Origin of the sequence: Bartonella sp. MF74HXZ (assembly GCF_042194445.1) — a bacterium.
In the GTDB taxonomy this organism is placed as follows: Bacteria; Pseudomonadota; Alphaproteobacteria; order Rhizobiales; family Rhizobiaceae; genus Bartonella; species Bartonella grahamii.
In genome coordinates, this window is sequence record NZ_JBHIMW010000001.1 from 219,613 (window position 1) to 334,955 (window position 115,343).

84 protein-coding genes, 1 tRNA gene and 3 pseudogenes (1 of these 88 running past the window's edge) are annotated in these 115,343 nt (G+C 37.0%); 33 read left to right on the forward strand and 55 right to left on the reverse strand.

Going from position 1 to position 115,343, the window contains the following annotated elements; genetic code table 11:
* Positions 1–471: 471 nt before the first annotated feature.
* A complete protein-coding gene (locus ACFIJ8_RS00900; protein WP_375628187.1) occupies positions 472–1,281 on the reverse strand; it encodes a hypothetical protein in 810 nt (269 codons plus the stop codon).
* Between the two features lie 247 nt (positions 1,282–1,528).
* Here ACFIJ8_RS00900 and ACFIJ8_RS00905 point away from each other — a divergent pair, with 247 nt between their 5' ends.
* Genes ACFIJ8_RS00905 through ACFIJ8_RS00915 form a run of 3 tightly spaced genes read left to right on the forward strand, consistent with a single transcriptional unit; the run spans position 1,529 to position 4,978 of the window.
* The gene (locus ACFIJ8_RS00905; protein ID WP_375628189.1) at positions 1,529–3,196 is read left to right on the forward strand and encodes a peptidase domain-containing ABC transporter; all 1,668 of its coding nucleotides are present in this window, start codon (positions 1,529–1,531) and stop codon (positions 3,194–3,196) included.
* Positions 3,186–4,514 carry an HlyD family type I secretion periplasmic adaptor subunit gene (locus tag ACFIJ8_RS00910; protein WP_375628191.1) on the forward strand — a complete coding sequence of 443 codons (1,329 nt, stop codon included), beginning with the start codon at positions 3,186–3,188 and terminating at the stop codon, positions 4,512–4,514. Before ACFIJ8_RS00905 ends, ACFIJ8_RS00910 begins: the two co-directional genes overlap by 11 nt.
* On the forward strand, positions 4,514–4,978 hold the full coding sequence (locus ACFIJ8_RS00915) for a toxin-activating lysine-acyltransferase (RefSeq protein WP_273788406.1): 465 nt from the start codon (positions 4,514–4,516) through the stop codon (positions 4,976–4,978). The genes ACFIJ8_RS00910 and ACFIJ8_RS00915 overlap by 1 nt, the downstream gene beginning before the upstream one ends.
* A 231-nt stretch (positions 4,979–5,209) precedes the next feature.
* Here the strand turns inward: ACFIJ8_RS00915 and ACFIJ8_RS00920 are convergent.
* A tRNA-Gln gene (locus ACFIJ8_RS00920) sits at positions 5,210–5,284 on the reverse strand.
* Between the two features lie 872 nt (positions 5,285–6,156).
* On the opposite strand from ACFIJ8_RS00920, the gene ACFIJ8_RS00925 reads away from it, so the two are divergent.
* Entirely contained in the window at positions 6,157–6,759 is a 603-nt protein-coding gene (locus tag ACFIJ8_RS00925; RefSeq protein WP_375638669.1) for a superoxide dismutase, read from the forward strand.
* An 83-nt stretch (positions 6,760–6,842) separates the two neighbouring features.
* On the opposite strand, the gene ACFIJ8_RS00930 is transcribed toward ACFIJ8_RS00925, so the two are convergent.
* Entirely contained in the window at positions 6,843–8,936 is a 2,094-nt protein-coding gene (locus tag ACFIJ8_RS00930) for a S9 family peptidase (protein ID WP_375638671.1), read from the reverse strand.
* Between the two features lie 863 nt (positions 8,937–9,799).
* On the opposite strand from ACFIJ8_RS00930, the gene ACFIJ8_RS00935 reads away from it, so the two are divergent.
* Complete coding sequence (locus tag ACFIJ8_RS00935; protein WP_012754848.1) at positions 9,800–10,237, forward strand: MucR family transcriptional regulator; 438 nt, start codon at positions 9,800–9,802, stop codon at positions 10,235–10,237.
* A gap of 98 nt (positions 10,238–10,335) precedes the next feature.
* Here ACFIJ8_RS00935 and ACFIJ8_RS00940 read toward each other — a convergent pair whose 3' ends face one another.
* Both ACFIJ8_RS00940 and ACFIJ8_RS00945 read right to left on the reverse strand, forming a co-directional pair.
* Complete coding sequence (locus tag ACFIJ8_RS00940; RefSeq protein WP_012754847.1) at positions 10,336–10,746, reverse strand: SufE family protein; 411 nt, start codon at positions 10,744–10,746, stop codon at positions 10,336–10,338.
* 108 nt (positions 10,747–10,854) lie between these two features.
* Positions 10,855–11,230 (reverse strand): annotated as a pseudogene (locus ACFIJ8_RS00945) (DUF5330 domain-containing protein).
* 1,134 nt (positions 11,231–12,364) lie between these two features.
* Between ACFIJ8_RS00945 and ACFIJ8_RS00950 the strand changes: the two are divergent.
* Positions 12,365–13,198: a peptidoglycan-binding domain-containing protein gene (locus tag ACFIJ8_RS00950; RefSeq protein ID WP_375628325.1), complete on the forward strand. Its 834-nt coding sequence runs from the start codon at positions 12,365–12,367 to the stop codon at positions 13,196–13,198.
* 1,756 nt (positions 13,199–14,954) lie between these two features.
* On the opposite strand, the gene ppdK is transcribed toward ACFIJ8_RS00950, so the two are convergent.
* The 3 genes from ppdK to ACFIJ8_RS00965 all read right to left on the reverse strand — a co-directional run bounded on the left by ppdK (position 14,955) and on the right by ACFIJ8_RS00965 (position 19,039).
* A complete protein-coding gene (gene ppdK / locus ACFIJ8_RS00955; protein ID WP_375638672.1) occupies positions 14,955–17,621 on the reverse strand; it encodes a pyruvate, phosphate dikinase in 2,667 nt (888 codons plus the stop codon).
* A gap of 177 nt (positions 17,622–17,798) precedes the next feature.
* Positions 17,799–18,455, reverse strand: a complete 657-nt coding sequence (locus ACFIJ8_RS00960; RefSeq protein WP_375638674.1) for a DsbA family protein — start codon at positions 18,453–18,455, stop codon at positions 17,799–17,801.
* Between the two features lie 89 nt (positions 18,456–18,544).
* Positions 18,545–19,039, reverse strand: coding sequence for a DUF721 domain-containing protein (locus ACFIJ8_RS00965; RefSeq protein WP_375638676.1), 495 nt, complete (start codon positions 19,037–19,039; stop codon positions 18,545–18,547).
* Between the two features lie 142 nt (positions 19,040–19,181).
* Here ACFIJ8_RS00965 and mutY point away from each other — a divergent pair, with 142 nt between their 5' ends.
* Positions 19,182–20,240 carry an A/G-specific adenine glycosylase gene (mutY, locus tag ACFIJ8_RS00970; RefSeq protein WP_273787922.1) on the forward strand — a complete coding sequence of 353 codons (1,059 nt, stop codon included), beginning with the start codon at positions 19,182–19,184 and terminating at the stop codon, positions 20,238–20,240.
* A gap of 764 nt (positions 20,241–21,004) precedes the next feature.
* Here mutY and ACFIJ8_RS00975 read toward each other — a convergent pair.
* The gene (locus ACFIJ8_RS00975; protein ID WP_375628326.1) at positions 21,005–22,093 is read right to left on the reverse strand and encodes a site-specific DNA-methyltransferase; all 1,089 of its coding nucleotides are present in this window, start codon (positions 22,091–22,093) and stop codon (positions 21,005–21,007) included.
* A 372-nt stretch (positions 22,094–22,465) separates the two neighbouring features.
* On the opposite strand from ACFIJ8_RS00975, the gene ACFIJ8_RS00980 reads away from it, so the two are divergent.
* The 7 genes from ACFIJ8_RS00980 (at position 22,466) to ACFIJ8_RS01010 (ending at position 33,125) form a co-directional block, all read left to right on the forward strand.
* On the forward strand, positions 22,466–23,161 hold the full coding sequence (locus tag ACFIJ8_RS00980; RefSeq protein ID WP_375638678.1) for an HAD family hydrolase: 696 nt from the start codon (positions 22,466–22,468) through the stop codon (positions 23,159–23,161).
* Positions 23,162–24,967: 1,806 nt separating this feature from the next.
* On the forward strand, positions 24,968–25,324 hold the full coding sequence (locus ACFIJ8_RS00985; protein WP_273787919.1) for a hypothetical protein: 357 nt from the start codon (positions 24,968–24,970) through the stop codon (positions 25,322–25,324).
* Positions 25,325–25,506: 182 nt separating this feature from the next.
* Positions 25,507–25,869 carry a hypothetical protein gene (locus ACFIJ8_RS00990; protein WP_273787918.1) on the forward strand — a complete coding sequence of 121 codons (363 nt, stop codon included), beginning with the start codon at positions 25,507–25,509 and terminating at the stop codon, positions 25,867–25,869.
* A gap of 215 nt (positions 25,870–26,084) precedes the next feature.
* Positions 26,085–26,447, forward strand: a complete 363-nt coding sequence (locus tag ACFIJ8_RS00995) for a hypothetical protein (protein ID WP_375638681.1) — start codon at positions 26,085–26,087, stop codon at positions 26,445–26,447.
* Between the two features lie 624 nt (positions 26,448–27,071).
* Positions 27,072–28,469 (forward strand): threonine synthase, encoded by a 1,398-nt coding sequence (gene thrC, locus ACFIJ8_RS01000; protein ID WP_273787916.1) that lies wholly within the window; start codon positions 27,072–27,074, stop codon positions 28,467–28,469.
* 83 nt (positions 28,470–28,552) lie between these two features.
* Positions 28,553–29,827 (forward strand): pitrilysin family protein, encoded by a 1,275-nt coding sequence (locus ACFIJ8_RS01005; protein ID WP_012754834.1) that lies wholly within the window; start codon positions 28,553–28,555, stop codon positions 29,825–29,827.
* 412 nt (positions 29,828–30,239) lie between these two features.
* A complete protein-coding gene (locus ACFIJ8_RS01010; protein WP_375628203.1) occupies positions 30,240–33,125 on the forward strand; it encodes an EAL domain-containing protein in 2,886 nt (961 codons plus the stop codon).
* A gap of 42 nt (positions 33,126–33,167) precedes the next feature.
* Here the strand turns inward: ACFIJ8_RS01010 and ACFIJ8_RS01015 are convergent, their stop codons facing one another.
* Positions 33,168–33,752 carry a YqgE/AlgH family protein gene (locus ACFIJ8_RS01015; RefSeq protein ID WP_012754832.1) on the reverse strand — a complete coding sequence of 195 codons (585 nt, stop codon included), beginning with the start codon at positions 33,750–33,752 and terminating at the stop codon, positions 33,168–33,170.
* Between the two features lie 71 nt (positions 33,753–33,823).
* Between ACFIJ8_RS01015 and ACFIJ8_RS01020 the strand changes: the two genes are divergently transcribed.
* Positions 33,824–34,705 carry a protein-disulfide reductase DsbD domain-containing protein gene (locus tag ACFIJ8_RS01020; protein WP_375638683.1) on the forward strand — a complete coding sequence of 294 codons (882 nt, stop codon included), beginning with the start codon at positions 33,824–33,826 and terminating at the stop codon, positions 34,703–34,705.
* A gap of 24 nt (positions 34,706–34,729) precedes the next feature.
* On the opposite strand, the gene rnhA is transcribed toward ACFIJ8_RS01020, so the two are convergent.
* The 4 genes from rnhA to cyoE all read right to left on the reverse strand — a co-directional run bounded on the left by rnhA (position 34,730) and on the right by cyoE (position 38,335).
* Entirely contained in the window at positions 34,730–35,197 is a 468-nt protein-coding gene (gene rnhA, locus ACFIJ8_RS01025; protein WP_375638684.1) for a ribonuclease HI, read from the reverse strand.
* 5 nt (positions 35,198–35,202) lie between these two features.
* A complete protein-coding gene (locus tag ACFIJ8_RS01030; RefSeq protein WP_375638686.1) occupies positions 35,203–36,162 on the reverse strand; it encodes a homoserine kinase in 960 nt (319 codons plus the stop codon).
* The gene (gene ispH, locus ACFIJ8_RS01035; protein WP_375638688.1) at positions 36,162–37,217 is read right to left on the reverse strand and encodes a 4-hydroxy-3-methylbut-2-enyl diphosphate reductase; all 1,056 of its coding nucleotides are present in this window, start codon (positions 37,215–37,217) and stop codon (positions 36,162–36,164) included. The genes ACFIJ8_RS01030 and ispH overlap by 1 nt, the downstream gene beginning before the upstream one ends.
* Before the next feature lie 182 nt (positions 37,218–37,399).
* Positions 37,400–38,335 carry a heme o synthase gene (gene cyoE / locus ACFIJ8_RS01040; protein ID WP_375638690.1) on the reverse strand — a complete coding sequence of 312 codons (936 nt, stop codon included), beginning with the start codon at positions 38,333–38,335 and terminating at the stop codon, positions 37,400–37,402.
* A 307-nt stretch (positions 38,336–38,642) separates the two neighbouring features.
* On the opposite strand from cyoE, the gene ACFIJ8_RS01045 reads away from it, so the two are divergent.
* Both ACFIJ8_RS01045 and tldD read left to right on the forward strand, forming a co-directional pair.
* Positions 38,643–39,224, forward strand: coding sequence for an invasion associated locus B family protein (locus ACFIJ8_RS01045; protein ID WP_273787911.1), 582 nt, complete (start codon positions 38,643–38,645; stop codon positions 39,222–39,224).
* A gap of 109 nt (positions 39,225–39,333) precedes the next feature.
* Positions 39,334–40,758, forward strand: a complete 1,425-nt coding sequence (gene tldD, locus ACFIJ8_RS01050; protein ID WP_012754825.1) for a metalloprotease TldD — start codon at positions 39,334–39,336, stop codon at positions 40,756–40,758.
* A 542-nt stretch (positions 40,759–41,300) separates the two neighbouring features.
* Here the strand turns inward: tldD and ACFIJ8_RS01055 are convergent.
* The 8 genes from ACFIJ8_RS01055 to ACFIJ8_RS01090 form a co-directional block, all read right to left on the reverse strand.
* The gene (locus ACFIJ8_RS01055; protein WP_273787909.1) at positions 41,301–42,554 is read right to left on the reverse strand and encodes a class I SAM-dependent RNA methyltransferase; all 1,254 of its coding nucleotides are present in this window, start codon (positions 42,552–42,554) and stop codon (positions 41,301–41,303) included.
* Positions 42,551–43,294, reverse strand: a complete 744-nt coding sequence (locus ACFIJ8_RS01060; RefSeq protein ID WP_012754823.1) for a TlyA family RNA methyltransferase — start codon at positions 43,292–43,294, stop codon at positions 42,551–42,553. Before ACFIJ8_RS01060 ends, ACFIJ8_RS01055 begins: the two co-directional genes overlap by 4 nt.
* Positions 43,295–43,310: 16 nt before the next feature.
* The gene (gene dxs / locus ACFIJ8_RS01065; RefSeq protein ID WP_375638694.1) at positions 43,311–45,218 is read right to left on the reverse strand and encodes a 1-deoxy-D-xylulose-5-phosphate synthase; all 1,908 of its coding nucleotides are present in this window, start codon (positions 45,216–45,218) and stop codon (positions 43,311–43,313) included.
* 237 nt (positions 45,219–45,455) lie between these two features.
* A complete protein-coding gene (locus tag ACFIJ8_RS01070; RefSeq protein ID WP_273787907.1) occupies positions 45,456–45,710 on the reverse strand; it encodes an exodeoxyribonuclease VII small subunit in 255 nt (84 codons plus the stop codon).
* A 7-nt stretch (positions 45,711–45,717) separates the two neighbouring features.
* Positions 45,718–46,821 (reverse strand): 3,4-dihydroxy-2-butanone-4-phosphate synthase, encoded by a 1,104-nt coding sequence (gene ribB, locus ACFIJ8_RS01075; protein WP_375638696.1) that lies wholly within the window; start codon positions 46,819–46,821, stop codon positions 45,718–45,720.
* 15 nt (positions 46,822–46,836) lie between these two features.
* On the reverse strand, positions 46,837–47,925 hold the full coding sequence (aroC, locus tag ACFIJ8_RS01080) for a chorismate synthase (protein ID WP_375638698.1): 1,089 nt from the start codon (positions 47,923–47,925) through the stop codon (positions 46,837–46,839).
* Between the two features lie 148 nt (positions 47,926–48,073).
* A complete protein-coding gene (gene fabI / locus ACFIJ8_RS01085; RefSeq protein ID WP_273787904.1) occupies positions 48,074–48,892 on the reverse strand; it encodes an enoyl-ACP reductase FabI in 819 nt (272 codons plus the stop codon).
* 128 nt (positions 48,893–49,020) lie between these two features.
* Complete coding sequence (locus ACFIJ8_RS01090; RefSeq protein WP_375638700.1) at positions 49,021–49,923, reverse strand: DnaJ C-terminal domain-containing protein; 903 nt, start codon at positions 49,921–49,923, stop codon at positions 49,021–49,023.
* 326 nt (positions 49,924–50,249) lie between these two features.
* On the opposite strand from ACFIJ8_RS01090, the gene pdxH reads away from it, so the two are divergent.
* Entirely contained in the window at positions 50,250–50,873 is a 624-nt protein-coding gene (gene pdxH / locus ACFIJ8_RS01095; RefSeq protein ID WP_273787902.1) for a pyridoxamine 5'-phosphate oxidase, read from the forward strand.
* 236 nt (positions 50,874–51,109) lie between these two features.
* On the opposite strand, the gene ubiA is transcribed toward pdxH, so the two are convergent.
* Positions 51,110–52,114 carry a 4-hydroxybenzoate octaprenyltransferase gene (gene ubiA, locus ACFIJ8_RS01100; RefSeq protein ID WP_012754815.1) on the reverse strand — a complete coding sequence of 335 codons (1,005 nt, stop codon included), beginning with the start codon at positions 52,112–52,114 and terminating at the stop codon, positions 51,110–51,112.
* A 90-nt stretch (positions 52,115–52,204) separates the two neighbouring features.
* Here ubiA and purD point away from each other — a divergent pair, with 90 nt between their 5' ends.
* Entirely contained in the window at positions 52,205–53,479 is a 1,275-nt protein-coding gene (gene purD, locus ACFIJ8_RS01105; protein WP_012754814.1) for a phosphoribosylamine--glycine ligase, read from the forward strand.
* Positions 53,480–54,638: 1,159 nt separating this feature from the next.
* Here purD and ACFIJ8_RS01110 read toward each other — a convergent pair.
* The 7 genes from ACFIJ8_RS01110 to ACFIJ8_RS01140 form a co-directional block, all read right to left on the reverse strand.
* A complete protein-coding gene (locus ACFIJ8_RS01110; protein ID WP_273787899.1) occupies positions 54,639–55,166 on the reverse strand; it encodes a DUF6101 family protein in 528 nt (175 codons plus the stop codon).
* A 144-nt stretch (positions 55,167–55,310) separates the two neighbouring features.
* The gene (locus ACFIJ8_RS01115) at positions 55,311–56,720 is read right to left on the reverse strand and encodes an FAD-binding oxidoreductase (RefSeq protein ID WP_375638703.1); all 1,410 of its coding nucleotides are present in this window, start codon (positions 56,718–56,720) and stop codon (positions 55,311–55,313) included.
* Entirely contained in the window at positions 56,705–57,685 is a 981-nt protein-coding gene (locus ACFIJ8_RS01120; protein WP_375628216.1) for an L-threonylcarbamoyladenylate synthase, read from the reverse strand. Before ACFIJ8_RS01120 ends, ACFIJ8_RS01115 begins: the two co-directional genes overlap by 16 nt.
* Positions 57,682–58,356, reverse strand: coding sequence for a ribonuclease HII (locus tag ACFIJ8_RS01125; protein ID WP_375628218.1), 675 nt, complete (start codon positions 58,354–58,356; stop codon positions 57,682–57,684). The genes ACFIJ8_RS01120 and ACFIJ8_RS01125 overlap by 4 nt, the downstream gene beginning before the upstream one ends.
* Before the next feature lie 182 nt (positions 58,357–58,538).
* Positions 58,539–59,447, reverse strand: coding sequence for a 4-(cytidine 5'-diphospho)-2-C-methyl-D-erythritol kinase (locus ACFIJ8_RS01130; RefSeq protein WP_375628220.1), 909 nt, complete (start codon positions 59,445–59,447; stop codon positions 58,539–58,541).
* Between the two features lie 242 nt (positions 59,448–59,689).
* Complete coding sequence (locus ACFIJ8_RS01135) at positions 59,690–60,538, reverse strand: S49 family peptidase (protein WP_273787895.1); 849 nt, start codon at positions 60,536–60,538, stop codon at positions 59,690–59,692.
* A 191-nt stretch (positions 60,539–60,729) separates the two neighbouring features.
* Positions 60,730–61,518 carry a tRNA1(Val) (adenine(37)-N6)-methyltransferase gene (locus tag ACFIJ8_RS01140; RefSeq protein ID WP_375638706.1) on the reverse strand — a complete coding sequence of 263 codons (789 nt, stop codon included), beginning with the start codon at positions 61,516–61,518 and terminating at the stop codon, positions 60,730–60,732.
* Between the two features lie 180 nt (positions 61,519–61,698).
* On the opposite strand from ACFIJ8_RS01140, the gene ACFIJ8_RS01145 reads away from it, so the two are divergent.
* From ACFIJ8_RS01145 to glyS, 4 genes are all read left to right on the forward strand, one after another.
* Complete coding sequence (locus ACFIJ8_RS01145; protein ID WP_273787893.1) at positions 61,699–62,775, forward strand: polyprenyl synthetase family protein; 1,077 nt, start codon at positions 61,699–61,701, stop codon at positions 62,773–62,775.
* A gap of 95 nt (positions 62,776–62,870) precedes the next feature.
* Positions 62,871–64,565, forward strand: a complete 1,695-nt coding sequence (locus ACFIJ8_RS01150) for a tetratricopeptide repeat protein (protein WP_012754805.1) — start codon at positions 62,871–62,873, stop codon at positions 64,563–64,565.
* 85 nt (positions 64,566–64,650) lie between these two features.
* A complete protein-coding gene (locus ACFIJ8_RS01155) occupies positions 64,651–65,592 on the forward strand; it encodes a glycine--tRNA ligase subunit alpha (RefSeq protein WP_375635787.1) in 942 nt (313 codons plus the stop codon).
* Positions 65,592–67,814: a glycine--tRNA ligase subunit beta gene (gene glyS, locus ACFIJ8_RS01160; RefSeq protein ID WP_375638708.1), complete on the forward strand. Its 2,223-nt coding sequence runs from the start codon at positions 65,592–65,594 to the stop codon at positions 67,812–67,814. The genes ACFIJ8_RS01155 and glyS overlap by 1 nt, the downstream gene beginning before the upstream one ends.
* A gap of 124 nt (positions 67,815–67,938) precedes the next feature.
* Here glyS and ACFIJ8_RS01165 read toward each other — a convergent pair whose 3' ends face one another.
* From ACFIJ8_RS01165 to ACFIJ8_RS01200, 8 genes are all read right to left on the reverse strand, one after another.
* Positions 67,939–68,433, reverse strand: coding sequence for a F0F1 ATP synthase subunit B (locus ACFIJ8_RS01165; RefSeq protein WP_375638709.1), 495 nt, complete (start codon positions 68,431–68,433; stop codon positions 67,939–67,941).
* An 11-nt stretch (positions 68,434–68,444) separates the two neighbouring features.
* Positions 68,445–69,011 carry a F0F1 ATP synthase subunit B gene (locus tag ACFIJ8_RS01170; protein WP_012754801.1) on the reverse strand — a complete coding sequence of 189 codons (567 nt, stop codon included), beginning with the start codon at positions 69,009–69,011 and terminating at the stop codon, positions 68,445–68,447.
* 131 nt (positions 69,012–69,142) lie between these two features.
* Entirely contained in the window at positions 69,143–69,373 is a 231-nt protein-coding gene (locus ACFIJ8_RS01175; RefSeq protein WP_005773968.1) for a F0F1 ATP synthase subunit C, read from the reverse strand.
* Between the two features lie 54 nt (positions 69,374–69,427).
* On the reverse strand, positions 69,428–70,186 hold the full coding sequence (locus tag ACFIJ8_RS01180) for a F0F1 ATP synthase subunit A (protein WP_375638781.1): 759 nt from the start codon (positions 70,184–70,186) through the stop codon (positions 69,428–69,430).
* A 7-nt stretch (positions 70,187–70,193) separates the two neighbouring features.
* Entirely contained in the window at positions 70,194–70,628 is a 435-nt protein-coding gene (locus ACFIJ8_RS01185) for an AtpZ/AtpI family protein (protein ID WP_375638711.1), read from the reverse strand.
* A 1,078-nt stretch (positions 70,629–71,706) separates the two neighbouring features.
* Positions 71,707–73,131, reverse strand: coding sequence for a ribosome biogenesis GTPase Der (gene der / locus ACFIJ8_RS01190; protein ID WP_375638713.1), 1,425 nt, complete (start codon positions 73,129–73,131; stop codon positions 71,707–71,709).
* A gap of 4 nt (positions 73,132–73,135) precedes the next feature.
* Positions 73,136–73,807, reverse strand: a complete 672-nt coding sequence (locus ACFIJ8_RS01195; RefSeq protein ID WP_012754797.1) for a tetratricopeptide repeat protein — start codon at positions 73,805–73,807, stop codon at positions 73,136–73,138.
* Between the two features lie 583 nt (positions 73,808–74,390).
* Complete coding sequence (locus ACFIJ8_RS01200; protein ID WP_375638715.1) at positions 74,391–76,163, reverse strand: SLC13 family permease; 1,773 nt, start codon at positions 76,161–76,163, stop codon at positions 74,391–74,393.
* A gap of 354 nt (positions 76,164–76,517) precedes the next feature.
* Here ACFIJ8_RS01200 and ACFIJ8_RS01205 point away from each other — a divergent pair, with 354 nt between their 5' ends.
* Positions 76,518–78,224 (forward strand): hypothetical protein, encoded by a 1,707-nt coding sequence (locus ACFIJ8_RS01205; protein ID WP_375638717.1) that lies wholly within the window; start codon positions 76,518–76,520, stop codon positions 78,222–78,224.
* A 147-nt stretch (positions 78,225–78,371) separates the two neighbouring features.
* A complete protein-coding gene (gene nhaA / locus ACFIJ8_RS01210) occupies positions 78,372–79,730 on the forward strand; it encodes a Na+/H+ antiporter NhaA (protein WP_375635794.1) in 1,359 nt (452 codons plus the stop codon).
* A 2,700-nt stretch (positions 79,731–82,430) separates the two neighbouring features.
* On the opposite strand, the gene ACFIJ8_RS01215 is transcribed toward nhaA, so the two are convergent.
* Complete coding sequence (locus ACFIJ8_RS01215) at positions 82,431–83,687, reverse strand: aspartate kinase (RefSeq protein ID WP_012754793.1); 1,257 nt, start codon at positions 83,685–83,687, stop codon at positions 82,431–82,433.
* Positions 83,688–83,876: 189 nt separating this feature from the next.
* Between ACFIJ8_RS01215 and ubiG the strand changes: the two genes are divergently transcribed.
* Complete coding sequence (ubiG, locus tag ACFIJ8_RS01220) at positions 83,877–84,620, forward strand: bifunctional 2-polyprenyl-6-hydroxyphenol methylase/3-demethylubiquinol 3-O-methyltransferase UbiG (RefSeq protein ID WP_375628238.1); 744 nt, start codon at positions 83,877–83,879, stop codon at positions 84,618–84,620.
* Between the two features lie 20 nt (positions 84,621–84,640).
* On the opposite strand, the gene grxC is transcribed toward ubiG, so the two are convergent.
* Together grxC and ACFIJ8_RS01230 are read right to left on the reverse strand one after the other, a co-directional pair.
* A complete protein-coding gene (grxC, locus tag ACFIJ8_RS01225; protein ID WP_273787883.1) occupies positions 84,641–84,895 on the reverse strand; it encodes a glutaredoxin 3 in 255 nt (84 codons plus the stop codon).
* Positions 84,896–84,942: 47 nt separating this feature from the next.
* A complete protein-coding gene (locus ACFIJ8_RS01230; RefSeq protein WP_375638719.1) occupies positions 84,943–85,728 on the reverse strand; it encodes a ComF family protein in 786 nt (261 codons plus the stop codon).
* A gap of 197 nt (positions 85,729–85,925) precedes the next feature.
* Here ACFIJ8_RS01230 and ACFIJ8_RS01235 point away from each other — a divergent pair, with 197 nt between their 5' ends.
* The gene (locus ACFIJ8_RS01235) at positions 85,926–86,804 is read left to right on the forward strand and encodes a methyltransferase domain-containing protein (RefSeq protein ID WP_273787882.1); all 879 of its coding nucleotides are present in this window, start codon (positions 85,926–85,928) and stop codon (positions 86,802–86,804) included.
* A gap of 7 nt (positions 86,805–86,811) precedes the next feature.
* Here ACFIJ8_RS01235 and ACFIJ8_RS01240 read toward each other — a convergent pair whose 3' ends face one another.
* A complete protein-coding gene (locus ACFIJ8_RS01240) occupies positions 86,812–88,167 on the reverse strand; it encodes an L-cystine transporter (RefSeq protein ID WP_273787881.1) in 1,356 nt (451 codons plus the stop codon).
* Between the two features lie 823 nt (positions 88,168–88,990).
* On the opposite strand from ACFIJ8_RS01240, the pseudogene ACFIJ8_RS01245 reads away from it, so the two are divergent.
* Positions 88,991–90,176: pseudogene (locus tag ACFIJ8_RS01245) on the forward strand (type ISP restriction/modification enzyme); the annotation flags it as partial.
* A gap of 2,235 nt (positions 90,177–92,411) precedes the next feature.
* Here ACFIJ8_RS01245 and ACFIJ8_RS01250 read toward each other — a convergent pair.
* Entirely contained in the window at positions 92,412–93,785 is a 1,374-nt protein-coding gene (locus ACFIJ8_RS01250; protein ID WP_273787880.1) for a glutamate--cysteine ligase, read from the reverse strand.
* Positions 93,786–93,853: 68 nt separating this feature from the next.
* Positions 93,854–94,597, reverse strand: coding sequence for a 16S rRNA (uracil(1498)-N(3))-methyltransferase (locus ACFIJ8_RS01255; RefSeq protein ID WP_375638721.1), 744 nt, complete (start codon positions 94,595–94,597; stop codon positions 93,854–93,856).
* A 235-nt stretch (positions 94,598–94,832) separates the two neighbouring features.
* On the opposite strand from ACFIJ8_RS01255, the gene ACFIJ8_RS01260 reads away from it, so the two are divergent.
* Entirely contained in the window at positions 94,833–94,976 is a 144-nt protein-coding gene (locus ACFIJ8_RS01260; protein ID WP_012754785.1) for a hypothetical protein, read from the forward strand.
* A gap of 326 nt (positions 94,977–95,302) precedes the next feature.
* Here the strand turns inward: ACFIJ8_RS01260 and ACFIJ8_RS01265 are convergent, their stop codons facing one another.
* Positions 95,303–97,183, reverse strand: a complete 1,881-nt coding sequence (locus ACFIJ8_RS01265) for an AsmA family protein (RefSeq protein WP_375638723.1) — start codon at positions 97,181–97,183, stop codon at positions 95,303–95,305.
* A gap of 314 nt (positions 97,184–97,497) precedes the next feature.
* On the opposite strand from ACFIJ8_RS01265, the gene folD reads away from it, so the two are divergent.
* On the forward strand, positions 97,498–98,397 hold the full coding sequence (gene folD, locus ACFIJ8_RS01270; RefSeq protein WP_273787877.1) for a bifunctional methylenetetrahydrofolate dehydrogenase/methenyltetrahydrofolate cyclohydrolase FolD: 900 nt from the start codon (positions 97,498–97,500) through the stop codon (positions 98,395–98,397).
* Between the two features lie 66 nt (positions 98,398–98,463).
* Here the strand turns inward: folD and edd are convergent, their stop codons facing one another.
* The 6 genes from edd to ACFIJ8_RS01300 form a co-directional block, all read right to left on the reverse strand.
* Positions 98,464–100,287: a phosphogluconate dehydratase gene (edd, locus tag ACFIJ8_RS01275; protein ID WP_375638725.1), complete on the reverse strand. Its 1,824-nt coding sequence runs from the start codon at positions 100,285–100,287 to the stop codon at positions 98,464–98,466.
* Positions 100,288–100,343: 56 nt separating this feature from the next.
* Positions 100,344–101,096, reverse strand: a complete 753-nt coding sequence (gene pgl, locus ACFIJ8_RS01280; RefSeq protein ID WP_375638727.1) for a 6-phosphogluconolactonase — start codon at positions 101,094–101,096, stop codon at positions 100,344–100,346.
* 10 nt (positions 101,097–101,106) lie between these two features.
* Positions 101,107–102,579 carry a glucose-6-phosphate dehydrogenase gene (zwf, locus tag ACFIJ8_RS01285; protein WP_375638729.1) on the reverse strand — a complete coding sequence of 491 codons (1,473 nt, stop codon included), beginning with the start codon at positions 102,577–102,579 and terminating at the stop codon, positions 101,107–101,109.
* A gap of 120 nt (positions 102,580–102,699) precedes the next feature.
* Positions 102,700–103,983, reverse strand: a complete 1,284-nt coding sequence (locus ACFIJ8_RS01290; protein ID WP_375638783.1) for an NAD(P)/FAD-dependent oxidoreductase — start codon at positions 103,981–103,983, stop codon at positions 102,700–102,702.
* 11 nt (positions 103,984–103,994) lie between these two features.
* Complete coding sequence (locus ACFIJ8_RS01295; RefSeq protein WP_012754778.1) at positions 103,995–105,422, reverse strand: glutamine synthetase family protein; 1,428 nt, start codon at positions 105,420–105,422, stop codon at positions 103,995–103,997.
* Positions 105,423–106,296: 874 nt separating this feature from the next.
* Positions 106,297–106,992 carry a hypothetical protein gene (locus ACFIJ8_RS01300; RefSeq protein WP_375638731.1) on the reverse strand — a complete coding sequence of 232 codons (696 nt, stop codon included), beginning with the start codon at positions 106,990–106,992 and terminating at the stop codon, positions 106,297–106,299.
* Between the two features lie 338 nt (positions 106,993–107,330).
* Here ACFIJ8_RS01300 and ACFIJ8_RS01305 point away from each other — a divergent pair, with 338 nt between their 5' ends.
* The 3 genes from ACFIJ8_RS01305 (at position 107,331) to ACFIJ8_RS01315 (ending at position 110,910) form a co-directional block, all read left to right on the forward strand.
* The gene (locus tag ACFIJ8_RS01305) at positions 107,331–108,752 is read left to right on the forward strand and encodes a coproporphyrinogen-III oxidase family protein (RefSeq protein WP_375638733.1); all 1,422 of its coding nucleotides are present in this window, start codon (positions 107,331–107,333) and stop codon (positions 108,750–108,752) included.
* A 10-nt stretch (positions 108,753–108,762) separates the two neighbouring features.
* Entirely contained in the window at positions 108,763–109,983 is a 1,221-nt protein-coding gene (locus tag ACFIJ8_RS01310) for an MFS transporter (protein ID WP_375638735.1), read from the forward strand.
* A gap of 747 nt (positions 109,984–110,730) precedes the next feature.
* Positions 110,731–110,910: a hypothetical protein gene (locus ACFIJ8_RS01315; protein ID WP_375628256.1), complete on the forward strand. Its 180-nt coding sequence runs from the start codon at positions 110,731–110,733 to the stop codon at positions 110,908–110,910.
* Between the two features lie 27 nt (positions 110,911–110,937).
* On the opposite strand, the pseudogene ACFIJ8_RS01320 reads toward ACFIJ8_RS01315, so the two are convergent.
* The 4 genes and pseudogenes from ACFIJ8_RS01320 to ACFIJ8_RS01335 form a co-directional block, all read right to left on the reverse strand.
* Positions 110,938–111,236 (reverse strand): annotated as a pseudogene (locus tag ACFIJ8_RS01320) (hypothetical protein).
* Positions 111,237–111,455: 219 nt separating this feature from the next.
* A complete protein-coding gene (locus ACFIJ8_RS01325) occupies positions 111,456–111,614 on the reverse strand; it encodes a hypothetical protein (RefSeq protein ID WP_375638737.1) in 159 nt (52 codons plus the stop codon).
* A 137-nt stretch (positions 111,615–111,751) separates the two neighbouring features.
* Positions 111,752–113,002, reverse strand: a complete 1,251-nt coding sequence (locus ACFIJ8_RS01330) for an MFS transporter (protein ID WP_375638738.1) — start codon at positions 113,000–113,002, stop codon at positions 111,752–111,754.
* 286 nt (positions 113,003–113,288) lie between these two features.
* On the reverse strand, positions 113,289–115,343 hold the 3' portion of the coding sequence (locus ACFIJ8_RS01335; protein WP_375638739.1) for a DEAD/DEAH box helicase family protein. Its footprint extends 1,143 nt past the window's final position; the window shows 2,055 of its 3,198 coding nt (coding positions 1,144–3,198); its start codon lies beyond the right edge, outside the window; its stop codon occupies positions 113,289–113,291.

Below are 115,343 nucleotides of genomic sequence, written 5' to 3' on the forward strand. Positions count from 1 at the left end.
TAGTAAAAGTATGCATAACAAAAAATCCAGACTGAAATTTCATCTACTTTATGAATGATTTAATAGAGAGAGCAATAAAGTATAATTCAAATAATAAACTTAACTCAAATAAGTATAATTTTATATATAAATAATTTTTTATAAAATTCCCATATATTTAACTAATAAATTTCCAGCATAATATAATATAAAAAACATAATTGTTGATAATATTGTCCTTTTTATACTCCAGTTCTCACCTTTAAATCTATTGTAAAAAAACATGCAAAATCCAAATCCAATTGCTGTTACTAAGGAGCGAGTAAAAGTATTCATAACAAAAAAATCCAAAATAAAATATCTATTATCACACACAAAAATATCCCTGAAATCAGTTTAGCCATAGCTTTAAAGTATGTTTACAATATCACTGATCTCAGAAATATCTTACTAGCTATTTTCTAAATAAATTAGAAACAGTGTCCCTCCACTTTACGGATGACATTGATTGTACTTATCTTTAAAACCGCTAATAGCTCCCATTACTCCGCCTGCTACTGCTGTTTCCGGACCACCTAATAAACCAATTAATGCTCCTACGCCTCCCTTTATGGCTGCTGATTCGACATAATCGCTTACTTCACAACTTGGATTCGGATGGCATTCATTGTACTTATCTATAAAACCGTCAGCAGCTCCTTCTAATCCGCCTATTGCTGCTCCTTCCGGACCAAATAATGCACCAGATGCTAGTCCTATGCCTCCGTGTATAGCAGCTGCTTCAGTATAATCGCTTACTTCACAACTTGGTGCCGTATAGCATGCATTGTATTTATCTACCACAGCGTCACCAGCTCCTGCTAGTCCACCTCCTATTGCTCCATTGACAAAGCCAGAACCGACACCTTTCGGTCCAGAAAAAAGACCTCCAACTGCACCAGCAATACCTCCTATTACTTCTCCTATGATGCCGCCTGCACCTGCTGCTTGGGAATGGGCTCCTGGGCTACAATCATCTTCTTCTGGAAAAAGCCAACTTTTTGGATGTGAGTTACTACTTGAATCACCAGCTCCTCCTATTCCGCCGCTTACTGCTCCACCGAGTAAGCCAGCACCTGCACCTCCTGGTCCAGCAATAGAACCTCCAGCTGCACCAGCACCACCTCCTAATATTGCTCCTACAGTGCCACCTGTACCTGCTGCTTGGGCATAAGCGTCTGTACTATAATCATCTTCTGGAAAAAGCCAACTTTTTGGATGTGAGTTACTACTTGAATCATTTGATGAGCTTGAACTACCCATTTAAATCCTCCTTTCTTTAAATTATTAAAAATAACTGTATCATAATGATGCGGTGGGCAATTCTTTACTGTTCATTTTATAATAAGTCAAACATAATTTGTAAAAATACTTTACAAATAATAAATACATTATGTTTATATTATATTTATACAAAGTGTATATTTTGTATAAATATAATACTATTTACAATACTGTTTAAATATGCGACATCCATCGCTCTTTCTCTTAAACAAAATCATAAATTCAAATGAGTCATTCACAAGAAAAACCAGTATCATTCTCTTGGTTTACAAGAACAACAAAGAAATATATTTATTATGTCATCGAACTCAGTTGCGTTGCTGTTGTTTTGCGTTTGCTGGGCTTGGTAAATCCTTTTATTTTTCAATCGATTATTGACCGTATTCTCCCTTTTCAGCGTATTGAAAGTCTCTATGCTATCGTTGTCTTGATGGTTGCTATCATGCTGTTTAGCACTGCTCTTAGCACTCTTTCAGGCTACTTAGGAGCTTATTTAGCCAATCGGCTTACGCTAGAATTTGGACGGCGCATTTACACCCATCTTTTAAGTCTCTCCTTGCCCACTTTACGCCGTTGGCAAGTAGGAGAATTGTTTTCACGTATTGGGGAAGTTGATACAATTCGCGGTTTTTTAACAGGAACCATCGCCACAACCGTACTGAATGTTCTGTTTGCCATTATTTATATTGCTGCACTCTTTTCCATTAGTCCGAAACTTACCTTCATTGTCCTTATCATTTTACCTTTACAAATGGGTTCTTTAGCGTTGGTCGGTCCCTTCTTGCGCCGCCAATTACGCCGTGCTTTTACTCTGCAAGCTGTCCATAAATCGCGCCTTATTGAAAGTTTTACCAATCTTGAAGCCATAAAAGCACACGTAAAAGAAGCTGCTCATACAATACGCATGCAAGAAACTTTAGCCCGTAGTTTAGATCAAAGCCTTACAACCAGTAAATTACATCTTCTCAATGGAGCCACGAGCCATATTTTTGGTGATCTTTTCACTATTTTTATTATCTTTTTTGGTGCTCAGGCAGTTCTTCAAAACCAGATTACACTAGGGCAACTTATTGCCTTTCATCTCCTCGCTGGAAATGTTTCTGGTCCTATCTTAAGCCTTGCATCCCTATGGGAAGAATGGCAGCATTTGAAAATCTCTCGTCTTCGTTTGGGCGATATTCTTAACTCCCCTCCAGAATGGGAAGAAGAAAAGCCGCCTCTTCAACTTAGCGCTCCTCCTCATCTTGAAGCCAACGATCTCTGTTTTTCTTATGGAGATAAGTCCATTATCAATCATCTTGATGTCTGTTTACAACCTGGGCAACCGATTATGTTACTTGGTCCTTCAGGGTGCGGAAAAACAACCTTGGCGAAGCTTCTTTGTGGACTCTACCCCCCAACAAGCGGGAAGATATTGATTAACGCCCAACCTTTACAGAATTTTGATGTCCGTAGCGTGCGTGAAACAATCGCGTATTTTCCTCAAAATCCTTGCCTTTTTTCCGGAACCATTCTTGAGAATATGCTTCTTGCCAAACCAGATGCCACTAAAGATGAAATCGATGCTGCACTATATGTTAGTGCTTGCCATGATTTGATTGCTCAGTTGCCTCTAGGACTTAATACCCAAGTAGGAGAGCAAGGTGGTTTTTTATCGGGTGGTCAGCGCCAACGCTTGGCTTTGGCTTGTTTCTTTCTGATAAACCCAAGCCTGCTTATTTTAGATGAACCTACTTCCGCATTGGATGACACTGTCAGTGCACAAATTGTTGAGCATTTATATAAACTTTCACAAGATCGTATTGTTCTTGTTATTACCCACAAAAGTGACCTCTTTCCTCAGCATGCAAACGTCTTAAACTTTACTGATTTGGAGGCAAAAAATGGCAGATAAAGCTCCCTATTTGCGCCCTTTGTCACCAACGCTTCATATGGTTGTTGCTGTTTTAATTGCTTTATTTCTCTTTATTGTGATCGGCAGCTTTATCGCAAAAACAGAGATTGTTGCACGGGGACAAGGAAGTGTTATTCCCACCGCTTACGTTCAGCTGGTCCAAGCGCAAAATACAGGACGCATTGAGAAAATCCTTGTAAAAGAAGGGCAATTTGTTCATCAAGGCGATCTCCTTATTCAATTAGATCCCCGTGAAGCCCTCAATGAGTGCGCACGTGTTCAAGCAGATATCGCGCAACAAACCCTTCAAGCACAAATCGCAACAGCTATTTTAACAGCTTTGCACGAAAGTGATCCTTTGGATAAAGATTTTGTGACCAAAGGGCTTGCCTATCTGCCAGCTCCTCCTTCTGGCAACACGACTGCAAGAATAGAAGGGGAAAAACTCATTAGCGCTGCCCTTCAATCTCTCCAAGATAAATTAAGAGCGCTAAAAGCACAAGCGGACCGCGTCGAGCGCAGCGGTGCAACACAACATGCGCAATTAGATAGGTTGGAAGATGATCGTCAATTAAGCCAAGGAAAATTAAAAGCTGCAAAAAGCCTGATGGAAACAAAAGTCATTAGCCAAGCCGTTTATTTAGAGCGTTTACATGACTTTAAAAATGTCGAGCATGAAATTTTAACCAATCAAAGACGTTTGGAAGAAAATGCCGCCGAAATCAATACCCTTCGCCAACAACGGAAAAGTCTCATTTCCGATGAAATCGCCCGCTATCGCCAACTTTCGCGTGAAACAGAACTGAATCTTCAAGGATTAAAAGCAAAGCTTGATAGCACTCAATACCGTCTTGATCACTTATCACTTTATGCACCTGTTGATGGGCGTATCGATGATTTAAGTATCCATACTTTGGGCGGCTTTGTAGAAGCTGGAAAAACGCTCATGCGCATTGTACCTGGTGCAGGCGGACTCATTGTCGAAGCGTTTTTTGATAATCGAGATATTGGTTTTTTAGAAAAGGGACAACGTGCTTACATCAAGTTTTCTGCCTTTCCGCCTGAACGTTTCGGTGTTATCCACGGTACAGTCGTTAATGTAGGCGCTACAGCGCGCTATGATAAAGAAATTAATAATGGTGTCTACGCTGTTTTAATCAAAATTGACCAAGATCATATCACTTTGAATAACAAACAACTTAAATTTATCCCTGGCATGACTGTGACAACTGATGTCATTACCTCAAAACGACGTCTCATTTCTTATTTCTTTGAACCTATTACCAAAGTTTTAGAACAATCTCTAAAGGAAAGATAATGTCTGTAAATGAAAATCCATCACCATCACTCATAGATCCTCTTACAGCGTTAGGAGCTATGGTTGTTTTAATGCTTACATCTCCCTTATACCGCCGCTGGCGAATCTGGGATATCGAACGCAACATAGGACCCGCCTTACAGACTGGGCAATACAAGCTCTATAAAAATGAACGTGGAGAATTTTGCGCTTTTATCACTTGGGCTTTTTTAGATGAAGAAAATCATCAATCTATGCTTGAAAAGGGAGAATTTTTACCCGATGCTAATTGGCAGAATGGAAAATACGTATGGTTTATTGATTGTGTAGCACCTTATGGCCATACTGCTCATATTGTACGCGATATGCAACGAAATATATTTCCTGATCAGCATTATTGCTACGCTGTTCGACGTAATGAAGATGGTGGAATACGAAAAATTGCGCGCTGGTGTTGCTACAGAGCAAAAAATCCAGCCAAATAGTTTTTCTAAAGCAAGTGCGCATAAATCATTTACCCCTCCCCTCTTATAAAGAAGAATCTTTTAAAAGAGTTCTCTGAGCGATAGCTATAGTAAAAGAAAGCCTTACCATATTTAGAGCTTCCCCGCTACAAATGGGTATTTTTCAGCTTACCAGACTTGCTATGAATAGCAACAAATGCTTAAGAGATTTAATCCACTCTCAAGCTAAACTTTGATTAATTTCACTAGAGTTGGCTGGGGTACCTGGATTCGAACCAGGGAATGCCGGTACCAAAAACCGGTGCCTTACCGCTTGGCTATACCCCAAAAAAACACGCTTTATAGGCGACTCTTGCACCTTATAGCGATTCCTGTGATTGGACGCAATATCTGAAAATCAAAGACCTTACTTTTTTATCATAAAGTGCCTGAGTCTTGTATGGTATTGCATCGATACAAATTCGTAGCAGAAACTGATATACAGTTGTGCTCTTAACACAAATAGAAAACATTTATCCACCAATTATTTTGCTCTTTGTATTGATTTTTTAGGAACAGAAAATGAAAATCTTGTAGTTTACTCATGTATCAATAAATTAGCATATGATTTACTTTTCTTGATATATTCCAATCTCATCTTGCTTCATTAAGATAAAAGCTGTCACCATATTGGAAACTGGTAAAGTGTGTGATAGTTGCTGTGCTCTTTCATTAAGCGTAAAGATGATAATGTCCACTGGTTTTTACATTATATTATTCATGAGTAGCGCCATAAAATGAAATCAAGCACATTGAAAAATATCTCCTAAAAATAACACTTAAATATTCTATTGCAAACACTATGACACACCTAATAGGTTAGAAGAGTCTTGCAAAAATTAAAAATATTTTATCTGGCATTTGAAAAAATAAAGATATAAGAACAAGGGATAATAGCTATTTCTATTTACTTTTTATTCAAAAGATAATGATATTTTTATCGGTTCATAGATGTAAAAAATCTTCAGAAACAATCTTTATATAGACTAATGCCTTTTTTGATTGATTGGCATACATTTCCTAAAAGCTCCTTTTATAAAAAGAGAGACATTAAAATTAATTTCATACAAATAGGTATTCAACATTTGCTTTTAAACTCTGTAAATGGCAAATTAGACTTATGAAATAAGCTTAACAATTAGAATCGAGGAGATTTTTAAATGGCTTTTGAATTGCCCCCGTTGCCTTATGATTACGATGCCCTTTCACCTTATATGTCACGCGAAACGCTTGAATATCATCATGATAAGCATCACCTCGCTTATCTTAATAACACCAATAATTTTGTGAAGGAGTTAGGCTTAGAAAATGAAAACCTTGAAGATATTGTTAAAAAAAGTTTTGGAAAAAATATTGGTTTGTTTAATAATGCAGCACAGTATTACAATCATAACCACTTTTGGCTTTGGATGAAAAAAGATGGTGGTGGTCAAAAACTTCCTGAAAAGTTAGCAAAAGCTATTGACGCTGATCTAGGTGGTTACGACAAATTCCGCGCTGATTTTATTGCTGCTGCTAGTGCCCAATTTGGTTCTGGATGGGCATGGGTTGCTGTTAAAGATGGCAAGCTTGAAATTATGAAAACGCCTAATGGCGAAAATCCCTTAATTCACAATGCTCGACCTATTTTGGGTGTCGATGTGTGGGAACATTCCTATTACATTGATTATCGCAATGCTCGACCGAAGTACCTCGAATCCTTTGTAGACCATTTAATTAATTGGGACTATGTTTTGAAACTCTATGAAGAATGTGAATTTTAAGCTATCTAGATAATTTTTTTAGTGTATGAAAGCCCCTATAATCCAATAAATTATCGGGGACTTTCAAACAAAGATATTATGGATTAGCAACAGCCTTTTCCTGCTATCTTGAGAATATATGCATAGATATAGGCAACTTCTTCTAGCTTTGAAAAACGTCCAGCTGCACCAGCGTGCCCCGAATCCATATTAATACGTAATAAAATTGCATTATCGTCTGTTTTTAAGTCTCGTAATTTTGCCACCCATTTTGCAGGCTCCCAGTAAGTTACACGAGGATCTGTTAATCCTGCCATCACAAGTATAGGGGGATAGTTTTGAGCTTTGACATTATCGTAGGGTGAATAGGAAGCAATAAGCTTATAATCTTCTTCTGATTCAAGAGGATTCCCCCATTCGGCCCATTCTGGAGGTGTGAGTGGCAATGAAGCATCTAACATTGTCGCTAAGACATCAACAAAAGGCACATTCGCTACGATTCCAGCAAAATCCTGTGGAGCTATATTGGCAATGGCTCCCATCAACATCCCCCCTGCTGAACCACCATAAGCAATAAGCCGGTCGTGAGAAGTGAATTTATTGTTTACAAGGTAACGTCCACAAGCAATAAAATCTGTAAATGTATTGTGCTTAAAGAGATGTTTTCCTTTCTCATACCATTCTACTCCCTTTTCTTTTCCTCCGCGAATATGAGCAATCGCGTAAATAAAACCCCTGTTTACTAGAGAAAGTACATTACTATTGAAACTGGCAGGAATAGAGATCCCATAAGCACCATAACCGTAAAGAAGACAAGGCGCACCACCATCAAGAGGAGTGTTTTTGTGATAAAAAAGTGAAATAGGAATCTTCTCACCATCGTCTGCTATTGCTGTAATACGTCGTGTTACATATGCATCTTTATTATGCCCAGAGGGAATTATTTGCGTTTTTAAAAGCATTCGTTTACGACTTTTCATCTCATAATCAAACACTTGATCAGGTGTTGTCATAGATGAATAGGAAAAACGAATAGTTGGACTGTTATATTCTGCAACCCCTTGTAGACCTAAAGAATAAGCCTCTTCAGTAAAAGCAATGGAATTAACTTTTTTAGTGGTACGTTCCATTACTTTTATACGTGGAAGCCCCTCAAAACGTTCGATCCAGACAAGAAAATCTTGATAAGCATCATGGGATAATATTAGGCACCCAAGCTGATGTGGGACAAACTCAGACCAATTTTCTGATTGTGGAGATGTATATGGCGCTACCATAATTTTGAAATCTTTTGCATTATCTAGATTGGTCAGAATATAAAAGACATCACCACCTTCTGTAAGTGAATATTCAATACCTTTTTGTCGTTTCCGTACACATTGGGGAATAGTAAAAGGCGCCTCAGCAGGAATCAACCAGATCTCTGATGTTTCATGATCATGAATATTAATATAAATAATATCATTAAGCTTAGAGCCGCTTACATCTAAGAAAAAACCTGGATTGTCTTCGCGAAAAATAAGCTTATCTTGTGATTGATCAGTGTTTAATCGGTGATAATAGAGCTCTGAAGGTCGGTGATTTTTATCCATTTTAGTATAGAAAAAACCTTCAGATCTAGCATCCCATACAATTTGACCAGATGTATCAGTAATTGTATCCATACAGTCAGACAATGTCTCAAAATTACGAATTTTAGCTGTATAGAATTCTGATCCTTTGTCATCATAGGTCCATACCACATGTGTATGGTCAGGAGATTCTTGAACTGAACCAAATTTGAAATATTCTTTGCCTTCTGCCAAGACATCACCGTTAAGGTAAACGTTTTTTTCTCCGCCATTCCTTGGTGTCCGAAAATAATGCGGTTGTTGACCTCCGGTAACATAAGAGAATCCGTAAGCAAAAGGACCATGTTTTATAGGAACAGAACTATCATTCTCTTGGATCCTGTTTTTCATTTCGGTAAAAAGCAAATCTCGTAATGGTTTTGTATCAGCCATTTGAGCTGATTGATAAGCATTTTCTTTTTCAAGATAATGTCGAATATTTGGATCAAGACAGTTAGGATTTTTAAAAACATCTTGCCAGTTAGACGCACGTAGCCAATGATAGGGATCATCACGAAAAATACCATGATATATTTCCTTATGAGTGATTCTAAATGCTTTGGGAGGAATTGCAAAAGTGCGGGTCATACACAATCCTATATTAAAATATGTTAACAGCTTCGTTTATTCGTTTATATGTTAGAATCATAATTATTGATGCAAGTGTAAAAATCTATAAGTTCTATTCACTTGTAAAAATAGCGCCATGATAATTTTTAAAACTAATACCTTTCTGTCCATTACATATCACAGCTATTGTTTTCTAGGGATATAATACCACTTTTATAATGAAAGTGATTGGTAAGACAATTAAACTATGAGAAAAAGAATTGATTTTTTTTGAAACAGTATAATCTTATAATTTTATAGAAAGTAATAACTATATTTAAAGTATTTTTATTAATGTATAAAACATAAAAATATTCTATGTCGTTTTAATGAATAGTTTTATATTATAAGTAACGCTGTCGTGTCTTATTTATAATATAGTATGTTCTTTATTATTAAATTTAATAAATATAAATAATAAAAATAAATTTAAAATTTAGTAAAAATAAAATTACTAAATTATAAGTATTCAAAATGAAAAATACTAATTTATATATTATATTTTTATAATTAGTAATTTTATTTTTACGTTCTCAAAAAAAATAAATAAATTTTATCCTATATTTTTTTATATTTGTGATGTATTGTATGTTATGTATGATATGTTATAGGATAAAAATATATTTTAGCATGTAATAATTTCGTTTTTCTTATTTTATATTATGACAAAAAAGAGGTATTTATTTGATTTTTTTGTGTTTTGGCAATTTTATAGAATAATTGAATTGACAAAAAAGATTTTTGTACAATATGAAGCTCATGTGCATGAGATCTTTATATTATGAGTATATGCACTATATCTCGATTTTGAATTACTCAATTTTAAATTAAAGGAAACAAGAATGGAACATCGTGCAGTCTTAGAGACTGAAAGCAATTTAGTTATTACATTGGTTGCTGATATTGTTGCTGCCTACGTGAGTAATAATTCTATTCGACCGACTGAAGTGCCAAGTTTAATTGCTGATGTCCATGCTGCTTTTCGTAAAGCAGGGAATCTAGAGTTAACAGAAGTCGAAGTTGAAAAACAAAGGCCTGCCGTTAATCCAAAGCGTTCAGTATTTCCTGATTATCTCATTTGCCTTGAAGATGGGAAAAAATTTAAATCTCTGAAGCGTCATCTCATGACACATTATGGAATGTTGCCAGAGGAATATCGTGAAAAATGGCAGTTAGATAGTTCTTATCCTATGGTGGCGCCTAATTATGCAAAAACACGATCAGCTTTGGCCAAAGAAATGGGTCTTGGACGCAAAAGTAAACGGAAAAAAACTAAATAATCTTATTTTGCGAAAAAATGGTTTCGTATATAAATTTGATTTCAGTATACATGTTTTGTGTGAAGCTTTTGTATGTATAGCAATTTCTATCAAGGGGATTATACATAGCTTTCGTTACGAATCCGTTTAATCATTGATTTCAGACCATTTGATCGTTGTGGTGTAAGATTTTCATTTAAACCAAGTTTTTCAAAGAGCTCTTGAGCATCGGAATTGCGAATTTCAGAAGCTTTTTTGCCTGAATAAAAAGCAAGAAGTATGTAAATGAGTCCACGCACAATATGAGCATCGGAATCACCTTGAAACGTCAATATTGGATCTTCTGAGTTATTACGTGAAGATAAAAGCCACACTTGGCTAACACAACCAGGAACTTTGTGAGCATCGTTTCGAGCGCTTTCCGGAAAAGGTGGCAATTCATGGCCAAGCTCAATGACATAACGATAACGGTCTTCCCAATTATCCAAAAGCGAAAAGTTCTCTATGATATTACCGATTGTTTCCGCCATTATTTTAGTCCTGTTTCGTTTGAATAATCATTCTTAAATACACTTATAAAAAATAAATATTTATTCTTCCTAACATAAATAACACGAAGAACGTTAAAAATCCTTATTTCAAGATAACATTGTATGGCTTTGTAAGAACTCTTGTATTGCGATTTTGCAAGAAACATTAGGGGAAATCTCTGATATTATTGTTGTTCCCTAATATGTTGCCTAAATATTCATAAGCAGCTCTTGCACCGTAATATGCGCGTTCACCAAGTGAACTTAAAAATGATTTTCCTACTTTGCAGGTTTCTATATTACGGTCACAAAATGCTCCTAGGTCATTTAAAGCTTCTTTAAATGCACTAATCACATCGCTCGTTGTTGTCTCATTATTTTTGGGGCTAGAAGAATGGTCACTGCTTGGATTTGCTACAAAAAATGAAATAATGACAAAAATAAAAAATAAAAAAAATGATAATTTGATTAAAAAACGTATCATGGGCAATCAATGTACCGCAGTGGTAAATACAATAAAAGAAGCATTTTATACACTGTTTCTTTATAAACAATTTATAAAATTTGTTTTTTATAAAATTGAGTATTCATTTATTGGATCTATATCATTGGCTTTTTTATAAATATGGCACAATGCCGCTGTATAAAATGGGATACATTGTCTATTCAGTAAAAATTTAACATCCCAATTATACACTTACAGGCTGATCATATTAATGAACATACCATGATAAAAAGTGAGAGATATAACCATGATCGTGCATAAGAGTTAAGAAATGTCCCCCCCACATTTATAATCTTTTATTCCACAAGAAAGTGTAGCAATGAGATAAGGATTAAACACAGAGTCCAATTTCTTTTCCATATTGTGTACATACTTATTTTTAATAATAGTTCATCATCTTAGCTTAGTTGAAAAGGCTAAAAAGAGTCAGACTCTGTTATTCTAACTCTAGTAGTGATAAAATATTTATATTATCTATAAAATTTTTACTAGAACATCACCAACATGATCAATATGTTGATCAAAAGATCAAACAATAGCTTCATCTCTTATAACTCCATCTCAAGATCTCAAGACAAGTTTTTCTATAACATTGTAAACATCAATTTAATTGATACAAAAGTAGCTCCACTAAAATATAATAACCTTAAGAGACCAGTATTCTCACCAAACCGTTTACAGAAAAGTAACCCTATATATGTAAATTGTAAAGAATATAATGACTCTTATCTTTTTAACGTTATAGAAAAATAGTCTCTAACTTGTTTTTAAATGATAGGCAAACATCTGCGCCAAAAATGAAGAATAACGTGATATTATTATTGAGATGATTATATGTGATAATGCAGTTTGCAAACACTAAAATGCTCTTGAACGTTAATCATTCGATGTTCTCTTTATACATATTGAAAGATTTGTAAAATCTGAAATTAATAAAAATTGATAAGAGCTCTTGTTGATTGATCAACTTATACATTGATAGAATGAAGCTGCTTATTCTAGGAGTTTGAAAGGAAAAAACAATAATGTAAATGCATTTCTCTCTAGCGAAAAGTAAGAACTAATTTGCATTCGTTTCTTTGTGAAACATAAACGCAACTGAAAATAAAAATGATGACAACAAAACGAAAGACAACCCGAAAAAAAACTGTAAAACACCGTAAATACTATAGTAGTATTGTTATAACACTTCTTCTTATAATTTTTCATTTTATTTTTTGGATAGCAAAAACTCTTTATTTCTATACACGAAAAAATACTTTATTTTTTGTTGGATCTCTTCTTTTTAGCATTAGTTTTTTATTTATTTCATTTAATGCTTTATTTTCGCAAATGACAACGCATCAAAATATTTTAACTCAAATGAAATTTTCCTCCGTTCAAAGTATAGGGAAGAGCTCTACTTTATTGGAAAAAGAAGCAAAATCACAAGAACTCTCTCGTGTAACTTCTCTACATTCTCCAAGTCATCACCATACAAATTCACCTTTACCTCCTCAATCAGCAAGCATTCTGGAAAAGCAAAAAGAACTAGCAAAATTAGGACTTTATGATGGACCTTTAGATGGACTGGAAGGACCTAAAACACGCCGAGCTATCACTTTATGGAAACAACAAACTGCTCAGAGAATGCAAAAGAATGCTCTATCTAATCCCGCAACAGATGAAATTGCGATATTAATTAAGCAGAGCGAAATAGAAACAAAAAATACAAAAAATATGACGCACTTAAAAGAAGCTATTTCAGAGCCTTCTGTCGAAGATATTATACAAGTGCAAAAAGCTTTACATATTTTTGGGAATGAAGAGGTTATTGTCACAGGAATAGAAGATCAAAAGACAATAGAAGCCTTAAAACAGTTTCAAAAAATGTTTGATCTTCCTGTAACAGGTAAAATTAATCACACAATTTTAATGAAAATGCGCGAAATTGGTTTATTAAATTGAGGCTAATCATCTATACTATAAAAATAATCTCTTAATTTATAATGATAATTCATCTTTCGCTTGTTTAATGCCCCCCAAACATTCCTTCATCTCAAGCCCTCTTATATTCAATCAATCAGAATGGTTTTCTTACACATTATATATTGCGCCATACAATCTGCTGTAAGAAAACCACAACCAATTGCAAAAAAAAGAAATATTGCAAAATAACAAACGCGCTTGTTTTGGCATTTTTATTACTTCTGATGATAAAAGGACACGAAATTTTGTTGTAGTATCATGTAAACCTTTCATATTCTCGAGCCACGAATTGTCCATATCTTATCGTCAATTTGATCTTTATAAATATGACGCAAAGAATTTGTGCAAACACCTGTAAGGATAAGTAGACGTAAAGCTAGTTGTGTTATGCTTGTTGTTTTGCAAAGTGTCTGATAAAAAACCGGCACTTCTCTCCAATCTATTGCTGGAAAGTTTTGTGTTTTATGACGTTGTTTTCTAAGAGAGCGTGTGCTTTTTGTGTCGTCTAAAAATCAACATCCAAACCTAACGCAGCAGTATGTTTGAAGCAAATGTTAAGACAGTTTAGTACTTTCTCAACTGTTATAGCTTTTGTATGCCCAATGGAGGCAAGGGCATTGCACATCTCTGTTTCTATAATCTCTGAAACAGAGAGACAGTCTAATTTGGGAAGAATATGAAATTTTAAGGGTAGAAAACAGTTTTCATCTTTGCCATTTCCTTTTAATTTAGCTTTACGACTTTCAAAGACATCTAAAGCAATGTCTTTAAAATAATGGAGATTACCTATTGCCTCATGCTTTTATTTAGCTCGCGTCTTTTTGGGCTCCCCCCCCCCCCCCTCACGTAAAACAAAATGTCCTAAACGGAATATACGTGGATTGCCATTCACGAACTTTCTTAAAAAAAAACATTTCTAAAGCACCCAAGCCCATTTCGCAACAACGGCCCGTGAATAATAATAGCAGCCTTCTCTGTGCGCTATCATCTTTACGCTTGTGAAGAAGCAAACCGGCACCATTACACACTACCTACCTTCAATTTGTGACAGCTCTTGACACTTGAAGAAGCATATCCTTGCTTTATTTTTTTATCCATAGACGCTAATTCCGCCTGTAATATGCAAAAAACATGGTTTTAATTGATCCATTATAAAAGAAGTTGAAATGAGAAAATCTTGTGATATTTACAGCTTTCGTTCAATATGAGAAATAAAAAATTATCATTATAAATCAACATATTGTATAACTTTGATGTTCCTTCAGGAATGTAAAGATGATAGCACATAGTAGAGTTTATATACTTTGGGAAGATTTTTATAAACTTACGGGGAGTTTTACATAATCCCCATTCCACGAATGTCAATGTGAAACGGGGCATCCACTGAGAGATGTCTATCTCAAACAGCATGATGTGCAAAAAAATGCATTTGTTTGGAGCATTCTATTTTGCGTGAGGAGTCCATTCCCCTATAAAAAAGCAAACGTGTAAATTGACTGCACAATAATACGTTTCTCTCTATCAAGAGGTTCGTCAATAGAAAGTGTATTAATAATACATCTTTGTCTATCCTGCTTTATATTTTCTCTCATAAACCTCTCAAAAATATACTTTCTCGCGTAACATAACTTATCGTGCATTTTAGAAGCAATTTTATTTCCTTTATTAAAGAAAATAAAAGAATATATAAAAATTTATTTCAGTAATAACTATACAACAAAAAAATATTAACCCATTACACCCTTTTTGCTATTGCGGCCTGGGCTGCTGCTAAACGAGCAATTGGTACTCGAAAAGGAGAACACGAAACATAATCTAGGTTATTTTCTTCGCATAAAGCAATAGAGGCAGGATCGCCTCCATGTTCACCGCAAATTCCCAATTTTATTTTTGCACGCTTTGATCGTCCACGCTGTGCAGCAATGGTAATAAGTTCTCCTACTCCATCACGGTCAATAGACACGAAAGGATCTTGCTCTAAAAGACCTTTTTGAAAATAGGTTGCCAAAAAAGGAGCAGCATCATCACGGGAAATCCCAAAAGTAGTTTGTGTCAAATCGTTTGTTCCAAATGAAAAAAATTCAGCAGTTTCAGCAATTTCATCTGCTCGAAGCGCCGCCCTTGGAAGCTCAATCATCGTCCCAACCATATATTGAATAGTGCTTCCCTTTTCTTTCATCACTTCCTCAGCAACCTGATCAATACGTGCTTTTACAAAATCGAGTTCAGATTTAAGCGCAACAAGTGGCACCATAATTTCAAGCATAACAGGAGATCCAGATTTTTGGGCAGCTTCTGCTGCTGCTTCAAAAATCGCCCGCGCTTGCATTTCTGCAATTTCAGGATAAGTAATAGCTAAACGGCATCCACGTAATCCAAGCATAGGATTAAATTCGTGCAACTGCTGAGTGCGTTCAGCAAGCACTTCAGCAGAAATACCCATAGCTGTTGCAACATCAAGAATTTCTGTTTTCGTTTTAGGTAAAAATTCATGTAATGGTGGATCTAGCAAGCGGATAGTAACAGGTAAACCACACATAATTTCAAATAATTCACTAAAATCTGAACGCTGCATTGGCAAAAGCTTATCCAGTGCTTTACGACGACCATTTTCATCATGACTTAAAATCATTTCACGCATGGCAACGATACGTTCATCAGAAAAAAACATATGCTCCGTACGGCATAAACCAATACCTTCAGCCCCAAAGGAACGCCCCATACGGGCATCAGATGGTGTATCAGCATTAGCGCGAACTCTGAGACGCCGCATCCCATCAGCCCATTCCATTAATTTTGCAAAGTCTCCGCAAAGCTGAGGCTGCAACATTGCAACTTTCCCTTTGAAAATTTCTCCACTTCCACCATCAATTGTGATAACATCACCTTTTTTAAAGCTTTCTCCTGAAGCAAACAGCGTATTTGTGTTATAATCAATCCGCACACTGCCAGCACCAGAAATACATGGTTTTCCCATCCCCCGCGCAACAACAGCAGCGTGACTTGTCATACCGCCACGCGTTGTTAAAATTCCTTCTGCAGCATGCATACCATGAATATCTTCTGGGCTTGTTTCTACACGGACCAAAATAACCTTGCGACCTTCCGCCGACACAGTTTCTGCCTCTTCTGAAGTAAAAACAATTTCACCAGTTGCGGCTCCAGGAGAAGCAGGTAAACCACGTCCTATAACAAAACGTTCTGCTTTGGGATCAAGTGTTGGATGCAAAAGTTGGTCAAGCGACTTTGCATCAATACGCATCACAGCCTCTTCATGGCTTATTAACCCCTCTTCAACCATTTCAATTGCTATCTTGAGAGCCGCACGAGCCGTTCGTTTTCCCGAACGAGTCTGAAGCATCCATAATTTACCTTTTTCAATGGTAAATTCGAGATCTTGCATATCCCGATAATGCTGCTCAAGCTTCTGCACTATCTGACATAATTTCAAAAAAGCCTCAGGCATAATTTTTTCTAATGACGGCCTATTTGAACCAGCAACAATACGCGCATTTTCTGTAATATTTTGAGGCGTTCGAATGCCCGCCACAACATCTTCCCCTTGCGCATTAACTAAAAATTCACCATAAAGTTCTTTTTTCCCTGTTGATGGATTGCGTGTAAAAGCAACGCCCGTTGCTGAATCCTCACCCATATTGCCAAACACCATCGCTTGTACATTCACTGCTGTTCCCCAACTTTCAGGAATATCATGTAAACGACGATAAGTGACTGCGCGTGCTGTCATCCAACTTGAAAAAACCGCTCCAATTGCTCCCCACAATTGTTGTTCAGGATCTTGCGGAAAAGGTTTCCCTAATTTTTCTTCAACGTATGCTTTATAAGAAATAATAACATCTTTCCAATCATCTGCTGTCATTTCTGTATCAATAGTGTAACCATTGCGTACTTTTGCTTCATCAAGAATTTCTTCAAAATACGAATGATCTAACCCCAAAACAACGTTAGAATACATTTGGATAAAACGCCGATAACTATCATAAGCAAAACGTTCATTATTAGCTTGTAAAGCAATGGCTTTTACAGTCTCATCATTCATGCCAAGGTTAAGCACTGTATCCATCATCCCTGGCATAGAAGCCCTAGCCCCTGAACGAACAGAAAGCAAAAGTGGCTTTTGCTCACTCCCAAATTCACGTCCTGTTTGTTCTCCAATGCGTCTTAGTGCTTGCTTAACAGATTCCTGTAGCTCTTCTGGATATGATTTGTCATGGGCATAATAAAAATTACAAACTTCTGTTGTCAGCGTAAATCCGGGTGGTACGGGCAAACCAAGATTACTCATTTCTGCCAAATTAGCCCCTTTACCTCCGAGAAGGTTACGTTCACTTGCACTTCCTTCTGCCTTTCCATCTCCAAAACTATAAACCCATTTTTTCATTGTACAAATCCTCCCATATCAGCATCAAAACATCATTCAACCTAGGCTCACTAAAAGCAATGATTTGATTCAAAATCGGCTTAACAAAAAATATTGCTTCATAAATGCATACTATTAATCCTTCCAAAAGCGATAATGACAAAAAGTATCACTATCCATCTTCTGGAAGATTAAGATTCATTTTTTAAGAAAACTATCAATCACCGAAAAAAAGTCTTCTACTTTCATGGCACCTTCATATTTACTACCATTAATAAAGAAAGTAGGCGTTGCTGTAACACCAAGTTTTTTACCACGCTCAAAGGATGCATTCACTTCATCTAAAATGGCTTGATTTTTCAAACATGCAGTAAAACTTTCATCTGTAAAACCAGCCATTAAGCCAATTTTTTTCAATGGTGTTAGAGCATCTTTTCCGAAAGCCCATTCATTTTGTTTTTGAAATAAAACTTCTATCAAAGGAAAATAGCGATCTTCTGGTGCACACTGTGCCAACATAAAACCTGCTGTTGCCCGAGGATCAAAAGCATAATCGCGGAAAATCAGTTTTACTTTTCCTGTTTTGATATATTTTTTACGAATTTGAGGAAGTATATCATTATAAAAATGCGCACAATGGGTACATGTCAACGAAGCATACTCAACAATGACGACTGGTGCATCCGCCTCTCCCTCAAAGCGATCCTTTACTTTACCCGATTGGAGAATCTCTTCCATATCAACAGTTGCCACTGGTTTGGGATCACGCGCTAAAGCAGCTGTTACACTATTTTGTGCAATCGTTATGAAGAGAAAAATTATCCCGAAAGATAAAAAAGAACGATATTTTACCATAAATAATACTTTTCTGTTGTTATTAACGAATAAGAATCCAATGCTTTCTCATATATTAAAGAAAAATATATAAAATATCTTTCTATTTATTATTTTTTTTCCAAGAAAATGCAACAGCCAAGTTTATAAAGTGATTGGCGCAAGCTTTTATCTTCAATTCCTTCAAGCATTTCTCCCACGCATTTTTTGTCTTGTTCACTCAAAGACGATTTTAGAGGCAAGTGATTCATAAAAACCGACATACTCCTTTGCTCAATCTTGATGCGATCAATAGCAATATAGCCAAAAAATCCGTTAATTCTATGAAGTAATTCCTCTGTTTCATGCATCAATTTTAACGCAGCAAATCCTTCACATGCGACAACAAGTGTTGCTGGCTGAAAAACATCATCTTGATCTGCACGACGTTTCCAAATAATTTTAAGCGGCATTGTATGTTCACTGATATCATAGCCCGCAATTTGTGGCCAATGTTCTATAAGCGCCACATTAAGCCCTGTCCGTTTGCGTAAAACTGGATCAAGTATTTTGTATACCGTCTCAGAAAGAGAATAAAAGATATGTTTTTTAAGTTGTTTTCTCATTTTTAGATCATTGTTCAATCGCTTACTAAATTAAAATCATTTGTTTCATCTAAAAATTATTGCCTCCTCAATTTATGAAATATCAACAAAATAAATAATTTTTTCTTTTGCATTTTATATCTTCCTATGCTTGAAAACAATCATGTATGAAATTTCTTCGCACCTCCTTGCTTGGTACGATCAAAATCACAGACATCTCCCATGGCGGATTACCCCCGAAAAGCAAAAACAAGGTATCCGTCCTGATCCTTATCAAGTTTGGCTTTCTGAAATCATGCTTCAACAAACAACCGTTGAAACAGTTAAGCCTTATTTTAAAAAGTTTCTGAAACTATGGCCTGATCTTTCCTCTTTAGCAAAAGCCTCACAAGATGACATCATGAAAGCATGGGCTGGACTTGGTTATTATTCACGCGCACGTAATCTTAAAAAATGTGCGCAACAGCTTGTTGAAAACTACGCAGGACAATTTCCACAATCTGTAAAAGAATTGCGAACTCTAGCCGGTATTGGAGATTATACTGCCGCAGCCATTGCTTCAATTGCTTTTAATCACCCTGTAGCAGTGGTTGATGGTAATGTCGAACGTGTGGTAGCGCGCCTTTTTGCTATCACTTCAATATTACAAAAAGCAAAAGTTGAAATTAAAGAAAAAACACAAAAAATTACTGCTTTAAATCGTCCTGGTGACTTTGCTCAAGCAATGATGGATTTAGGAGCAACAGTTTGTACTCCACGCAAACCATCTTGTTATACCTGCCCTCTTCAATGTTTATGTAAAGCAGCAAAGACGCAACAACCGGAATCTTTTCCAGTCAAAGCCCCTAAAAAAGAACGCCCTTCAAAAACAGGTATTGCTTTTGTGGCTCTTAATAAAAAGAGACAAATTTATTTGGAAAAACGACAGACGCAAAAGCTCCTTGGTGGAATGACCCAAATTCCTAACAATATTGGCATAAACAACGAAAATGGGCTCCAAAATGCACCCTTTACTGCCAATTGGCAATTCAAAGGACAAATTACGCATGTTTTTACTCACTTTTCTCTAAAACTCGATGTTTACTATACTGAGGATGTTCATGAAATGAATTGTGAAAATGGTTGGTGGTGTAACATTCAACATCTTGCCGAAGAAGCACTACCTACTGTTATGAAAAAAGCCATTTCTGTAGCACTTCCCAATTCTTTCAGATTTAAATAACCTTCCCTATTCGTAAAAATGTTTTCTAACGGAGACTTTTGTATCTCTAACGGTCATTTATTAAGTCATTTATTAATCTGTAAAAGAAAAACTTAAAAAAATGAAATAACCAATTTTTTCTACAGATAAGAATTAAGGAGGGATAAAAAAGCTTAGATTTAAATTTCAGGATCTATCCTTTTTTGCTTATGAAGGAGCAAGTCAGCACCATCATTATATTTACCAGCCCCCTACAACAACCCTTGGCACTTGAAACGGTTCATAAAAGGTACTTTTTAGTTCTTTCTTTAACAATTTTATTCACACGCCAACCCCGCTTATGACATGCAAGCAAATAAATTTTATTGATTCAATATGAAACAGTTCTGAAATAAGAAAATTTGACGATATTCGGGGAAACTCAATATGAATAACGCTAAATTATCTTGATAAACCAATACATTTTACGCACTTTATAGATGCACGTATTACCTCAAAAAAGCACTTAATTTTGAGCTTCTGAATGAGCCTTTTAATTTTGATATTTCATTTTTATAAGATTATATTAAAATTTTACTGTTTTGGAACTAAAATCAGAACATAGAGTGAAAATTTCTCATTTTAATTTCTTCTACAAAAAGCATAAAAATACTCGCTTGCCGCTTACAAGCGAGATTAGTGTTTTAATAAAAAACATCTAAGAAAGGCATAAAACACCCTCACGTCCATCTCAATCAAGATCAGGTACATTGATGATCACTCTAGAATGAAGCAATCAGCTTAGTTCATAAAACACCCGTTTTTAACATTTGTGAACGTATGATCATTCTTAAATGATCTATGGACTTCAACCGTCCATTTTCCTCATAATACCAAAATGTCCAACCATTACAACTCTGCGAATCTTGAGCCTTTCTTCCCATTGCGTGAATTGAGCCCGCTTCACCACCATGCATAATCGTACCATCAGCTCTTACAATAGCAGACACTTGCTTCTTACGATCATAAAGAACTTCTCCAGGATAGAGTAAACCTGCTTCAAGCAAACTGTTGAATGCTACGCGCGGTTCTGCTTTTTTTCTATCCAAAATCGCTAATTCTGGTTGCGCTAAAGGTTTAACCGCTGCAATTCTCTCACATGCTGCATCAATGTAATCTTGCTCGCGTTCAATCCCAACAAAATCACGCCCTAAAAGCTTGGCAACAGCACCTGTTGTTCCCGAACCAAAAAACGGATCAAGAATAACATCACCAGGTTTACTAGAAGCCATAATAATACGCGCTAATAACGCTTGCGGTTTTTGTGTTGGATGTAATTTACGCCCTGAATCATCCTTTAAACGTTCAGCTCCAGTACAGAGAGGGAAAAGCCAATCTGAACGCATTTGTAGATCTTCATTTGCCGCTTTTAAGGCATCATAATTAAATGTGTACTTTTTATCTTTTTGATCTCGCACGGCCCAAATAAGCGTCTCATGAGCATTTTGAAAACGGCGCCCTCGAAAATTAGGCATCGGATTATTTTTGCGCCAAATAATATCATTAAGCATCCAAAAACCTAAATCTTGTAATGCCGTCCCAACTCGAAAAATATTATGGTAAGATCCGATAACCCAAAGTGTTCCGTTGGGTTTTAATACACGACGACAAGCAAGCAACCATGCACGGGTAAAAGCATCATAAGCAGCAAAACTCTCAAACTGATCCCATTCATCATCAACCGCATCAACAAGCGAATGATCTGGACGATATAAAGCTCCGTCCAATTGCAAATTATAGGGTGGATCCGCAAAAATCATATCAACGGAATGTTTTGGAAGTTTTTCTAGAACGGAAACACAATCTCCTTTAAAAATTTTATTGCGCCATGGCATCTGTGAGGGAGTACGAAGAAAATCTTTTTGAAGCTGAATAACTGTCATGAAAAACCCAACAAAATTAACTGAATTTGCCCTATAATCAACCAAAATAGTTTATAGGCCCGCATTACCAATCCATATTTACAAAATAGCGTAAACGTATCGTTAAAGTTCTACAAAATTGATAATTGTTTTTGTTTTTTTAAGTAAAAAAAACTTTCATATGAATGAAACCTTATTTTTCTTTTTTTCAATGTACTGTTCCCATATCTTTTATTTCGTAAAAGAATTAAGAATCATTTTCAAAGCGTATTTTTATGAAATAAGATCCTCTCAATATCGTTTTCATGAAAGTTGTCCATCTCGTAATATGTAAAGGAATATCTTATGCCTCAGATAGATCTTATTATTTTTGATTGTGACGGAGTTCTCGTCGACTCTGAATATCTTGCAGCAAAAATTGGATCTCAATTGCTCAAACAAACAGGATATGAAATATCACCCGAAGAATTGAGTGAGCGTTTTGCAGGGCTTATTTTTCGCGATATTCTTAAACAAGTTGAACAGGAAACAGAAAAACCAATTTCCGCTAATCTCATAGATCAGATGACTAATATTTTTCGTACACAAATAAAAACTAAATTACGGGCTATTGATGATGTAAGAGAAGCCGTAGAAATTATTCAAACACGCTATCCCTACTGTATCTGCTCTAATGCAAAAAGCGTAGATATAAAAGAGATGCTCACCACGGTTGATCTCTATGACCTTTTTGAAGGTAAAATATTTTCAGCACCTGAAGTTGGAACAAAAAGAACGAAACCGGCCCCTGATGTTTTCCTTTTTGCCGCACAACAATTACAGGCAGAGCCCCAAAACACTATCGTTATAGAAGATTCCCTTCATGGTGTACACGCAGCCACAGCAGCAGGCATGCGTGTCATCGGCTTTACGGGAGGATCACATAGCTATCTTGGCCACTCTAATGCACTTGCAGAAGCTGGTGCAGAAACAGTTATCGCAAAACATGCTCATTTAGGAGAAGTCTTAGAAGCAATGGCAGTATGGAGGGACCTATTATAAAAAATCTCTTGAATATATTAGTTTGTAAACTCTTATGTAAGAAGCATTTTTACTCAAATGCCCTTCTCTTCTCATTGCTTCTTTTATAATAACTTCAATAAATGCGTAATTCACGATACGGGTGAATTGCATTTCAATGTGAAGGAAAAAATATAGCACCTCGTTGAACAATCAATAAGTCAGTTAACCATTGCACGCGCTTAAAAAAAAGCAAACAACAGGGAGGAAAAATCATAAAAATCAAACCCTGCTTATCTATCTCAAATCCGATATCCCACTCCCAACCTCAGCAGCCCATCCTGATAAGTTATTATATTTTTCAAAAAAGGAATATGACGATGCCCTGCTCGACAAGATGTGAAAATTGCTAGCCTCTTTCATCTGATCAAAAAAATCACACACTATGGTAAAATTTTAGAGTAAGTGCGTATTGAACATGGAAAGCATATTAAAATTCGCGGAATCTATGGAATACAAGAGTTTATTGAAAACAACAAAAGCGTCCTTGTTGAGTTAGAAGGACTTATATTTACTCAATCCAAATCTCGTAAACTTGTTGAAGGTTTATTTACTTTGCTGCTTAAACAGTATTTTAACAGCATCAATTGGTACAACCTCCCTAAAATTACAAAAGATAAAAAGAATAGATTCTTATGACGATGTGCATTTTATAAAAAACATTTCACACCAAGTCATTTGCGGTCAACAAATTGATTTATAATAATAATTTATCATTATTGAACTAAACAAAAAAACGAATATTGTAAGATTCTCTTATTTCAAACCTAGATATGCTGAATTAAAGAAATAAAAATGTCTCTTAATAAATCATCTCAAGATGCAAAGATTGTAGCAACATTAGAAGCGAGCAAAGTGTATGGCGATGCCATCTTTCTTCTTTATAAACATCAAAGATTCTGATGCCCTAAGAATTTTATATTATGGGGCTTTATCATCATACCTATAATTGCAAAATAGGCTTGAGTACCTTGAGAAGGATTTCTTAAAAAGCACATAAATATGAAACATAGAACAACGTAAAGAGATACCTGTAGTTGCTCAAAATTTTCTGAAAGCACTTGCATAGATTTTTTAAATAAGCAATGAAATCAGATCTTTTCAAAAGTAATCCAACTTTAGGAAAGACATCCTTTCTAAAAATAAAAGTGGCTTTTCGGTTTGGAAAGAAGAAAATGTTGAAAAATATTATCTAATGCCGATCTTTCAGCACTCATAAATGTCTCTGAACTCATAAATGTCTCTGAATTGATATTCTTCTATATACTGCTTTACATCACAGTAATATGCTGTTCACATTGGCGAGAAAAATATAATATCATTTATCTCTATCCAATTCGAGCTCTACTTTATACTATGAGAGAACTGTATATTTTTAGTATCTATAACAACTATTGTAAATAATAAAAATTTATCGCATCCATTTATATTTTAATATTTAATAGTATTTTTATAAATACATCATAATTTTCATATTTTTTATTATCTATAAATGTATTTAAAAAAATAATATTAATATCATTTTATAAAAATTATGCGATCACCACATGTTATTTATATATAACACATAACGAAATATTTCATAAAATTTTAAAAAATATTTTTGTGACTATTACTGTTACCTTTTTACAATAATGTTTATAAAAAAATATATTTATATTTTTATATGTATTTTTATTATTGACTAAAAATACATATTGAAATATCTAAATTGTATATAGTGTGAGATATATAAACATTATGTATATTTTCTTACATATATAAATTAAAAATATTTGAGGTAAAGTTATGGTCAAAATATTTAAAAATTATATCTTAAGCATTTTTATAGCGAGCACTTTTTTTATTTCACAAACTGTAAATGTTAATGCAAACTATTTGAAAACCGATACTCCAAAAGAGGAACTTTCTGTTTTCCCAATGGAACAAGTAAAGTATGCAAAATCTGATGTAGTTTCTACGACTGCTTTCTATGTTTCATCTGTAAATTATCAAACAGAAAAGGGAACAACAGGTGAAGGGAAAATTGAAAAGGTCGTTGAGCCTATGACTGTAGGAGTGGGACTATTGTTTGCTGGATATGCAATGAGCTTTATAGGATCGATAATAAGTTGGATAAAGGACATAGTGTTGATGTTCAAATAATTCAACCTCGTCTAGAACTCTAGAATAATAGCTTCATTATGAAATCTACTATTTGTTGTAAATAATTACATAATGAAGCTTCTCTTGATACAAGATATAAATGTTGTAGATTATATCCAAATATCCAAAGTATAAATTTACGCATATATATATTGAATATTATAAAATATTTGAGGTAAATTATGATTAAATTGTTAAAAAATCATATGTTAAGTATTTTCATTATGTCTGCCTTTTTTCTTTCACAGGTTGTAAATGTACATGCAAACTATTTGCAAAATAATACTCATCGTGAGAATATTTTTGTTTCTGCAATAGAGCAGAAAAGACAGGATGCAGTCCATACCGTTTCTCTCTATAGCCCCATTCTAAATCTTGGAGTGGATAATGAAACTACTATTGAAGGAAAATTTGAAAAGGTCGTTGAACCTCTTACACTCGGAACCTTTGGTGTTGGGATGGCACTTGGATATGCATCAAGTACGATAGGCATGTTTTTAGGATGGATAATAGGTAAAATAATATCGTATTTTAAATCTCGTTAAAATTGAAATTTTATCAGAATAAAACCTTCTCATACGAAATATAAACAATGGATATATTCTGTATTTATCCATTTTTGATGACAAAAAACTAATGAATTATCACATTAAGAATGAAAAAGCTTTAAATGCTTCTGTTTCTCTCAATGTGCACTAATTCTGCTGATGCATCTATTCAATTCAAATTAAAACAAAAGTAAAAGTATTGGTGATAAATTATGATTAAAGTATTGAAAACTTACGTATTAAATATTTTTATAGCAGTTGCTTTTTTGCTTTCACAAGTTATAAATGTTCATGCCAATCATTTGAAAAATGATATTCAATGTGAAACTGTCTCTCTAATAGAACAGGGAAAGAAAAAAGCTATCGATATAGCTTCTCTTTATGTCCCAAGTTTCACTCATGGAGAAAAAAGTGAAACTGCCATTGAAGGAAAATTTGAGAAAGTATTTGAACCAATTACGCTAGGAGTTTTTTCTACAGTAGGAGCTTTGGGTTTTGGATTCTTGACTGGATTTGTTATGTCCATATTTAGCGGGACAATCGGATGGGCAATAGGAAAACTTAAAGGCAAATAATTCAAAAATACTCAGTTATTTTTTCTATTTAAAATGAGAATACTTTACAGCCTGCTTCACATCATTCAGCAGGCTGTTGTATGTTTTCTATGGATAAACTTCAGGTTACCATACTGTATAGAACAAATATAATATCTATCATTATACAAAATAATAGATTAAGCTAAACAAACATTATTCAAAGTATAGATTTGCGCACGAAATGCCATAAAATTACCTTATAAATCTTCCAGTGTGAGTTTCTGGTTGTATCATTTCAACATTCATTTTAGCAGATTTAATTGTTACAAAGTATAAGAGCATAAAATAACTATGAATGATTGAGTTTTTCAAAAAAGTTCTTCAATAAAAACCATTCTATCTATTTGATTTTGTTATTTAATAAGGTGCGCAAATAAAGATACGTTGCAAAATTTAAGTGAATGAATAATAGAGAGAAAATTTTCGACTTTAACAGATTTTCTGTGAACATTTGACGTTTATATCTCAAAAATAAAAATGCTTAAGACTATTTCCTTTCATTATTGAGTAAAAAAAACTATCCATTTAATAATTTAAATATTATGAAAAACGTGAAATAAATAACTTCACCTATTTTCCAGAAATAAAAAAAGGATAAGACTTATGGAATATATCAGCACGAGAGGTGAAGCTCCTGCTTTAAGCTTTACGGAAACGATCATGACAGGATTGGCGAGTGATGGGGGACTTTATCTGCCAGATAAATTTCCTCAGCTCTCATTTGATGCGTTACGAGCACTTCGTGGTCAGTCCTATACAACAATTGCTAAAACTATTCTGTGGCCCTTTGTGAATAACGAAATCGAATATACAGCTTTTGAAAATATGATCGCTGAATCTTATGCAACCTTTCACCATCCAGCAATCTGTCCGTTACGACAAACTGGAGCAGATGAATTTATCCTTGAACTCTTTCATGGTCCTACTTTAGCTTTTAAAGATGTCGCAATGCAGTTTCTTTCTCGACTGATGGATTATGTTTTGACTGAAAAAAATAGACGTGCAACGATTATTGCTGCAACATCAGGTGATACAGGAGGGGCTGCGATACAAGCTTTTGCTGGAAAAGAACACTCAGATATTTTTATTTTATTTCCTAAAGGACGTGTATCACCTGTTCAACAACGGCAAATGACAACCAATCAATGTTCAAATGTTCATGCCATTGCCATTGAAGGAAATTTTGATGATTGCCAAGCTCTTGTCAAAGCAATGTTTAATGACCACAATTTTCGTAAAAAAAGAGCGCTTTCAGGTGTTAACTCTATAAATTGGGCGCGTATCATGGCGCAAATTGTTTACTATTTTTCATCTGCACTTTCCTTAGGGGCTCCTGATAGAGCTGTTTCATTTACTGTTCCTACTGGAAATTTTGGTGATATTTTTGCAGGTTATGTCGCAGCCCGTATGGGATTACCCATTGCTCAACTGGTCATCGCAACGAATGATAACGACATCCTTGCACGTACATTGACCAGCGGTACTTACGAAACACAACCAATAGTCCATACAACATCACCTTCTATGGATATTCAGGTCTCTTCTAATTTTGAACGTTTGCTCTTTGAAAGTGGCAATCGTGATCCAATGTGGATTCGCAATGCAATGGACAACTTGAAACAATCAGGACGTTTTACTCTTGATGAAAAGCAACTCAAAAATATTCGTTCCCTATTTTCCGCTGGGAAAAGCAACATGGCTGCAACAGCTCAAACAATTGATAGTGTCTATAAGGAAAGTGGCTATCTTGTTGATCCACATACAGCCGTCGCTCTTCAAGTAGCGCGTAAAAACAAAAAACCGCATATTCCAATGATCGTCCTTGCCACGGCTCATCCAGCTAAATTTCCTGATACTATTAAAAGTGCTTGTGGACTTCATGCCCCATGGCCATCTCATCTCAATGATGTAATGAAACGCAAAGAACACTTTATAAGTCTTGCTAATGATGAAAAAATAGTAAAAGATTATATCTCTTTAAAATCGCGTGCATCTTATTAAAGTTAGCTGCATTAACTTAAATCAAGAATATTCTAATACCCTTACAATGAGGTATTTAGCTTATTTAATGGAGTTGTAAATACATGGATGTAGATATATGTCGCCTTAGTAATGGCTTGACTATCGCCACACATACAATGCAACAAATTGATAGTGTTGCCCTCGGAATATGGGTTAAAGTGGGCTCACGCAATGAAACCTCCACACAGCATGGTATTGCTCATCTTCTTGAGCATATGGCTTTTAAAGGAACCGAAAACCGCACTGCTTTTCAAATTGCAACCGATATTGAAGATGTTGGCGGTGAAATCAATGCCACAACCAGTATTGAAACAACAGCTTACTTTGCACGTGTACTTAAAAGCGATATCCCACTTGCTATAGACATTTTAGCCGATATTTTAATGCATTCAAAATTTGACGACAATGAACTAGAACGAGAAAAACAAGTAATATTTCAGGAAATTGGTGCCGCTCATGACACTCCTGATGATATTGTTTTTGATCACTTTACAGAAACAGCCTTTCGTCATCAATCCCTTGGACGCTCTATTTTAGGAACAGCTAAAACTATTCAATCATTTACATCTACTGATCTCCATGATTTCATCAATAAACAATATAGTGCAGATCGTATGATTGTCGTTGCTGCAGGAGCTGTAAAACACGAAAGTTTCTTGCGAGAAGTTGAAAGTCGTCTTGGTACTTTTCGCTCCCATTCAACCGCACCTCTTACTAATCTTGCAAATTATGTCGGTGGCGACTTTCGTGAATATCGCGATTTAATGGATACACAAGTTGTTCTAGGGTTTGAAGGGCGTGCTTATCACGCGCGTGATTTTTATGCGGCCCAAATTCTTTCAATCATTCTTGGTGGTGGTATGTCTTCACGTCTTTTTCAAGAGGTAAGAGAGAAACGTGGATTATGCTATTCTATTTATGCTTTTCATTGGGGATTTTCAGATACTGGGCTTTTTGGTGTTCACGCAGCTACCGGACAAGAAGGGCTCAAAGAACTTATTCCCGTGATTCTTGATGAACTTTCCAAGGTCAGTAAAAACATTCACGCCAATGAACTGCAACGAGCACAAACGCAATATCGTGCGAATCTGACAATGTCACAGGAAAATCCCTCTAGTCAAGCACATCTCATTGCTCGCCAAATACTCCTTTATGGTCGACCAATTCCAATATCGGAAACAATTGAACGCCTCAATCTCATCACTCCTAAAAGATTAACTGACTTAGCACATCGTCTTTTTACAAATTCCACTCCAACACTAACTGCTGTCGGACCTGTAGGACCCCTCATAAATTTTGATGATTTAACGTCAACTCTTTCATCCAAGCTAAAATAAAAAACTTCTTTTCAAAACAGCATCACAATAACATACACATAAACATACACATATTTTATCGTAAAATTTACCACAAAAGCTCTTCTCATTAAATAAGTTTTGGAAATATTGGGCAAAGAAGCGTACAAAACTACCCAATTCATACTTCATGTGATAAAGATTCTAATGAGTGAAGGTATATCCGTGAAATCTGGAAATTCATGGTTTAACTTTGCCCTTTTAAAATATAAAACTTCATTCGCTTCAAGTTCCATTGAAGCAAATGGACATGTGGTCTATTTGTATATAAAACCACATAACTTAAGAAAAAGTGATAACAATTTATTATGTAAATAAATTATAAAAGGTGGACGTTTTTTCTCAAAAATCGAAATGAAAGTTAAACATCCAAAAATATTGAGAGTGGGACATTGTGAAGAGTTTGCGTAAAATAATTGACATCATTTTCATTGTAGTCGTTAGTTCTCTTGTCCATCTTACATCAGCACAAGCAATTGAGCCAGTTAAAATTTCTTCTCAGGATGCTGCTCTTGATCTCTCACAAGCAATTGAAATTCACCATACAAACAGCTCTATTTTTCAAACAAGTACAGCGCCAGGACCAGATGGTATTGTTTGGCGTATTGAAGTGCAGGCAAAAAATGAAAATTTTTCCGGAAATTGGGCAGTTTTTTCTCTTGCAAATCCAACAGATGAACAAGTCGATCGTCTCATAGTTGCCCCCCACTACCGCATGGCGCGTTCTGGATTTTTTTGGCCAGACCTTGGATCAGCAAGGATTCAATCCATAACGCCAAGCGAAGGTTTTTCCCTCGATCGTCAACTTAGTGCAAACTCTGATATCTTTCGTATTACCCTTAACCCTGGTGCTGTTGTTACATTTGTGGCCGAACTTAACTCTGCAAATCTACCGCAAATCTATTTATGGCAACCTGAAGCTTATAAAGATGCAATTAATTCTTATACGCTTTATCATGGTATTCTTCTTGGTATATCTGGTCTCTTAGCGCTTTTGTTAACTGTTCTCTTCGTCGTCCGTGGAACAGGGCTGTTTCCTGCAACAGCAGCTGTTGCTTGGGCTGTGCTTTTTTATATTGGTATTGACTTCAACTTTTTAAATAAATTCTTTGCAGTTACACTCACAACACAACCAATCTGGCGTGCTGGTACAGAAGTAGCACTTACTGCTACACTCTTCATTTTTCTTTTTACCTATCTCAGTCTTAACCGCTGGCATTATCATTTTAGTTACGGTGCTATCGCTTGGACCATTGCCTTTTGCAGTCTAGGAGCCTTTGCTATTTATGATCCAATCAGAGCAGCTGGAATTGCGCGTTTGTCTTTTGGTCTTACCGCTGTGCTTGGTATAATATTAATCATCTATTTCTTAATCAGAAGCTATGACCGCGCCATTATGCTTATCCCAACATGGTTGCTCATTAGCTTTTGGTGTGTTGGAGCCTATGCCTGCATAGCTGGATATCTAAACAATGATATTATCCAGCCAGCATTAGCGGGAGGACTAGTGCTCATTGTTCTTCTCATCAGCTTTACTGTCCTGCAACAAACTTTTTCTAATGACGCTTTCCATGAAGGAATATTTTCCGACCTTGAACAACAAGTACTCGCAGCAAAGGGAGCTGGAAATATTATTTGGGATTGGAATATTGAGCGTGACCGTATTGTTGTACATCCAAACATGGCAACCCTTTTTGGTACTGAAATTCATAACCTCAATGGACCTATGCGCAACTGGATTTCAGCCTTGCACCATGATGATCGTGAACGCTTTCAAGCCGTATTAGATATCATTCTTAAAAATAAAAAAGGGCGCATTGATCAAATTTTTCGGCTTTCTTCCGGTGGTGGTTATTATCATTGGTTTTCTCTTCGTGCACGTCCGGCTATGCAAAAAGATGGGAAAATCACACGTGTCATTGGAACCATTGTCAATATTACTAACCACAAAAAATCCGAAGAACGCTTATTGCATGATGCAATCCACGACAGCTTAACCGGCCTTCCTAACCAACAAATTTTCTTCGATAGACTACAAAATTATACCTCTTTGGCGAAAGCAAATATCAAAATTAGACCGACTGTCTTTATGATTGATTTTGACAATTTTCGCCAAATTAATCGCAAATTAGGCATAGCAGTTGGAGATACTGTACTGCTTATAATCGCACGTCGTTTAAACCGTCTCATTAATTTTCAAGACACCTTATCGCGCCTTTCAGCAGACCGCTTTGCAATTATTTTACTCAGTGAAACTGAACCACAAAAAATTGCAGCATTTGCAGATCATTTGCACAAAACAATTTCAGCACCTATTTCACTTTCAGAAAACAAAATAATCCTTTCAACGTCTATCGGATTGGTTACATGGAGTGAAAGCCGATCGACGGCTAAAGATATTTTTAATGATAGTGAATTAGCGATGATTCGTGCAAAACAAATGGGTGGAAACCATATTGAACCTTTCCGTCCTAATTTTCGCACTTTGGGTCTCGAACATAATACTCTGGAAAAAGATGTTCACTATGCCATAAAACGTAATGAGATAAAAATCCTCTACCATCCTATTCTTAATTTATCAGACGGACATATTATTGGTTTTGAAACAATTGTAGAATGGCATCATCCCACTTATGGAAATTTAAATGTCTCTGATTTCATAAAAATCGTAGAAAACGAACAAATTGTTATGAATTTGTCACAATTTATCATCGATAATGCCATTATCGATCTTATAAATGTACAAGAAAAGTTTTCCCAACAATCTTTCTTTATTTCAATTAATTTACCAAGCGCAGAAATGATTCATCCTCGTTTTATCAGTCAATTGCGCGCCGCTTTGCTTCGTCATCCGCTCCACAAAGGGCGTTTGATGATTGAAATATCTGAATTTGTCTTAAGAAATAATCCTGAACAATCAGCGCACTTTCTCGAACAAATTAAAACACTTGGAATGAATCTCGCACTCGATAATTTTGGAACAGGTTATTCGTCTCTGACCTATCTCGTACGTTATCCATTTGATATGGTTAAACTTGATCGTTCACTTATTTCAATCGACTCCCTTAAGAAGAAAATTGTTCTCAAGTCTATCATTAATATGGCAACAGATCTTAATTTGCAAATTATCGCAGAAGGTGTTGAAAATGAAAAAGAAGCTATCTTCCTCCGTCAAGAAGGCTGTAAATATGTTCAAAGCACACTTGTAACGAAACCGATTGCCATAGAAGAATTAATTACGCTCGTTCAGAGCCATTTCCCTTATAAAATAAAAACATAAGGGATAAAATAACGTGTAAAGTTAAAAAGCTTAGAAAAAACTCTACGCGTGTCCCATTTCAGAAGCAAGATAAGTTGGATCGATACCCATGCGTGTTAAACTTTTATCATACTTGCAGCTTAAATCACTTTCAAAAAGAAAACTAGGTGATGTAGAACTGATTAGCCAACCATTTGTAGAAATTTCTGCCTCAAGTTGCCCCGCTTTCCATCCAGCATAACCTAACGCTACCAGTGCATGTTGCGGACCTTGTTCGCAACTGATCGCTTTTAATATATCAATTGTCGCAGTAAAACAGACCTTATCTGCAATAAAAACAGTTTCTTCACAAGCATAATCATCTGAATGAAGGACAAAACCACGCGAAGGGTCAACAGGACCACCATAGCGAACTGGAAACTGTTTTATTGGTTCAGAAAGACTTTTTTTTTGGCCACTGTCTATGACTCCCAAGTGAAGCAAAAGCTCTGGAAAATCAATATGATGCAATTGATTGAGAATAATGCCCATCGCACCGGCATCAGAATGCGCGCAAATGTAAATAACAGAACGAATAAAGCGTTTGTCATTCATCCCAGGCATTGCTATGAGTAATTGTCCACCTAAAAAGCCATTACACCGCTTCATTAATTTGTTATTCTCCATAATTTACATGATAAAAGTTTGTTCATTTAGTACACTAGGAAAATAAAACTCCAATGAAAAAAAGTCATATATTTACAAATTTACAAAATATCGCAACTTTCTTTTATAAAAAGCTTTTAGTTACTTTAAGCTTAACATTCATAGTTTTAGAATTACTTAACATTCCTGTAAATGCTCAAAAAGAACAAAAACTCCAGCTTTTCGCAACGTCTTGGTATGAATCAGATGGTGGTCGTATCCGATTAGCGATCACCGAACCTTCTCTTTCTGGAATAAGAGAAGGCATTATTGAGATTGTGCTTAAACCAGGATGGAAAACTTACTGGCGTAATCCAGGTAACTCTGGCATGGCACCGTTTTTTAATTTCAACCAACAGGTTTCTTATGAAATCTTTTATCCTACCCCACAGCTTTTTGAAACAGAAAATGATTGGTCATTAGGCTATAAAGATAAAGTAATATTGCCCTTCAATCTTTCTGGTTCAAGCAAAAATTTAAGTGGTGCTTTGACTCTTGGATTATGTAATAAAATCTGTCTTCCATTTACTGTTAACTTTGATTTTTCGCCATCTGCTCTTAAAAATAAACATCTTCCTGCTTCCTTCTTAAAAAATGCCCAAGATTCTTTGCCCCGCATGATGCAGAATGCACTAAAAATAAGTGCCGAAAAAAATAACAGTACCCTTCTTATAAAAATACAAAATAACAACAAAACCACTCCTTCCTCTCTCTTTTTAGATGGAGGAGAAATGCAAATTGGAGCAGCAAAAAAAGTCAGTGATAACGCAGAATATACACTCTTCAGTGCTCCACTCTATTTCGCACCAGAAGAAATAAACCAAAAAATTTTTTATACAGTTTCTTTTAAAGATTACGCCTTAAGTGGAACATTCATATTCCGTACGCAGCCAACCCCTCTTGCGACTCCGCGATAAAAGAAAAAAACTCTCAAACAGTAATTATGCTGGAAAACGTCCATTTTCGCGATATTGAGCAATTGCTTTGCGAGCAAGGGCATCTGCGCGTTCATTTTCTGGATGTCCCGCATGTCCTTTTACCCAGTGCCATCTGACTGTATGACAAGAACAAGCATCCTCAAGAGCTTGCCATAGCTCCATATTTTTAACAGGATTTTTTGATGCAGTGCGCCAATTATTCTTTTTCCAATCTTCAATCCACTTAGATATACCGTTACGCACATAAACTGAGTCTGTATAAAGGTCGACCAAACAGGGCTCTTTAAGCGCCTTTAATGCACAAATTGCCGCCATGAGTTCCATTTGATTGTTTGTTGTATGAACCTTACCGCCATAAAGCTCACGTTCATGACCATTCCAGCGTAAAATTGCTCCCCATCCTCCAATTCCAGGGTTCCCTGAGCAAGCACCATCTGTATAAATTTCAACGACTTTTTGTTGAGTTGCCATAAAATTTAAAAACCTAATTCACTTAGCGAATTTACATTACTGAAAAAACAAAGCTTGTGCCAATACTCCCATGGATCTTTCTTAATAACAAAGCTATTAGGTGGTGTATTAAACCAATCATAAAGACGTGTGAGTAAGAAACGTAAAGACGCACCACGAGCTAACAAAACAATCTTGTCCAATTCTAAAGGGATCAATGGTCTTATTTTTTGATAATTTTCCAATAACTTACGTGCTTTGGCCAGATTATAAGAATGATCAGGCTCAAAGCACCAAGCATTTAAACAGATCGCTAAATCATAAGCAAAAAAGTCATTACAAGCAAAATAGAAATCTATTATCCCAGAAAGACGATGATTCACAAAAAAGACGTTATCATTAAATAAATCTGCATGAATAATGCCTATTGGTAAATTGAGCGGCCAATTTTCCTGTAAAAAAGCCAATTCCAACTCAATTTTTTGCCCAAATTCTTTTAATAATGCGTCTTCTTTTGTTTGACAACGTTGCCACAATACCTGCCAATCCATAACAGAAAGAGTATTTTTACGACTGAGTGTAAAATCCTGTCCTGCTAAATGTAATTGTGCTAACCCCGTCCCCACTTCGCCACAATGATCTATAGTGGGCTGGCGGACCCACTCTCCTTCCAGAAAAGTAATAATAGCAGCAGGGCGTCCTGCTAATTCACAGATCATCATTCCATCATTTTGAATAACAGGTTGAGGACAAAGAATTCCACGCTGTCCTAAATGCTGCATCAAGCGACAAAAAAAAGGTAAATCATCTTTTGAAATACGTTTTTCATAAAGTGTTAAAATAAATCGCCCTTGTGTTGTCTCTAACATAAAATTAGAATTTTCAATCCCCTCCTCTATACCTTGATAAGACAAAAGTGACCCTATTGCATAACGTGTTAAAAACACTTTTAAATCATTTGAATGAATATCTGTATAAACGGCCATTATTCTGCTTTCGTTGTAGACGTGTCTGTATTCTGATTTTCATTTTTTGCATTATTTGCTTGACCATTGACGAAAGCCATATCTTGCGACGTTAAAATGACGTCACGTAATTCGCGACTCACTAAAAATTTTTCCGTTTCTACTGCTGTTTCAGCTAATTCTATTGTGACATTATAACGCTCACGAAACGCTGAAATAATTTCATCAATAATAATTTCAGGAGCCGAAGCCCCTGCTGAAAGACTGACAATAGAAAGAGCTTTTAGGTTTTCAAAATTAATTTCATCAGCGCGCTGAACTAAAATAGCTTGCCGCGCACCAGACTTTTCGGCAACCTCTACTAAACGCCGTGAATTAGAAGAATTTGGCGCTCCAACAATCAAAAACAAATCACTCCCCTTTGCTGCTGCCTTAACCGCATCTTGTCGATTCGTTGTAGCATAGCAAATTGACTCAGCTGCTGGGGCCGCTAATGTAGGGAAACGTTGTTGTAATATATCGAGAATTCCTGCAGTATCTTCAACAGAAAGCGTTGTTTGTGTAACAAATCCTAATTTATCTGGATCATTGGGTTGGTAATGCAAAGCATCTTCTATCGTTTCAATAAGCGTCACAGCCCCTTCTTCAAGCTGTCCCATTGTCCCTATCACCTCAGGATGACCAGCATGACCAATCAATATAACATGACGACCATGACGTTGATGTCGTATCGCTTGTTTATGAACTTTCGAGACCAACGGACATGTTGCATCGAGATAAAACAAATTATAGCATCGTGCTTCTTCTGAAACAGATTTTGGTACACCATGAGCAGAAAAAACAACCGGTTGATTGCGATGTTCTTCTGGAATCTCATCAAGTTCTTCAACAAAAACGGCTCCCCGTTGTTGTAATCCCTCAACCACGTAGCGGTTGTGTACAATTTCATGACGAACATATACTGGAACACCATATTTTTTTAATGCAAGGAGAACAATCTGGATAGCACGATCAACCCCTGCACAAAATCCACGTGGACCACAAAGACGTATCGTTAAAGGGGGAAGTCCAGACATAAATCATCCTTAATCTCTACAGTTTTAGCTATATATTCAAACAATCTATCGTTATACATGAATAAGCAATGTAAAAAAACTGGCAATACCATCTTTTGCATAAGAACACACTCTATCGTGTTTTCTTACAATATGTTCTTGCAACAAAGCTCTTTTAAAATTTTTTCTTTCATTTTACGCGACTAAAGAGCAATAAAATACCAAACAAGAGATTCAATCAAAAGAACTCCAAAGATAGCTGCCAAATAAAGTAATGAAAAGAAAAACAGTTTTTTTGCCATCAAAATAGTTTCATTATGTGTATCAGCTTTCCACAAACGATAGGCAAAATAAACAAAGATAATGCTTAAAATTGTTGAAAAAATACCATAAAAAATTCCGCCAAGACCAGTAAAGCAAGGAGCAGCAGCGCATAATGCCATCAAAATAGTATAAAATAAAATCTGTTTTTTTGTTGAATGTTCACCTCGTACATTAGGCATCATAGGAATACCTGCAGCCTCATAATCAAGAGATGAAAATAAAGAAAGAGACCAAAAATGAGGGGGTGTCCACATAAAAATGATTAAAAACAATAAAAAGCTATCAATACTCACTGACCCTGTTGTCACAGCCCATCCAATCATTGGTGGAAAAGCCCCAGAAGCACCACCAATAACAATATTTTGTGGTGTGATACGTTTTAACCAAATTGTATAGATAACGACATAAAAGAAAATCGTAAACGCAAGAAAAAATGCCGCAAACCAATTAATAAAGCTCCCCATAACCAATACCGAAAGCATAGAAAGAACCATGCCAAAAATAAATGCTTTTCGGGAACTGATTTTACCCGTAGGAATAGGACGTTTTTTGGTCCGTTCCATCACGGCATCAATGTCAGCATCATACCACATATTCAGTGCTCCCGCACCGCCACCACCGATAGCAATACATAAAATCGCTAAAAAACCATACAACGGATTGATAGGAACAGGCGATACAAGCAAACCAACCAGAGCCGTAAAGACCACAAGAGACATAACACGTGGCTTTAATAATGTGATATAATCACCAATACCGGATTTTGGTGGCGTTGATTTACCATTCACAACCGATAACTCTCCTGAAACTGACATTCCGCTCAAAGCCCTTTTCCATTTCTGTCATTCACAAACCAATATTATCTGACAAATATTATCTAGCGTATGGAAATGATCAATTAAGACCAATCGTATTTTTTAGAAAATATGAAATACCTCGTTCGCACGTATCCCCTAAAAATAGATGGAAATATTGGCAACAAAAATACATTTTTTCAATCAACATTCTCTCCTACATTACAAATGTATCATAAAAATATATCCTATGGATTAATATATTTGGGTAAATACTGATTTTGTGTTATAGTTTTTATGTGGGGAATTCATTTTTTTATGTAAATCTATGCATGGTTGTGTGTGTTTGTTGAGTCGGATAGGATTTTCTGTGATACTTCATAAATTACTCAAAAAAAGTTTTGTTATTGGTGCTGTTCTTTACACACTTTATAGTAGTTTTATCAATCATGCATTTGCACAAACACCCTATGCGCAAAATGTCCCTGCTCCACAAACCTATGGTGCATGGACAAAAGTTTGTGCTCTACCGCCAGGTACACCTAACATGCAGTGTGAAGTTGTACAAAACGTTCATACACAAGGTCGTCATGATATTACCTTGCGTGTTACATTTTATAAACTTCCTCAAAAGCAAGGTGCTTTGATGCGTGTTTTTGTTCCAATTCGCGTTGAATTACGTCCTGGCGTTGGAATTAAAATTGACGATAAAAATATGGGCAGAATGGAATATCGTCGCTGTCTTGGTGATAATTGTGTTGCTGAAGCCTTTCTTAAAGAAGACATATTGCAGCTCTTTTTAAAAGGAAAAATGGCAACCTATTTTATCTTTACAACTCCTGAACAAGGGATTGGAGGTTTTGTTGACCTTCATGGTCTTGCCGACGCCTATGAAACCTTACCGACATGAATGAAATCTATACGCTTTAGACGATAAAAATCTCATCGTATATTTTGAACGTTCCTTAAATTAGATTAATAAAAATCTTCTAAGCCCCCATAAAGATAGGATAATTCTTATGAAATCGCTGATAGATCATTTTGATATTGCTTCCTCTAAAGTGCAATCACTTGTACAGGAAACGCTTCATCATGCTGATGATGGTGAGCTTTACCTTGAGTATACAGAAAGCGAAGCTCTTTTATTTGATAATGGACAGCTTAAAAACGGCTCATTTCATCAAGATATGGGATTTGGACTACGCGTTGTTGCTGGAGAGGCTACTGGATACGCTCACTCTAGTGAGTTATCAGTTGCTGCACTCAAACGTGCCAGTGAAGCAGCTAAAGCTGTTACCTATAATAATCATGCAGGGACTTATAGCATAGCACCTCAACAAACAAACAAGAGACTTTATCAACCGCATAACCCCCTTGATGCTCCATCATTTGAAGAAAAAAGTGCTCTTTTGCAAAAAATTGATGCCTATTTACGTGCTAAAAATGATAAATTGCATCAAGTGACTGCTTCTCTTTCCGGCTCGCTACAACATGTTGAAATTTTACGTGCAGATGGTTATTTGGTTCGTGATATTCGTCCTCTTGTACGACTTTCTATATCTGTGGTTGTTGCTGAGGGTAATCGGCGTGAAAATGGTTTTTATGGATGTGGAGGGCGACAAGCATTTGACCAATTTATTCATGAAGACAATTGGAAAAAAGCTGCGGATGAGGCCTTACGTATGGCTTTAACAAATTTAGAAGCAGAAGCAGCACCTGCAGGATCTTTTGATGTTGTCTTAGCCAATGGATGGCCTGGCGTTATGCTCCATGAAGCCGTAGGTCATGGTTTAGAAGGTGACTTTAACCGTAAAAAAACATCCGCTTTTGCTGGACTTTTAGGACAACAAGTTGCGGCAAAAGGTGTTACAGTTGTTGATGATGGTACAATTCCACAATGCCGTGGCTCTCTCACTGTCGATGATGAGGGGACCCCTTCAGGATATAACGTTCTTATTGAAGATGGAAAGCTCGTTGGTTTTATGCAAGACAGGCTTAATGCACGGCTTATGGGAGGTAAATCAACTGGAAATGGACGGCGTGAATCTTATGCTCATGCACCAATGCCACGAATGACCAATACAATCATGTTAGGAGGAGATAAAACACCTGAAGAAATCCTTTCTTCACTCAAACATGGTATCTATGCTGTTTCATTTGGTGGAGGACAAGTTGATATCACTTCTGGAAAGTTCGTCTTTGAATGTACTGAAGCATACCGAGTAGAAAATGGTAAAATTGTAGCGCCTATTAAAGGTGCAACCCTTATCGGTAATGGACCAGATGCCATGAAACGTATTACAATGATTGGCAATGATAGCAAACTTGATAATGGTATCGGTATGTGCGGGAAAGCTGGGCAAAACGTTCCTGTTGGTGTCGGTCAACCTCATCTTCGAATCAATAATATGACAATCGGTGGAACTGCGCTTGTAAAGGAATAAGCGTTCTCATTCCTTCTCAATATTGCCTCCTTCTCGTCTATCACGAGCACTTTGTGATTTTTGTAAAATGCGTTGATTTATAAAGATAATCTATCGTTGTTCATATTGAATTAGAACCTTGAATACCATAAGATTCTCTCATTTCAAATCTGTTCCATGTTGAATCAATCAAAATCTTTCGTTTGTACGTTACAGGTGGGGGGGGAGTTATATGAATAAAAACTATCAAAGACAGGACCAAAGATTCCTCTTATGTCCCCCTCAAGTACCAAGAGTTGTAGAAACATTGGGAGATGGCAAATATAACACTGGCACCGGCTTGCTCAGATACATCTTCTTCGTAATACATTAGTCTTTTGTGTGGGGTAATTTACCTTTTATATTTCATAATAAAAAAGTTTAAAATAAAAAACACTTTCTACATTCAGTGCTCTTAATTCAACGGGCAAAAGGTTATTATTATAGAGAAATTTTGGAGAGATTTTTATAATAATACTCAAGTAAACTTTAAAAAAATCTTCATGGCATTAAAAAATTTTAGGCTAAAGCTTCCAAGCTTTCTTTTTTTTCTTTTTGCTCAAAACAGCAACAATTTCGACATGTGGTGACCATAAAAATTGATCAATCGGTATGATTTTTTCTACTGTATACCCCCCTGCAACAAGAAGAGATAAATCACGAGCAAATGTAGTAGGATTACAGGAAATTGCCACAACACGTGATACTGTTGTCTTCGCTAATTCACGTACTTGTTGCTCTGCACCAGCACGGGGAGGATCAAAAACAACACTCTCAAAACCCTCAAGTTCCTTTACAGAAAGGGGATGTCGGAAAAGATCACGTTTTTCACAAGTGACCGTTTTTAAACCAGTTGCAAAACGTGCTGCTGTATTTAGATTTCTTAATGCATCTTCATTATTTTCTACTGCATGAACATTCATCTTTTTTGCCATGCGCAAGGTAAATGTTCCTATCCCTGAAAACAAATCAACAGCATTCTTTGCTTTTTTTAAATGAGTCAAAATAATATTGCCCATTATATTTTCAGCTTCGCAGGTTGCTTGAAGAAAACCACCAGAAGGAAATTCAACACAGACATCTCCAAAGTAAATCTCTGGTTTTTCTCGTTCAACCAACACTTCACCGTCAACAGATAAACGTATAATCCCATATGAAAGAGCAGCACTGATCATTTTCTGACGAAGTGATTCATGGTGTACAATGCAACCGCTTAAAGCAACATCTAAACCATTTTCAACACGTGTTATTGTAACATGAAACCGTTTGGCAGAGCTGCTTAGAAAAGCACAGAGCTCTCTGATATTATGCAACTGAGAAATAAGCTCTGGACGGCTTACTGGACATTCCTCAAGAGCTACAATCTCATGAGAGAGATAACGGTTAAAACCAACTTTTTGCCCCTGTGGGGTCATAGATGCTGTTAGAGTAATCCGCCGTCGGCTATAAGGTTTACATTCTATTAAAGGCGCAACAACATTATTAAGTCCATACTTTTTAAGCGCATCAACAACCAATTGTTGTTTCCATACGCGATAAGCATCCATATGCCAATGCTGAAGAGTACACCCTCCACATTCTCCAAAATGCTGACAAAGAGTATCAATGCGTTCTAATGATTTTTCTTTTAATGCTATACATGTTGCATATTTTCCATGAACAGTAATTTCAGCACACTCTCCTGGTAAAGTAAAAGGAACATAAACGAAGCCGCGAGACGTCCTAGAAGTACCATACCCATTTGCTCCGATATGGTCGATTATGACATTGTCACTCACTCTTGTTTTTCTCCGAATAGTAAATATTCCACGTTGCCATCACCACCTGTAATAGGAGAAGGAATTAAACCTCTTGCGCTCCACCCTGTTTGTGTATTTAACCAAACAAAAAGCGCCTCAGCAATTTCTTTAGCTATTGATGGATTTAATATTCCTCCCTTACTAAAGTGTTTACGACCAACCTCAAACTGAGGCTTTACCAGTAAAACAGCTTGGGCACCCTTCTTAGCTAAAGACAAAACGGGAGGCAATGCAAGTTTGAGAGAAATAAAGCTAACATCTGAAACGATAAGATCAATTTCTCGCCCACCTAAATGTTTATGTTGAAAATCTCTAACATTCAAGCCTTCTAATAACGTTATAGCACTGTTGCCCAATAAACGTTTATCAAATTGATGATGCCCAACATCAACGGCAATTACATGAGCCGATCCACGCTCTAAGAGAACTTGTGTAAAACCACCTGTTGATGCGCCAACATCAATGGCCGTCACTTTATCTGTTATAATCGGAAATGCATCAAGTGCAGCAATCAATTTTAACGCTGCCCGAGAAACATAATTCTGCGCTGGATCACAAACAGCAATCTCTGCATCATCAAAAACGATTTGCCCAGCTTTAAAAACGATTTCGCCGTTAACTTTAACAGTTTGACGCATGACAGCATCACGTGCGCGTGAACGTGTCGTAAAAAAGTTTTTTTCAACTAAGAGAATATCGAGCCTTTTTCTGGCAGCCATATCATACTCGAATTTTTTATCCTGTTCGAATCTCGCGGCCTAAAGCAGCAAAAACCGTGTTGACAATACCCATAGCATCAAGCCCGATACGTGAAAGAACTTTTTCTGGTGCACCATGATTCAAATACTCATCAGGAAGTTTTAGTGTACGAGCTTTCAAACCATGCTCTAAGAGCCCTTCTTGCGCTAAAAATTGTAATATGTGCGCTCCAAAACCACCGATTGCCCCTTCTTCAATTGTCACCAATACTTCATGCTCACGTGCCAAACGACACATCAAATCCTTATCTAAAGGTTTCGCAAACCGTGCATCTGCAACCGTTGTAGATAATCCTTCAGCCTCCAATGCATCAGCAGCTTGCAACACTTCTGACATCCGCGTTCCAAAACAAACCAAAGCGATCCTATTTCCTTCACGCAGAACACGCCCCTTTCCAATTTCTAATAACTCACCACGTTGCGGTAAATCTATACCAATACCCTCACCACGTGGATAACGAAAAGAAATTGGTCCCTGATCATAAGCTGCAGCTGTACGCACCATATGCATCAGTTCAAGCTCATCAGAAGGTGCCATAACAACAAACCCAGGAAGAGTGGACAAAAAAACAATATCAAAACTTCCAGCATGTGTTGCACCATCTGCCCCCACAAAACCTGCGCGGTCAATAGCAAAACGTACCGGTAATTTTTGAATTGATACATCATGAATAATTTGATCATAAGCACGCTGTAAAAAAGTAGAATAAATTGCAACAAAAGGCTTGTACCCTTCACAAGCAAGTCCTGCCGCAAAAGTTACGGCATGTTGCTCAGCGATACCAACATCAAACATTTTTTCAGGAAATTTTTTCGCAAAAGAATCAAGACCTGTCCCTGTTGGCATCGCTGCTGTTATGCCAACAATCTTATCATCATGGCGAGCTTCTTCTATTAAAGCTTTAGAAAATACCTTGGTATAGGGTAGAATATTACTTGATGCTTTAACCTGTTTTCCTGTCGTGACATCAAAACGATTAACACCATGATATTTATCAGGTGAGGCTTCTGCAGGTGGATATCCCTTTCCCTTATGTGTGACAACATGCACCAAAACAGGACCACTAGGATATTCACGAACATTTTTTAAAACAGGCAATAAATGCCCCAAATTGTGCCCATCTATGGGTCCAAGGTAATAAAAGCCAAGCTCATCAAATAAAGTTCCCCCAACCAAAAGTCCACGCGCAAATTCCTCTGAACGACGCGCCTTGTCCAAAAAAAACTTTGGCAATTTTTCGCTCAACATCTTTACGCGTTCACGCAAATGACGATAAGAAGGACGAGATACTAATCGTGCAAGATGTGCACTCATAGCACCTGTAGGTGGTGCGATAGACATATCGTTATCATTAAGAACAACAATCAAGCGTGCATCCAAAGCACCAGCATTGTTCATTGCTTCATAAGCCATGCCCGCAGACATTGCACCATCACCGATGACAGCTATGATATTGCGTCTTGTCTCTGCTTTCAAAGCACTTGCCACCGCCATGCCAAGCCCCGCTGAAATAGAAGTAGACGAATGACCCGCTCCAAATGGATCATACACACTTTCTGAACGTTTTGTAAAACCTGATAATCCGCCCTCTTGACGTAATGTGCGAATTTTTTCTCTACGCCCCGTTAAAATCTTGTGTGGATAGGTTTGATGACCAACATCCCAAATAATCCTATCCTCTGGTGTATTAAAAATATAATGTAATGCAACAGTGAGCTCAACAACACCAAGTCCCGCCCCAAGATGACCACCTGTTACAGAAACCGCATCAATTGTTGCAGTTCGCAACTCATCAGCCAACTGTACCAAATCAGACTCAGGCAATGCCCGCAAATCTTGCGGAAAACAAATACGGTCAAGCAATGGTGTTAAGACCTGAGACAAAAAAAAACCTTTCTATTATCTTAACTTAAGAAAACGAAACGATAAAAATATATCTTCTCTACTCTTATTTACAGTTTTGCATCTTTTTTACTGAAAAATGCTCTTTTCTATTTGAGATGAGCTATACTTTCCTCATTTTTTACTTATTTTATAAAAAAGAAATCAATCGATTTAATTTTCTATAAAAAAGGTTATTATATCTCCTCGTTTCACAATAAATATCCAAAATATTTAATATTATTTAGCATCAAGTGGTTCTACTCCTTCTGGAGAACCATCTTCTGAAAGCTGTATTTTTTCAACTTTAGCTTCAGCAACTCTTAAGAGTTTTTCACAATGCTTTTTAAGCGCTTCACCGCGTTCATAAATATCAATAGATTGTTCCAAAGGCACATCGCCACGTTCCAAATTTTCGACAATAACTTCAAGTTGCTTAAGCGCTTGCTCAAAGCTTAAGGTCGTAATATCCCCCTCTTGTATCTCTTTTTTCATATGAACCTCAAAAAATATCTGTTCTAGATATACGAATTCCAAAACCTTCTAAACCTACATAATGATGCTCTTTAGCAGCATAAACAATAACAGAGCCTATTCCTAGATATTTTAAAATTTGTGATCCTAAACCAATTTTGCGCCATTCTTCTTCGCGTTCAATCGCCTGCACATGGTTTTCTGAACTGTCTCTTGCCATATTTTGAATATCAATAGCTGATTGCATAACAGATCCTTTACGCAAATAAATAAATACGCCACGTTTTTCTTTTTCCATCATACGCCGCATCATCACCATAATATCTGAAGATTGACAAAAAACGTCATTTATAATGTTTTCATGATGTAAATACACAGGAATATCCTCACCCTCACGGACATCACCAAAAACAATTGCAATATGCTGAACGGCTTCCCAAGGGAGTTGATAACTTTGAACAATAGCGGGACCTACAGATGTTTCAATAGGCATTTCCCCAACATGCTTGATCAATATTTCCTTACGTTGGCGGTAAGCAATTAAATCTGCAACCGTTATCATATGTAACCGATGTTCTTGTGCAAATTTCATGATCTGATTGCCATGTTTAACGCTGCCATCATCATTGACCAACTCACCAATAACACCAACTGGTGGCAAACCAGCTAATTTACATAAATCAACAGCGGCCTCCGTGTGACCTGAACGCATGAGCACCCCCCCTTCATGCGCAATCAAAGGGAAAATATGTCCTGGACGGACAAAATCCTGAGCACCAGCATTTGGATTAGCAAGATTACGAACTGCCAATGTGCGGTCATGTGCGGAAATACCCGTCGTTATCCCACGTTTAAAATCCACAGTAACAGTAAATTGCGTCCCATGTGCAGAGTTATTATCTGGTACCATAGGAGCAAGATTAAACCGTTGTGCTTCTTTTTTTGGCATAGGTGTACACACAATACCTGTTGTGTGACGAAGAATAAACGCCATCTTTTCTTCTGTACAATACGCTGCAGCAACAGTTAAATCACCCTCATTTTCACGGTCATCATCATCTGTCACCACAACAATTTCCCCGCGTTCAAAAGCTTTAAGTGCAGAAACAATTTTTTTTTCATCATACGCCATTGTTCACCTTCTCAATCACCCAATTTGACCGCGATGTCTTAGATAATGGTCAGCAATAGCACAAGCAACCATCGCTTCACCAACAGGAACGGCACGAATCCCAACACATGGATCATGACGTCCCTTCGTTATAACATCTATATCATGACCATCAACATCAATGGAGCGACGAGGCGTTAAAATTGATGAAGTAGGTTTTACAGCAAAACGTGCAACAATTGGCTGTCCACTCGATATTCCCCCTAAAATACCACCAGCATGATTGGATAAAAAAAGCGGTTTTCCATCATTTCCCATTCGCATTTCATCGGCATTTTCTTCTCCCCTCAGGCGGGCTGCCGCAAAACCATCACCAATTTCCACACCTTTTACCGCATTAATCGACATAAGTAACGATGCAATATCTTGATCAAGCTTTGCGTAAATAGGGGCTCCTAAACCTGCCGGAACATTTTCTGCAACGATCTCAACAACCGCACCAACAGATGTTCCCTCTTTACGGAGTTTACTGATATAATCACTAAAAATGGGAACCATCTCTGCATCAGCTGTAAAAAAAGGATTATTATCAACCTCTGACCAATCCCAACGATCACGATTAATATTATGAGGACCAATTGCTATCACTGCTCCTCGTACAATCAAACCAGGAACGATTTTACGAGCAAATGCACCAGCTGCAACACGTGCTGCCGTCTCCCGTGCCGAAGAACGTCCCCCACCTCGAAAATCACGAATGCCATATTTAATATCATAAGTATAATCCGCATGTCCTGGACGATACTGATGGGCAATCGAGCTATAATCCTTCGAACGCTGATCTGTGTTTCGAATCAACAGAGAAATTGGTGTACCTGTTGTCACCAATGTCGTCCCATCGTCTTGAACAACAACTCCTGAAAGGACCTCTACTTCATCTGGTTCTCGGCGCTGCGTTGTATACTTTGATTGTCCTGGTTTGCGTTTATCAAGATAAGCTTGAACTTCTGCAAGAGTAAAAACAATTCCAGGTGGACAACCATCAATGATACAACCAAGAGCAGCACCATGACTTTCACCCCATGTTGTTACACGAAACAAATGACCAAATGTATTATGCGACATGAAAAAAGATCCGTTTCTCTGTCAAATATATACAACGACAACATATGTTGTGTGCTATACACAAGGTAGCTCGTTGCTCCCAAATACCCTTAGCCACTTTAAATTTGGTCAAATTACTGCTGTCCAATAAAATCCTATAAACCAAACTTTATTCTTTAACGACAGAAATGTCTGGTGCATCAACTGCTTTCATACCTATGATATTATAACCCGAATCGACATGATGGACTTCACCGGTAACAGAACGAGACAAATCTGAAAGAAAATAAAGTGCAGAATCACCAACCTCTTCAATTGTTACCGTACGACGTAATGGAGCATTATATTCATTCCATTTTAAAATATAACGAAAATCACCAATACCAGAAGCCGCTAACGTTTTAATTGGTCCAGCAGATATAGCATTAACACGAATATTTTGAGGACCTAAATCTACCGCTAAATATTTCACGCTCGCTTCAAGAGCTGCTTTGGCAACCCCCATTACATTATAATTGGGAACAACCTTTTCTGCACCATAATAGGTCAGTGTCAAGATTGAACCACCATCTGGCATCAATTTCTCTGCACGCTTCGTTAGAGCTGTTAGGGAATAAACGGAAATATTCATGGTCATCATAAAATTTGATTCGCTGATATCAATATAACGACCACTTAATTCATCTTTATCAGAAAAACCAATAGCATGAACTAAAAAATCGAGTTTTCCCCATTTCTTCTCTATTTCTCTAAAGACCGTATCAATAGAGACACTGTCAGAAACATCACAATGTCCACAAACAAACCCCTTTAATTCTTCAGCCAAAGGTTCAACACGCTTTTTCATTGCTTCACCCTGATAGGTAAAAGCAAGCTCTGCCCCTGCGCTACTTGCCGCTTTAGCGATTCCCCAAGCGATGGAGCGATTATTGGCCAACCCCAAAATTAAACCACGCTTACCGTACAATAAACCATTACCCTTAGCCATCAGCATTGCCCCATTGTTACTTAAAATTAATATTATTCATCTGCCTATGACACAGGTCAACTTTTTCTTCAAGCAATTGGTTTAAAATCAAACAAAAACTACGCTTTTATATATAAAAAATTTTAAAATTAATCTTGTTGCATTTGCAAAAACTGTTCTAGCGCGGCGTTTTTACCTTCCGGCAACATAATGCGAACATGCACATAAAGATCATCTCTTGTACCATTTTTTAAACGAAGCCCTTTCCCTTTCAACCGTAAAACGCGATCAGAACTTGACCAAGCAGGAATCGTTAAAACCACACGTCCCTCCAACGTCTCAACTTCTTCTTTTGCTCCCAAAACAGCATGTTTAAGAGAAACTGGTAAATCAAGATGGAGTGCTCTTCCTTCAACCCTAAAACGAGGATGTTTTTGAATCTGAATGGTTATCAACGCATCTCCTGCTTGCCCAAGAGGTACCTCTTCTCCCTGACCTTTTAATCGAATAGTCTGTCCGTCTTCAATATAATCTGGAAGTTTAATTTTTAACTTTTTTCCATTTGGAAAAACAGCTTCCACCTTTTCTGCGCCAACCATCTGCTCTAATGTTATAGCAAGATTAGCACGAACATGTGCTCCTTGTTGGGGACGGTTATAGTGTGTGGAATTCGAAAAGCTACCACCTCCTCCAAACAGATCCCGAAAAATATCACTCGCATCAAAACCTGCACCACCTGAAGAGGAAAAATCAAATCCCTTTGCTCTTCCTGAAAAGGGATTTTGTTTATTGCTAAAATTTTCACCAGTACCATAGGCTTGATAAAGCGGTTTTCCTTCCATATCAATTTCACCGCGGTCAAATTGTGCCTTTTTATCCTTATCACCTATAATTTCATAAGCTTGATTAATTTCAGCAAATTTTTCTTTAGCCTTTATATCATCTTTATTATGGTCTGGATGATACTTCTTTGCTAATCTTCTAAATGCCGATTTAATCTCTTGCGATTTTGCGGTACGTGCCACACCCAGAATCGTGTAGGGATCACGCATATTGCCCTCTTTTCAATTTTTTCGTTTTCAAAATATCAACTGATCCGTTGTTCAATATCCCTTATATCTTCGTCAGTCTATTCTTAGAGAATAATTTCTTCTTTCCTCTTTATATGTCTATCAGTAAACTAAAATACCAGATAAAATGAGACATTTATTTAATATAGCTCATTGTAGTCTATGCTAAAGTAAAAATAATTAAACTACCATAGAAATACACAATAGCATTGGCTTTTTGAAAATAAGAAAAAATGGTACTGTAACTTTTTGATGATAAAGTAAATGAGAAAATGCCTCACCCATGCTCACTGATATTTGGAGAAACTATGAGCAACAAAATACCAACAGATGATCATTTTATGAAAATGCAAAAACCTTTTGAACTTTTCGCAAAGTGGCTTGAAGAAGCAACGATAAGTGAAATAAATGATCCAAATGCTATGGCATTAGCAACAGTTGACGAAACAGGACTCCCTAATGTTCGTATGGTTCTCCTCAAAGACTACAGTCCCCAAGGCTTCGTCTTCTATACCAATTATGAAAGCTGTAAAGGACAAGAAATTTTAAAATCAATGAAAGCATCCTTAGGTTTTCATTGGAAATCGCTTCGTCGTCAGGTCAGAATTAGAGGAATTGTTGAAAAAGTAAGTCAACAGGAAGCCGATGCCTATTTCCAATCGCGACCACGTGGTAGTCGAATTGGTGCATGGGCATCTAAACAATCTCAACCTTTAGACAATCGTTTTGTGCTCGAAAAAGCAATTGCTCAATATACTGCACGTTATGCTCTAGGCAATATTCCACGACCACCTTATTGGTCTGGGTTTCGTGTTAAACCCCTTTCTATAGAGTTCTGGTGCGATCGCCCATTTCGTTTACATGATCGTCTGCTTTTTACACGCGATTGTGTTGAACACAGCGATTGGAAAAGACAAAAACTTTATCCCTAATCCTTCAAACTTCATCGTTATAAAGATTTTTTCTTCCCAACAGTTAAACAAATATTTTTTATTTGAAAAATTCTAAAAGAAGATGATTCATTTTATTTAAATAGAAGAATTTCATTTTCACTGTAAAAGTTGATTGGTAATATTTTCTACTGTATCGCTTAAAACAGATTAGCAACAAGCTTATTTAAAAGAAAATACTGTATTCAGCAGAAACTATGATTTTAGCTAACTTATTTTTAGACAGCAGGATAAAATATCGTCCATATACCCCCAAATACCAAACCAGCAAAAATCACAAAACCAATAAGCGAATTAGATTTGAAAAGCCTGAGGCATTGTGAACTGTCATCTATATCAATGACTTTAATTTGAATAAACATATGGATGCTTGCCATAAAAATCCCCAAAAAGCTAAGAACAGGGACTCCAGCTAAATAAAATGCTAGACTAACAAACACCACAAAACCACCATACAAAAATACTAAAGCACGCTTGGTTCCTTTACCAAAGAGAAGAGCCGTAGAACGAACACCAACAGTAGCATCATCTTCTTTATCTTGATGTGCGTAGATTGTATCGTATCCTATGGTCCACAAGATTGATCCCACATAAAGCAAGATTGGTGCCCAGCTTAAACTTCCAAAGACAACAGCCCACCCCATTAATGCGCCCCAATTAAACGCAACGCCTAAAAAAAACTGCGGCCAATATGTTACGCGTTTCATAAAAGGATAAAATGCAACAGCTATCAATGACGAAATACCTAGAAAAAAACTAAACCTATTAAATTGTGATAAAACGACTAAACCAACCAAACATTGTATAAGTATAAAAACTCTTGCTTGAAACCGACTCACATGACCTGTCGGCAATGGACGAGAACGTGTCCTTTCTACCTGAGCATCAATTTTATGGTCAATAAGATCATTCCAAGTACATCCTGCCCCTCGCATAGCAATAGATCCCAGAAAAAAAAGAAAAAGATACCAAACCCAATGAAGAAACATTGATAAAAGAGTATCGTAATGCATGTCATAAGAGAAAAAAGCCATTGTTGTTGACCAAAAACAAGGCCACATCAACAATTGCCATCCGATAGGCCGATCCCAACGCGCTAATTGCGCATAAAACCATAAAGAACAGGGAAGGAAATTGTAGACCCATTGTTTGGAAGATGCATCCATAACCCGTCCCTGACTCTCACAGGACTGAACATGCGCGATATTTTTATTTTTTTTCATTAAATGATTTACCTTTGGTCTTGCGATAGAGACATTTCATTCTTATGAGAAGGAGATAAGATTAATCATCTTTTATGAGAGGAGCAAGCAATGAATATTCTTCTTATTGGCTCAGGTGGACGAGAACATGCTTTAGCATGGAAAATAGCAGCATCACCACTGCTAACAAAGTTATATTGTGCCCCTGGAAACCCTGCAACAACAGAATTTGGTGAAAATATTAATTTAAACATTGATGACCATCACCTTGTTATTGATTTTTGTAAAAAACATTCTATTGATCTTGTGATTGTAGGGCCAGAAGCACCATTGGTTGCGGGTATAACAGACTCTCTTAATAGCGCTAACATCTGTGTATTTGGTCCTACTCAAAAAGCTGCTCAACTAGAAGGTTCAAAAGCTTTTACGAAAGATTTATGTCGTAAGAATAACATTCCTACAGGAAGTTACCAATGCTTTAATGATGCTTCTAAAGCTAAAGCTTACATTCATCAACAAGGTGTTCCCATTGTTATTAAAGCTGATGGCTTAGCAGCTGGCAAAGGTGTCGTGGTTGCAACAACTATGGAAGAAGCATTTAACGCAGTCGATGCCTGCTTCAAAAGTGCATTTGGAGATGCAGGAAACAAAATTGTTGTAGAATCTTTTCTTGAAGGTGAAGAAGCAAGCTTCTTCTGCCTTTGTGATGGTAAAGTTGCTCTTCCTTTTGGATCTGCTCAAGATCATAAACGTGTAGGTGATGGGGATATTGGAGCAAACACTGGTGGTATGGGTGCTTATTCACCAGCGCCTATTATGACCCAAGAAATAGTGAATCGTACCCTCAAAGAAATTGTTGAACCAGCCTTAAAAAGCATGAAAGAAATGGGCGCCCCCTTTAAAGGTATTCTCTTCGTCGGATTAATGATAACGCAAAAAGGACCCGAATTAATTGAATTTAACGTACGATTCGGTGATCCTGAATGTCAAGTTTTAATGATGCGCCTCAAAGATGACATCTTGCCAATTTTTCTTGCTGCAGCTCAAGGAAAACTTGAAAATAAGCCTCTTCGGTGGTCTGAAAAAACTGCTCTCACCGTTGTTATGGCTGCTAATGGTTACCCAGACTCTCCCCAAAAAGGTACTGTTATCCGTAACGTTGATAAAGTAAACAATCTTCCCGATGTGAAAGTTTTTCAAGCGGGTACAGTATTGCGTGATGGAGAACTCATTGCAAATGGTGGACGTGTTCTTAATATAACAGCAACAGGAAAAACGATTACGCACGCACAAAAACGTGCTTATGAAGCTGTTGATTGTATTGATTGGCCAGAAGGTTTTGTTCGTCGTGATATCGGATGGAGAGCCATTGCGCGAGAAAACTAAATTCTTTGAATATTCTTTTTTACAATTTGATTATTTTATATAAGAGCATGATACACAAATTTTCTTACTGTTTTACGTTGATTATAATTTTGAAAAAATGAGTGTGCTTTCCTTTGAACAATCAAATATTGTAAATAGGATATCTACTTATGATAAAATAGGAAATTTCTCTGAATATGACACTGTAATATAAACTGATCATTTTACTGTTGTATTTACTTTAAACGTATTTTCTCATCACTTTTATAAACACTTTCTTTCTTATAACACCCTGAAGAAAAACATATATATAATCATTTCTTTTATTTATTGCATTTTTTAATGAAATTCCGCTTTTATGAAAAATAAAATGCCCAAAAAAAATACTGATGTTATTCACGTACAAATTCTTAAACAATATCTCTCATGCTCGTCACTCCCATTTTACGACACTACCTGCAAGTAGTATAAACCCATTCTGACATCTTTCTGGAATAAAGATAAAAACCGATACCATCATTGTATTTTCCAACTCTCAATATTACGATAACTCTTTCTATCTAAATGCTTTATCAGAGAGTGTTTACTCTTTTTTAATGATTTTTATCCACACTCTAATCCTTCTTATAACGTGCAAAAAAATGATTTTGATTATAGGAGAGAGATGAAATAAGAATATTTTGCAATATTCAAAGCTCTCATTCAACATGGAGAAATGATTTATAAAAAAGTAAAAAACACTTCCAGCAATCTGCTCGTGTTTTAATGATGTGGCAAAAACTAAAAATTACACCGCCAAACAACGGTTTCTATTGTTATGAAAGCCGTTTTACCTCTCCGAGAAAAGCGTTTAACGTAACCAATTCCAGCTGCTAATATATGGTGTCAAAAAACTCTCATTTACAATCATTGATTTCCTCTTTGCCTTAAAGAACCAAAAGTCACACCAAATCCCATCTGTAAACGTCTGGATTCTCATTGAGCAGGTTCCTCTTGGTTTCCACTCATATGCTTCACTTACACAAAGACCGACAAGCAAACTTAAGAATACTCGCCATGTCCTCTAAAAATACTTCATGTATGAAGTTTACATGCCTCATACTACCGCCCCAAACAACGATGTTTTACGGCACAACAAGATAAATGCTTACGGTAGTACAAAAATGAATGCATATTAATATTACTGGAGTGCAACTCGATTCGCAATCACCAAACGCAAGCCTAACGGATTGCTATAACGAAGTAAGAAACGCTTTTGTTTAGAATGTGCTGTTGTACCAAAAAAACGATGTAAATCAGAACGATCTTTTACAACCAGAATGCGATTATCTTCATTGATCATAAGCATGGGGAGGCCATAAGTATCCGCCCATAATCGCCAATCCAGAAGAACATTATTCAAATCTCTGGAAACCAAAAGCGGTATACAAGCTTCCTCATCAGCATGAAGTAGTTCTAATGCAACAGCTCTTTCTCCTGAACGCGTTTTTACGGTACGTGCTGCAATTCCTTGGAAATGATAAGGGGGTATTAAATGCGATAAGCTTGAAGGCATATCCGTTTTAAAAGAAACACCACGCTCATTTAATGAACAAATAACCTGATTACCCGTTTTGGATGAAAAATATGTCGTCGTTTGTGGCAAATGGCACGGATCTAACCGAAATTCAAGCACCGCTTTTGCCTGATTAAAGCATTGATTAGCCATATACATTATCCCAATTTATCTTAAATAACATACACCCTTTAGCAGCTTTTTCTCATTGGATTATTAAAAGTTTGAATAAAAAACAACTGGTTTCTTTTTTGGTTATTAAAATCTAAACAAAAATACATGATCACTATTCTTGAATTATAATACTTTTCCGGGATTCATTATCCCTAAAGGATCGAGCGTTTTTTTAATCCCTTGCATAATATCCAATGCGACAGGCGATTTAAAAGAACGAAGTTCTTCGCGCTTAAGCTGACCAATTCCATGCTCAGCAGAAAATGCACCTCTATAGTCCATCACTAAACTATGAATGCGATGATTCATTTTTGACCATAACTGCAAGAACACCGTCGTATCAGCTCCTACAGGTTGTGTAATATTATAATGTAAATTTCCATCGCCCATGTGTCCAAAACAAATCACCCGTGCTCCTGGAGCAATATCTTCAACAATAAGCGCTGCCTCAGCAATAAAATCAGGAATAGAAGCAAGTGGGACCGCAATATCATGCTTAATGGACCCTCCTGCTAACTTTTGTGCATAGGATATACTTTCACGCAACTGCCAAAAAAAATCTTGCTGTTTTAAAGATTGTGCAACAATTGCATCTTCTATCACCGCATTCTTTAAAGCTTCTTCTAAAATAATACTCAGTACTGATAACGCCTCATCATTGCCTTGCAATGATGAAATGTTCATTAATACATACCATTCATGCTTCCGCTGAAGAGGAGGCTTCTCACACATCTTATAATCTAAAGCCATTTGCAAACTAAGATTTCCCATGAGCTCAAAACCTGTCAACATCCCTCCTCCATATTCTTGAGCCAGAGATAAAAACTCCAAAGCCTTCGCCGGACTATATAATCCCACCAAAGCAACAGCTTTTCCTTTTATTTTTGGAAACATCTTCAAAACGGCTGCGGTTATAACACCCAATGTGCCTTCTGCACCAATAAAAAGATTTTTCAAATCGTAACCGCTATTATCTTTTTTAACAAAACGCAAATCATCTAAAATACGGCCATCCGGTAAAACAACTTCCAAACCAAGACAAAGATCACGCATATTGCCATAGGCTAAAACAGCTGTCCCTCCAGCATTCGACGAAAGATTTCCTCCTACTTGACAAGAACCTTCAGATGCCAAAGAAAGAGGGAAAAAACGACCTGATTCATCCACTTTTTTCTGTAAATCCTGTAAAATAACACCAGCCTCTACAACAACAAAATTTCCCTCAAGATTTATAGTTCTAATCTTATTTAATCGTTCCATGGATAAAAGAATGCTCCCTCCTCTTTCATCTGGTTGTTGTCCCCCCACAAGCCCTGTATTTCCACCCTGTGGCACAATCGGTGTGCGTGTTTTGCTCGCTAGCTGCATAATCGATGAGACCTCTGCGCAAGAAGATGGACGTAAAAGTAAAGGTGTTTTTCCATGAAAAAGGCCACGCTCTTCAAGCAAATACGGTGCAATCAACGCTTGATCTGTTATAGCATGCTTAGCACCAACAATTTCTCTAAACCCCTCAATTAATTTCTGCTCCATGTTTGTTTCTCCTTTGGAGCCGCAGCCCGTATAAGACGATCATTGATCGCCTCCCCTAATCCGTATGATGGAATAGGTTCTACTGCGATACATCTCACTTTAAATGAATCTAATTCCTTCATATATTGAAATAAATGAAAGGCTGCCTCTTCCAACTTTCCATCTTCGCTAAGATTTAAAATAGAAACGGCATTTTCAGCCCCCATAACGCGCTTTGAACCAAATGCTAAAAGCGCTTCACCATTCTCCACCTTTTCTACATTCAAACGAATCGTGGCATTGGGAGCATAATGCGACTTTAACATCCCTGGAGCTTCAATCGCCGCCCTTTGATCTATCCGTTTTAAAGACTTCCCCACAATTTCTTCAATTTTATCAGCCGCAAGCCCCCCTGGACGCAAAAGATAAATATTTTCATCACAAATCTTAATAATCGTTGATTCAAGCCCTATTTTAGCAGGTCCTCCGTCCAATATCAAAGGAACAGATTCCCCCAAAGATGCAAAAACAGCCTCAGCTGAAGTAGGGCTAAGACGCCCCGACTGATTCGCACTAGGAGCAGCAAGTGGTCGGCCAAAATGTTGTACTACTTCCGCAAAACGACTGTCTGGAAAACGAACAGCCAAGGTATTCAAACCAGAGGTTGTTAAAGGATGAATATTATGCTGTTCCTTTAAAGGCAAAACCAATGTCAAAGGCCCTGGCCAAAATTCCTCCATTAATTGGCGTGAAAGAAAGTCAATTTTCACATAACGTTCCGCCATTTCGATGCCGCTGACATGCACAATAAGAGGATTAATTTGCGGACGACTCTTTGTAGAAAAAATAGAAGAAATTGCCCTCCCATTGGTTGCATCGCCCGCTAATCCATAAACAGTTTCCGTTGGTAACGCTACTAACTTCCCTTGTTCAAGAAGCACTATTGCCTCTCTTATCGAAGCACTATTGAGTGGTAGAATCGTCATGACACTCCATTTCTATAACACTCTTTTAGTGGTGCAAAACTATAACGATGTAATCCTATAATTGGTCCATATTTATCAAGAGCTGTACGATGCGCTAGTGTTGCATAACCTACATGCTTCTCTAAACCATACCCTTTATAAACTTGTCCTGCACACTCCATCATCCGATCACGCGTTACTTTCGCAATAATAGATGCAGCTGCAATTGAAACCGAACGCTGATCGCCCTTAATCAACGCCATTGCAGGACAGGACAACTCAGAAGGAATATCACGTCCATCAACAAGGACATAGTGGGCTGGAATGGCTAACCCTATAATACAGCGACGCATTGCCTCTAAAGTTGCTTTTCTAATATTAGATTGATCAATTGTACGAGCACAAAGACTAGCGACTGAAACCGCTAATGCACTTTGCAAAATTTCATGATAAAGTCTATTTCGTTGGAGAAAAGAAAGTTTTTTTGAATCATTTAACCCATTAGGAATATGGTCTTTATCCAAGATAACTGCTGCCGTTACCACAGGTCCAGCGAGAGGCCCCCGTCCTACTTCATCAACACCTGCTATATGAAAAAAACCCTGTTTTTGCAAATCCAATTCGCACGAAAAATTTGGTTGAAGCGGAACATTAAACATCTTTGATAAATCACAAATACAACAAACATACATCTATTTCTGTAGCATAATCATTTTTTGCAAGCATTACAGTTTTAAATGGCTCTCCAAACATTATGCGAATTCTTGCACAAAAGATCAAAAACACACAAAATAAAAAAATACATTTCTTTGGTTACCCTCTTTCATTGTGTATAATAAAATCATGACGAAATAAACGCTTTTATATTTATTTATCAGATATTTCCTAAAGTCATGATAGGTTTTACAAACCAATTTGGGTGCATTGATTTGATAAAAAGAGCTGCTTGTTGCGCTGTTTGTTTATTTTTAAAAATGCCAAAGCAAGTTGCTCCTGTTCCAGACATGCGGGAAAAAAGAGCGCCACATTCATCTAATACAGATAACACTTCAGCTAACTGAGGTGCTATTTTTAATGCAGAAGAAAAAAGATCATTACGCGTTTCTTGTAAAGCTTCAACCAATGAATCAACACTCTTTAAAGCGTCTGTATTAATTTTTAAAGAAGGATTATGACGCTTCTCTAACGCTTTAAAAACAGTTTGTGTTGAAATCTCTTGTCCATGATTAACCAATACTATTGCAAGAGAACAGGCTCCCTTTAGTTGTATCATCTCTTGACCAATTCCTTTGACCAAAAGCGGCTGCTGATATTCTAATGCATAAAGACACATGGGAACATCAGCACCAAGAACTAAGCTCATTTTTGCTAATTCTTGGTAAGAGCAATCAAGATTCCACTGTTGACGTAACATGCTTATAACCCCAGCTGCATCACCTGAACCACCACCAATGCCTGAAGCAATAGGTAATGTTTTTACAAGCCGAAAAAAAGCAGGTTGAGCACATTCAGGAAAAGTCTTATGCATAAAATCTCGTGCGCGAATAACCAAATTATCTAAATGAGACACAAGGCCTTTTGCAAACGGTCCCGTCAAAACAAACTGATTATTTTTGCAAGGTGCATAGTGTAAACAATCACCGCTAAGACTAAAATAAACCAAACTTTCTATTAAATGATACCCATCAGAACGTTGCCCCACAACATGTAAAGCTAAATTCAATTTAATAGGTGTAAATAAATAGGAATGTCTTTTGGACGAAGCTTGTACATTTGATATCATATGACGTAATATCCACCTACACAGGGTTCTTTTACAAACTCCTCCCTTTTATCCATATTTTTTATTAGCACAAGCACTATAAACAGTTTGGAATATTCTTAATCGTTTTCTAAACAAACAATAAACACAAAGAGCACTCATACAAAATAAACGACATGTTCTCATTCGTATCATTTCAAGCATTTTTTCTTCTAGAATCTGTTTTTAGATAAAAATCCCTCTGGCTTGAATGATCCTTTCCATTACAAACCATAACGCTGCCAAAGTGCTCGCTCTTCTGCTGCCATCAATGCACTGTCAACGGCTGTATAAACCGTATGTGCCGTCACTCCTGAAGGCGTTTTAGGTCCTAAGAAACTTTTTGGAGGCATAATAAGTCGAAGTTTTGCATCATTACCAAAGCGCTCCTTAATAACAGAACGTACATCATTTAATCCATCAACCAGACCAAGCTCAACACTTTGTTTTCCACTCCAAAACATTCCTGTAAAGAGATTCGAATCATCTGATAATTTTTCAGCACGCCGTTCTTTAACCAAATCGATAAAAGTTTGATGCACTTCAAGTTGGAGAGATTTCAAATGCTCGATATCCGCCTTTTTTTCTGGCTGAAATGGATCTAATGTAACTTTGTTCTTTCCTGCCGTGTATACACGCCGTTCGATACCAATTTTCTTCAAAAGCTCCGGAAAACCAAAGGAAGCTGAAACCACTCCAATGGAACCAACAATTGAAGAAGGATCTGCAAAAATTTCATCCCCCGCACAAGCAATCATATAACCACCGGATGCTGCAATATCTTCAATAAACACAAGAACCTTTTTATTTTTTTCTTCTGCCAAGTCACGAATACGCTTGAAGATAAAACGCGATTGTACAGGTGAACCACCAGGAGAATTAATAATAAGTGCAACAGCCGGTGATTTTTTGTGTGCGAAAGCCTTCTCTAAAAGATTTGCACACCTACTGAGGGAAAGGGTCCGGGATATAGATGCTGATGAATCCATAATTGCTCCTTGAAGGCGCACCACAGGAATTTCAAGTTTATCGGAAGAAAAACGGCGTGGAATAAAACTTTTAATAACATCCATCAAAACAAAATCTCCTTATAAATTAAGAACAATTAAATAGGCAAGGACAACAAAAAGGAAGAACGCGATAACATCCAAAAGCGCCAATCAATCCCCACATTACAAGCAGAAATATAATTTCACCCAAAGTCAAACCTCCCTAACAACAAAGTTTGGACTTTAAATAATAAACTAAAAAACACAAGATACTATTAGAAAAGTTCCCACAAGCTTATATATCCATTATTAATTGCATCAACTCGGGGTGAAAAAGTATGGTCATTACCTTCATGTATAACCAATGCCGGTAAAATAGATAAAGCTGCTCTGCTTCCTCGTTTTGCGTAAAATAAAAGACGAATTGCTGCTGTTTTCTCACGTGCATGCACAGGAATTATACAAATACCACCAAAACGCCCTTCTAAAGCACGCAGGATATCTGTCAGCGATTGTGGACGTGCAATAAGCCCTAAGTATCCACCTGGCTTAACAATGGCTGCTGCACTCCGCAACCAATTATCAAACATCGCTTCAGACATAACATGTGCTTCAGATTTTTGTTTATCAGGTGTCTTGCGATCAGTAGGATTATTAAAAGGTGGATTCATAATCGCAAAATCAAAGCTATTATCTATTAAACCTGCTTTTATACGGGCATTCCCTTTGAAGGTAACATCTGCTTCTAGCAAGCAAATTCGGCTAGCAAATTGTTTATTTTGTTCTAGCATAAGCGTTTTTTGAGCGTAAGATACCATAAAAGCTGAACGCTCAACTAAAGTAACATGAACTTTCAGACAACGCGAAGCAACAGCCAACCCTGCAGCTCCAGCACCTGCGCCTAAATCAACAACCTTGCCCTTTAAATTACTTGGAACCAAACTAGCCAATAACATCGCATCCATTCCAGAACGATGACCATATTTATGGGGTTGAACCAAATAAAATTTTCCGCGGTGAAAACTGTCAATTGTTTCACCACTCTGATTCGTTGTTTTTTCCATTTAAAAGCCTAATGTTCACTTTTATAAACTGCATTTTTGCCATTCAGCTGCTATTTTAAATTTTTTTATTATTTCATAACAACAAGATTACACTCGCTAAAGAACATTTCTTGCCAATAACATTCCAAGCTTACACTTCAAAGCGCCATCAAAAGCTTGAGTCAAAACCAAACCCCCTTTATGCTAGTAAATAAAGTAAATTTTATATATGTCCATTGCAATACTCTAGGAGTAAACACATTGAGCGCAGCTATCAAACCAGAACAAATAAGAAATAATCAAATTTCTCTTCAATCTCTTGTCAATCTTACTCAAAAAGATATGGAGCGCGTAAATCAATTTATTCTCTCTATGGCAAAATCAGAGGTTGAGATGATCCCTGAAATTTCTAACCATCTTATTTCATCAGGTGGAAAGCGATTACGCCCAATGATTACGCTCGCTTCTGCTCATATGTTCGGTTATCAAAGTGACGGACATATAAAACTCGCAACAGCTGTTGAATTTATGCATACAGCAACATTACTACACGATGATGTGATTGATGAAAGTAATTTGCGACGTGGAAAATCCACGGCACGGATGATTTGGGGGAATCAAGCAAGCGTACTTGTTGGTGATTTCCTGTTGGGTCAGGCTTTTAAAATGATGGTCGATGTCGGTTCCATAGAAGCGCTCTCTGTCCTAGCGAACGCTGCTGCAATTATTGCTGAAGGAGAAGTTATGCAACTTTCTGCTGCAAAAAATATCAAAACCAGCCCTTCAGACTATCTCAAAATCATCAATGCCAAAACAGCCGCACTTTTTTCAGCAGCCGCTGAAGTAGGACCGATTGTTGCTGGCTATGGACATAAAGAGCGTTCTTCATTACGTGAATATGGAACATCTTTAGGTTTAGCTTTCCAATTGATTGATGATGCACTTGACTATAGCGGTAGTGCTCAAAGCTTAGGAAAAAATATAGGGGATGATTTTAGAGAAGGAAAAATAACAATGCCTGTTATTATCGCATATGAACGTGGAAATATAGTAGAAAAAAATTTCTGGAAACAAGCACTTGAAGATGGCAATAACAATAATGAAGCCTTCGCATACGCGCAACACTTAATAGAAAAGTATGATAGTATCACAGATACAATAGAACAAGCACGCATCTACGGAAAACATGCAATTGATGCTCTTGTTCCCATGAACGAAAATCTTGCTTACAATGCTCTCGTTGAGACTGTTGAATTTTGTATTGCGCGCGTAAACTGAATTCTTTGCAAGAATCGCAGTATTTCTCAATAAAGTAATGAGATATGATCTATAAACAACACCATCGATTGATTATCTTGAAAAGGATTAGCTCCATGTGCTCTGCAACGGTATCCCGAATTTTTACCCTCTTTATCGTGGGTATCATGCTGATGCCATTCCCCACCTACAGTAAAATAAGCACCGCAATTCATACAAGCTCATTTACAGGTGCTTATTTAGCTGGAAGGGTTGCAAATCATGAAAATAAAACAGAACTTGCTATCAATTACTTTAAACAAGCACTCGTTTATCAACCTGATAACATTGAAACACAAAAAGAGCTCCTTGAAGCTATGCTCTCGGTCGGAAACTTTAAAGAAGCTGTCCAACAAGCCCAAAAACTCAAAGAGCAAGATGTTATAACTCCCTTTGTTTCCTTAACTTTGTCAGTAGAAAGTCTCATCAAAAAAGACTATAAGAATGCCAATTTTCTTCTACAATCAAAAGAACCTCCGAAATCCAATAATCCAATACCTGAACTCATCGGTGCTTGGATTAAATTTGGATCTGGACAAAAATCTCAAGCAATCGCTGATCTTAAGAAACTCAAAGGTCCTGTCTGGTATGACCTTTTTATATCTTATCATCTAGCACTTATGAGCGACCTTGCAGAACAGCCAAAGGATGCAAAAAAATATTTCATTAAAGCACTTAGTAACAAACAGGGGACTCTTATCGCTCCTAATACCTATGAACGTATTATCATAGCCTATGCCTCATTCCAATTGCGCCATAATATGCGTAACCAAGCTCTTCAAACAATCCAACATGGCGAACAAATGTTGTCAGGTCGAGAAGTCCTTAAAAACTTTCGAGAAAAAATTGAAAAAAATTCTTTCTTAGAGAGAGTTATTAAAACACCTCAACAAGGAGCCGCCGAGGTATTATATAATTTTGGAACAGCCCTCAACCACAAAAACTCAGGGCGAATTGCACGTATTTTTAAGCAATTATCTTTCGCCTTATACCCTCAAAATGACGCAACACTGTTTCAGCTCGCACACATTTCTGCTAAATTGAGTGATCCTCATAAAGCAATTAAACTTTATCGCGCTTTATCCCCTAAATCTCCTTATTATAAAGATGGACAACTTCATCTTGCATTCCTTCTTGCCAATAACAACAATTACAAAGAAGCAATAAAATTACTCACATTGTTAAATGAAAAGTTTCCCAATGATCGTAATATTTTGATAACGCTCGTTGCTTTTTATATGCAGGACAATAAATTCCTTGAGGCCATTAAAACTCTAGACACCGCTATTGCCCAGATAAAAAACTTTCAGCAGGACGATTGGAAACTCTTTTATCAGCGTGGTATTGCTTTCGAACGTTTAAAGCAATGGCCAAAAGCAGAAATTGACTTGAGAAAATCGCTTGAATTTTTTCCAAACCAGCCGCAGGTTCTTAATTATTTAGCCTATTCCCTTGTAGAACGTGGTGAGAAGCTTGAAGAATCGCTCCGTATGCTGCAAAAAGCTTCTGCTTTGCAAGCTCACAACAGTCATATTCTCGATTCTTTAGGGTGGGCTTATTATAAACTAAAAGAATATAATAAAGCAGTGCAAATATTAGAAAATGCTGTCAGATTACAACCTGAGGACCCAACACTGAATGATCATTTAGGTGATGCCTATTGGAAAGTTGGACGTAAACGTGAAGCAATCTTTCAATGGAACCATGCAATTGACGGAAAACCAGAAAATTCTGAACAAATTCAAGAAAAGTTGAAATTTGGTTTGCAATAAACGATGCTTAACCATAAACCACATGAAATAATAAACAGAGAAACTAAATTTACTTTTGTTTAGTCCAATATAAAGAGTATAAAGCGTGAAACTGCCTGAACATCTTAACCCCAAACGTTCTTTTCAGGGACTAATCTTAACTTTGCAAAATTATTGGGCACACTATGGATGTGCAATTTTGCAACCTTACGATATGGAAGTCGGAGCTGGGACTTTTCATCCCGCAACAACATTACGCTCTCTAGGTCCACGTCCTTGGAAAGTTGCTTATGTCCAACCCTCCAGACGCCCAACAGATGGCCGATATGGTAAGAATCCAAATCGTTTACAACACTATTATCAATTCCAAGTACTTCTCAAACCCTCTCCGCTCAATCTACAAGAACTTTACATAAAGTCGCTACAAGCTATCGGACTTGATACAAAACTGCATGATATTCGCTTTGTTGAAGATGATTGGGAAAGTCCCACCCTTGGTGCTTGGGGGCTTGGATGGGAATGCTGGTGCGATGGGATGGAAGTCTCTCAATTTACTTATTTTCAACAAGTTTGTGGCATTGAATGCGCTCCAGTTTCAGGGGAACTCACATACGGTCTTGAGCGTCTAGCGATGTATATCCAAGGGGTTGATAACGTCTATGACCTTAACTTTAATGGTTTGGAGGGAGAAAACAAAATAAGTTATAGAGATATTTTTTTACAGGCAGAACAGGAATACTCATATTACAACTTCGAATTTGCTGATACAAAATTGCTACATCAGCATTTTATCGATGCAGAACGCGAATGCAGGGCACTTCTTGATGCTGGAAAACCAAATAAAGAAAATATATTACATCGCTGTGTTTTTCCTGCCTATGATCAATGTATTAAAGCGAGCCATATCTTTAATCTTTTGCAAGCACGTGGCGTTATTTCTGTAACCGAACGACAAAATTACATTCTTCGCGTTCGTGATCTCGCGCGCCGTTGTGGGGAAGCCTTCTTACTCACAGAAGCTGGACAAATATATACTGGAGAAGCCTAATGTCTGATCTTCTTCTTGAACTTTTCAGTGAAGAAATCCCCGCACGTATGCAACGAAAAGCTGCTGCTGATCTCAAAAAATCTGTTACAGATCAACTTGTGAATGCTGGATTGATCTATGAAGCTGCTCGTGAATATTGGACACCTCGTCGGCTAACATTGGACATACGCGGACTTTCCATACGCTCAAAAGATATCCATGAAGAACGAAGAGGTCCTAGTATAAAATCACCACAGCATGTAATTGATGGTTTTCTACGTGCAACAGGATTAAACGATATTTCTGAAGCACATATTGGACATGATGATAAAAAAGGTCATTTTTATATTGCTAAAATTGTTAAAAAAGGTCGAGCTGCAGAAGAAATTATTGCCGATATTTTACCGAATATTATCCGCAACTTTCCGTGGCCGAAATCTATGCGTTGGGGAAAAGATTCAGCACAAAGTGGTGCTCTGAAGTGGATTCGACCCTTACAAAACATTCTTTGCGTCTTCGGACCAGAAATTGGTGAAACACATGTTATTCCGTTTACAATTGGTTCTCTTAAAAGCAATAATTTAACTTATGGTCATCGTTTCTTAAGTGATGGAAAGCCATTTCAAGTGCGCCGCTTTGATGATTATGTTACTCAACTTGAAACCCATAAAGTCATTCTGGATGCCGAGAGACGAAAGAATATTATTTTAGCTGATGCCCAAAATCTCTGCTTTGCCAACGGTTTAGAACTGGTTCAAGACAATCCCCTCCTAGAAGAAGTTGCTGGTCTTGTTGAATGGCCTGTTATCCTGATAGGTGATTTTGACCAATCATTCCTTGATATTCCTCCAGAAATTATTCGCTTGACCATTCGAGCCAATCAAAAATGTTTTGTTACCCGTAAACAAGGAGAAAAAGTAAAACTTTCTCATCATTTTATTCTCGTTTCTAATATTCTTTCAAATGATGAAGGCAAAGAAATTTCAAAAGGAAATAGTAAGGTTGTCCGTGCCCGTCTTTCTGATGCACTTTATTTTTGGCAAACCGATCAGCGTGATTTGCCTGATATTCAACAATTAGAATCTTCTATAAAAAAATTTGATCTTGATATAAAAAAACCTCTCGATCAAAGAATGGCGCGACTTGATCATTTGAATGTAACTTTTCATGCTAAATTAGGTACGCAAGGTGCAAGAATAGAACGCATTGCTACACTCGCACAAGAAATTGCACCTTTGATACAGACAGATCCTCTTTTAGCAAAACGTGCAGCAATCCTTGCAAAAGCTGATTTGCAAACAGAAATTGTCGGAGAGTTTCCTGAACTACAAGGGGTTATGGGGCAAAAATATGCCCTTCTTCAAGAGGAAGATCCTCGCGTAGCTGTAGCAATTGAGGACCATTATAAACCTCAAGGACCAACAGATCGTCTTCCACAAGAACCGCTTGCTATAACCGTTATGCTCGCCGACAAAATTGACATGCTCGTTGGCTTTTGGCTCATTAATGAAAAACCAACGGGCTCAAAAGATCCCTATGCGTTAAGACGAGCAGCACTGGGAGTTATTAGGCTTGTACTTTCGCGAGATTGGAAAATCAATCTTATGCCACTGTTTCAGTTAGCAATGAATCTTTTCTTACAACAAAAAAATAAATATGAAATCTCTCAAAGAGAAAATTCACAATTGCTGAATCTGCTTCCAGAAAAAACAGAATATATTTTATCAGACCTGTTATTCTTTTTTCATGACCGTTTGAAAATCTATCTAAAAGAGGAAGGTGCTCGTTACGATGCCCTTGAAGCCGTTTTAAATAAAGATTCTGATGATTTTTTATTGGTTGCACGTCGTGTCGAATCGCTTATCGCTTTTATCAATACCCATGATGGAATGAACTTTGTAGCCTCTGTAAAACGTACTGCCAATATTCTTGAAAATGAATTTCAAAAAAGCACAACAATAGCGAATGAAATTAATCCTGAGCTCTTTGTCGAGAAAGAAGAAAAGCAGCTCTATCGTGCAATCTGTGAAGTAGAAAAACAGGTTCTAGCTCCCATCAATGCGACAAATTTATCATTTGCACTCAGTGTGCTAGCGCCACTTGGAAAATTGATTGATATATTTTTCGAAAAGGTATTGGTGAATGATAAAAAACCCGATGTTCGTGCTAACCGTCTTGCTCTTCTCAAACGTATTCACATTATTACACAATCGATTGCGGACTTTTCAAAACTTGTCATTTAGAATCAAAATGTCCTATTAATTGATAAAAATAATGAAGATAAATTTTTCTTTTTTATGACTTTTATTAATTAATATTGAGAAAATTATGCAACCAAAGAGGACATTTTTTATCTCTCAAATATCATTAATTAAGATATGTTTTCATTTTGATAAATGATTCTTTCTCAAGAGACTCTTTAATAAGTTCATCTGCCTTGTTAGAATCTAATTCCTTTGCAATAAGGATACGTGCTGTAGAAATTGCCAAATCAATAGCCGATGAAGAAACCATGCGTATCGCATCCGCTTCTGCTTGAGCAATTTTTTGCTCTGCCAATTTATTGCGGTTTTTTACATATTCTTCTGCTTTTGTACGAGCCTCAGCAATAACAGATTCAACTTCATGTCTTGCTGCTGCAATAATTTCTTGCGCATCTTTTTCTGCTTCTGCATGTTTGCGTTGATATTCAGCCAATATTTCCTGTGCCTCTTCACGAAGACGCAGAGCCTCATCCAGCTCATCTTTGATACGCTTCGCGCGCGCATCAAGATGGTGTATAACCCTCTGTGGAATTCGGAAATAGACTAAAAGAGCTAAAAAAAGAACTAACCCAACAAATGCCCAAAAAGTATCAGTCATTTTTGTCTTCCTCAATAATCCGCAGTTTTAACAACTGAACGAACAGCCTCTTTGCTGATATCAACGTCAATCAATTTTTTCACAATTTCAAGAGCCACTTCTTCAGCGATAGAACCAACATTTTGCATCGCTTTATCCCGAATTTTTGCTATCTGTTTTTCAGCATCTGCGAGTTTTTTTTCTAAACTCTCTTCAATTTCTTTCCGTTCAAGCTCTGCTTTTTCTTTTAATTCTTCACTAGCTACCTGCGCTATAGCATGCGCTTTCAAACGCGCTTCTGCTAATTTCCGCTCATAAGTTTCAACAACAATGTCTGCTTCCTGCTTCATGCGCATTGCCTGATCTAAATCAGATGCGATTCGATCTCGCCGCGTTTCAATAACACCACCAATACGTGGTACAATTACACGAGAGATAAAAAGATAAAAAAGTCCGAAAGAAATCGCCAACCAGAAAAAATGCGAACCAAAATGTACAAAATCAAAAGGCGGAAACACGCGATTTGCATGCTCTGCCACCTTTTTAATATGTTCTATCGACGTTTCAGTGTTCTGTGCATAAGCGCTTGAAACAAACATCTTCTTTCATCCTTTAAATAGCTTATTAAAGCCCTCTATAACCGATGATAACTGACTGACATCTCTCTGGTTAAGAGCTAAAAGGGTAAATCTTTCCTCATGCAAGAACAGATATACCCTTTTGATGATGATTAAACCCCAAAAAGAAGTAGTAAAGCAATGAGCAGTGAAAAAATTCCCAAAGCTTCTGTTACAGCAAAACCAAAGACAAGACGTCCAAACTGACTATCCGCTGCTGATGGATTTCGTAATGCACCAGAAAGATAGCTACCAAAAATATTACCAAGTCCTAAAGCTGTTCCAGCCATACCAAAGCAAGCAAGACCAGCGCCAATATATTTTGCTGCAAGCACCATTTCCATGTTATTCTCCTTTAAAGCGAAATTGCATTATTCGACGGAAAACCGCCAGTTCTATTAATGTCCTGGATGAATTGCATCATTAAGATACATACAAGTTAAAACCGTAAAGACGTAAGCCTGAAGAAATGCGACCAAAAACTCAAGAGCAGTAATCGCTACAGTCATAATAAGCGGTAAAACCGAACCACCCACACCTACGAGTCCTACCCCAATCATTGAAACAACAAACCCAGAAAACACTTTGAGCGTAATATGACCAGCAAGCATATTCGCAAAAAGACGAAGAGAAAGACTAATTGGACGGGAGAGAAAAGAAATAATCTCAATCATTGTCACCAGAGGCAAAACCACAACAGGAACTCCACTGGGAACGAACAGTTTCAAAAAACTGACCCCATGCTTATAAAAGCCATAACCAATCACCGTCAAAATTACCACCATTGCTAACGAAAACGTGATCATGATCTGCGATGTAACCGTATAAAAATAAGGAAAAAGACCAATAAAGTTAGCAACCAAAATAAAAGTAAACAGAGAAAAAACTAAAGGAAAAAACTGCATTCCCTGTACACCAGATGATTCCCGCAGAGTCGATGCTACAAACTCATATGCCATTTCCGAAAGAGACTGCATCCGCGTTGGAACCAATCCACGACTTGATGATGAAATGAAGAGAAAAATAGAAGTTATAACAACCGTGAGAACTGTAAACAATGATACATTTGTAAACGATAAATCCATATTTCCTATGGAAATCTTAATCAGCCTTGAAACCTCAAACTGATGAATAGGATCTGGAGCGTGCGCTGTCACTTCAACCTCATTTATCGGACCTCTCATTGGCCCCTTTATCTTGTTTATCTTGGCGCAATACGCCTTTTTTTCCTAATTGACTGGAGGAAACATACCCCACAGACCGAAGAATACTCACTACACCAGCAGCAAATCCAAAGAAGAGAAAAAATACCAATCCCCAAGGATACGAACCTGCTAACTTATCAAACCCTAACCCTAAAATAACACCAACTATAACACTCGCCAGAAACTCACTGGAAAGCTTAATTGCATTTGCCATCCCTCCTTGTGATTTTTCTCGCTTATTCTTATGCTCCCGCTTCTTTAATGCCCGCTTGCGCACTAAAGCTACGCTTAAGTTCCTACTACGACATTCCAAATCCTCTGAATGAAGACACTCTCCTTGCTTTTCCTCTTCAGCCTCCTTACGGCTTATAACGGGTTTCTCGCCCATCGCCATCATTGGCTCCTTAATTAAAAAGCAAAGTAAGAATGCATTTCATAAAACCGTGTGCATCATATTGTTCCCGAATTTATTCGTCAAGATACTAAAAGAAATCTATCACAAATTATCGTATAAATTTTATTGTATAAATAACGTATTTTTTAATTTACATCTTTCTTAAAAAGATATTCTGAGCACCTAAACCGATTTCACGACAGCACCCGTGAATGTATAACGAAAAGTTCCCGTGAATGATATAAAACTCATAGAACAGCCACTTTTACGCTTAACAAAAGGTGTAAACTGATACCATCTTATTTTCCAGCTCCCAATGTTATATCAATTCTAGTTTTGAAAGAGAACATAGAAAGCTAAAAACAGTATGAGAGCGTTGTTTTGTTCCTTTTATTCAAATAAACTTGCACTTTTTATTTTATGAAAATGATTAATGGTTTTTATATGATCCTATTCGCAAAGTATTTTACATATGCCATCACAGAACCCATCACTCAATGAGCTTGAGGGTATTAAGAGAGGTTCCTTTAAATACGATAAATCTAAAATTTCAAATAGGTCAAGCCAATAGAACACAATAAAATTTAAATAAAATCACCATACTACTTTATACAATTTTAATCCACTTTTTTGAATTTCGCCCTTTACAATTGAATATCGGTAGATTCAGCAAATATTTTTGCTTTTTATTTAGACAAACTATCGTAAGCAAAAGCGCTTATTCATAATCTTTATTTTTATAAAACGATAATTTAATGCTTCTTTTCAAACGAGCATCATAATTGTATTTCCCTACCCTCATATTTGCATCTATTCTTGCATTTAAATAACCCATTAAGAGGATGATGTACTCTTTCTTAAATACTCCTTATTAAACTCTTCTCATAACATGCAAATAAATGATCTTTATCAAGATGAGAGAACTCTATTCAATAGCGCTCATGGTAAATGATTATCAATAAAATTAAAACTTTAGCAAATAAAAATTTTTTCTTTTATGAAAAGAACGATCATTGAAAAAACTTATTTTTAAGATTCTTAAGTATAGATTTCATCACTTAAAAAAATTAAAGAGTTATCATTTCTTTTTGGAACGTGTCGCAAAAGGATTATCAGAGGCTCGTAATGATATGCGAACGGGTATACCAGACATATCAAATGTTTCACGTAACCCATTGACAAGATAGCGCAAATACGACTGTGGCATACTTTTGGGGCGCGAGCAAGAAATCATAAATCCAGGAGGACGTGTCTTAACCTGTGTGATGTATTTAACCTTAAGTCGACGTCCAGAAACCGCAGGAGGTGGATGATGTGCAACAACAGTTCCAAGCCATTGGTTCAATTTAGCCGTCGAAATGCGACGATTCCATACACGGTGCATCATCATGACATTTTCCATCAGTTTATCAATCCCTTGACCATATTGTCCTGATAAAGGAACAGCTCTCAAACCACGAACTTGAGGAAGAAATCGCGCACATTTTTCATGCAAATCAATCAATGTGGTCTGACTATTTTCAATAAGGTCCCACTTATTGAAAGCAATAACTGGAACACGCCCTTCACGAATCACAAGATCAGCAATTTGTAAATCTTGCTTTTCAAAAGGTATCGTTGCATCAAAAACAATGACCACCACTTCTGCAAAACGAATAGCACGTAAAGTATCTGCAACAGATAGTTTTTCTAATTTTTCTTGAATTTTCGATTTTCGACGTAAACCTGCAGTATCAAAAAGTTTAATATGACGACCACGCCATTCCCAATCTACAGAAATAGAATCACGCGTAAGTCCTGCTTCTGGTCCTGTTAACAAGCGCTCTTGTTTCAACATACTATTGATAAGAGTGGATTTTCCTGTATTGGGACGCCCTGCAATTGCAATCCTAATGGGCTTACTTTCATCGTAAATAAGCTCTTCTTCTTCCAAATCGTTTACATCATCACCAACAGATGCAAGCTGTATCGTAATATCTTCTTCTTTGTTGTTGCCAAAAGCATGCTCTGACCCCACAGCATCTATAATTGCATCACGCAGATCACTAAGTCCCAAACCATGTTCAGCCGATATTAGGCACGGCTCCCCCAAACCTAATGACCACGCCTCATACTCTCCTCCTGTTGCCGCTCTTGACTCAGACTTATTAGCAACAAGCACAATTGGCTTTCCTGATTTGCGAACCAATGAAGCAAAATTTAAATCACTTGGTGTTATCCCGCTCTTTGCATCAAATACAAATAAAATAAGATTCGCTTCATCAATCGCAGCTTTTGTATGAGAACGCATACGCCCCTCAAGTGTATGATCACCTGCTTCTTCCAGCCCAGCCGTATCAATCACATCAAAACGTAGATCTTGAAGTTTTGCCGCATGAATACGTCGATCACGTGTTACACCAGGCTTATCATCAACCAAAGCCAATTTTTGCCCAACCAAACGATTAAATAGTGTTGACTTCCCAACATTGGGACGACCAACGATAGCAATGGTAAGGCTCATCGATTTATTCCTTATTTGCCTTGCCCTCAGCTTGTATCAGCTCAAGCATTATTCGAGCCCGATCTGTTATTTTTGAACCCAAAGCACCTTTTTCAGAAATTTTCTTAAAATAATAAACCGCCTCATCCATTTTATCCGCCTTATAAGCAGCTAAACCTAAAGCCTCTCTTGCAGACATATGCATAGGATCGGTATCACTTGTCATATCTTTGATACGCTTTTCAACATCAGCTAATGTCCCTGTATCAACTAGGATATAAGCCGCCCGAATTTTTGCAACTTTCTGCAAAATCTCTGGTGCTTTCTCATCCGCTGCAACAGAATCAAAAATCTCCACTGACTTAATAATGTCACCCTTCTCCATGAGTAAAGAAGCCTCACGTAAACGAGCAAGAAAAGGATACCCCCCAAAATGAGAGGTTTTAACAGTTTCTAATTGCTTTATCGCTTTATCAAAATGACGTGTATCCGCAAAATCAAGACTTTTTACAAATGCATCACCAATATAACCGGCTTTCTTTATTTGCTGATGATGGTAAATTTGATAAGCAACTATCATGAGTATAAAAAGAATAGCTGCTCCAATAATTGAAAAACCATACCGCCTCCAAAAAGCAAGCGCCTTTTCCTGACGAAATTCTGCATTCACTTCAGCAATAAAACTATCATACGACATATATCATACCTTGAAAAAAGTTACTTTCCCTGTGCTTTTACGCATAAATGGACAAAGATGGTAGTCCTAATTAACTAAAAATCTTTAAATTGCTCGTTTATTTATTTTAAATCAACATGTAGCCAAATCAATCGGATTTTTGCAACAGTCTTAATCGAAAATGATGTAACCGCCCTGTTTGCTCACATTACAGCTTTTATATATTGTTTTGAGTCTTATAAAAAATTCACTGTTTTAATATTTATCATGATTGCCTATCATCTCAAGCGGACTTTCTCCCCATTATATAGAGAGATAATCTTTTAAAGTCTTCAACGCAATCGTTGATAATATTGGATTATAGAATTATAATAGAAAAGACAATTCTTTTAAAAACTTGAACAAAAAATAAATTTCCACGAATACCTACTAAAACCAAATAGATGAATCTTATCTGTATCAAAAATACCGAAGTACCATAATAAAAGTGTGGTATAATTTCAAATCTTCAGTTAAAGCTCTTTATACAAAATGTATCCCTTCAACTTATCTTCATACGATTAACAACCTTTTGTAATTGATCCTTAAAGTTTCTAAAAATATCCTATTGTAAGGGCCAAACCCACATAAGCATTGGAACAGCAATAATAACGATCAACACCGCCAATGGAGCACCCAAACGTGGATAATCACTAAAACGATATCCTCCTGGTGCCATCACGAGCATATTACTTTGATGTCCAATAGGTGTAAGAAACTCACAGCCCGCACCAATTGCAACAGCCATCAAAAAAGCTTCAGGCTTATAATGTAGGGAATGAGCAAAACTTGACGCAATTGGTGCTACCATCATCACTGTTGCTGCATTATTCAAAAATGGCGTGACCAACATAGCTGTCACCAACATAAGTGCTAAGGCACCAGATGGCGGGAAAAATATTGCCAATTGGCTCAGCCATTGACCAATGAGATCCGTACATCCTGTTTTCTCTAACGCTTCACTTACTGGAATAAGAGCCGCTAATAGTACTAATATTTGGCCATCTAATGCCTGATATAGATCACGCGCGGGCAAAACGCGAAAGATAACCATTGCAGCAGCAGCAGAAAAAAAAGAAAACGCAACGGGAACAATATGAAAAGCTGTAAAAATAATTGCTATAAATAAAACAGCTAAAGAGATGAAACCATGTCGTAAATTTCCAAACACAATATTTCGTTTTGCTAGGGGCAGGCATTTCAATTCTCTTAATAAATTTGGAATAACTGCATCCTGTCCTTGCAAAACAATCACATCGCCAAGATGGAAAATAATATCATCAAGTCTTCCCCGCACCCTTTCATGTTGACGACTTAATGCAAGCAAATTTACATTATAGTGATCAAATAGGGAAAACTCTTTCGCACTAATACCAATAAGAGGTGAATTATGGGTGATGACTGCTTCAATAATATCGATGTCACTGTCCTTATCACCTGCAGCAATAGTTCGCCCCTTAGAAAACTCTAAACGAGCAGAGTTCATCACGCTATCTAACCCTGTATGCGACCCTTCCAGCAAAATAATATCATTTTCAGACAAAACAAAATCTGGTAACGGTGAAATAGATACTTTGTTTCTGATGATTTGAATCACCATAACGTCACCACTTGATGGCTTAACCAAATCAACAATATTTTTCCCTATAATCGGTGAATTTATTGGAATACGCACTTCTGCAACATAATTACGAATATCAATGGCATCATCAAATGATACACCTGAACGCACACGTACAGGCAAAAGCCAATAAAAAAAGACTAAATATACAACACCAGCCGCCGCAACAACCGCACCAACTGGTGTAAAATCAAACATAGTAAAAGGTGTTCCTGCTAAACGTTCTTGCATCGCTGAAATAACAACATTGGGAGATGTTCCTATCTGTGTCATAAGCCCCCCCAACAAAGAACCAAAGGCCATGGGCATCAAAAAGACAGAAGGAGAAACCTGAGAACGACGTGCAAACTGAAAAGCTATCGGAAGCATAATAGCCAAAGCACCAATGTTTTTAACAAACATTGATAATACGACAACAGAAAGAACTAAAAAGGCTAATTGAAGACGCACAGATTTCACGTCTGGCCATATCCGTTGAATAATAAATTCCATTATACCAGAGCGCGATACGGCCGTACTGACAACAAACACACTCCCCACGATAATAACAATATCATTACTAAAACCGCTAAAAGCTTCCTTCGGACTGACAAGACCAAGAGCACAAGCTATTAATAACGTACAAATAGCAACAAGATCATAACGAAATCGATCCCAAATAAAAACAACCATCATGAGACCAATGATCGAAAAAGCCATTATTTGATTTTCTGTCATAACACTCACCTCTCCCCATTAAATTATAATGCACAAAAACATATTTTTTATGTTTTAAATATTCCTATAAACAGCAGCAAGATAAAAACAGACATCGGAATATTTTAGGATAATTTTAAAATGATAAAAAATTATGATGCGCATAAACTTACCTCTCCTTATTATGCGTTCTTTTCTATAAAGAGCTAAACTCAAAGAAAATTGATAAAAGTTGATAAAGCTATATTGCAAAAAAGATGAGAATAACTCTAATATAGAGAGTAGATAATTGTTGAAACTGGTACACGCTATATTTAAACCTTTGTCGTTGCTTAAAAGAATTTATCTTCACTCTCAATTCAAAGAGTGATAAAAATGAAAGAAGAAAGAATGGTCAATCTTAATAGTGGGTATCAAAGTAACCTCAGATATTGGCTCACTTGCATTATTGGATTTGTTGCTATCTTGGCAATTATAATTGTTGGTGGATTTTATATCGCAAAACCCTATCTTGACAGTTTTGTAAAACAAGAAATAGCCCGTCGTGGCATAAAAGCCCGAACATCTGAAGTAAGCATTCTAGGTAGGGTCAATTTGAAGAATGTGACATTACCTGTTCCAGCTGGTACATCACTTAGAATTGGTGCCATTTCTGCCCGTCCTCCCCTTTCCTTTATTCCCGGAACTTTTACATTTTATAATGTTGATTTAAAGCATAATAATATTCATGTGCAAATTCCCCAAATTTCTCTTCGGAGTGTATCCTTAAAAGAAAAAGATAGAACGATAACATCACGGCTTTTACAATCAATGATGCGTATTGAGCTTTCCTCAATTATTGCTCCCAATATACAACTTTCTATAGAAAATAAAAACAACCGAATAGAAACGGTTGAAGTCAAGAATTTCCAGCTTTCTGATTTTAAAAATGGCCATATCCGTTCAGTTAGTATTAAAAATATGGATCTTAAAACAGTTGCAGTAAATGGTGCCAAACAGATGCAGCTTATGGCTAAAAGTGATATAATAAAAGCTCATGATATCGACATCAACTATGCCTATTCTATCATTTTTGGAAAAAACAATGCTCTCAACCAAGGTAAAACCGTTACTGGCCCCATTTCTCTGAATAATGTAAGTGTCGATGTTTTAGAAGAAGCGGAAAAAAGCAGTTCTTTCTTCCTCGGACAGTTTAAAACATCTGGTTTAAAAATGAAGCCGCTTGAACAAACTCCTGAAAAATTGATCAAAGCTTATCTTAATGCAAGAAAAGAGAATAATAAAACCGCTGAAAAAATAGCACAAAATGGTCTTCTTCTAAACATACTGCTCGCCATTACCTCAGCGGATGCCAAAATTGATAATATCACCGTTGATATACCGCAATTGAAAGCAACACTCGAATCACTCCAATTTAAACCAACCTTGTGGAAACAACCTATCCCCAAAAAGCTTTTTCTTTCTCTCAATAACCTTTCCGTTTTACCTAAAAAAATGAATGAAAAAGACTTAGAGTTTCTCAAAAATCTGAACTTTGAGCGCTTTGACATTTCAGGAAAAATTGATATTTCTTACGATGAAAAAAAACGTATGCTCCTTCTTGATGCAATGTCTTTCAATATGAAAGACGTTGGATCTGGGAACATATCGGCTAAGGTTATTGATGTTGATGAAACGCTTTTTTCTGGTCAGCAAAATGTAATGATTGCTGCTTCTCAAGACTTTGGCATCAATGAAATTGATGTGCAATATAGGGATGCAGGTTTCATTGATAAGCTTTTTTCTTATCTTGCGCAAAATCTTAATGACAACCAACATGATCTTAAAAAGGAACTCTATGACGATTTCTATCTAATGATGACGCAAACCCCAAAAATGCTGCTAAAAAATCATGACGAAGCAGAAAAAATTTCAAAATCCTTAGGGGAATTTGCTAAAAATCCACAAACATTGATTGTTAAAATTAAAGCAAAAGATAATAAAGGGCTCACAATGGTTGATCTCGAATCAGCTCTACAAAATGATCTATCCAAGGCTTTAAACAAAGTACATCTCACTATTAAAAATGAAGCATCACCTTAAACATTTTGTGCTTTAAATATGATGATCTTGTCTATAAATTAAGAACTTTATTCCTCTTTTTGCTTTTATATGATACAGAAGGTATCATATAAAGTCATTTACACAGAGAATATAGAATCCTAAAATTGTCGATGCTTGGAGTTGTTCATGTCTGATTTATCTTCAAATCGCCTGCCTAATCGCGCTTCTCGTGTCACCAATCAAGCGCTTTCTGCGATCGAGCGTTTTCTCCATATTGAAGCTCTTAGTGGTATTGTTCTTTTATTAGCTGCTGCTGCTGCACTTATTTTTGCCAATTCTAAATATGCTGCTTTCTATGAATCTTTTTGGCATACACCTCTTGGCTTTAATTTGGGTCATTTCACTCTTTCATGGGATTTACATTTCTGGGTTAATGATGCTCTTATGACTATTTTCTTTCTCGTCGCAGGAATGGAAATTCGACGCGAAATTCATGAAGGTGCTCTTGCCGATTTTAGACAAGCAATCTTACCAATTGTTGCCGCAATAGGAGGCGTTTGTGTTCCCGCAATTATTTACTTTATCTTCAACTTTAACGAGGGGCATATACGCGGTTGGGCGGTGCCAACAGCAACAGATATTGCCTTTGCTCTAGGTATTCTTGCTCTTCTTGGAAAAAAAATTCCTTCTAATCTTCATATTATTCTTCTATCATTAGCGATTATTGATGATATTATCGCTGTTCTTATTATTGCTTTTTTCTACTCAACAAACATTGATCCTAGCGGTTTAATGATTGCAGGAGCAGGTATTGCTTTGGTGCTATTTTTTCAGTGGATCGGACTTGCATCAGCATGGCTTTACATTTTACCTGGTGCAATCATCTGGTGGGGTTTAATGGTAACAGGTGTTCACCCATCACTTGCTGGTGTAATCTTAGGAATGATGACTCCCGTTCTTCCTACCCGTACTCTTGTGGCGCCACTCACCATGCTCAGTAACGCTATGCAAATTCTTCAAGAAAAAAATACAAAAACAGATCTGCATCATATTTCAACCGCATTGAAAAAAATGCGCAAAGGACAACGGGCCATGATTGCTCCAGTAACACGCGTTCAAAAAGCGTTGCATCCATGGGTTGCATACGGTATCATGCCGGTCTTTGCCTTCGCAAATGCAGGAGTAAGTTTTGCAAACTTTGATCTTTCTTCTGACAAATCATTCTTGATTGTTTTGGGTGTTGTCATTGGTCTTTTCGTTGGTAAGCCTCTTGGTATTATCACAGCCAGTTATATAGCCGTAAAATCAGGGCTATGCCGCCTACCCCCTCATATGACATGGACAGGTGTTTTACTCATTGGTTTTTTAGCAGGAATTGGCTTTACAATGTCTATCTTTGTTTCAATGCTCGCTTTTAAAGATATTATTCTGCTTGATGCTGCAAAAATTGGGGTCCTTTGTGGCTCTGGTTTATCTGCTCTTATCGGTCTGGGATATGGATTTATTTATATTAAGCGCAATAAAGGAATTTCTCATAGTTCCTAACAAACTAACTGAAAATACATTTTTATGCAAAACTCTTAAAAAGTGATTTTGCTCATTTGTTGGATTCGGACAATATTTAATGTGAAATCCGTTGTCTCACCTCATCTTTACACTTATGAAGGAGAAAACTAATATCATCATACTATTTACTAGTCTCTAATGTCGCAACACCTTTGACACTTAAGAAGATTCATAAGAAATATTTTTATTCCTTTCTTCAATAATCTTTTATTCATACACTAACTCCAATCGTGATATACACAAGAATGATTTTAATTGTTTCAATATAAAAGGCTTCGTGGTTTCAGAGAAGCTGCCCTTCGTCGGGAAGTTATTCACTATAAAGAAAAATTTAATTATTATAAATCAATATCTTATGTTTAATTATACGAAACAGATAAGAATAAGCAAAATTCTGTAATCAGTTAAGTAATTCCATGGCTTATTTTTTCCCAATAAACCACCCTCCTCGTTACTGATTTTATTGCCGGTATTCTAAAAAACTTTAATTTTTATCTTCTTAAAAGGCACATTATTTGAAGAAAGAAATAAGAATGCTTCATATCAACACAAGAGCTGTTCAACACGAAAACTAAAAATAAAATGATGACGACCAACTGACACCTTTGATCTAAGTAAAGGAGATGGTCCCCAATAAATTTTACGTTACGCCATCCACAAGCGCCGTAATGGGCTTGGGGAGAAATATTTCTTTAAAACAAGCGCGTAAATTGGCAATATAATAGCGTTTTGTTTTACGTGAAAGGCATATACGATTTAAATAACGCAATAAACAAAACGTGAACCAATATGTAATATCCATTATTTCAAAGATATTTCTGTCAATATCTTTGAAAGTTGTAAAGCAGAATTAAAAGGAAGTTGTAAAATGGAAACTAGTTTTCACTTTTATGGCTTCATATTCTCCCCCAATTAGGTTTTATCTCCATTTCAGAGATTCCCCCAACAAGTATACGCAACATCCTTGTTCCTATCTGGCATACAAAAACAGGAGTTGCTCGTAGTCCCCTTATCCGTCTCAATATATATATATCGTCAAACGTGCATCTGCGCTGACATTAGATATTGATACAGGTAACAAAAAACAAAAGATTTATTTGGAATAACAACGTCATAAAATCACTACTCGATTGACAATGGAGAGAAAAAATATCCTCGTTTTTTATCATAGACACATCGCTTGTCTCCCTCCATGAAAGAATTAAACTTGAAGCATTCTTCCATAGGGAGCACTCTAGTTTACGTAATTAACTCGCGGGAAAAAAGAAAACCCTAGTCATTTAGACTATTCTAAAACATACGATCAGTGGAAAAATAAAGCATATATATCGTTGCACTCCCCTTTTCTCGCTCTTACTCGCTCTTAGTTGATATTTATTTTCTTTTTGTTTACAGAGTTAGCTCTATATTTCTTGATACCATAAAATAATCTTTACAGATAATTTAAAAAACAATATTTCCGATACTTTCGAATTATACAACGCCACATTAAATACAATAAGAGTAAAATAATATTTATAAAAATATCTTTATTGGGAATAAGTGTATTAATTACTGCACTTTGATAACATATCTTATATTCACTTCAAATGGATATCCCCATTCGAATGCATTATGCTATTAAAAAGTAATTACAAAACAAGAGAATACGTTTCGCATTCATATACTGAATAAAAACAAATTGTGAGAAAAAATATTTAACAAAATTAGAATAATAAAAATGGCTATATTTCTTACAAGAAGAGTTTTAATTACAAAAACAACCATTTGAAAAATATGTAAACATGATAAGAAACTAGCACGATATACGGCACAAACGAAAGAATGTATTTCATGCGTGAGTGGCAGTATGACAAAGAAAATACTTGTAATAGAGTAGTTAAGGGAAGAAAGTTAACCTAAAGAACATATAGAGGTATCGAAAACTCTGAAAATCTTAGTCATAATTCAAAAAAAGATAAATAGACATGAGAAAAAATTTAAGTAATAAAATCATGAAAGCAGCACGCTATAATATTATCATTTAATTTTGATCTATCGTTACATGATTTTATGAAAAGTGCTTCTGAAGAGCTATAAGCCGTAAACGCATAAGATATAGTAATTCTGCAACTTATAGCGCAACATAAATATTGTCTATAAAGATATATTTTTATTGCCTCATAATACGGAAAAAAATAAATTTACAAGATACACGTAAAGCCATAAACAACCATTTGAGACAAGCTAAATATCTCTAGAAAGTACATCTTCGATTCTATTTTTGATAATTCCGTCACTAATCCAATGAGCTCAAATTTCTCTAAGATTTATAATATTAAATCTGTATTCACAAGGCTGTCCCTCATGTCACATGCATCCTTTGAATAAACGCAGTGCATTGTTCCTTATTCTATTAAAGGCTTATATTGTGAAGACTTCTCTATCCCTCTCTATAGGCTTTAAAACGTTTATAGACGGCATATTTTATATCCCTTCTTAAACATTTTTACCTAAACATCTTTCTCTTGTCATGTATAAGCAACCATTTTTAAATTCATCATGAACAAATTTAAAATGAGAGAGTTTTGCTGTATTAAATATTCTATTTAAGTTAAAAATATAAATTGTCCTTAACAAAAATTATTAATATATATTAAAGCGTTATGTTATTGAAACTTTGTTGAAACTAAAAAATGCTTATCCCTTATCAAGTGCATAAACAGCATGTAATGTTCTAACCGCAAGTTCAGTGTAAGCACTATCAATCAAAATAGAAATTTTAATTTCTGAGGTCGTAATTGCTTGAATGTTAATACCCTTTTCAGCCAAAGCCTTAAATGCTGTAGCGGCAACACCTGCATGGCTACGCATTCCAATACCAATCACAGATACCTTGGCAAGATCACTTTCAAATTGGAGAACATCAAATCCAATTTCTTTGCGATTCTTCTCAAGAAGTGCAACGGCTTTTTCTACATCTGATGATGGTACAGTAAAAGTCATATCAGTTTTTGAGCCATCTTCAGAAATATTTTGCACAATCATATCAACATTAATGCGCTCTTCAGCCAAGGGACCAAAAATTGCTGCCGAAATCCCTGGACGATCGGCAAGCCGACGAAGGGAAATTTGCGCTTCATCCTTAGCAAAAGCAATACCAGTAACATTTTGTTGTTCCACGATTTCATCCTCATCGCAAATAAGTGTTCCAGAAGAACTCATTGGATCCTCCATGCCTAACGCATCAGGATCCTCAAAACTTGAACGCACAAAGGTACGAACCTTATGAACCATTGCCAATTCAACAGAACGAACCTGTAAAACCTTTGCACCAAGAGAAGCCATTTCCAGCATTTCTTCAAAAGCTACTTTTGGTAAACGACGCGCTTTCGGTTCTATACGTGGATCCGTTGTATAAACACCATCTACATCCGTATAAATATCACAGCGATCAGCTTGTACAGCCGCGGCTATAGCAACAGCACTTGTATCTGATCCCCCACGCCCTAAGGTAGAAATCCGGTTATCTGGAGCTAACCCTTGAAAACCAGCAATAACGGCAACCTGACCTTCCTGAAAACACTCGATTAAAAAAGATCCATCAATATCAGTAATACGTGCACGTCCATGCGCATTGTCTGTATGAATAGGAATTTGCCAACCAAGCCATGAACGTGCATTCACACCCATTTCTTGAAGTGTCAAAGCCAACAAACCTGAAGTAACCTGTTCACCAGAAGCAACCACAACATCATATTCACGAGCATCTCTATGCTTGGAGGAAGCATCACACGTCCACTGAACAAGCTCATTGGTTTTACCAGCCATCGCAGATACGACAACGGCAACCTCATTGCCTGCATCAATCTCTCTTTTGACATGCCGTGCAACATTATGAATACATTCAATATTTGCTACAGATGTTCCACCGAATTTCATGACAATGCGCGCCATTAATAACACTCTTACCTTTACATCTCTTATCTCAAACGGTAATGAGAATTAGATGCTGTATCAACTAACCATTTTCTCGACATAGCGAATATCTATCATTTGTGCAAGTTTCATTATGATTATATTAATTTCTCTTGACTTTGTATAAAATCTACTGGACTTGATCATTAAAAATAAAAGGCAGGCAACATGATAGATGAAACACAAACAACTATTGATCAAAGTGAAATTGATCATTTTTCACGTATTGCTACAGAATGGTGGAATCCACAAGGAAAATTTCGACCTCTTCACCAATTTAACCCAACGCGCCTTGCTTACATCAGAGAAAAAATCTGTTTAGAGTTTAATCGTGACCCTTGTTCATTTACGCCCTTTGATAATTTGAAAATTCTTGATATTGGCTGTGGAGGAGGCTTGTTATGTGAACCAATGGCACGTCTTGGCGCTATGGTCGTAGGCGTTGATGCTGCACAAACAAATATTGAAGTCGCAAAAACCCATGCAGCTCAAAATGATCTTTCCATTGATTACCGCACGATGACAGCAGAAGCTCTTGCCAATGAAGGAGAAAAATTTGATATCATCCTTAATATGGAAGTTGTTGAACATGTCGCTGATGTTAATCTCTTCATAGCAGCCACAGCAAAAATGTTGAAACCACAAGGGTTAATGTTTGTCTCAACACTCAACCGCACGTGGAAATCATGGGGGCTTGCTATTGTAGGCGCTGAATATATTCTACGTTGGCTTCCTAAAGGAACACATGATTATAAAAAATTCCTAAAACCTCTAGAACTTAAAAATTTCTTATCAAAAAACGCCCTAACTATCATTGATGAAATAGGGATTACTTATAACCCATTAAACGACAGCTGGAATCGCTCAAAAGACATGAGCGTTAACTATCTCCTTCTCGCAAAACGGTCTTAAGGATATGTAATTTACAAATATTATACGCCTTGTAATAAAGAATTGAGCTTTCCCTCAGCCTCTAAAGCATAAAGATCATCACAACCGCCAACGTGATAATCACCTATAAAAATTTGTGGAAATGTATTACGTCCATTTGCACGCTGTACCATTTCTTGGCGAAGGGATGTGGAAGCATCAATATCTGTATACTTTACGCCTTTTTTATTAAGCAAATCACGTGCTTTTGTGCAATAAGGGCAGTTAGGGCGTGTATAAATTATTATCTCTTTCATAGTATTATCCTCCAATATTTTTTAATAATATTCACTTTAAATTCCTCTTACGAGGAGGGAAAAATAGAATCTTCTTTGAGAACACGCGAAAATGTTAGCACATCAACCTGTCGCGCACCTGCATATTTTAATGCAGCAGCTGCTGCTGTAACTGTTGCGCCTGTTGTAAATACATCATCAATCAGCAAAACAGAACATCCTTTGAGATATTTTTTAACCTTATGCGAAACCTTAAAAGCATTTTTTACGTTCAGTTTTCTCTCTCTCGAAGAAAGACTAACCTGCGGACGGGTATGCCGACAACGAACAAGCCAACTCGGTTTTAAAAGCTTTTTTTGTGCTGCTGCAATATAACGCGCAAGCTCAGCAGATTGATTATAACGTCTCTCCCAAAAACGACGAAAATGCAATGGAATGGGAATAATAACATCACAATCATCAATAACCTCGCGTCCAGCAAACATCATCCAGTTGGCCATAAATGATGCCAATTCTATATGATCACCATATTTTAAGCGCGTTACTAAAGCTCGTGCAAGCCCTTTATGAACAATAGCAGAACGGACACGTGAAAAAGGATGAGAATTACGAAGCGCTTCACCACTGAGAAAACCATCCCCCATATCACAAACAAAGGGAGTCCCCATAACAGGACAATAAGGTTTAGTAATAAATTGAAGGTCTTTCCAACATTCGGAGCAAATCGTGCCATAAGTAGAAACATTTTGCTTACATCCAGGACAAATTGGTGGATAAAGCACCGTTTTCAAGCGTTCAATGAACTTACTTAGTATATCCCCACTACTTAACGCCGCTTCTCGAAAATACAACATTATAAATTTAGGCTTTTACAAGTTTCCCTCAGAACAAAAGTTCTTTTGTATTTCCTCAATTTATAATTTTAATTCCTTTAAAAACTCTTACCTTCTATAAATTTATTTTTCTTTCATATTATAAACTTGACAGAGCTTGCACAAATAATGAACCTTTTCAAAATATATTCTTTCATAGATCGAAAGTGTTCCACAATATGTCGCATCCTTTAATTTTTGATCATAACCGCATTGAACAATTCCGAAAACGTGCCTTTCAAAAAGCAAAAAAAGGATACGACTTTTTACTCTCTCACATGGCAGAAGATCTCTATAAACGTCTTAGCACTGTTGATCGCCTCTTTACATTAGCTCTCGATTTACACAGCCATACAGACCTTGCTGCGCAAGCTTTAATGAAATCTGGAAAAGTTTGTTCCATAGAACGTATTGAGACCGATACGCTTTACCAAAGCCATGATAAAAAATTTCATTTACGTCATCGAGAATTTCTTGATTTACCTCAAAGTTACTGTGACCTTATTGTTTCACTTCTTTCATTACAATTGACTAATGATACCCCTGGTGTTCTAAGCCAGATAAAAAACACCCTTAAACCAGATGGCTTATTTCTTGCTGTTATGGCAGGAGCTGGTACATTAAGAGAATTGCGCGAAAGCCTGCTGCAAGCTGAAAGTGAAATTTATGGTGGAGCAAGCCCTAGGATCTATCCTTTTGCCGACATTCGTGATGCAGGCGCTCTCTTACAGCGTGTTGGCTTTGCTCTGCCTGTAGCAGACGTTGAAGATATCACAATACGTTATAATACAATGTTTGACCTTATGCACGATCTTAAAGCTATGGGAATGCAAAATGCACTCATCAATCGTTCACGACGCCCTGTATCCAAACGTTTTTTTCTCCGCGCAGCTGAAATCTATGCACAACGATTTAGTGATCCTGATGGACGTATTCGTGCACATTTTTCTTTCATCTGGCTCTCTGGTTGGGCTCCTCATCCCAATCAACAAAAACCCTTACAACCTGGTTCAGCGCAAATATCTCTTACAGATATTTTACAACCCCAAAAAACATAACCTAAAATCATTTTTTAAAAATACTTTTATCTGTTGTCTGTAACATTTGACTAGTGATCGTTCCAGCTATCATTGAATCGCTCACGTTTAGAGCGGTCCGTCCCATATCAATTAGCGGTTCGATAGAGATAAGTACAGCAACCAAAGTAACAGGAAGCCCCATAATTGGTAACACAATCAATGCAGCGAAAATAGCGCCTCCCCCTACACCAGCAACACCAATAGAACTCAATGTCACAACCCCAATAAGCGTAGCAATCCAAGTAGGATCAAGAGGGTTAATACCCATAGATGGTGCAATCATGGTCGCAAGCATCGCTGGATAAAGACCAGCACAACCATTTTGTCCAATTGTTGCCCCAAAAGAAGCTGCAAAACTCGCAATGGGTTGTGGTACACCTATCCACTGTGTTTGCGCTTCAATATTTAAAGGAATACTTGCAGCACTTGAACGACTGCTAAAAGCAAATGTTAAAACCGGTAAAACCTTTTTGAAAAAACGAAAGGGATTAACCCCAGAAATACCAAGCAATACACCATGAATTCCAAAAATTAAAATAATACCGACATAAGAGGCAATGACAAAAACTAGTAAATTTAAAATATCTGCAATACGCGATATTGCTCCTACTTTCGTCATAAGTGCAAAAATACCATAAGGCGTCAAAGCAATCACGATACGGACTAACCGCATAATCCAAGCTTGTCCCACTTGAATAAATAAAAGCGCTTTTTCTCCTTTTTCTGGCTCATCTTTCTTTAAAAGAAGAACCGCTGCACCTAAAAATGACGCAAAAATAACAACACTGATAATTGACGTACGTTTAGCTCCACTCAACTCAGCAAATGGATTTTTAGGAATCATAGACAAAATCATCTTTGGTATATTCATATCTCCAAGTTTAGAAATATGACCTTCAAGAATAGCAGAGACATTTTGCCCTTCATGCACTAAACCATCGGCTGTTAATCCAAAAAAATTAATCACAAAAACACCAACCAATGCTGAAAGAGCCGTTGTAAAAAGCAATATTGAAATTGTTATTATACTCATCTTTCCAACAGCATAAACAGAATGTAAATGAGCAACTGCTGAAACAATAGAGATAAAAACCAGTGGCATAACAATCATTTGCAACAATAAGATATAGCCCTCACCAACAATGTTAAACCATTCAACGGATTTCAATAAAGTGCTTTCACCCTCTCCATAAATAAACTGCAAAACACTTCCAAAAATCAAGCCAAGGATAAGCCCTAGCATAACACGTAGTGAAAGACTCCATTGCATTCTCTTACTTTGAGAAACAAACAATAAAAAAATAACAAATAGAAATAAATTGACGAAAAAATTAAATGTCATTGTCTATGCTCACTTACTATTGTTATGATTGACGTCAATAATCTGCATAATTCAAAATCAATGCATGATATTTAAAATTAACATAAAGCTTACCAGGCTTTTACAAAATCATTATTTTTTTAATTTATAGATTAAAAGAGAATTTTTTATCTACTAATAACTGTTTAAAGAAAATAAATAAAATTATTTTCCTATTCTTTAAATTTATGCTCTCATAAAATAGTTAAAAAAGAGAAATATAAACAACATTCATTGCATCTTAATACTGAACAATTCCAGCATATCTTATCCTATCAATATCCTTACCTCTCTCTTTTGCTATTTGAACTGAAGCGAGCTTTTCAAGAAAGGATGAATTAACAATCGAACATTCATGATTTTTCTAGAAAATACACCAACAAGCTACTTTTGCTAATTTTATGGACTGCACACTCAACAGCTTTGATCAGCATTTCAAATATAATTATTTTATTGAAAATACCTTTCATAGATTCTTTCTTTGCTTTCAATGAACGCTTTTTTATTTTTCGAAATTCTTTTTATAGTCATAAAAAAGACTTTGAAAGCCACAATGCCTATTGAACGACAATACATTGATTTATAATAAATAATTTACTGTTTTGTATATTAAATGAGAGTCCCGAATAACGTAAGATTCTCTCATTTCAAACCTGTTTATGCTTGAATCAATCAAAATCATTTTCTTGCACGTCACAAGCAGGGCTGGCGTGTGGATAAAAAATGTATAAGATAAGGAGTAGAAATACCTCTTATGAAACATCTTAATGCAAGAGCTGTCGCAACATTGGAGGGCGGAGCTTGAGCAGAAAATATAAATAATATGATTGCTTTTTATAATAGCGCAGTAAAACGTTTTAACGATACATATCTATATGCTGATCGAACAACACGTGTACGTGCCGTAGATAATTTTATCACTTTAGATATAAAAAGATAAGTTGTAGTTATAATGTTAAGCAAGAACTAATCAGAGGAAGGGGTTTTGAATTTGAAGAGACATGTCTCACGCAAAGTTCGTATCGTCCTTTTACACGACTATGACTTTATTATAATCGTATCTTCAATGACGGAGTTGATCAGATACCACATGTATTCCCTATGGGGCAAGCAGTAGAAAATAGAGTCATAGAAATTACAAGCATAGGAGCACGAAGCTGTTTTTCTGTGTTGATAGCTAAGAATTTACCTAATCTAGATGCAATAGATACAGGACAATGCTTTCCACGGTATCTTTATAAAAATGTTGAATCTTCTATAACTGATCATGATGAGAAACAATCCCATTTGTTTACAAATTCAATAAAGGAAAGAAAAACATCTGGTTTACAGAGGCGTGATGCCATCACTGATAAAGGATTAGCGCATTTTCAGCTGCTTATCCTAGTGAGACCATAACTAAAGATGATCTATTCTATTAAGCTTACGGATTATTGCATTCAAAAGATTACCGTACTCGCTATGCTCATAATTTATGAAAAATTTATGCAAAGAATTGCCTCGTATCCCTTGTGTAAAAAGCGCTGAAGATTTCTGGATATTGTGACAACAGAGTGTGAATTTGATCACTTGCACATGAATTATGAAAGTGTGGAGCCTTATCTTGTGACCTTTAAAAAAGGGTAATCCAAAACTGACAGACATCTCTAATCCCGAAAATTTTTATTACGTGACAGAAATGAAATTCGCAAAAATTAAAAATAGTAAGGAAAAGGATAAATCTACTTTATTTACAACAGCAATATCATCATGACAGACATCCTTCTTGAAGCTTATGAGTATATCGTTAATGGCAACCCCACTCTTGAATGGGTTATGGAGTGTCAATGTGTAAAGACAGATAAAAAGAGCGGCATTGCTAATGATGCCAATCGCTATGCTATTGGAACCATTAGTAACCTTGCTTATCCATTAGAGTTGTTTCAAAGGATCATACTATAAATTTAGAAACAATGAAAATTATTAAGAAACTACCAAAATTAGAAGTGTGAGAAACCGAATAGACTTATTAGTTTAACACACCTCATAAAAGTCTCTTGTGTATTGCTTTAAAACGGCAGTCTATAACTTTAATCATCTTATTAAGTTTATTACCTACAATCTTAAAAGGATAGCTTATCATGCGTTATTCTAAAAAAGAAGCTTTGCACTTTTAAACACTGTTATTTGGATTGCTTTTAAAAGATTATATCGTAATCTAAAATGATAGCTTTATTGTTTTGAAAAACTCTGTCGAAAAAGAGCTTTATGTATTCATTTTACTTATAGATTTTGAAGGTGTCTAAAATCCTCAAAATCTTCAAGAACCTCAAAACTAATAACCATAATGGTCTTAATAGCATTTTTTATGACTAAAACCTATCTTTTGAAATGGCTTTAAAGAATCACATGCTTTTTACAAGATATATTTAATCACTCACTAAAATGATCTATTTTGTCGGTTCAATTTACTGACAGAAAAATGACAAAAGTTTATTAAAAGAGAGTTTGCTGACCTCTATAATTATCAGTCTCTCTTTAGATGTTTTTATAACAGACAATAAAGCGCATTATCATCTTTATCATTTATATTATGAAAATAAAAAATGGTGCCATAACTATAAAAATATAATAGCTATAGAGCATGCGTGAAAAAAGCAGGTTTTCATAATCACAATGCAAATGAACGCGTTGGTTATAAAGAACGCGGTGCCTATTAAAGTTGTTCAAATTAGAGCCCCTTATAAACAAAATCTACAAAAATCATTAAAATCATTTAGTAAAAAACTGATACGTTATAAAGCTAAAAATACGCATGATGAGAGCGTTTATAAATATTATTAATGTTATAGATAATAAATAACGCAATTGTTTAATAAATTTCACAATATATCCTTAAGAGATATAATAAAAAATAATCAAGTACTAAGCATATAAACAATATTTACACATGATATATTCAAAAAATATAAAATTGTAAAATATTTATTTACAATAAATACGTATCGTGTTACATAAATTCTAGATATATTAGTTTATATGTTACGAAAAAGCCTTTTCCATACCTTTAAAATACTGATTGTCTTTTATGCTTTTGTTAGTATATGAGTACTTTGTCGGGTGTAGCTATGCCATACAATACCCTTTTATGGGAAATGCAACGCCACTCGTAATCTACATATCATTCAATATAATTTGAAACACAATACCAACAAAAATATCACATATACCATTGATATAACCAAATTAAATGATATCAACCGTCGTAATAGCCCCGTATTCAATACCGACCTATTTATCGAAGATAAGGAGTTAAATCACTCATGAAACGTACCGTAACATTTATTGTTTTATCTTCTCTATTGATCGTTTTGTTTGCTGTATTAATATCACTTGGATATACTAAAGTGAATGATCCCTATCCGTACAACGAACTTTATCAGTCATACCTCAAATAACAACTATAGAAATTCAGAATATCGCTAAAAAGAGGAAATAGCAAAAGAATAAATTATCTGTATAGAGAAAATGATCTCCTGTAATTTTCCTACCCGTTTTTAAAATACATCTATTGCCTTCATGATGACTGTATAACTATATCGTATAATGGTACAAAAAGGTATAAAAGCCCCTTGAGATCTGGCTACTAAAAAATGGAAGAAGAAAAATTTAAAAGTGCGATAGATATGTTTAGCTAACAAAAAAGTTTTTGTTGCCCGTCTCTGCAAAAACTGAAATTTTTTATTTTTATTCCATACTTTACTCTTGTAACAACAGAATAACACATATTGATATAATATAATCAAATACATGGAGTGAGAATAATAAGACATAAAAAATATTCATATTAGCAACATAATTTCAAGAAATTACCTATTAAAAATGATTTTTGGCATATCTCCTCCTTTAAACGAAAATTATATTTTTTAATCCCTTTTAAGAGTGAAAAATATAATTTTCAGACCTATTCATAAGTAGGATGAGCTATGTGAATAAAAAATGTTTGATAATAAGCTTAAGTATATCTTTTATGAGCTATTTTTAGCACAAAGGTACAACATTAAGATTACGGAAATATCGTGATATTATTGGGTATAAAAATCACACTGCCCAAGAGATTTTTGTATTGTACCATTTATGAGAAATGTTAAAAGAAAGGCAGGATATGCTCTCTAGAGCAAATGAATGAATGAGCCACCACGGTGATATGCATTTTTTAAAAAGTAGGAAGTCTCTTTTCTTCAAATTTAATAGGCACATTCTAAAAATAAAGGTTCTACAGATTCATTCCAAATAGAATAGTAATGAGACAAAAATTTTTCAGCATCTGTTTGTCCCATTGCAACAACCTCTTCTAAAGGATTAAGAAAATTTGTTTCATCAAAACCATTCGTATCATACTGTTTGCGATTTTTTAAGCCTTTGCGGGCAATAGCAAGAGCTTGTCGTGCTAACTCTAAAAGAATAGTTTGACGAAAAGGAGTTCTTAACCCTTCTTTAGGAACGCGTTGGCGCACATCTAAAACTTCTTCAAAACACCAATCTTTTGTCAAAGCTTCAGCCTCATTAAGTGCTTCCCTATCATAAAGAAGCCCGACCCAAAAAGCCGACAACGCACAAATGCGCTTCCAAGAACCGCAATCAGCTCCTCTCATTTCTAAAAATCTTTTTAAGCGGACTTCAGGAAATAACGTCGATAAGTGATTAATCCAATCTCCCATGTTTGGAATTGAATTTGCAACTTGTCCTTTTAATGCTCCATTCATAAACTGACGAAATGTTATATGTGTACAATCATAATAACGACCATCCCGCACAACAAAATACATTGGAACATCAAGAGCCCATTCAACATAATCAGCAAAACCAAAACGCTCAGAAAATATAAAGGGAAGAACGCCTGTCCTCTGATTATCCGTATTACGCCAAATTTCAGAACGCCACGACAAAAAGCCATTTGGGCGTCCTTCTGTAAAAGGTGAACTTGCAAATAATGCTGTTGCAATGGACTGTAATTTCATGGACACTTGCATTTTTCGCCGCATATCACTTTCAGATGAAAAGTCAAGATTAACCTGAACTGTTGATGTGCGATACATCATATTAAGACCATTATGCCCCACTTTAGGCATATAATCAGTCATAATCTGGTAACGTGATTTAGGCATTCGTGGCGTTTCAGCTAAAGTCCACTTTGGACTAGCTCCAAGACCTAGAAAACCTATACCCAATGGTTCTGCAATTTTTTTGAGAAGAGTTAAATGCTCCATCAACTCGTGATATGTATGGCCTACTGATTTTAATGGTGCACCAGATAATTCAAATTGTCCTCCAGGTTCCAAAGAAATGGCTCCCTGATTAACTGATCCTACGAGCCCAATAATATTCTCGTCATCTAAAATAGGTTTCCATCCTAAGGCGCTTTGCATCCTCTCTAAAAGCGCTCGGATTCCCCTCTCTCCTTCATATGGAACAGGGTGAAAACCATCTTTATAAAACGGAAATTTTTCATGTTCTGTACCAATACGCCAATCATCTTCTGCTTTATACCCCCCTTGGAAATAACTAACCAAGGAATCTAAGTTATAAATTTCACTTTCATCAGTTATATCAAGCGCCATAACTTATCGTATCCTATCATTGGTATCATCATCTTAAATGAATTGTTTAGAATGATTTTACAGATTTCTCAATCCATTGCCCAATCCCCCACGGTAGCATTAAGAAGAGCCAAAGCAGCAACAGCGGCAGTGTCAGCGCGTAAAATACGCGGACCTAATGATATTGGAACCACAAAAGGATGTTTTTTTAAAAAGCTCCGCTCTTCTTCACTAAAGCCACCTTCCGGTCCAATAAGAATACCAGGTGTTGTAACGTCACGCTTTTTAAAAGAAGGTAATGGATTATGCGATTTATGCTCTTCATCACAAAAGAATAAAGGCTGTGTCTCATCCCATCGTACTAAAAGTTCTGCTAATGATAGAGCAGATACGCATTCAGGGAGAGATAAAATGCCACACTGTTCAGAAGCTTCAATAACATTGGCTTCCATACGCGCCATATTGATACGCGTAACCTGCGTATGATGCGTTATAACAGGCTGCAAAACCGATACCCCCATTTCAACAGCTTTCTGCACCATATAATCCAACCGCGCGTTTTTGAGTGGAGCAAAACAATAGATAAGACTGGAATGCGTCGTTTGTAATCTTTCTTGATGGATAAGCTGAACCACAACAAATTTTTTCTTAACAATGATAAGTTTAGCAAGCCACTCACCATCCTGTCCATTAAAAAGTAAAACTTCTGCTCCTTCTTTCATACGCAAAACATGCACAAGATAAGAAGCTTGTGCCCCCTCTATCTTTATTTCTTCATTCAAAGCCAATGTCTGTCGTATAAATAATCTTTTAAGTTTATAATTTATGCGCATAAAAATTTTGCCAATGCTCACTATCGTCATCGAGAAAATAAAGAAAAATATATAGCAAAAAGAAAAAATTATATCTATAGAACTATAATATATTAAAGAATTATAGAGTTTTTTTAGCTTTATGAGATAATAATAGGAACTTATAGATCCTTAAGTGATTCTACTTTCATAAAAGTTTTAATAATGCACCATTCATCTTTGCATTCAGTCATTGATGCATCCGTGGAGGAAAAATATGTCTGCTAAAAAAGCTACAATTATTACGATTACAACCCTCTTAGCCTTTATTTTGATTACAGTGGGAATTGGTTCTGTTGGAGCAGATGGGAAGCATACAATTACCAAAGATGGTTATGGTATTTCTTCTGGGATTCAGTAAGCACTGGCCGACATCCCCCTTAAAAATTTAATGTTTTTTAGAAACTTTTATAAGATTTGCATCAATATTATGAATTTCTTGTATTTGAAAGATTCCATAAGAAGGATTTTTATTCCTCTCTTCAATCATTTATCTATATCAACTATCTATATCAACCACACTTATGACGGAGAGAACGATTTTTACTGCTTCACCACGAACGGATTTAAAATGAGAAAATCTTCCGATAGAGTGCGACCTCTGATTTAAATTAAAAGACAATTTTAAGTTTCAAAAAGACGAATTACTATTATAAGATAGAATGCTATGTAGATAAAAAACAATTCTTAATCTGCGTCAATGTCTTTTGTAACCAAAAAATTACCATGGTTTTGCCCTTTAGAGCTTAGAGAAAATGTAAAAGGCCATACAAGGCTATTAGCGAGACATTGGACATCTTTACATAAAGTTTCTGATCTATAGTTTTTGCGTAGTTGTGCCTGTAATATCAATTCATTCTGCTTCCCTTGCGCGATAGCAGTTGCAACGGTTCCTTGAATGGATAAGCTCAAGTCTGCTGTACGCATTAATGACTCTGTCACCTTCATCATACCTTCTGAAAAGCTTGTCTGAATATCCCAGTGATCAAATGTTGTTGAAAAAGTATCATTAGCCATTAAAAGAAATTGTTGTTTATTTAAAAGTCTTGTTTGTAATTCGTTCAAATCATACCCTAAGAGCCGACCAGAAGACATCTTCAGTGTTAATTCACCCTGCATTTTCGTAAAAATTTCTCGCCAAGAATCAGCAAGTGTTCGTATCGTTGCAGTAAAATTCGTTTTGCTTTGTATAAATGGAATAAATCCCAAGGTTTCTAAAGTCTCCTGCATATCAATAGAAGCACCTGAAATATTTCCTCCTATACGCACTTTCTGTCCAGCTGGCGTAACTTCAATATTACTTTGCACGGATCCACCAAAAATATTCGCATGTCCAAGATCAAAAATACCATGCCCATTTCTTATTTGTATTGCAGCCGCTAAATTTGTGAGTGAAATATTTCCTATTTTAGCCTGTGGCGCAGAAAGTCGTATATCCACGCCAATACGATCAAAAATTGTCATATCAAAGAAGGAATTTTTCTTTTTACCTGAAAAAAACATTGAACCCAAGAGGCTAAGATCTAGGTTATCAAAGGCTAACGAGCCCATAACATTTGGTACATAATCTTGAAAATCGAGTTTTAAAGCTCCTCGCGCATTAGCTTTCCCCATCGTAAATGTAACATTGTTCATTTGAATATGCATTGGCTGCGCTAAAAAATGAGATTCCCATACAATGGGTATTTTAAATTTATGTCCCCAAAACTGATTTCCACCAACCCAAGACAATGTCTGATTCCATCCCGGAGAACGCATCGATACTTTTCCGTCAAAAATATAATATTCAGATAACCGAGCCTTTCCTGTAAAAGTTATTCCCCCACGTACAGAATTGAGACTTGCCCTAATATGACTTTTTCCTCCTGCAAGAAGCAGCAATGCTTGAGAAGCATCAATTGATAACTTTGTAAATTCTCCGCGCCAACGCGCATCTGCACGTAACCGTACTTCCTGAGTCGATTCCGGACAATCTAAAGTCGCATTTAATCCTGTTATTTTTTCTGCCATCCCCGAAAAACTATCGTGATACACAAGAACACCATTTTTAATGACAATCCGCCCAAAAGGTTGTTTTAAAAGGTGCTCTATCTCTGGATGTTCAGGATTATGTTTTAATATTTCACGCGTATTGCGTATTGCCAACCCTAATGCACCTTGTGAGCGAGAAAACCGATCAAAAAAATCTGCTATTGTTTTAACAGGCTTTTCCATAACAAATTGAGGACGCATAATCCGCGTCTCTGAAAAAGAAACATGTCCCCAAAGAAGATCGACGACAGAAAGATCAACTTCTATTGATTCTGCTTCCATTAATGGCGCAACATCATCCATTTTTGATGTTAAAGTAACGCCAGAAAGAAATGCTTTAGGATAAGGAAAAAGATGTAACCGCGGTGGATCACGCAATTGCACATTGTAACCGGTCCATGCACTCAAATCCTGCGCTAAACGAATACGAATCGCATCTGTAGAGATAAGATAAGGTAAAACGAGAATCCCCACTCCAAATAAAAAGATAATTGCAATAAAAATTCCGCTCAAAAATTTTATTATTCTGATGCGCACAATATCCCTCTATATTTATCCCCCTATAACAGATTAAAAACAAACTTAAATGATCATAAAAAGTTTTTATAACCCTATAATTCACTATATCCACTTTGTATCTTCATTATTTTTGTTCTTTATCCAAAATTTATTCAAACAGCAATGTTGCTGCTTCTTTATAAAGCAATTATTTAAAAGTCTTCAAAACTATAAATCCACAACATTATAAAACCATTCTTACTGTTCTCATATGAATATTGCTATAAAACTCTATCGTATTATTAGAAAATGCTTTACAAAAAAACAAACAGCCTTACCGAAAGGATCTCTGAATGAATAATATTATCGATGGAAAAAAACTTGCTGAAGAGATTATTGCGAAAGTTAAGGCCGAAACAATAAAGCTCCGCCATCACTATAATATACAACCTAGTATCGCTGTTATTATCGTTGGAGATGATCCCGCAAGTCAAGTATATGTCACCTCAAAAAATAAAAAAGCCGAAGAATGTGGGTTTCTTTCAATCAAACATGTCGTTTCTAAAGAAACGCAAGAAAAAGAACTCCTTCAACTTATTGCAACATTAAATTCTGATCCAAAAATTCATGGTATTTTGGTACAGCTGCCTCTCCCTGCTCATATGAATACAAATCGCATAACACAAGCCGTTGCTTTCCAAAAAGATGTTGATGGTTTTCATTATATTAATGTAGGAAAACTCGCGGCAAATGCACTTGAAGATGCGATTATTCCCTGCACACCAGCTGGTGCCATGATGATGATTGAACGACACTGTGGGCAAGATTTATCTGGACTTGATGCTGTCGTTGTTGGACGCTCTAATATTGTTGGAAAACCTATGGCTGCCCTTTTAACAGCAGCCAATGCCACTGTGACAATTGCCCATAGTCGTACCCGTGACCTTGATGATGTGTGTCGAAGCGCTGATATTTTAGTCGCAGCTGTAGGCCGCCCACAAATGATTAAAAAAGACTGGATAAAAAATGGTGCAATTGTTATTGATGTTGGTATTAACCGCGTTGCTGCACCAGAAAAAGGTATAGGGAAAACACGTCTTGTTGGTGATGTCGATTTTGAAAACGTAAAAGAAAAAGCTGCTGCGATTACCCCTGTTCCAGGAGGCGTTGGACCAATGACAATTGCCATGCTTATGGTTAATACACTCAAAGCCGCCGCGCGATCACACAATCTGCCTATACCAAAATTCTAAGAATTGTAACAATTCCTTGTATATGGTTTTATTGTACATGATTAAGCTTGTTTATTTTTGCATTTTTCATGTCATAAAAACAGATGCCCCTTGATCTGCACGACTAACGGATTGACGAAAAACATGAAAAAGTTCGCGTCCAACACCATGTTCGTTTTTTGAAAGATCAGGAGGTATGATTTTTCGCGCGTTAAATTTTGCTAAATCCTCCAAAAGAGTTAGTTTACCCTCATGAGCATCAAGAAAAACAATATCACCATCCTGCAAACGTGCAATGGGGCCATTATCCATTGCTTCCGGTGTCACATGAATGGCAGCAGGAATTTTTCCTGACGCCCCTGACATACGTCCATCGGTTATCAATGCTACCTTTTGACCGCGATCTTGTAAAACGCCTAAAATGGTCGTTAATTTATGAAGCTCTGGCATACCATTGGCTTTTGGTCCTTGATAGCGAATGACAGCGATAAAATCTTTATCATACAACACTCCAGATTTAAAAGATTTTTGTAGTTCCTCTTGATCATTAAAAACAAAGACTGGTGCTTTAATCTGCCAATACTCTGGTTTAACAGAGGAAACTTTTATAATAGCTGTTCCCAAATCTCCCGATAAAACACGAAGACCACCGTCAGGCTGAAATGGCTTTCTCCACCCTGCTAACACCTTATGATCACCACTTTCCTTGAGAGCCGCTTCACGCACCACATGACCATCAACAGAAAGCTTTGCTTCAATTGCATAAGCATTGAGATCTTTACCAAAAACCGTAGAAACATCTTCATGTACTAAACCTGCCTCGATAAGCTCACGAATAATAAATCCCATCCCCCCAGCAGCATAAAAATGATTGATATCCGCTAAGCCATTAGGATAAATGCGCGCTAAAAGAGGCACAACGGATGAAATTTCTGCAATATCATGCCATGTCAATTTAATACCGCAAACAGCAGCCATAGCAATCAAATGAATCGTGTGATTGGTAGAACCTCCTGTTGCATTTAATCCTACAATGGCATTCACAAAAGAACACTCATCAATGATCATACCAAGTGGACTATAATGATCACCAAGATCTGTCATTTCAAGTACACGTTTTGTAGCTTCTTTTGTTAAAGCATCACGCAACGGTGTATTCGCATTAACAAAAGAAGCTCCCGGCATATGAAGCCCCATCATCTCCAGTATCACCTGATTAGAATTAGCGGTTCCATAAAATGTACATGTTCCTGGTCCATGATAAGAACGTGCTTCTGATGCTAAAAGTGTTTGGCGATCTATTTTATTTTCCGCGTAAAGTTGACGTATCTTCGCTTTTTCATCATTACCTTGACCACTTGTCATAGGACCAGCTGGTATAAAAATTCCTGGTAAATGACCAAATGTTAGTGCACCAATCAATAAACCTGGTACAATTTTATCACATACTCCAAGATACAATGCTGCATCAAAGACATCGTGTGATAAGCTTATAGCTGTCGCCATTGCAATTACTTCACGCGAAAAAAGGGAAAGCTCCATCCCCGCATTTCCCTGCGTAACACCATCGCACATCGCGGGAACACCACCTGCAACCTGTGCAACACCACCAACCATACGGGCCGACTCTTTAATTAAGTGAGGAAATTTTTCAAAAGGTTGATGAGCTGAAAGTAAATCGTTATATGCCGTGATAATGCCAATATTCCCAACGATATTTCCCTTCAAACGCTCTTTATCTATTGCACCACAAGCAGCAAAACCATGAGCCTGATTGGCACATCCTAAAAAACTTCGTTTGGGGCGATGAACTTGTGCTTTCGCAATACGATCTAAGTAAATTTCTCGTGTTGATCGAGAGCGTTCATAAATCCTTCGTGTAACTGTGGCAATTGTCTTGGAAAGTGCCATATTCCCCTCCCTCTTTCATTGTTGCTTCCCCTCATTCATTGAGAGAGATTACGTTTTTATTCACCTTGTCTCTCATATTCTAATTCACTTATTTCATTATCTGCAGGCGACCAATAAACCTGCACAAGATGAGGGGAATTACGCAAAACTGCCCGAATAGGCATTTCTATTTCAGATCCATCTTGACAAGCTTTTTCAAAACAATCGCGTTTCTGAAAACCTTCGATATGGAGAATAATACAACGAGACTGCATAATAACTGGCAAAGTTAGTGAGAGTCTTGGCTCAACAGCACTCTTAGCATGAAGGGGCAAAACAAGTGCTTGTGTTCGTAGATCAAGCGCTTGCTTTAAACGATCAGCATCAGGAAAAAAAGAAGCCGTATGTCCATCACCCCCCATTCCTAAAACAACAACATCAAAGGGTTTAGGCAAAGTATTAATACGACTCGCCGCTGTAAAAGCAGCAAGTTCAGCAGTAATCGCTTTATGATAAAGCCCTACAAAACGCGCTTTTTCGGCAAAATTTTGTAACAAATGACACCGTACCATATGCTCATTTGAACGTTCATCGTGTGTAGGAACGAAACGTTCATCGACCAAAGTGATAATGATATTTTTCCAATCAATATCCGCTTTTGACAAATAATGAAAAAACAATTCTGGTGTTTTACCACCAGACACCGCTAAAACTGCTCTCTTACGCTCAAGAACAGATACACTAAGCTCTGCGGCTACTCGATCTGCTAATGCCAAGGCTAAAGTCTGAGGGGTTTCAAAATCTAAACGGTCAATATTCATTCTATACATACTTATTGCTCTAAACTAAATTGTTCCATATACGCCCATCACGTTCCATGAGAATCGTCGAAGCAGATGGCCCCCACGAACCAGCGCTATAACTGTGAAAAGGCTGTTTTATTGCTTCCCACCCCTCAATGATTGGATCAATCCAACGCCAAGCAGCCTCAACTTCATCACGGCGCATAAACAGCGTTTGATCTCCACGAATAACATCCATTAATAAACGTTCATAAGCATCAGGATTACGTTCAGAAAATGCGGAAGCAAAACTCATATCTAATGGAATGTGACGAAACCGCATGCCGCCGTAACTTGGATCCTTAATCATCAACCATTGTTTTACACCCTCATCAGGTTGGAGACGAATCACAAGCCGATTAGAAAAAATTTCATCTAAATCCACATTAAAAATATTATGAGGAATAGGTTTAAAAACCACAACAATTTCAGACATTCGCGTGAACATGCGTTTACCTGTTCGTAAATAAAAAGGCGTATTAGCCCAACGCCAGTTATCAATCTTAACCTTAAGCGCTACAAATGTTTCAGTCTTACTCACTCTTCCCAGATCATCGAAATAAGACTCTACAGATATACCATTTGATAGACCAGAAAGATACTGCCCACGTACAGTATGCTGTCCTACATTATATACATCAAGCGGTGTTAAAGAATGTAAAATTTTAAGTTTTTCATCGCGCACAGCATTAGCACTGTTGGTAAATGGTATTTCCATCGCAACCAAACAAAGTAATTGCAGCATATGGTTTTGAACCATATCACGTAGAGCACCAGTGCTTTCATAATATTCTGTACGCCCCTCTAACCCTAAAGATTCAGCAACGGTTATTTGAACATGATCAATATAGTTGGAGTTCCATAGCGGTTCATAAAGTGTATTAACAAACCGCAATGCCATTAAGTTTTGAACAGTTTCCTTCCCAAGATAATGATCAATACGAAAGATCTGCTCTTCATTAAAGGCGCTTGCAAATGCATCATTAAGTGAAACAGCTGTTTTTACATCGCGACCAATTGGTTTTTCAATGATAATCCGTGTTTGTGGTGTCACCAAATCATTTTTTCCCAACTTCATCGCAATATCAGCAAAAAGTGACGAACTAACAGCCAAATAAAAAGCTCGAATATTCGCTGAACCTTGTGACAGAAGGAGAGCTAAATCCTCCCACCCTCGATTTGAGGAAACATCAACAGAAACATAGCTTAAACGTGCAAGAAAACGATTGAGTTCTGTTGAATTGAGATCTTTTGGATGGATATGTTTTTCTAAAGAAGTGCGGACAAAATTTTGATATTCTTCATGACTTAAGGAAGTGCGGGAAGCCCCAATAATACGTGTTGGCTCACTGAATTGACCAACACACTGACAATGATACAAGGCCGGCAAAAGCTTGCGCGACGCCAAGTCACCATTGCCACCAAAAACAATACAATCAAAGGAAGAAACTGGAATAATTTTACGCACCATGAACTTGTTTATTTTTCTATTCGATTATGAAATCCCATATCACTTATAAAAGCTTCCATTATTAAAGCAGACAGATACTAAATAAGCCATTAATTTTCTTCATTTCAAGCAATGTTTCCATTAAAGGCGATCCATTAAAGAAAACCAACGCATTGCTAAAAATATAAGCGGATAACGCAAAACTCCTCCCCCCGGAAAAGATGAAATCTTTAAGTCTTGGAAATAGGAAAAACGTTCATATTTTCCAGTCAACCATTCTGCGTATAATTTTCCTATGAAAGGAGCCAGCATAACGCCATGCCCTGAATAACCACCACAATAAGTCATCCTTGAGAAAAGTTGTCGAACATAGGGCATGCGCTCAACTGTGATGGCAACCGTTCCTCCCCAACAATGGCTTAAATTGATAGAATGTAATTGAGGATAAATTTCAGCAATTTGCCGTTTTATACGTTCATCTAAATTCAAAGGATGTTTATTATCATAACTTTCTACGCCACCAAATAAGAGACGATTATCAATGCTTTTGCGAAAATAGCGAACCATAAAACGGGAATCATCAACCGATTCTCCGCCTGCGAGAATTGAACTGTGCTTTGGTAATGGGTCCGTTGCTCCAATATAAGAACGAATAGAAACAATATTTTTTTCAATAAAACGCTCCAGACCAAGTTTATACCCATTTGTTGCAAGTAAAACATGCTCTGCTGTTACACCGCCTTTTTCTGTTATCACTTTCCAATGGGCTCCCTTGCGCTTTACTGTCGTTACTTGTGACTTCTCATAAAGCTTAGCACCAGCATCTTTAGCTTTTTTTGCCAATCCAATAATCAATTTTAAGGGATTTATATGGCCGGTATCCGCATCATAAATACCACCACAATAAAAAGACGATCCAAGTCGCCTAGATGTTTCTGCCCTATCCATAAAAGTAAGCGCATGATAGCCATAACGCTGCATCACCTCAATATGCCGTTGATAAGAGAGAAGCTCACGCCTTTTATGTGTCACAGAAAGCTGTCCTCCTATCAAATCACACGAACAATTAGGCATCGCGCATAAAGATAAAATATCTCTTTTAGCTTCTTCTGCTAAATCAAACAGAGCCTTACTTCGCTCAAAACCATACTTTTTTTCTAATGTTTCTACCCATTGCCGTTGCCCTGTTCCCAGCTGTCCACCATTGCGCCCTGAAGCACCATCACCAAAACGTGATGCTTCAAATAAAACAACATCTACTCCAGCCTTGACTAAATGATAAGCAGCCGACAGACCCGTAAATCCGCCTCCAATAATGACCACATCACACTGTCTGTTTTCACAAAAAGAAGGATAAGAGGGACGTTCTTTTAAAGTATCTTCATACCAAGAAATTCCTGGAGAAATTGAATTATAATCAATCATCGTCATAAAATTTAAACATTCAGCAGAAGATATTCACGCTCCCACGGACTAATTACTTCCATGAAAGTTTCAAACTCTTGTCGTTTGATTGCAGCATAAGTACTGACAAACACATCCCCTAAAATAGCACGTATCGCTGTATCTTGTTCAAACAAATTGACTGCCTCAATGAGTCCACGCGGTAACTCAATATTATCAGCGTTTACATTATTTGTCGCTGGCTCATCCGGCTCAATTTTTTGTTGCAAACCAATAAGACCACACGCTAGAGAAGCTGCAAGGGCTAAATAAGGATTCGCATCTGATGAAGGAAGTCTATTCTCAACACGCCGCGCTTGAGGAGCAGAACGGGGAACTCGAAAAGCTGTAGTACGGTTATCATATCCCCATCGCAAATTAACAGGAGCCGAATTATCAGGGACAAGACGTCGATAAGAATTCACATAAGGCGCAAGCATCACAAGTACCCCTGGCATATGTTTTTGCAATCCACCAATAAAATGGCGAAAACAGATACTTTCTTCACCATTTTCCTGTGTAAAAATATTCATACCGGTTTTCTTATCAACAACCGATTGGTGAATATGCATAGCAGAACTCGGCTGCCCTTGAATGGGTTTTGCCATAAAAGTTGCATACATATTATGTTTTAGAGCTGCTTCACGAATTGTTCGTTTGAACATAAAAACTTGATCCGCTAATTCAATAGGATCACCATGACGTAAGTTAATTTCAAACTGACCTGCTCCTTCTTCATGAATGAGAGTATCAATTTCCAATCCTTGTGCCTCTGAAAATTGATAAATATCATCAATCAAATCATCAAACTCATTAACACCAGCAATGGAATACCCTTGTCCACCACCAATTGAACGCCCAGAACGACCAACCGGTGGAACTAACGGATAATCAGGATCGGGATTTTTTTGTACCAAATAAAACTCAATTTCTGGTGAAACAACAGGGCTTAAACCCATTTTTGTGTAAAAATGAACCACCGTTCGTAAAACATTGCGTGGTGTGTAATCCACAACCTGACCATTTTGATACACAAGATCACAAATCACCTGTGCTGTGGGAGCATCTTCCCATGGAACAATGCTTAACGTAGAAAGATCAGGCTCAAGGCGTAAATCACCATCTGCTTTAGGATATTCAAAACCATGACCATCTTCAGGATAATCCCCTGAAATTGTTGCCATAAAAACTGCTGAAGGCAATGCTAATGATGTTTCCGATGTAAATTTTTTAGAAAGCATCATCTTGCCCCGTGGTACCCCTGCTTGATCAGGCGTAATACATTCAATATCCTCTACCTTACGGAAAGCAAGCCATTGTGAAACTTGTTCCCAATTGTGCACACCACGTAAACTTTTGAGAAAACGAGAGACAGGTTTAAAATTTTTACTTTTCGTTTGTTTACCATTTTTTACAGCCATAACATACCAACTTTACAAACAATCAAGTTCTATTCTTATAGTATCAGCCCCTGCATAAACGACACGAAAAAAAATTATCAACTGATATTTTTGAAGAATACTATAAGATCTATCAAGGTAAAAGAACTTTACGCTCAACAAGCTATCCTATCACCATAGTGAAAAAGTTGATATTGCACGCGATACATCGGTGCGAACCTTCTTCTTATATAAAACAGCGAGAAATACCATATTGTACGTAACCTAATTCCGATTCAAATAATCATATATAAGCAAACATTGGCGAGGATAATAAAGGTGAAATATTTAATTTCCTTTTGGTTGTAGTAATGCTTCATATTAAAAGAAAAGTTTCTTTTCTTTTAATATGAAGCAAGTTTTGTAACTCTATTGTTATCCACATAGAAGTAAACACCCTAGGATGGTGAGTAGCCTTTACAGCTAGTGCTTACAAACACTCACCCCGCCGTAATATACGTAAATGTATTTTCAGGATAAGATATACGCTCAGCATTTCCGACATGAAACTTAACCATCCCCTGCATAATAGAGCTATCAACCTTGCTCTGAGCAGATACTTATAGACTCTGCACTTATATCAATTCCCACCGCTTGACATTGCATTTCGCACACAATATTTGGAGCTGAAAATACAGTAGATAGGATTTTTTGCTAATTGCGCCATGCGTGATCCAACATTTGATAGTCTCCAGCCCACTAGGGGTGTGTTATTCTATATCTAAAAAGCCAAAAAATCAGGATCTGAGAACACAATAATATCAATTTCCTTTGAACTAACGTCCTTCATCGTCGATCTTCCACCATCGTAAAATCTTTTTTGTATCAGTTGCTTTCACATACTTTGACTTATGATCTAGTGATACTGTGCAGATTGAGTACACACCCCCAGAGCCCAAATTGTAATTAAGTTCGTACCATTCTGCTCTTTTATAGAGCTAATATTTGAAAATAAATAACCATAATCTTCAGATATAATACGCCTAGGTTCAATAATTACCGTAAGCTTATATAAATCACAACCCAATTGTGATAGTGCCTCATAAATTTTACGAGGGTATTCGTCATTGACCGTCACGGCATCGCAAAACGCTGTGGAAGTCGGATATCCCCCGCCTAGACTGATAAAACTTTTTTGATCCTTCAATGCGTAAATATCCTTTCCAGCCTTAGTTAAGGTGGATACTATTAACTCAGTCGAATTCAAATTAGAGCACACATGCAAAGGCACCCCATTAAGCCTAATCCTATTGGATTCTAGCAAAGATAATGCGGCACGTAACTCCGCCGCAGTCATACCAAAACGCGATCTATCCCCGTTTGCCAGTACATGGTACAATCTCAATGAGATTTTAGGTAATATGTCAAAATGGCGGGCAAGAGCGATGATGTCATGTAATTCGATAATATTATCACACTGGACATTTATATGTTTTCTAATAGATAATTCTATCTCTTCTCGAAGTTTTACAGGGATATTAAAAAATATATATCTACCTTTAAAACCATCTTTTTGCGCTAATGATATTTCATAATCAGACGCAAATTCCAAGTCCCAGCAACATAACAATGATGCCCCGCATGTCCATTAAAATACCCTGCTTTTTCTCGCCCTAGGCATCCATAGCCCGACCACGTAAAACAAGATACCAATTACAATATCAGACCATAAGGCTGCAAGAGAAAGTTCTTTTATATTTTTATCCTTACATTGCCTCTTAAACAAGCTAGCCTGTTCATATAATAAGTTATATGTATAATACATATAACTTCTACAAAAGGAGGATTCATTATATTCCGTGAAAATCTTTGGTAATACACTCGGGTGATTGGATCACCAGTCGCCCGTCAATAATATAGTGCAAGTTAAGAAATTGGGGGAGGTAAGCTGTGCAACTCGTGGATCATCCTTTTGTGAAGTTCGATCAACTCAAGCCAATTTACAACTTCACATATCCGTTATTTCGCACTATTTCAAATGAATTTTACAATTACCTAGACTTTAATAAACTAGCGCAAAGTAAGCAGATTCCACAAGCGCGTACCATTTCTCTTTATTTGCATATTCCCTTTTGCGAAACCATCTGTTCCTTCTGTCCCTTTCAGAAAGGGGCCTACAAGCGCATTAAGCAAATCGAATCTTATATGTCAGCGCTTACCACAGAGATCAGAACCAAAGGAAATTTCATTCGCTCGCTTAGAGGACCCATCCGCAGCATCTATATAGGGGGCGGCACACCGTCGCTTTTGTCTGCAGATAATATCCGACACATCGGAAAAGTATTGCATGGCGAATTTGAGCTCTCTTCCTTAACCGAGTTTACACTGGAAAGCGAACCGAAGAGCGTCACACGTGATAAACTTTATACTGCCCGTGAGATCGGCTTTAACCGGATCAGCTTCGGTATACAGAGTTTCATTGAGCGTTTCCGATCATTGTTTAACCTCACCTCAACACGTGAACAAATCAACAATACCGTGGCTTGGTCACAAGAGATCATTGGACATGTCGGTTTCGACCTACTATATGGCATGCACAGCCAGCAAGCCGAAAAACTATTATACGATTTGAAGCAAGCCAGCGAGCTTCATCCTGAAACCATCAGCCTCTATGCAATCAACAATCTGGCTATCACGTCGCAACTGCATAAGTCTTACGCACAAAAAGGGCTAAAGCCATCCAGCCTACAGCATCGACAGATGCTTCGCTTATTTAGCGACATCGTTATGCGCAGCTGCAGCTATGCGCCGTGTAATGGGCATTCCTATATCAAAATTGCCAATAACACTCCTCTAACGCTCGCTAAAACGAGTTCAGCTAATTATTTCCGCTATCACAAATATTTGCATGGTTATCATGACGATTATGTGGTTGGATTCGGAGCGTCAGCACTGTCGATTCTCGGATCACTCGTCACACGAGCCAATCCCAGTCGAAGCGGATACATTACCGACATACAACTTAAAGGCAAATCCAAAGTATACTACAATTGGGTATCAGCGGAGCAACAAGCCTCCAAGGCTTTGTGTATGAGGCTACCTTATAACGGTTATGCCAAAAAAGAAAGAATTGACTGGACCGCACTCCCCTCTTTCGTTTACAATAACCTACAACAGCTCATAGGTGCAGGTCTCATCGCAGAAAGTGATAACGATCTCCAGCTGACTCAGCGTGGTTGGCAATGGTATTCCAACCTTATGTATTTTCTTCTACCTCAGGCAGATAGGAATATCTTGGACGGCTATGTCTCAAACATGCTGAATACAACCGCCGTACTTGATGGGCCAGCGGAAACCTGTGTGGCATCTTAAGGAGAAAAGAATGTTCACTCTTTTTGCCAATAAGAACATACGCTATTTTTGCCTAACCGTTAGTCTGCTCGCCTTACTCAGCGGTGCTTTGCGTACTGCAATCCCGCTATTAGCAAAACAATCTGGATATGGCGTAGTCGGAGTAAGTTGGGCGCAAGGTCTCTTCTCATTAGCGTGGCCAATTTTCGGCATCCTTGCAGGCGCTTTACTTGATCGCTGCGACAAAATAAAACTTGCCACCTCGGCTCTCCTCATCTTCATGCTACTGCATATTGTACTGTTCGTACTGCTCATAATACAGATTGCTCCAGCCGAACAAATTTTCTTCTATGCAACCATTGCTGGATTCATCGTCGTTTCTGCCGAAGCTTATATAATGACGATTCCACCACTTATCATGGAGGGAGAGCGATTGATGACCTTCTACTCAATTGTCTTGTTTTTAGATTTCGGGGTCTCCTATTTTCTTGCCCCTGTCATAACAAGCAGCATTTTAGCGCATAGCACACTGCTATTTCTTGGCCTGTTAATCGTGCTTTTTATCACATTGATTTTTACCGCTCGCCGTGCTGTTCCGACATCGCCAACACCTGATAAAGAAAACATCACTTTTCGTTATATCATTGCCGGCTTTCGTTTCATTTTTTCAAATCGGCATCTTACCTCCCTTACATTACTCACATTCTTTCTATCGGTGGTATTTGGAGCATTCCTAACCTCGTTCATCTTCTTCGTTACCGACGGTCGGTATCTGGGCCTACATAGCAGCCAATATGGCGTGATGTTTGCAGCCTACGCGCTTGGTACAATGGCAGGTGCCCTATTTGCACCACATATACGCTATGCACCGGTGCGCCTAGCTGTTCTCACTGACGGTTTAGGAACGGTTATCTTGCTGCTGGTTCCAGCCTTTTCAAAAAGTGCTGTCGTCGTATGGGGCGTCACCTTTATTGCTGGCGTTGGAGCAAGCTTATGGTTTATTGGTGTTACCGCCTTCAGGCAGCGCCTCACACCAAAGCAACTTCTCGGGCGAGCTAATTCTGCTTTTCGGGTGATCGGCTATGCTGGAATGCCGGTCGGAAGCTTTTTGGTCGGCGTCCTTGGTTCTTTTATATCATTGCAGTTTGCTGCCGCCTTTATCGCTGGACTACTATTGGTGGCTATCGCGATAACGCTTCCGTTTCTTTGGCAGGCTGATCATATAGACACACCCAACCCTGCCACGAGGTAACAGCTGCCTTTTAAAAAAGACACGGTCAAAAAAGGCACACATACCCTATTACGCAATCGATTGATCGTTCTTTGGACGAGGAAATTATAACCGTAATGGCTGATAGAGCCAGCGGCACTAATGGAAGCAGCTAAACAAGCGTTAAAGGCAAAATAGCCCCTTTTGTTGCATTGGGCGATGATCTCAACGCCTATATGAAGGATGCAGAGAGCTTATAGCGTACGGAGCACAATTCTTAACTAAAAACTCCGCCCTAGCAATGCCCACTTATACTCCAATTAATCTGTCACCCGCTGGACATCAAATGCCTCACCCCTTTACTGCTCCTCAAAATACATTTTGCTGCACTTACGCGCCGTATTCTTCCTTTGGAATTAAAAGAGCAGCCCTCCTTTCCTAATTTAAGATCTCTGTCTACAAAACGCAGCAACAGATGCGACCATATATGCAATCACGCCTTAGGACCTGCATAGTAGAAAGCTTAGTTCAAGAGATTCATAAAGCCTATATCCCAATAAATTTACCACCCAATTCACCTTTTAAAAGGGCGGCTTTATATAAACCGTTAGAGCAAGCTATGAAATCCTTAGGTGTATTAGAAATAATTGGCGATTTTACCTCAGACCAATGTTGATTGACTTTTACTCGTGCATATACGCAAGCGGTGCTACTCTTTTCTCAGATAGAAAGGACATAATCGTTAGCATCTGACCTATTATTGTTTGAAAATAAAGAAAAAGTATCAGTGTGACTGATGATATTGAAGAGCTATCTCATTATGTGGCTGTACTTAATTACGGCATTGGGAAGCTAGACACGCAATCACCCATTTCTGCGCGCCTTCTGCATGATATTCATAAGATTTTATTACGCGGTAAACGGGGTACGTCCAAAAGCCTTGGCGAATTTCGCAAAGCACAAAATTAGCTTGGCGGTACGCAACTAAAGACAGCGTCATTCGTGCCGCCCGCTCCTACCACAGCCCCCCACTTTCTCTACCACCATCCCCCGCTTAGAATCGCGCCAACTCATTACCAGTGCCTCGTCAAACACCACACCAGTCTCAAGGGCGGTAAAATGCGCCTTGCCGCATTTAATCTTCAGCATTTCTTTAAGGCACAAATCAAACTCGCTATTCGTTCCTTTTGTTTCCAGTACAAAATAAAGCTTTTGCGCGCCTTCTCACTCTTAAACACCCCAAAATCCGGCGTGTAAGAGCCTATGAGCGTCATGATTTTAAAGCTCCTTGGCAATTAAAAAAATAATTTTACTTCGGAGGCATTATCATTAATTTTGCGCAAATTCTTTCTCAATTATAAACCACATGATCATATACACTCTTCTCACTCACCAGAGCTGTACGCTCTAAATTCGCCAAAAGTTAGCTACTTACAAAACATTCTTGCACACTATAGTCTTGGCCAGCTAGTTTTAAATATTTAATACCAGCAATAGTAAAATTGACATACGCTTTATCGAGGATTTCCTCCGCGCACTCTAAAAAAGCTTGCGTTTTTTGCAAAATCTAATACGCGCCCACTATTTAGCAAAACATCAATATCACAAGCTTCTTGATATGCTCGTTCGCGATATTTCTGGCTAATAGCCGCACAATCATTTGGCGCATTCAAATCGGTAAGCATCTCTACTAAAAACGATGGACAGCTATTAATTTCGACTCAATCCATATAAGATGACCCACACACTATTTTTTCCTGTGTCTTTATGTAAGTCATAGGCAAGTTCCTATTTAACAATATCTTCACTTTCAAACCTTCTCGTCTTTTATTAATTTTTTATCAGTATAAAGCCAGGCCAAATTAAGCGGGATAATTAAACATATACAAAGCAAGGTGAAACAAAAAGCTGCTTCTATACAAACATTGTTCGCCAACCAACCAATCAGCACAAGCGCTAAAATACCAAAAATACGTGCAAGAAAACTAACAATGGATAAAACCGTATTTGCATTCTTTTGTTGAATATGTTTAAAAAATTCTGCTTCAAACTGCGTTACGGGGACAGAAAAAAAACTGTGAAATACGGTGAATAAAATAATGGGGGCCCAACTGTTTGCAACGAGAAGCAGAGCAAGCATAACAACAGCACTCAGGACTAGTGAGTACAAAGTTATCGCCATAGGAGCGTATTTTTGCATAAGATATTTAATTACAAAGCGATTAAATAAGTATTTTACGAGAGTATAAGACACAAAGCACAGGCCAAGAATAAGAATTTTAGTCTTTCCTGTTGCATTGTCTAATACTCCTGTTTGTCCCAAAATAAAAGGTTGCCAAAAATGAAATATTGGTTGCAATGCGGCAACAATAAAACCACATATCAATATATAATATAACCCGATTTTTGAGGTAACTAAATAAGCAAAAGCTTCTGTTGCATGCAACAAAGAACCTGAGTCTATTGGCTGACTATTCGAAACGGATGCAATACCTATCCCCGTCACCCGACTAAACAAGAATACAAGTACGAGAAATCCGAAAGAACAAAAATAATATGCCGACTGATAATTATCCATACACAAAACAATAAGAACACCTAGCGCACCAGCAACCGTATTCATGAATGCCGTTAGTTCCCGCTTATAGGCGTTTACTTGGTGGTAGATCAAACTATCCTTGTAACCACCGCCGTCGATTAAGCCTTTAATCCATGTGCTATCAGCGCCAGAATATAAAGCAAAGCCTAAAGCATAAATAATTTCTGCCGGAATTAAGACAGAAAGATTAGGCGCGTAGATACATAAAAAGAAGAAAAGCGAAAAAAAGAAACATGATAAGATAACATTTTGTTTAACGCCGATTTTATCTCCTAAAATCCCACAAGGCACTTCAAAAATACAAATAGCTACGCTAAACACAATTTGCAATAAAGCTAACTGTGTTATGCTAACACCCATAGACAAGAAAAAAAAAGCATGGAAGGAACCTGTAATCAGCCGAACCCCGCTCATTGCCGCACAGCCATAGAGCAACTTTTTAACTTCATAATTTATCGCCATTAATATATCCAAAAGCTATAAAGCTGCCAGCTTTATATATTCTAAAACCTCAATTCAGAAGGGAGCTTCGAGCAGCCATTTTCTGCTCACTTGCTCGGGCTTTGAGCACAGTAACATCACCCCGCTTAATTTGATTTTTTCAGTTGTTTATACATATTTTTAGTTTTCATAACTTTACCTCCTGTATTAGAAGTGTGGATTATAGCTACCTTTTGTCGATTTATTATCTTGATATAAAAAGTTTGGCTGTCCTCCCCGCGCTCACGTTAAGTATTTCATGCACCAATCATTCTGCAACAACCACCGCAGCACTTGGAAACTCATGCGCCGCTTCGGGCAAAGTACGCTTATATTCACGCCAATTTGTCACCGGCTGGTCGTTAAATGCAACGCTCGTTTGCAGTGCAGCAAAATGCGCTTTGCCGCATTTAATTTTCAGCATTTCTTTAAGGCGCAAATCAAACTCGCTGTTTGCCCCTTTTGTTTCCAGCACAAAGTAAAGCTTTTGTTCGCCATCCCGCTCTAAAAAGACCGCCCAATCAGGCGTATAAGAACCAATGGGAGTGGCTATTTTAAAACTTCTTGGCAGTTTAAAAAACAATCTGACTTCAGGATCATTTTCAAGACTTTGTGCAAACTCTTTCTCCACACTGCTTTCATAAACCACATGATCATACACACTCTTCTCACTCACAACAGCTGTACGCTCTAAATTTGCCACAAGTTCTTCACTGGTAAAAAGCTCTTGCACACTATATTCTTTCCCGACCAGCTTTAAATATTTAATGCCATCAATTGTAAGATTAACATGGGTTTTATTGAGTATTTCTTCTATGCGCTCTAAAAAAGCTTGTGGATTTTTCACAAACTCATGCTCACGACCACTCTTTGTCAAAATACCAATAATTGTCTTTGCGGTTAATTTCAACTTTAAGGTCAGATAATGTACAATGTTCGGCAGTGCACACAAACTATAATCAAGCGTACTCTGCTTTAATAACTGCTCTTCGTAGGTCACACCAGCACTATCCAGTTCTATCTCTGCTGTCTGATAAACCAAATGCGCGGGCGCAACTGGCGCCATTTTTTTCACTGCATCCACTGCTTTGGCAATAAACTCTGTGCGATCAAGCTTTGCACGATAAGTGGTTTTTTTATTGATCTTCTCCCATAAGGACAAAAACTCGGGCGAAGCCACTGTTTGCTTTTTAAGCTTAACCCGCACCTCGCGCGCAGCATTACGAATAATCGGCATGGCTTGGCTCGCTTCTAGCGCCTGCAGCACAGCCTGCTTTTGCCCTTTACTAAAACGTTCACTTAAATCCAACGCCCCAGTCGCCCATTGCGCTTTTAATGTATCTGTGATTTTTCCTGCTGATGTAAGCAAGGCTTTTTCACGCAACTCAACCAATATATCAGCAGCCTCTTGCGAAGACAGAATTTTTGTTTCCGTCACAGCTGTCATATAAATCAGATTTTGCAGCGTCTCAACATTAATAAGTGCGCCTGAATCAATTTTTTTCATAATTTCTTGACGCAATTCGCGTGGCATTTCCTCCGCCCCTATAGCTTCAAATTCGCTCGCCACTAAATCCTGATCTACTTTAACGACACCCGCCTCGTCAATCAAATCTTTTGCAACAAGCGTTTTAATAATTTTTTGTGCTTGTGGCACTTCCACTTTAGCGGCTGCATATTTTACATCTTCATAAATACGGCCAACCAACTCCTCCATCTGCAATGTACCAAATTTATAACCAATATCCGCCTCTAATTCTTTTTGCAATGTACTCACAAACTCAGCAAAGCTTTCATTCACCATGACATGCAGCACATTTATATCTTTATCTTCCACCCGCTCACCTTGTTGGTTTACACACAAACGCAAACCGCGACCAATCTTTTGCCGCGCGGTAAAATTCGATTTTTGCTCAATCAACATACACACTTGAAACACATTCGGATTATCCCAGCCTTCTCTTAATGCCGAATGCGAAAAGATAAAACGCAAGGGGCATGCAAAAGATAATAACCACTCCTTATCGCGCATAATCGTGTTATAAGTGTCATCATCAGCTTGGCTGTCGCCCTTTGTATCCTTATACACGCCTTTCTTGTCTTGCGAGAAATAACCGCCGTGTACGTTTCGAACATTTTGCGCAAACTCAGTTCGCAAGGAGGCATATTTCTTTTTCGCCAACAGCTCTTCATAACATTCTTCAAACATACGCTCATAAAGTGCTGGCTCTTCATCATTGCTACGATATTTAGCCACCTCATCAATAAAAAAAAGTGATAAAACTTTAATCCCTAAAGGCGCAAGCCGCAATTCTTTATCTAA

Bases quoted from the DNA above. Each gene is read 5' to 3' on its own strand.
- ACFIJ8_RS00905 (WP_375628189.1), top strand. From the start codon at position 1,529: ATGAGTCATTCACAAGAAAAACCAGTATCATTCTCTTGGTTTACAAGA.
- ACFIJ8_RS01200 (WP_375638715.1), bottom strand. From the start codon at position 76,163: ATGACAGAAAATCAAATAATGGCTTTTTCGATCATTGGTCTCATGATG.
- ACFIJ8_RS00900 (WP_375628187.1), bottom strand. From the start codon at position 1,281: ATGGGTAGTTCAAGCTCATCAAATGATTCAAGTAGTAACTCACATCCA.
- ACFIJ8_RS00995 (WP_375638681.1), top strand. From the start codon at position 26,085: ATGATTAAAGTATTGAAAACTTACGTATTAAATATTTTTATAGCAGTT.
- ACFIJ8_RS01030 (WP_375638686.1), bottom strand. From the start codon at position 36,162: ATGGCCGTTTATACAGATATTCATTCAAATGATTTAAAAGTGTTTTTA.
- ACFIJ8_RS00985 (WP_273787919.1), top strand. From the start codon at position 24,968: ATGGTCAAAATATTTAAAAATTATATCTTAAGCATTTTTATAGCGAGC.
- ACFIJ8_RS01205 (WP_375638717.1), top strand. From the start codon at position 76,518: ATGAAAGAAGAAAGAATGGTCAATCTTAATAGTGGGTATCAAAGTAAC.
- ACFIJ8_RS01230 (WP_375638719.1), bottom strand. From the start codon at position 85,728: ATGTTGTATTTTCGAGAAGCGGCGTTAAGTAGTGGGGATATACTAAGT.
- ACFIJ8_RS01020 (WP_375638683.1), top strand. From the start codon at position 33,824: ATGAAAAAAAGTCATATATTTACAAATTTACAAAATATCGCAACTTTC.
- ACFIJ8_RS00910 (WP_375628191.1), top strand. From the start codon at position 3,186: ATGGCAGATAAAGCTCCCTATTTGCGCCCTTTGTCACCAACGCTTCAT.
- grxC (WP_273787883.1), bottom strand. From the start codon at position 84,895: ATGAAAGAGATAATAATTTATACACGCCCTAACTGCCCTTATTGCACA.
- ACFIJ8_RS01260 (WP_012754785.1), top strand. From the start codon at position 94,833: ATGTCTGCTAAAAAAGCTACAATTATTACGATTACAACCCTCTTAGCC.
- ACFIJ8_RS01215 (WP_012754793.1), bottom strand. From the start codon at position 83,687: ATGGCGCGCATTGTCATGAAATTCGGTGGAACATCTGTAGCAAATATT.
- rnhA (WP_375638684.1), bottom strand. From the start codon at position 35,197: ATGGCAACTCAACAAAAAGTCGTTGAAATTTATACAGATGGTGCTTGC.
- ACFIJ8_RS00925 (WP_375638669.1), top strand. From the start codon at position 6,157: ATGGCTTTTGAATTGCCCCCGTTGCCTTATGATTACGATGCCCTTTCA.
- ACFIJ8_RS00980 (WP_375638678.1), top strand. From the start codon at position 22,466: ATGCCTCAGATAGATCTTATTATTTTTGATTGTGACGGAGTTCTCGTC.
- ACFIJ8_RS01150 (WP_012754805.1), top strand. From the start codon at position 62,871: ATGTGCTCTGCAACGGTATCCCGAATTTTTACCCTCTTTATCGTGGGT.
- ACFIJ8_RS01110 (WP_273787899.1), bottom strand. From the start codon at position 55,166: ATGGCTAATCAATGCTTTAATCAGGCAAAAGCGGTGCTTGAATTTCGG.
- ACFIJ8_RS00935 (WP_012754848.1), top strand. From the start codon at position 9,800: ATGGAACATCGTGCAGTCTTAGAGACTGAAAGCAATTTAGTTATTACA.
- ACFIJ8_RS01045 (WP_273787911.1), top strand. From the start codon at position 38,643: ATGCATGGTTGTGTGTGTTTGTTGAGTCGGATAGGATTTTCTGTGATA.
- ACFIJ8_RS01185 (WP_375638711.1), bottom strand. From the start codon at position 70,628: ATGGCGATGGGCGAGAAACCCGTTATAAGCCGTAAGGAGGCTGAAGAG.
- ACFIJ8_RS00940 (WP_012754847.1), bottom strand. From the start codon at position 10,746: ATGGCGGAAACAATCGGTAATATCATAGAGAACTTTTCGCTTTTGGAT.
- ACFIJ8_RS01070 (WP_273787907.1), bottom strand. From the start codon at position 45,710: ATGAAAAAAGAGATACAAGAGGGGGATATTACGACCTTAAGCTTTGAG.
- aroC (WP_375638698.1), bottom strand. From the start codon at position 47,925: ATGTCGCATAATACATTTGGTCATTTGTTTCGTGTAACAACATGGGGT.
- ACFIJ8_RS01115 (WP_375638703.1), bottom strand. From the start codon at position 56,720: ATGGAGCAGAAATTAATTGAGGGGTTTAGAGAAATTGTTGGTGCTAAG.
- ACFIJ8_RS01135 (WP_273787895.1), bottom strand. From the start codon at position 60,538: ATGGATGTTATTAAAAGTTTTATTCCACGCCGTTTTTCTTCCGATAAA.
- folD (WP_273787877.1), top strand. From the start codon at position 97,498: ATGAATAATATTATCGATGGAAAAAAACTTGCTGAAGAGATTATTGCG.
- ACFIJ8_RS01195 (WP_012754797.1), bottom strand. From the start codon at position 73,807: ATGTCGTATGATAGTTTTATTGCTGAAGTGAATGCAGAATTTCGTCAG.
- ACFIJ8_RS00990 (WP_273787918.1), top strand. From the start codon at position 25,507: ATGATTAAATTGTTAAAAAATCATATGTTAAGTATTTTCATTATGTCT.
- edd (WP_375638725.1), bottom strand. From the start codon at position 100,287: ATGGCACTTTCCAAGACAATTGCCACAGTTACACGAAGGATTTATGAA.
- ppdK (WP_375638672.1), bottom strand. From the start codon at position 17,621: ATGAAAAAATGGGTTTATAGTTTTGGAGATGGAAAGGCAGAAGGAAGT.
- ispH (WP_375638688.1), bottom strand. From the start codon at position 37,217: ATGTCTGGACTTCCCCCTTTAACGATACGTCTTTGTGGTCCACGTGGA.
- pgl (WP_375638727.1), bottom strand. From the start codon at position 101,096: ATGTATAGAATGAATATTGACCGTTTAGATTTTGAAACCCCTCAGACT.
- cyoE (WP_375638690.1), bottom strand. From the start codon at position 38,335: ATGTCAGTTTCAGGAGAGTTATCGGTTGTGAATGGTAAATCAACGCCA.
- ACFIJ8_RS01295 (WP_012754778.1), bottom strand. From the start codon at position 105,422: ATGGCTGTAAAAAATGGTAAACAAACGAAAAGTAAAAATTTTAAACCT.
- ACFIJ8_RS00960 (WP_375638674.1), bottom strand. From the start codon at position 18,455: ATGGTAAAATATCGTTCTTTTTTATCTTTCGGGATAATTTTTCTCTTC.
- fabI (WP_273787904.1), bottom strand. From the start codon at position 48,892: ATGGCTAAGGGTAATGGTTTATTGTACGGTAAGCGTGGTTTAATTTTG.
- ACFIJ8_RS01120 (WP_375628216.1), bottom strand. From the start codon at position 57,685: ATGACGATTCTACCACTCAATAGTGCTTCGATAAGAGAGGCAATAGTG.
- ACFIJ8_RS00915 (WP_273788406.1), top strand. From the start codon at position 4,514: ATGTCTGTAAATGAAAATCCATCACCATCACTCATAGATCCTCTTACA.
- ACFIJ8_RS01060 (WP_012754823.1), bottom strand. From the start codon at position 43,294: ATGGCTGCCAGAAAAAGGCTCGATATTCTCTTAGTTGAAAAAAACTTT.
- ACFIJ8_RS00950 (WP_375628325.1), top strand. From the start codon at position 12,365: ATGACAACAAAACGAAAGACAACCCGAAAAAAAACTGTAAAACACCGT.
- ubiA (WP_012754815.1), bottom strand. From the start codon at position 52,114: ATGAAAAAAAATAAAAATATCGCGCATGTTCAGTCCTGTGAGAGTCAG.
- mutY (WP_273787922.1), top strand. From the start codon at position 19,182: ATGTATGAAATTTCTTCGCACCTCCTTGCTTGGTACGATCAAAATCAC.
- ACFIJ8_RS01005 (WP_012754834.1), top strand. From the start codon at position 28,553: ATGGATGTAGATATATGTCGCCTTAGTAATGGCTTGACTATCGCCACA.
- ACFIJ8_RS00975 (WP_375628326.1), bottom strand. From the start codon at position 22,093: ATGCCATGGCGCAATAAAATTTTTAAAGGAGATTGTGTTTCCGTTCTA.
- ACFIJ8_RS01310 (WP_375638735.1), top strand. From the start codon at position 108,763: ATGTTCACTCTTTTTGCCAATAAGAACATACGCTATTTTTGCCTAACC.
- ribB (WP_375638696.1), bottom strand. From the start codon at position 46,821: ATGGCGTATGATGAAAAAAAAATTGTTTCTGCACTTAAAGCTTTTGAA.
- ACFIJ8_RS01170 (WP_012754801.1), bottom strand. From the start codon at position 69,011: ATGTTTGTTTCAAGCGCTTATGCACAGAACACTGAAACGTCGATAGAA.
- nhaA (WP_375635794.1), top strand. From the start codon at position 78,372: ATGTCTGATTTATCTTCAAATCGCCTGCCTAATCGCGCTTCTCGTGTC.
- ACFIJ8_RS01235 (WP_273787882.1), top strand. From the start codon at position 85,926: ATGTCGCATCCTTTAATTTTTGATCATAACCGCATTGAACAATTCCGA.
- ubiG (WP_375628238.1), top strand. From the start codon at position 83,877: ATGATAGATGAAACACAAACAACTATTGATCAAAGTGAAATTGATCAT.
- ACFIJ8_RS01130 (WP_375628220.1), bottom strand. From the start codon at position 59,447: ATGATATCAAATGTACAAGCTTCGTCCAAAAGACATTCCTATTTATTT.
- ACFIJ8_RS00965 (WP_375638676.1), bottom strand. From the start codon at position 19,039: ATGAGAAAACAACTTAAAAAACATATCTTTTATTCTCTTTCTGAGACG.
- ACFIJ8_RS01290 (WP_375638783.1), bottom strand. From the start codon at position 103,983: ATGATTGATTATAATTCAATTTCTCCAGGAATTTCTTGGTATGAAGAT.
- ACFIJ8_RS01250 (WP_273787880.1), bottom strand. From the start codon at position 93,785: ATGGCGCTTGATATAACTGATGAAAGTGAAATTTATAACTTAGATTCC.
- ACFIJ8_RS01330 (WP_375638738.1), bottom strand. From the start codon at position 113,002: ATGGCGATAAATTATGAAGTTAAAAAGTTGCTCTATGGCTGTGCGGCA.
- pdxH (WP_273787902.1), top strand. From the start codon at position 50,250: ATGAGCAACAAAATACCAACAGATGATCATTTTATGAAAATGCAAAAA.
- zwf (WP_375638729.1), bottom strand. From the start codon at position 102,579: ATGGTGCGTAAAATTATTCCAGTTTCTTCCTTTGATTGTATTGTTTTT.
- ACFIJ8_RS01015 (WP_012754832.1), bottom strand. From the start codon at position 33,752: ATGAAGCGGTGTAATGGCTTTTTAGGTGGACAATTACTCATAGCAATG.
- ACFIJ8_RS01145 (WP_273787893.1), top strand. From the start codon at position 61,699: ATGCTAGTAAATAAAGTAAATTTTATATATGTCCATTGCAATACTCTA.
- ACFIJ8_RS01090 (WP_375638700.1), bottom strand. From the start codon at position 49,923: ATGCGTGATCCCTACACGATTCTGGGTGTGGCACGTACCGCAAAATCG.
- ACFIJ8_RS01165 (WP_375638709.1), bottom strand. From the start codon at position 68,433: ATGACTGATACTTTTTGGGCATTTGTTGGGTTAGTTCTTTTTTTAGCT.
- tldD (WP_012754825.1), top strand. From the start codon at position 39,334: ATGAAATCGCTGATAGATCATTTTGATATTGCTTCCTCTAAAGTGCAA.
- ACFIJ8_RS00930 (WP_375638671.1), bottom strand. From the start codon at position 8,936: ATGACCCGCACTTTTGCAATTCCTCCCAAAGCATTTAGAATCACTCAT.
- ACFIJ8_RS01175 (WP_005773968.1), bottom strand. From the start codon at position 69,373: ATGGAAATGGTGCTTGCAGCAAAATATATTGGCGCTGGTCTTGCTTGC.
- ACFIJ8_RS01140 (WP_375638706.1), bottom strand. From the start codon at position 61,518: ATGGAAAAAACAACGAATCAGAGTGGTGAAACAATTGACAGTTTTCAC.
- thrC (WP_273787916.1), top strand. From the start codon at position 27,072: ATGGAATATATCAGCACGAGAGGTGAAGCTCCTGCTTTAAGCTTTACG.
- ACFIJ8_RS01125 (WP_375628218.1), bottom strand. From the start codon at position 58,356: ATGTATGTTTGTTGTATTTGTGATTTATCAAAGATGTTTAATGTTCCG.
- ACFIJ8_RS01240 (WP_273787881.1), bottom strand. From the start codon at position 88,167: ATGACATTTAATTTTTTCGTCAATTTATTTCTATTTGTTATTTTTTTA.
- ACFIJ8_RS01255 (WP_375638721.1), bottom strand. From the start codon at position 94,597: ATGCGCATAAATTATAAACTTAAAAGATTATTTATACGACAGACATTG.
- der (WP_375638713.1), bottom strand. From the start codon at position 73,131: ATGAGCCTTACCATTGCTATCGTTGGTCGTCCCAATGTTGGGAAGTCA.
- purD (WP_012754814.1), top strand. From the start codon at position 52,205: ATGAATATTCTTCTTATTGGCTCAGGTGGACGAGAACATGCTTTAGCA.
- glyS (WP_375638708.1), top strand. From the start codon at position 65,592: ATGTCTGATCTTCTTCTTGAACTTTTCAGTGAAGAAATCCCCGCACGT.